This is a genomic window from Chitinophaga sp. 22308 (genome assembly GCF_052045305.1).
Lineage (GTDB): Bacteria > Bacteroidota > Bacteroidia > Chitinophagales > Chitinophagaceae > Chitinophaga > Chitinophaga varians_A.
The window spans coordinates 54,336-161,421 of the sequence record NZ_JBQEOP010000012.1 but is presented as its reverse complement, the minus strand read 5'-3'; the positions used below and the strand labels follow the sequence as shown (position 1 = coordinate 161,421).

Below are 107,086 nucleotides of genomic sequence, written 5' to 3'. Positions count from 1 at the left end.
TTACATTGATATCTTTTTTACTACTGGTCCTTAACAGCTCGTGTTTTGGCCAGCAGGATACTGTTGAGATAAACGTAACAGATTATGGCATCCATCCTGACAGCCGGGTCAATGTAGAACCGGAGATCAGGAAGCTGTTGAAAGAAAACAGGAACGCGCGCTACCTGAAACTGGTTTTTCCCCGTGGCAGGTACGACTTTTGTCCGAATAAAGATAGGGAGGATTTGTCCGACGCCCCCGTTGGGATTGAGATCCGCGACAGGTCGGGTGTATGCATCGACGGTCAGGGATCGGAGTTTGTATTTCATGAAAAGATGATGGCGTTCAACGTACAGAATGCGAAGGATATAACGCTCCGGAATTTCAGCATCGACTGGGACCGGCCTTTAATTTCGCAGGCGGAGATTGTGGGATACAGCGACACCTTTCTGGATCTGAAGATAGACAAAAACGAATATCCGTACGAGATAAAGAACGATACACTTTACTTTACAGGAGAGGAATGGAGAAGTAAGATTGGCACCAATTACAACAATATCTTCAATGCAGGTAATAAAGACCTCGTATACGAGACCACCGATAATCCTCTGGGGGAAATTTGGAACGCCACGGCTGAATTGCGTGAGAATGGGTTGGTACGGCTGCATTTCCCGCTTGAAAGGAAGCCGGAGCGCGGAACGCTGATTGCCCTTTACCACGACTATTACATCACCGATGGTATACAGCTGATGCAGAGCAGCCGGCTGTGGCTGGAGAAAATCAACATTTACCATGCCCTGAGTGCTGGGGTCAGCGCTTCCGAATGTGAAGACATCACCCTGAAGCAGGTGAATATCATAGCCAATGAAAAGAAAAATCGTGTATTCAGTACCGTAGCCGACGCCACGCATTTTAGTGGTTGTAAAGGCCGCATTGTGATCGACGGATGCACGGTAACCGGCGCGGGCGATGATTTTGTCAATATACATAGTATGTATGCCCCGGTAGTCGAAGTATTGAGCGATCATGAAGTGCTGCTGGCGCAGCATGATAGGTACATAGGCTTTGAGCAGGGCGAAAAAGCCTGGCGTGTGGATACAGCTACCATGCAGCGCAGGCAGATTTTATCCGTGGTAGGGCAGGAGGATGAATTGGAAAACGACGATGTTACAGGACACCGGATTAAGTTCAACGAGAATATCACCGGTATACTCAAAATTGGAGATCTGCTGGAAAATATAGACAAGAACCCGGATGTGGAGATCACCAATTGCCGCGTGATGAAGCGCCACCGCGCAAGGGGGATACTGGTAACCAGTCCAGGCAAAGTACGTATATCCAATAACTACTTCAATACTGCGGGCTCAGCCATCCTCATTGAAGGCGACCGGACCGTGTATTATGAATCAGGTGCAGTGAGGGATGTAGCTATTGAAAACAATGTCTTTGAGAACTGTTATACCTCCGAGTGGGGAGAAGGAGTTATTACCATTACACCATCTATCACTCCGAAAGATTCAGTCTCTCCGGCATATCATCACAACATCCGTATCACCGGTAATACCTTCAAGCATTACGATTATGCGTTGCTGTACGCCCGTTCCGTAGATACACTGGTGTTTTCATCTAACAAGATAATATATACGAATACGTATCCGCCATTTTCCCGTAAGGTGAATGTGTACCTCGATGGATGCCGGCATGTAACTATTGGCGATAATATTTGTGACGCAGCATTTCCGGGAAGGAATGTGTGGATTAAACGTATGAAGGAGACGGATTTGGGGCAGTTCGGAAGTAGCCCGTTGAAAGTATCTCCGGCGGAGGATTAGTCCGGCATACTAAACTTATCAGGATAAATTATTCTTCCTGCTAATTCCCCGGATAGTTTCGAACTTAATGAGGCTGTCTCAAAAGTAATTTTTACCCAATTTTATCCGGGTACCTGGTGGAGAGAGTTTTCGTTTACGATATTCTCAGTGCCTTCAGATTACTTTTGAGACAGCCTCTTTTATCTTGTGTGGAGAAATTCGTAGAACGTTTGTAGGGTGCGGATTTGGCGCGGATAAAATCATTAAATTTGAACAAAATAATTTGATAAATATGCGAACAACTTTCTATGTACTGATTGCATTGCTGCTGGTGTCTTGCGGGTCTAAAGAATTGACAAGAGAGAAAGCCGCTGAGATCATCACAAAGAAATATCCGAAAACAATAGATTGGGAGGTTTTCACCGCAGACCCTAGACATGCTGCCCGTGCCCTGGAGACGAAGCTGGTGGATGAAGGGTATATCAAAGTAGCAACGACGCAATCGCTTGCCGATGCGGGGCAGCCCCTTATCACGTTCACCGGTCAAGGGTCGCAGTATTTGCTACCTGTAACAGAAAAGGACAAGACGTACAGCATCCAGCGGGTAAAGGTGGGAGAACTGCATTTTAAAGAGATCGAGAGTATTCAGCCAGAGGGCGACGGGAAGGCCATCGTGGTATATACTGTGGAGCATCTACACAATACGCCGTTTGCGGCCCTCTCTCACTATAAGCTGGAAGGTGTTGAAAAGAAGAAGGCCCGATTTTCCCTGACTGACGATGGATGGAAAGCGGAGGAAAGAGAATAACGACATTAAAGGCTGCCATCTGGTAGCCTTTTTGCTGTAGGGCATACTCCCATAGCGGTTGTACCTTTCCGGTATAGTGAAAAGCGGGTTTCATTATGGAAAAAGAGTATATTTATAGAAATCGAAACAGAAAGATGAGTGACGAAATAAGAAAATCGATAGAACCCGCTGAATTGTTGAAAGGGGTTGCAGCATTAGAAAAGCATTTTGCTGGATTTGCAGAAATGGCAGAAATGCAGGAACGTATTTCCCATGCTGCAACTGAGTTTCAGAAAATGATGCAGAGTTCGTTCATGAAGGCAGCAGAAGCGCATGATGAAATGGTTCAGACGATCCGCCGGGCGCTGGATGTAGACTTTTCGTATATGGCACCGGTGCTGCAAGAGCTTTCCCAATATGGCTGGTATCTGAATTTGGGAATGAACGTGGCAGATGTTGCGGGGGCGAAGCGAGTTTTGGCATCTGGTGTTGAAAACCAACTGAACGTTTATATGGCTGAAGTGCTAAAACGGGAGTTGACTGGCGATATAGCGCGGGTATGTCATAGGCACCCAAATAGATCTGATGCCATTGACCAGGCATTTAAGGCACACAATGCGGGGCTTTACTACGCTTCTATGCCGGTGGTGTTCGCGCAGATTGACGGCCTCTCGTGCGAATTGACCGGGTATAAGTTCTTCGACAACGATAAGACAAGGAATTTCGAGCCACAGATTGCAAAATGGGTGAATGCACACGCAAGTGTCAATAGTTTAGAGGTAGCATACCTTTCGGTGCTACTCGATAAAGGTGCATTTCAAAAGCACCGGAGCAATCCTAACCTGATTTCATTTACCAGACACAGTATACTACATGGTGAAACGACTGATTACGGGACAGAAATAAATTCGTTAAAGGCGTTTTCCCTGTTGGTGTTTGTTAGTGATATGTGTACACGATAACATTTTAAAAATAGTATCTTAAAATGCAAGAAACAATTATTCCAGATGATGACGGAAAAGGATTCGTTTTAGGGTTTGAGGGTGGCGATGTAGAGTTTATTAACCCTGTGGATTATTATTCTGGTTGGCAAAAGAAGAAGACAATTGCCTTGTATAAAGCATTGCTGTTTCATAAGAATCCCTTGCTGGCTAAGGACATTTCGGAAGCCTTTTACGAGAAACATGCGGAAGAGAACTGGAAAGAGATTCATGAGAAGATTTTGAAAACGGATATACCTCCTACGTTGCTACAGGTTTTGGGATCAAAATCCAAGAAAGAGCAGGAGCAATTGATGAAGAAAACTGAATTTGACGCTTTCCAGCTTTGCGCGTTCCTCTTTGCGGCGCATGACCAGCATGGTTATACCTTCAGCAATTATGTCACAGAACAACTACCGAAAAATGTTGATCCAGATGAACTCCCCCTATTTATCCATGTTAAGGAAGATGGGACTGTTGAAAAAGCAGGCGAAACGACGATGAGTGAAGGACAATTAAGGGCGGTCGTGAATTTTAGGCGGGTGGTAGTAGCGAAGTTCCTGGACAAAGGGAATGAGTGGCATTGTTTTTTCGTAGTATATAGAAGTTTGAGGGGGGAAGAAAGCTGGCGAGGGGGCCAACCTCATTTCCACTATATATCCGATAAATGGGGGCAGTCCCGAGATGAGGTAGTGGCGATGTTCAAGGGTGACAGATACCCGACTACATCAGTCCATATCCCGTACAATGAAAAATAACAGTTGTAGAAATTTTTGTGTATGGATGGGATAAAATTCATTGATAGAAAAGGGCGCAATGTTGAGGTGTCAAAACCTTACGGCGCGGGTGGCACTTCCTACCATGTAAATGTAAATAGATTTCACTATGGACAGATCGTGAGGGTTAACGGAGGGCAGTGGATCGCATATCCGAACAGCAATGACCTGCCAAAAGCATATTGGGATGCACTGGTGAAGTGGGTTGAAGACAATGAACGTAAAGAAGAAAAAGAGGGCGGCCATTGAGCCGCCCTTGTTGTAGGTCTATGTCAGTTAAAGAATGTTCCCTGTTCTAACGGATTGTCTTACGGGTTCTGTGGTACATTGCTGCTCACAATATCTTTTGGCAGTGGCAATGCGAAATATTTGTCGTTGGGTTGGAGCTTATAGAGCTTACCTGCTACACTACGCTGTAGGGTGATATTGCGGCCCTCTTTATTCAGGCGCTTTATGTCCATCCACCGAAGTCCCCGCATGTAAAGCTCTTTACGACGTTCATCGAGAATCTGGTCTATGGCTTCTATGGCGCTGGCTGGTTCGACCACCGGAGGGGCGCAGGTTTTATCCCACCGGGAGATCAACAAGGCCCGTAGATCAGATTTTGCCTGTTCCAGCTTACCTGTTCTGGCGGCACCTTCGGCCCGAATCAGAAACAGTTCGTCGGTGGCGATGCCCGTAAAATACTGCCACTCGTTACCAGTATAACTACCTTTAAAGTGGTAGGCGTTGTCCACAGGAGTATACAACGCAATAAGCCGGAGATCCTGCGGGCTGTATTGCTTTATTATGTTTGAATCCACGGCAACGGTGGAAGGATTTATTATGTAATTGGTTGTTGCCATTTCTGTATAGAAAAGTATCTCCTTATTGAACATGCGGAACGGCACTTGTTCGGTAATGCTGCCGTTTATGTCTGCGTCACCGTTGAAATTCATAAGGTCATTTTTTATCCGTAACGCCGCATCTGCATATTGATACGCGCTATCATACATGCGCATGGAAAGAAAAGTCCGTGCGAGTAGGCCGTATGCTGCCGCTTTCGAGGGCCGCATGGGAAGGGCAGGTAAATCGGGCAGCAAGGCGGCTGCTTCCTTTGCGTCGTGTAACACCCGGTCATATGACTGCTGTACGGTGGCCCGCTGGCTTGGTTCGTTAAAATCCGAGGTATTACGCAACACGATACCCCAATCTTTCGCAGCCGTAGCGGGATCGTATGCAGGCGCATATGTCCATAGTAACTGTTGGTAATAGTAACTTCTAAAAAATAGCGATGCTCCTTTAATTTGATTCCATGTTGACAAGTTACTGGAGGCAGGAATTTCCTGTAGCTGCTCCAGACAAAGGTTCGCGATGAAAATAGGCTCGTAGGCTATTGACCAGTCATTTTGAAATAAATAGTCTTTGACCTGCCATGTGTAAATCCGCTGTAGTTCTACTTCGATGTTATCGAACTGGTTGCCCGGCAAAAAATAATCATCAGCCGATGCTTCTGAAAAATTCGGTGTCCGTTGCAGATTCATGCGGTTGGTGTTGTCCAGCAGCGCCTGAAGATCAGACAGGGTTTTGGGAACAACCAGCGTATCGTCAGGTTGCACCTCTAAGTATTTGTTGCAGCCTCCGAGAAGGCCGCCCAATAAGCCAATGAGTAGTATATATGCGGTGTTTTTCATAATTCGATTGTGTGTTTAAAGTGATGCGCGGATGCCCGCGGAAAAGGTTTTTGGTGTAGGTAGACCATTCGGAAAGTCCGGGTCAAGGCATCGGTCGTTGGCCCGCCACAGGATGCCCAGGTTAGCAACGTTGATGTATAGCTGTATATGCTTCAACGATTCGATACCGAACGGGCGCACCGGTGTATATGTCAGGTTGATATACTGTAACCTGACATGATCGCCTTTTAGGGCATTAATCGTACTGTAGGCGTAGAACATATCGCGGGTGCCGTCTGCGGGATATTTGAAGGCAGGAACAGTGGTGCGATTTTCATCACCGGGTTGCTGCCATCGATCTGCATACTCTAACTTGCCCATTGTTCCGGAGATGATGCCAGAGTACGAAATAACCGGTTTACGGAAATAATAACCAAGTTTGTATGCGATGTTCACCGTCAGTTCAAAATTTGCATAGGCAAACGTGTTTATCAGGCTGCCGGTAGACGTTGGGATGGACGAGCCAACATATATGATACTCGGTTGATGCTCTCCTTTTCCGGAAGTGGAAGCCAGCATCGCAGCGTAATCTGTGCTTTTGGCCCCGTTTAAATATCCCTGTGGGTTACCTTCTCCATCAAGGCCGGCCCACTGGAAGGCAGCAAGTGAATACAGGGGCTTTCCAATCACCGGAGTGATGCTCCGGCCCCCACTTAACAACGTGTTGATTGTTTGGGCAGATTCATCGAAGTACTTCGTAGTCTTATTGCTTACATAGTTGTAAATAGCGGTGGTAGTCCATTTCAGCTTTCCTGAAAGGTTTTTGCTGTTCAGCATTACATCGATCCCATTGCCACGCATGTCTGCGACGTTGGCGATGATAACGTTGGACGCTCCCCACGCCGTATAATCATAGGGCATCGGCCCGTATAGATCAGCGCCTTGTTTGCGGTAATAGTCGATACTGCCGGAAATGAAGCTATTCGAGAATTGCAGGCCGATATTCAGTTGCTTAACTGTTTCCCAACGCAGGCGCGGATTGTTGAGCGTGGCGATGGTCGCAATTGGCAGGTTTGTTACAGGATCTACAGAATACACCGCCACCGGCAGGGCCGTGCGAGAAAGGTCTACATTGCCCGAGGTTCCATATGTGGCCCGGAGCTTTACTTGCGGGAGCCACTGTATGTTATAAAAGCGTTCCTGCGAAATATCCCATCCGATACCAGCAGACCACAGCGGCTTCCACCTGTCATTTGTTCTAACGCCAAAAGCGTTACTGCCGTCGCGCCGCGCGCTGGCGGAAAGACTGTATTTCGCTTTGTAGATATAGTTCAGGTTGGTGAAAAGAGAAACAAAGCGGTTCGTGGTGCTACTCGGCAGCCCGGCATCCGCAATGATCTGGTTGCGGCCAGTAATAAAAGTAGGGTATGGATTGATGAAGTCCATCTTTGCGTAAGACAACGGCCGTGCATTATAACCATAGTAGATATTCTTGTAGCTATCTGCTTCAATTTCCTGTATCTCTGCACCGGCGAGTGCGACTATGCTGTGGTCTTGCCAGCTCCGGTTAAAATCAAGCTGACCGCGCAGGTTTTGGCTGCTCCTGTTTGTAAGCGTTGTATGGAGAATATCTCCCAATGGAACAATTCGGGTTACTTCACCGGTAGATCGGTTGACCTGGCTAAACAGGTTAATGGTATTACGGGTATCAAAACTATTCATTCCTGAAAGGCTTTGCAGGTCGGTGCGCTGCCGCTGGTATTGATACAGGATGCTGCCCTGCAGGAATGGTAGAATTTTGTAGGTGGCTGTTATGTTGGCGATGATCTCGTCGGTTTTGGTGGTGGCCCTCCGCTGCTGGTATTCGTCCAACGGGTAGTATTTCCAGTCTAATAAATGACCAGCTCCGGCGGTGTCTACATAACTATCCCGGTAATACTTAGGTACAGAAAGCGGGTTGCCCGCTGCGTCAGCAAACGCGAGGTTCGGAGCGTATCTGCCGTTAATACTGGCCACTGTGCTGAAACTTTCCTTTCCGGTCATAGCCTTGCTATTGGTGTAGTATGCGTTCACATCGAGCTGTAGTTTTTTGGAAAGTTTGAAGGAATTGGATAGGCGCAGGTTTATCTTGTCAAAGGTTGCGCTAAGGTTATCGATGCTGCGATCATAGGCTCCCGCCAGCAACCACGTCATATTACTGCTGCCACCTGACACGTTTACGGAGTATTGCTGCGTAACGGCTGGCCTATAAAAGTGTTTTTCAAACTGGGCTTTGCTATCGTTTGCCTGTAATGCTGTTACCTGTGCGGCGCTGTCGGCTGCGGAAATCAAACCATTCTTTCGCTTTTGCAGTACTTCGATCAACTGCGGAACAGGTACGTAGCGGCGGTTCAACGCACTGTTGAAGTAGTTTTTGCCATACAAAAAGGTTTCAAGGCCCATGTAGTCCGTTACACTCATGTCTTGAAGAGTGGACAGGTCAGGCTTTCCCTGCACGATCAAACCGGAAGAAATGGAAATGGTTGGTTTTTGATTATAACGGCCCTTCTTTGTAGTAATGACGATAACGCCGTTACCGGCGCGGGCACCCCATATGGAGGCTGCCGCCGCGTCTTTTAAAACAGTGATGCTCTCAATGTCGTTTGGGTTGATGTTTGAAATGTCACCCTGAAATACGAAGTTGTCGAGTACCACCAGCGGATCTAGCGAGCCGTTTATGGTGCTCAGTCCGCGGATGTTTATACCTGTTTTGTTGTTGGTGCTATTGGCATTGCCATAGCCGGGATTGAAGCTGAGGCCCGGCGTAACATTTTGCAGGCGGTGGAGGATGTTGGTGCCGGTCTGCTGGTTCAGCATCTTGTTGTCGATAACGGCAAATGCTCCGTTGACTTGGTTGGGCTTCACTAGCTGGTAACCAGTACTGATGGTGACCTGCGCAAGCTCTGTAGCGATAATGTTCATTGTAACCTCTACGGCTTCCCCCTGTCTTGTAATGGGCATCCGGAGTGGGCTGTAACCAATATGAGTAAAGAGCAGGGTATCGGGAAGTGACAAAGACAGGCTGAATGTGCCGTCGTTTCGTGTGATAGTTCGGGAGCCGCTTTTCTGTGCTGATACTGAGATGCCAGCCAGCGGCAATTGCTCATTAGAGTAAACACGCCCCTTGATCTCCACGCGGTCCGGGGATTGCGCCAACGCAGCGGCACTGAGGAAAAAGAAAAATACTGCTAAATTCAATTTCATTTAGAAAAGGTGTTTTGGTGAAAAATGGTATGGGTCAATTGTCCGTATCGTATCGGTCGCCTTTAATCGGCGCGGTTAAAATCCTTCCTTGTAGTGCTGTTCGTATGTTTGCTGCCGTTACTGCTTCTGAACCTGTGATGCCTAATACTCTTCGGTCACGCGAAATCCATACATAATGCGGCAGGAATATGTGGGGGAACAGTTGGAATGCCGTTGTGTCATAGGGTACAGTAGTAAGGGGGAATGGTTGGCCCCTTTGTTTTTGCCATCGGTGGAAAAAGCCGGTCAGGTGGCGGGCGCTGTCCTGGGTAGAGCGGATGCTATTTACTAACAGAAATTTTACCCGTCCGGCATACTGGGTTTCCAGTGAATCGTTTTTGGCGAACATTCGGACGCAGCTTCCGCACCATGTCGCCCAAAAATCGAGGATCACCACCTGCCCGGTAAAATCACTGAGCTTGATAATTTTGTTGTCATTCCAACGGGTAAATGAAATGTCCGGTACAGTATCGCCTACAGATAGCCGATGTGTCACTGTTGGGCGGAGATCCTGAGCAAAAGAATAACGTGCCGGCCAGACGGCGGCCAGCGCGATGAAGAAAATGTACTTCATGCGTGTGTCTATTGTATTATAAAGTGATTTAAAGTAACCGGGAGGCTATCAATCCACTTGGTATATTCCGGTATTCTATTATGTGTGTTAGATTTTGCCACTTTTCCTCCCGGAGTAAGGCAAATTATAGGAAGTAAACAGTATATTTCTTATTTTTAGGTTGACTTTTACTACAAAACTGTTGACTTTTACTACTTTTGGGTAAACCATTAATAATCAACGAAAAATAATTTATATCATGAATATAACAGAAGATACCCCGGCAATTCATCATGGCAGGAACATTCGGATGTTCCGAAAAACTATTGACATGAAACAGGATGTACTTGCAAAGAGGCTTTCGGACTTGGGAGCAAGGCAACAGGATGTTTCCAGGCTCGAACAAATGGAAGTCATCGAGGATGATATTTTGACATTAGTAGCGAAAGCTCTCAATATTGATGTCAGGTTAATAAAGGAGTTTGATGCTGATACTGCAATACGAAATATCTGTGTTGTAAAAGAGAACACATTTACCGATCAGTCCTATTCAATTGGGCAGCAGATAGTGAATGCTGGTGAAAGGATGGTTGATGTTTACGAGCGTCTTGTAGCAAGTGAAAAAGAAAAGTACACAATCCTGAATGATGGGAATACCGAGATGAAGAAGTTGCACGAAGAGTTGATGCGCAAGTATGATGAGCTTGCAAAGCACAATACACGTCTTGTAGAGAACAACCTTGAGCTTATGAATAAATTGCAAACGCTGTTAGAAAAAATTTCTACCAAATAGTATTTTAATAAATCGATATGGAAAAAGAACTTTTTGATACAACCAAGCCAATGACAGATGGTGTCCGCATACAAATGGCACGAGCCATGCGAAACAAAAACCAGACAGAATTAGGGAATTTGATAGGTGTGAGTAAACAGTTGATTTCAAGACTTGAAAAGAAGGAAAAAGTAGATGATAAGAAAATGGCTGAAATAGCAGAAGCTCTCGGTTTTACGCTGGAGGGGCTTAGGTCGTTATCAAGGGAGTCTATTATGCAGATCAGTTACAATTTCTATGACAATAGTGCGCAGAATGCGACATTTGGAAGTCATTGCACACAAACAGTGAATCACAACTACGGTTATGATCCAAAGCTGGCGGCGGAACATGCGTCTATCTATGAGAAGGTGCTGCAAAAGAATGCTGAGAAGGCTGGTAAAGCAAAAAATACCTCGAAGTAGCATTATTTTATTGATCGACGCATTTGCTAAAGTTTAATTTGACTAGTATAAAGTCGGTGATTTAGCTCATCAATCTTTCTATGAATTTGGGTTTCGTCGTTAAGTGTGTATGTATTCTGTTTCATCGGCTTTATTATTTTCTTTGTTCCTGAATCGACTTGCTTAGTGCCTGTATAGGCACTCCGATTACAGTTGAAAATTCCTTTATAATTTTCCCTCGAAATTTTCGCAGATTCTCTCAATAGGCCAGCCTTTGTTGGCACCATTTTCTATCGATTAATTCAAGTAATCTATTTCTGATTAAGTTTCCTAACTGATCTTAATAACCGAAAACGTTCTGCTCTCATCTAAGCCAGTATAATCCATTGTGCGTAAAAGTCAACTGTAAACCGGTAAAAAGCAAAGATGAAAATTCGGCTTTCAGTCTGAGAACTCCGTGATTTGTGATAAATCGAAATTATGGTTACAACAAAATCACTACCAAAAGCCAGGACGAAGGAGGTGGCAATACCTTTTACCCAAGAAAAGGCTATTTCTTTCAGGCAACTGATGAAGGACTGCGCAGATCCCAAACAGGCAAACGCACTGAAAGCTCCCGCACTAAAATTCGTTCAATACAAAAATCATCAGCTTCTGCTGAAGTGTACGTTGCCGCTAGGTCAGTATTATATAGGATTCCGGGCAGCAGGCGAGGAATTGCGTGCGACTTGTAGTTGCAAAGAGGCGCGACCAGGTGTTTGTGTTCATATCTGCAAAACAGTTGAGATAATCACCGGTTGGTATGGTGAAAAGTATTTTTCGCAACTGCTGCCGAATCGCCAATTTGATCTAGCTTTTAAGTACCAACAGGGATTTGATAAAATAGAGAGCGAGCGAGGTATTCAATTAGTGAAACGAAAAGAGCTTATGACACTCTTCCCTTTCGATAGTCCCGTTTTTCCTATGGCGCTGGATGATATACTGGCATTGAAAAGACCACCTGAACGAAGGAAGCCTGAACAAGTACAAAAGCGGGACGCAATCGCCTTTTTATTGATGTTGCCGCATTCAGGGAAACAACCTCCTTTTGTTTATTTGGCTTCCGGAAAACCAACAAAGGGGAACGATAAGATCATGTCGTGGACGAAGTTTCTGCCATCCCTCGATGAAAATACCGAGAAGTCAATCAGTGTGCTTCAACATGAATTGATAATTAGAAGCAGACTATTACATGAGAAGTCGGAAACGTTCGCAAAGGACAATAATTATCGTCATTGGGTCAAATGGAATGATAGTATGGAGGCAGCATTTAATGAATGGAAAGGCATATTTCCATTATTAAATAATGAAGTGTTCGTTTATGCATACAGGTACTATGGTTTCCGCGAGTTTAAAAGAAGACCATCAAAGAGCCACGCAAGAAAAATTGTTGTTTCTATGGATAAGCCCGAAGTGTATTTTAAAACCGCCAATACAAAAGAGACTTGTCAGGTATCTATGGAGATAAAAATAAAAGGAAAGGTGATAAAGAACTATGATGTGCAATGTCCATTTCTGTTGCTCCATCAAGGAACTGTGTATATGTTTGATAGTTGTCGGGATGCTGCGATTGTACAGTGGCTGGCATCGGCGGGTTGCATCACTGCTTATAAAGAACATTTTAAAGAGCTGCGAGAAACTATTTTGAAGCCGATAGCAGAAAAATATGCGATCGTTTAACGTGCTTTTCTAATGGGTCATACACCCCACAATTACCATTAAATTATAGTTACAGATGCGACCGTTTAATTTATACACTACTCATAATAGCTTGTTCCAAAATATACAACCCGAACTTGTAAGGATCATCACCGGGTCAGTTTCCGCAGAGTTAATTTACTTATTGGGTTCATCATTGTACCAGCGACGAACGGAAACAATATTCAACAGTAAATCGCCTGCATCACATTACACAGGGGATTATTTTTTGCTGGTAGTCATAAGGGATGCTGAAGGCCGGAGAATGGGCGAATGGGAGGATATTTTAGAACAGCGATGTGGTCATATCGCGAGAACTACCATTATCGTAACAGAGCTGTCTCCCTTTGTAGAAAAATATAGCGACGGTAACATATTTGCAACTTCGGTTCATAGCGCCGGTACTGTTTTCTATGATGCAGGAAATGTGGTGTTGCCAGAATTGAATGAGATAAACATGAAAGTGCCGCGGGATGGTCAAAAGGAATACAAGAAAACTGTTCACCGCGTTAAGGAATTTCTGGCAGGTGCAGACCTGTATATTGCCCGTGAAGAAAGTGAGATGGCTAGTTTCATGATACATCAAGCGTTTGAGCAATGTCTTAAAACGCTGGTGCTGATAGGAAGCGGTTTTGTCGTAGATACGCATAATATTGATCGTTTGCTTAGATATGCCGGGTTAGTGACATGCCGTATGCTCGACCTGTTCCCCGTTGACCAGGCGGACAACAGGAAGCTGCTCGAAACACTACAGAAGGCATATATCGGCGCAAGGTATGCCTATGACTTCACACCTCCATTCACCAGTGTAGTGAAGTTGAGGGAAAAAGCCCAATTGGCATTGAGTATACTAATCGATGCCGGTACATCGGGCCTGCTTGAAGCTCCTGAAATTCGATAAAATTGTAAATTCGGTTCCCACATGAACAAAGAAGATTATAATATCAAGGAATATTCATTGGTCTATGGTCTGTCAGGGTCACCGAAGAAAATCCTACAAACGGTTTTCGGGGACTATGACCTTGATGGCCTGAAACACCATTTTGAGTATTGGAAGTATGCTGCATTAGGAAATAATATTAGCCTGTATGATTGTGGCAAAGAGCGCCGAATGCTGATTGATTTTTGTGAGGATTTGGAGAAAGTACTAGAGGCATTTTACGTACTAAGTAAGCATAAGAAAAAACAATTAGAGCGCATACCTTCCGAACATAAAAAGATATGGAAGAAGTGCAATAAGTGTTCTGTTTTGTCTAAGGATGAAAAGAAAAATCCAGACGCAGTATTAAAACTGTTCTCGAAAAAGTATAAGAGACTCTATGCAAAGGCCGAACTGGTTGAGATGTTTGAATGTGTCATTACATTGGAAAAAGGTGATCGTGGTCATTTAAATGGAGCAGTTTCTTTCTTTATGTGTGTAGATGCCCTACTGAGCTTGCTTTATTTGTGAAATTTATCTAAGTACAGCCACAAGAAGGAGGCAATTTTTTCAGCGTTGCTCCATTTTACTACTTCTTCGGTAACGAACTCTGCTGATGGCATAACGCCTCTCTGTTCAAGTAGCTGTAAGAACTTTTCGTCTTCCTTCAACCGCTTCATGATGCGAATTATTCGTTTTGTGAAGCGGTTGTTTAGTTTGGTGTTTTCACGCATCGCCTTAAAGTTAGTATGAGGCGAAATGTCCACTTTGAAAAACTTCACCAGTATATCTCCCAACGCATCAGACAGTTCCAGGAATCGCATTCTGTTTAACCCACTTAGGTCGTCGTTGGCGCATATACTGTAGTCGGTCACTATAAGTACAAATTCTATAAATTCCTCTTTGCTCCCTCTCCACAAAATTGCTCCTTCAGGAAGATCATTATTGTTTGTATCCATATCGGGAAAATTTATGGTATACCTACCTGTATACAAAAACTATGCTTGTAGCCATCAATCAGATGGTTATTTATCCACCTCGGCCCCGATGGTGATTTATCTGAAGATTATATCCTGCCGAAATTTAATGAAACAGAGGTAAGGGTAAATAGCAGTAAAAAAAATTTCCGATTTGCTGTTACTAACTTCCTTTTTGCTGTAAGTCAAAAGTCCTTCTTGCACAGCATTTGCGGTGAATACTATTGTTACATAAAGTTAAAAAACTATTCCCTATGCAGAAACAGCGATATTCAATTTTTGTATCGCTCCATAGCGAAATGGTAAATGAGCTGGAACAGTTGGAGAAAGAAGGACTCAGCCCCATTGAATACGCACGCCGTGGAATTGATACAGCAAAAGCAGCTTTGGAGCGTTTAAGGCAACACGTTATTGACAACGGATTTACCGATGAAGAACACGAAATAGTTTTTTTCAAAGAGGTGAAGCCGCAGTTTATGAGTAAACTCATTTTCTTTCAGAAATTGTATGATCTGGAAGTAAACAGGCCATTGAAAATAGACAGGATAAATGCGGGTAAGTACTTCAGGCGTGAGATCCGCAAGGTGAAAAAGCACTATAAAAAATTCGGTGATCTGTATTCCTATTATAAGTCGGGCGAGACAATGTTGGACAAAGTGTATTTTACCAGAAAGCCAGGTGGCCTGTTGTACTCCGGCGATTCTTACTTGATAGTCGATAGTTCTTTTCAAACCTTATATGATAGTACTATAGCTGAATTTATTGCTGACGAATCATACTGTGAATACCTGTACAGACAGTTGGCTTTGGTTGATACCATCAAGCAAACAATTGGATTCATGGAAAAGCAGCCAAGTAAAGGGCTGCGCTGGACGGGTTCAAAAACGGCTCTTACGGAATTGATATACGCCCTGTATAGTGCGGGTGTTTTGAATGATGGGAACGCCGATGTGAAGGATATAGTGGCTGACCTGTCGCAAACCTTTAATATCGATTTAGGCAACTTCTACCGAACATTTCAAGAAATCCGCTTGCGCAAGAAGGATCGGGTGTCTTTTTTAAATCAGTTGATTGACCGACTGGAGGATCGGATGAACTATTGGGATGAAAATCCAAAACAATAATTGACCAGGTGTAGCCATTTCTACCTAACCCTACTAAAAACGAGTGCCGTATATAGTACGGCATTTTTTGTGTCACAAGCTCAAAATCCCACTTCGGCCCGAAGTGGGATTTATGTTTCCACCTTACCTGTGGATGTATGCGTGTACCATATGTATATATAAGAGGATGGATGCACGCATTCTTTAGTTTCCTAATTTCCGAATGATGGTGCACCACTTCAGTTAATAATGTATGTATGCGTGCATGTGGGCATATATATAAATATACGTATGCGCGCATCAATCGCCTTTTATACGTTGATTCGGCCGATGAACTTTCCTTTCCGAAAAATTATTTCAACCACTTCGGTGCATAGTGTGAAAAGCAGGATTTGAAGTGTGCCATTTTTGTACTGCAATAAAACGATGCACTATGATTACATGGACTACTTACCTGTTGTGGCTTGGCTTGCTGCTGGTAATCTACTATGGCGTTGTACATCTTTTCTTTCGCGTAAAAGGTGGTTCTATCCTGAAGAGGAAAAGAAGGGTTGAAGAAAAGAAGGCAGCAGATAGCGTTCTTTTCAAAGAGCCGGACGGAGATGGAGGGGATCAGAATGCCGCGACGATGGCACCAGTTCACTCCCTTGTTGATGAGCTACAAGCCTTCGTCGCTCAGGCGGGAAAAGAGGGTATGGAGAAAGCGGAGCTGCTTACGGGTATCAAGATGCTCCTAAAGAAGTACCCCCGAACAAAAGGGAGTATTTACCAAAACGGTATCACCAATCTGGTCGAAGTTATTGCAGAAAGTCAGTGTGGCATTCATTTGAGTGCGGGTGAATTGAGTGCTTTATGGGATGAATGAACGCCACATTAGAAACACTCGTCAGTACCGTGATGCAGGAAAACCAAGTGCGAGGGGTTGGTACGGAGTGTTTCTTTAAAAATGCGCAGTGAGTGGTCTGCGTTTCGGCCCTGCCGTTACCTGATAGTGTTGAATGGTTCTGTGAAATCGGGTCAGGTAGTGCGCAGGGCCTTTTTATGTCCTTACTTTTTTGATAACAATAAAAGCGAAGTGTGTATGGAAATGAAGTTGATTGATCGCTTTGGAAAGCGGCTGCTGGTTTGTACGGCGCTGACAGCAGTGTCATTAATGATGGCGGTTTGTGTGTATGCACAAGACGGTAAAGCTGGTATTCAGGAGGCTAACACAAAAGTGCGCGGGTATTTTGATGTTGGTTGTGATTTGATGTACGCGGTGGGGGCCATTCTTGGCTTGATCGGAGCTATTCGGGTATATCAAAAGTGGAGCAACGGGCATCCCGATACCGGGAGTACTGCTGCCGCCTGGTTCGGGAGCTGTGTATTTCTGGTTATCGTTGCGACCGTCTTGCGTTCGTTTTTCGGCATATAAACAATTACAGGTATGGCAAACAGTGTGTACAAAATCAACAAAGGCGTAAACAAGGCCATAGAGTTCAAAGGCTTGAAGGCTCAGTATATATGGTATCTCGGTGGTGGATTGGTTTTGGCCTTACTCCTGTTTGCCATACTGTATTTAGCCGGTGTTAATTCCTATATCTGCATTGTGTTGGTGGCAGGGCTTACGATTTTTCTGTTCATGCACGTCTATAAGCTCAGTAACAAATATGGTGAGCATGGCATGATGAAGAAGATCGCCAGCAGAGGAATCCCGAAGGTGGTGAAGAGCAGTGGCCGGAGTGTATTTAAGGGCCGACGAAGTTCCGGCAGGAATTAGTCGCGTTATTTCTGTTGTGGTGGTTAAAATTAATTGTGAAGATGGAAAAGAGGCTGAATGAAATTTTCCCCATAGCTGACATTGAGCATAATTGCATACTCAGCAAACAGGGTGATATAACAATCGCGTTTAGCGTTGACCTGCCGGAAATTTTTACCGGGCATTCGGAAGACTTTGAAACGTGGCATCAGGGCTTGATTAAAGCTATTAAGTTACTTCCGAAGAATACCGTATTTCACAAACAGGATTGGTTTGTAAAGAACCGGTACAAAGGTGAGGTTTCGGAGTCTGACAGTTTTCTAAAAAAACGTAGTCAGGAATACTTCAACAATCGTCCGTTTCTCGATCACCGGTGCTACATTATGATTACGAAACGCTCACCCGCTCGGAAGGGATCTACTTCTTTAATGTCGAACCTCATCAGGCCGAATATCGTCCCGCCTCAAACGCTCAGTGAGGTGGCTTTGCAGGAGTTTGAAGATGTGGCAGGCCAGTTCCAGAAGGTGTTGAGTGATGTAGGAATTGTTCTCAGTAGGTTGAAGGACGATGATTTAAAGAGCCATGACCGGCGCGCCGGACTTGCGGAAAAATACCTTTTTCTCCTGGACAAAGAGGATGAGTTGATGGTGCAGGATATTGAGCTACGGGATCATGTGAAGGTTGGCAATAAACGATGTCAGTTGTTCACTATATCCGGCACCGATAGCCTGCCTTCGTTCTGTGGCTCGCGGATTAACTATGATAAGTATAGCACCGACCGCACGAAGTTCTCTATTGGGTTCGCTTCACACCTCGGTTTGTTGTTACCCTGTAATCACATCTACAATCAGTACATCATCATTGATGATGCGCAGCAGACGTTGAAAAAATTTGAGGGTAAGCGATTGCGCCTGCAATCACTGGCCGCATACAGCCGGGAGAATGCCATCAGTCGCGATGCTGTTAATGACTTCCTGAACGAAGCAATCAGCCAGCAGCGGTTACCTGTAAAGGCGCATTTCAATGTGTTGGCGTGGTCTGAGAGTGCAGACGAGGAAAAGGATATTCGGAACCTTATCACATCCGCGTTAGCGCAAATGGATGCCATAGCGAAGCAGGAGACGATCGGTGCGCCACAGATTTTTTGGAGTGGTATTCCGGGGAACGCAGCCGACTTTCCCGCGAATGATACGTTCGATACGTTCGCCGAACAAGCGTGTTGTTTTTTGAATCTCGAAAGCAACTACCGGTCTGATGATCCAAGAGAGAGCATTCGTTTCTGTGATCGGTTGACTGGTAAGCCGGTGTTTGTCGATCCATACACAGCGCCGCGTATGAAGGGCATCAGCTCAAATATGGGTACGCTTGTGTGTGGTACATCTGGTGGCGGTAAGAGCATGACTGTAAACCACATGCTTAATTCGATGTATGAGCAAGGCGCGCACTGTGTAATTCTCGACATTGGAGGCAGTTACCGGGGGCTGTGCGATCTTGTTGGTGGCTACTATTTCACATATACTGAAACGAACCCCATTCGGTTCAATCCATTTTATATTCCAGATGGGCAGACACTCGATACAGAAAAGAAAGAGAGCTTGAAATCTCTACTGGTCGCCCTTTGGAAGCAAGAAAGTGAATCCTTTAATCGGTCGGAATACGTCGCCCTATCTAACGCACTCACTGGTTACTATAAACATCTAGCCGATGACAGTAACATATTCCCCTGCTTCAATACCTTCTATGAGTATCTGCAAAATTACTTCATCGATGAACTGAAAGTCCATCGCCTGAAGGATCGCGACTTTGATATTGACAACTTTTTGTATGTGTTGCGTCCCTTTTATAAGTCGGGCGAGTTTGACTATTTGCTGAATGCTGAAGGCAAACAAGACCTGCTGAATCAGCGGTTCACAGTTATAGAGATGGACAATATCAAGGAGCATCCCGTCCTCTTCAGTGTCGTGACCCTGATCTGTATGGAGCTGTTCATTTCCAAGGTTCGCAAGCTCGCAGGTATCCGGAAGGTCTTTGTCATCGATGAAGCATGGAAGGCCATCGCGAAGCCATCTATGGCTGAGTTTACGAAGTACGGATTCAAAACATTCAGAAAGTTTAACGGGGTTCCTATTGTGATTACGCAGGAATTGGATGACCTGATTTCCTCGCCGATCATTAAAGATGCCATTATCGCCAATGCGGACGTGAAGATTCTGATGGACATGCGAAAGTTCATGAACAAGTTCGATCAGTTGCAGGCTGCGCTAGGCCTGTCTGAGAAAGCAAAGTCGATTCTGCTGAGTGTCAATAAGGACAACCGCGAGATATTTATGGAGATCGGCGGCCAGGTTGCGAAGGTGTATAAAAATGATCTGTGCCCGCATGAGTATTTCGCATTTACAACGGAAGGAAAGGAACGGGTGAAAGTGTTGGAGTATGCTGAAAGGCTCGGAAGTATGGAGAAAGCAATTGAGCAGATGGTACTGGAGAGAAAATAAATTGTGTAACAGAAAATACCAGTGTGTATGAACAAGTTTTTTGTGGGGTTGGGTCTTTGTATTTGTCTGGTGCTTGCGCCAACGAAAAAGAGCCACGCGATAATATGGGAAGTTGCGCGGCAGGCTTTAATTGCCGCCATAAAGGCGGCTGACCTGGCTGTTCAACGGTTACAGAATAAAACCATTTGGCTACAAAATGCTCAAAAGGAGGTTGAGAACATTCTAACTAAGCTAAAGCTGGATGAAATATCCGACTGGACGAAGAAGCATAAGGAGCAGTACCAGCAATATTTCGATGAGCTGAACAAGGTGAAGCAGGCGATCAGTGGCTATAAGCGTGTGAAGGAGATTATTAATAAGCAGATAGCAATCGTTGATGAGTACAACAAAGCGTTTCAACTGTTCCGGCGAGATAAACACTTCACGCCGCAGGAGATCGATTACATGACGAAAGTGTATACCGGAATTATTGACGAAAGCGTGAAAAACATCGATAATCTATTTCTAGTCATTAACTCGTTCACAACGAAAATGACAGACGGGAAACGGATTGAAATCCTTAACAGTGTTGCTGAAAGTATTGATGTGAACCTGAACGACCTGCGGTCATTCAATAATGAGAATAAAAAACTGGTGTTGCAGCGGGCAAGAGATCAGAAAGATGTGGAGCAAATAAAGTTGATGTACGGAATAAAATAGTTGGTTATGAAAAAAATGCTGTTGTTGTGTTTCGCAATTGTTTCATTCTGTCTTCCGGCTCTTTCACAGAACAATCAGATAAAGCTGTACATACAGCAGATCGCAGCGAATAAGGTTTATTTAGAATACCTGCAAAAAGGCTATAAGATAGCGCGGAAGGGGCTAACGTTCATAGGTAACGTAAAGGATGGGCACTTCAAAATTGATAAGGATTTTTTTCTTTCGCTGGAATCTATCAACCCAAGAATCCGCAACTATTCAAGGATATCTGAGATTGTTAATTATGGGTTGGCGATTTCATCTGATTTCAAGAGTGTATTGAGGGCGATGCGGGAAAGTCAGGTGTTCGCTGGTTCAGAATTGGATTATGTAGGAGGAGTTCGGACAACTCTTCTGACAGGCTGCGAAAATATACTGATGGATCTTGTGCCGTTGATAACGCCAGGACAAATGGAGCTAAGCGACGATGAGAGAATTAAGCGGATTGATGCGTTACATGCTGACATGGAGGACTGTTATCTTTTTACAAAGAATTTCTGTACGTCCACCAAAGTACAGGTATTACAACGGCAGCGTGAGTTGAGAGATGTACAAGTCATGAAAAAGGTAACTGATAAAAAGTGATGTTATGAAAAGAGGTGTGTTGCGTTTTGTTGTTATGTGCTGCGTTATGTGCGTTGCGATTTCAATGTCCCCCATTAGAAGCAATGCTCAGGCTAAGGAGCTTGCTCAATTGGCACTGAATATCGAAAAGTTGGCTCAGTTCCGTCAAATATTGTCTGATTTGAAAAAGGGATATGAAATTCTATCTGGGGGGTATAACACAATCAAGAATATCAGTCAGGGAAACTTTCAGCTTCACAAGGTCTTTCTGGATGGGCTGATGGAGGTGAACCCGGCGATAAAGAAGTACAGTCGCGTCGCGGATATTGTAGAGTATCAGATTGCGCTGGTGAAGGAATACAAGAAAGCCTTTCAGTATGCAAAATCCTCGGGCAGCTTTACGATTGCGGAGATTGAATACATGGGCAGGGTTTACGGTCGCTTGTTTGATGCTTCGTTGCAAAATCTGGATGATCTGTTCACGGTGATTACGGCAAGTAATCTGCGCATGTCGGATGAAGAACGGTTGGATGCGATTGATAAAATCCATTCAGAGATGCTGGATAAATTAACCTTCTTGCGACATTTCAATAGCTCGAATACCGTCATGGCTGTGCAACGGATGAAAGAGCTGAAGGAGGTAGAACGGATGAAGGCTATGGAGGGAATGAAATAATATTTGAGGATTTCAGAAAACGTGGTGTATGAAAGTGTGGTTAAAATCCTTGTTGGTGGCCTTGGTGCTATTAGGAGTGCCATGTCTATTGCAGGCGGGATCAGGAGGTGTTGCAGATGATATTAAAAGCCTGCATTCTGTTCTTGATGAGTTATATAGTAAGTTAATGCCTCTGTGTAAGGAGTTAGTGAGTGTAGGCAGGGCTATTGCTGGATTTGCTGCATTATGGTATATAGCAGCGAGAGTGTGGGGGCATTTGTCCAGGGCAGAGCCAATTGATTTTTATCCTTTGTTTAGGCCGTTTATTCTCGGTTTTGCGATCCTCATTTTCCCGTCAGTTATTGCACTGATAAATGGGGTGATGCAGCCGACGGTGACTGGTACGGCGAGAATGGTGGATAAGGCGGACGAATCGGTGGCTGCACTGTTAAAGCAGAAGGAAGAGGCAATCAAGAAAACGGACGTTTGGCAAATGTATGTTGGGCCGACCGGTGAGGGAGATAGAGAACGATGGTATAAGTATACCCATGATGGTCAATCCAGCGACGACGAGGGGTTCTTTGCGAGTGTCGGTAATGATATTCGATTCGCGTTCGCGAAAGCATCCTACAATTTTAGAAATGCAATCAAGGAGGTGATCGCGGAAGTGTTACAATTATTGTTCGCAGCAGTGTCACTGTGTATCAATACCATGCGAACGTTTAACCTCATTATCCTTGCGATTTTAGGCCCACTTGTTTTCGGCCTCTCGGTGTTCGACGGATTTCAACATACTATAAAGCATTGGTTGGCCCGATATATAAATGTTTTCCTCTGGTTGCCAATAGCGCAGATTTTCGGTGCCGTGATTGCTACCATTCAGGCCGAAATGCTAAAAATTGATTTGACGCAAATTGGGCAGACTGGTGATACTTTTTTCAGCAGGACAGATTTGGGCTATATGGTATTTCTGATAATCGGCATATATGGTTATACGACTATTCCCAGTATTGCTAACCATATTATGTTCGTCGGCGGCGATGCACTTACCGGTAAGATGACTTCCGCAATGGGCGGGGTTGCAGGTGCTGCCGGCGGGGCTGCGATGGGTGTTGCTGGTATGGCCGGAAAAGCTGCTGGTGCTGCTGCGGATGGTTTCGGACACATGATGTTTGCCGATAATAATTCTGTGGAGGCGGGTTTGAAGAATTTATACAATGCCCCTGACAATATCAAAGAAGGCTACGATTCTGGTAGTACTGGAAAAGGTATTGCAGCCAGTGCGGGACGTGCATTTGGTCATATGGCGAATAAACTGAAAGGAGGCAACACTTCTTGATAGCGACGGTGGTTTGTTGAAGGTTTGAAACGATGTGTTGGACGAAAAAGTGAGTTTGTATGTTTCAAAAAATGAAGAGTATTCAAAGTGCGTTTGCGCATGTGCGGTTGTTCACGTTGGTTATTGTCGTATTAGCTTTTGGTTTGTGTGCATTTACCATTTATAAATCTATGTTACTTGCCTCAAAGACACAAGATAGGATTTACGTTCTTGCCAACGGAAAAGCCATTGAGGCATTTGCGAGCGAAAAGAAAGATAACGTCGCAGTGGAGATGCGGGATCATGTGAAGATGTTCCATTTCTATTTTTTTACGTTAGATCCGGACGAAACGGTGATAAAGAACAACATTGTGCGGGCCTTGTATTTGGCGGATATTTCCGCTAAAAGGCAGTACGAAAACCTAAAGGAAAGTGGATATTATAACAACGTTATTTCTGGCAATATTTCGCAGAAGATTGAAGTAGATAGTATTTCTGTAAATATCGACCAGTACCCATACTACTTCCGTTGTTACGCACGCCAAAGCATAATTCGAGCTACCAGCATTGTTACCCGTAGCCTTACAACGGAGGGGTATATCCGAAATGTGAGCAGGAGTGATAATAATTCACATGGCTTTTTGATTGAACGATGGGCTACGTTGGAGAATAGAGATTTGAATACAGTGATACGTTAAACTTTTTTTATGTGGAAATTTTTCAGACGTAAGGCAGGGCGCACATCATTGGTTCATGCTGTGTTTGATCGTTACTCAGGCAGAGTAGAAAGTATTCAGCGACGGATTGCGGATTCCTTGAATGCGAAGGTGTCGAGCTGGTCTGCTTTCAGAGTTAAGGTTGTGTTGATAGTATTTATTTTTTGCTACGTTATTGTAACAGCCTTCGTCCTACTATCTGCCGGGAGCAGTACTGACAGCCACTTACGGATTCAACCTATTTATCAGCCCCGAAACGTAATAATACCCGATCATAACGTAAGTAGTGAAAGCCCTGTTTATATGACAAATAGGCTCAGACAGTTCCGGTTATATCTCGACAGTTTAAAAAAGGATGAGGTGGGCCGACGGATTTATGATAGCATTTTGATGAAGAGGCCGGGGTTGATTGACAGTCTTACGCAATTAGAAACATTGGAAAACAGAAAATGATGTTGTATGAAAAATGAGGAAAGTGCAGTGAATGAAAAGCTGCGGAAACAGAAGCAGTTCCTGATGGTGGTTCCCGTTTTGGTGATTCCTTTTATTACTATCCTGCTGTCTTCGTTCGGTGTAGTTGGCGGAGACGGAACGAGGAAAATCGTAGAAATTAAGAAGCAGGGGATCAATACAGATTTACCAGGTGCTAAAGCCGCTGGTGATAGCAGTTGGAATAAGCTCATGTATTATGAAATGGCTGATAAGGATTCTGCTAAAATGCGCACGCTAAAGGAGAAAGACCCTTTTTATAGTTCTCCTGATATGTCCGCTCGCATTTTCAGTGTGGACACTTCTGGTTATACTGGCGATATGGGGATGAAGTACCGGGCGAATAGCTACGGTTACCCGTCCAGAGATGAGAACGAAGAAAAGGTATACCGTAAGATTGCAGCCATCAATGATGAACTAAATCGCAGCTCCGCTAAAGAGCAGCCAGTGCCATCCACTCTTGAAAGTGAGAAGGGCAAAGTGGATATGCAGGGTATAGATCGGTTGGAAGCGATGATGAAGGAAATGAGTGAGGACAAGCCAGATAAGCAGATGGAGCAAATTTCAGGAGTTTTAGAAAAGATACTCGATATACAGCATCCTGACAGGGTGAGGGATCGAGTGCAGGAAATGTCTGAGGCAAACAGGAATCAGGTATTTGCTGTGAAACCTTCGCGGGGTGATGATGTAGTTACCTTGATGGCAGCCGATACTGGAAGAAAGACTTCGTTCCTGGATTCATTGAGGACTGCGCGACAAGGTTTATCTAATCGGTTTTTCTCCCTCGAAGACGATCAGTCCGAGATGAAGCAGAACACTGTTCGGGCGGTGGTTGCAGAATCGAAGGAGGTAATGGATGGCTCTAAGGTTCAGATTCGCCTGTTGGAAGACATTTTTGTTGCAGGTGTTCGTGTACCTAAGAACGCATTTATCTGGGGAAAAGGGAAATTGGCCGATGGCCGGTTTATTATCAACGTTACCTCCATCCAGTATGGGAATAATATCTTGCCTGTGGATCTCAGTGTATACGATATGGATGGGATCATGGGCATAGATGTGAACGCAAACATGGCGACTGAAGTTACCAAGCATACCACCGATCAGGCAATCCAAAGTTTAAGTATAGCGAGCCTTGATCCGAGTATAGGGGCGCAAGCCGCAAGCGCAGGGATTCAGGCGGCGAAGTCTTTAGTAGGCCGCAAGCTGAAGGTGGTTAAGGTTAATATTCGTAGTGGTTACGATGTGTTGCTGGTAGATAACAATGTGAAGAATCGATAATTATAACATACTAAAATAAGAGAATATGAAAAGGTTATGTGTGACTTGGCTTGTGAGCTGTATTCTTTTTGTAACTGCCTTTGGACAAGGAGTTAGTGATCGTCCAGAAGTAAAGGCTGAGAATATTGAGCCATATTATTTAAAGGTGAGCCTCAACAAAACGAGCAACCTTGTATTTCCTTATGAAATAAAAAGTGTTGATCGTGGAAGCGGTGCTATACTCGCCCAAAAAGCGAAGGGAGCGGAAAATGTATTGCAAGTGAAGGCTGCCAGCGTTGATTTTCCAGAAACGAACCTTTCCGTAATTACGGCTGATGGTCGATTGTATTCTTTTCTGCTGAGGTATGCGGAAGAACCCAACATATTAAACCTCCGCTTTTACAGGATGGGTGATGAAGATAGGAATGTGCTGATAAAGGGGGCAGCACACGGTAAGGAGTTTTACGAGTTGTCGAGTTCGGAGGTTCGTGATAATCGTAGCTTTTTACGAAAGCGTGTAACTGAACAGATGATAACCTTATCGCTTGGAAGCATCTACATGCGCGAGAATACTATGTTCTTTAAACTTGCTGTCCGCAATAATTCCTCGATTAATTACACACCGGATTTTATAAAGTTTATCGTGAAAGATAGGAAAAAAGCAAAGAAGACAGCTATACAGGAGAAGGTGCTTACGCCTGTATACGTTACCGATCAAGAGAGTATTACTGGCGATAGTTCAGGTGTTATTGTGCTAGCCTTTCCTTCTTTTACCATTCCAAGAAATCAGGAGCTGCTTATTCAGATTGGTGAAATGAATGGAGGAAGAGAGCTGTTGCTAAAGATTAAGCACAAAGTTCTGCTGAAGGCTCGAAATCTGAATTTGTGAGAGTTGATTGAAGTAGCTTTTCTGATGGTTTAATTTGGTTTTATGGAAAAGAGAGATCTTGATTTAGAAAGACGGTTGGAATTTGTAAAGAATCAGCTAACCAATATTGGAGCAGAAGACGCACTCACAGATATTTTGGTAGATAAATTGAAAGCGCGGGAACCTTTAATCAAACATGAATACATTAAGGAGTATCCGGATGGTATAGCACATGCGATTTTTCATTTGAAGAAGTCTGCTTCTACGGATGACCACTTCGTGAGCAAAATGAAAATGTCCACGATAATGACGAACACAGATATTAAAAGGTCGGAGGTATTTTATTTTAATCATAGAAAGTATCCACCAAGTGAAAATGTCGGCCTTTGGAACTTTAAGGAGGCATATAACTTTCTTCAAGGTAGACCTATATACAAGCCAAATATTGAAACATGGTGGCGTTTAGTTCCCTATATGCGCGTTGAAGGTGTTTATGCCATGCAGAACATTCCCAAAGAATACGGATTCAATCTTGAAAGAGTCCTTGCCGAGTATGGCCTTGCTAATATTCACAATAAGCCATTTATAATGGATTCATTGCAAAAAGGAAATTTGGAAAAACAAACTTTCACAACTAAAGATGGTAGTCAGCGTGATTTCTATATTTCTCCTGCAATTACATCTCGTAGTCTTGATTTGTTTGATATGAACAGGAAACCAGTTCCAATAAAGGAGCAGGTTTACCTTGGGTTGATTAGCAAGAAGCAAGAAAAAAAAATTCAGAAGCAGGCAGCTCGATTTGAAGTTTATACGGAAAAAGTGAAGCAAAAAATGATACAAGATACGGTGCGAAATGAACTTTCTGAAAAACAGCAAATGCATGGAAAAGAAAGTGAACCGATCAAGCAAAAGATATTGGAAAAGATTAAACCGCTGAAAAAACTACTGGGAAAAAGATAATTAGTATAGGACGAATATGCGGTATGGAGGTTCCATCGGCAAAAAAATATTTTATGGAAGGAAATGATAACAATATAACGCAAAAGCATTTTATGCTGATAGGCATGAAGGAAGCCTACGATCCCAATCTCATCGCTAAGATGAAGGAAGGGCATTCGGTTATTGAACACCCCTTTAGGAAAGAGTATCCTGATGGGAAAAGTGATACTGTATTTCATTTGCGAAAATCAGCAACAACCGGTGATTATTTCCTTAATAAGTATACAATGTCAGCCCAGAGGGAAGGTAGTGGTGAAATTCGTACGCATACTTTTTATTTGGATCACAAAAAGAATGAAGATGATGGCCGGAAGATAAAAGACAATTTCACCTATAAGATGGCATATAATTTCTTGCAAGGGCGACCTGTTTATCATTCTAAAAGTGAATCCTGGGAGCGAATTAAACCGAAGGAGAAACTGGAAAATGGGAACTATGCGTCAGAACGCTTTGATAGAGCGTACGGCTACAATCTGAGTAAGGTTATTGATGAATATTCCGTGGTATATAAATCTTCGTTGAAAGAATCACTTGAACGTGGAAATCTGCAAAAAGAAAAGTTCCTTAATAAAGATGGGAAGCAGGATGAATTGTATGTTTCACCAGCGTTGAGATCAGGCAGCCTCATTCTTTATGATCTGGACAAGAAACCAATTCCACTTGAAAAACAGATACAGATGGGCTATATCAGTGAGGATTTGGGCGAAAAGCTGAAACAGAGGCAACAGGAGCAACAGCAAAAGACAAAAGTGGAAAATAAGGAAACACAGAACCAGTCCGAGAAGCAGGAGGTCGGAAAGAAACAATCTGCGAAGAAAAGCCAGCAGCAAGGCGATGGGGTAACAAAACCTAGAAGAAAAAGCCAAAAACAGGGAGCGGGATGATGGTCTTTGAGAATTATATCGCTGACTTTATGGATATGGTAGGGGAAGATCCGAAGATGGGGCCGACGCACGTTAGCCTAATGCTCGCTATCCTATATTTTTTCTACCGGCAAGGCTGTATTAATCCAGTAATGGTATTTTCCAGCCAACTGCGGGAGCAGGCAAAAATACGATCAGAGCGGGTTTACTACTATTGTATGAAGGATTTGAAAGAATGGGGCTATATAAAATTGAATCCGTCATATAAGCCAGGCGTTGGCAGTCTTGTTACTTTGAGGGAAATAGGCCGGAAGGGGTAGTGTGAAGGAGCAGGCACGTGCCTGCTCCTTTTGCAGTCGAACCACACATGAATAAATTGGAGGCTATGGTAGTTCGGCCCTAATCTTACAAGCCATGTATCCGACTTTCAGATAGCCACGTTTATTGCATTGTATAGGGTCAACAACTACTCCCGGTTGCCATGCTCTGATCGCCATCTTTTAATTGCATGACTAATGGCCCGGATCAATATTATTGATATTAATATTGCGAGTATGCAAAATGAGGCGATGTTGACTGTCCGATATGAACTAATGTTAATTATGCACATAAGTGCGAAAGTAAGTGCCATTAACTTACCGCTGCCCTCAAAATCATCCAAAATTAATAGCCGTAACCTTAGTTTTCTTGCCAAGGTTTCGAGCAGTTTACCTATAATGAGTATTAAGAGTAAGCACCCGGTAATTATAGCTAAGGCCTGCAATACATCTGAACTCATATAAAGAACGGATTAAAAAACATTATTCGCTTCCTTAAAAATCATGGAAAAGACAATTTCATTAAAATTCGGAAAAGCTCTATTAAAAGACTTCTTATTGGCTAATTGGAGGCCAACACCTGCTAGTTTTATAAGAGCTGCATCTGTGTTGAACGCGACTGCAATTTGCTCAATCGTCGCGTCCTTTGGAATGGTTTTCCCTGTTTCTAAAAGGCACAACGATGTTTGGCTAATACCAACTGTATATGAAAATGTTCGTTGATCCATTTTGTAATGCTCTCTAATAATACGTATTGCATGTCCTACTCCCATCCGAATCAATGTTGAGCTGCGTATTCTTTAGGCAGTGTGAGGGTAAAAGTGCTACCACAGTTGAGTTGGCTTTTAACAGTGAGCGTTCCCGTTAGTTGCTCAGCGAACGTTCTGGAAATATGCAAGCCAACGCCAAGGCCTGGTGCATCCTTGTCTAAGCGTACACCTGCCTCAAAAATTGTTTGTAGTTTATCTTCTGGTATTCCTATGCCTTCATCCTTTACAGAAAGTACGCAGTTACCATCGTTTTCAGTTGCAGAGAGTAAGACGGTTGTACCCCTATGGCTAAATTTGATGGCATTTGATGTAAGGTTGGTAACAATTCGGTTTAGTCGGGTAGGGTCACTGGTTATTTTGTCAGGGGTTTTATCTGATATTGAAAGTTTTAATACTATGTCACGAGCTAAAGCTGCTGGTTTTAAGAATAATATTACAGATTCCATTAATGTAATGGGATCTACTTCTTGAATTACCGGGCTATTGTCGCCGTTGTTTAAGAAGTGAAAGGTGTTTTCCCTTAAATCTTTTATTGCTATACAAACGAGCTGAAGCATTTGGTAGTACTCAACCCAATTTTCAGTAAATGCCGGAAGGGAGAAATTATCCAGTAGATATTCTATCCCATTTAAAGGCGCGCCGAGATCATGGTTGACGGCTTTCATAAAGTCTTTCATTTTACGCAGCTCGATCTGGAGATACTGATTGGTCTTGTTGAGGGATTCTATTTCCCGCTGGTGAGTTTCGTCATTCTGCATCCTATCTTTATGCTCAGCAGGTAGAAGAGGAAAGGTTTGATTCATTAGAATAGAGTTTTTTTAATGTCATTGATGAAATGAGAACGGCTGGGAGTTTGCGCGGGCTGATCTTAAATAAACGAATTTGCTGCACAAAAGGTTTTGACTGATAATCAATGAATAATGTAAAAAGTCTACTTTTTTTGATTTTTCGTTTATGGTAAATATACTAAATAAATACATGCCTATAGGCATGTATTTATTGTTCAGGGGTTTGTGATTTTCCGTGTCAAAAGAATGTATGGCAGAACTATCGGCTATTGATCGATATATAATAGATAAGGTAAGGGAGTTTAGAGAGGCAAAGAAGTATAGCCAAGAGCATCTTTCTTTATTAGTTGGTAAGGCAGAGGGGTATATTGGTAATGTCGAAAGCCCTAAGCGCGGGAAACATTATAATACAAAAATGCTTAATGAGCTTGCGAAAGCCCTGGAATGTTCACCCAAAGATTTCTGGCCGGATCAGCCGCTATAAAGTAAAGGTCACCAGTTAGAACTGGCGACCTTTACAATTGTAAATAAGAATTGTTGCGATTGTGCAGAATATTAGCGAAAGAATGGTGAGTGATGTTATTTTGACGTTTTTGGGCGTCTGTCAGGCAATTTCTGCTAATTTTCGTAAATCAAACACAAATAAGTTCGAGTTTTGTACCATAGGGTTCACAGACAACTTACAAACCTCGCGTTAGTCGCGGGGTTTTCTTTTTTAGTTGAGCGTTTAGTTGAGTTCCTTTTGCATAACCCCGATTTCTTTCCCGTACTTTATACAGGTTAATCAGATTTTACTAAGATAGAAAATAACTAATGAATTATCGTCCATGCAATATTGAATTTTTGGGCCTTGAAGTTAAAAGGGAGTAATACAAGTCTATTTGCATTTAACACGTTTTCTGTACTCTCTCCAAGATTAAACACTTATCTTTAGTCGTGGAATTCTGGTCGGAGATGCCCAATTTATTCTCGATGAAAATAATAATTTCTATCAGTATTTGATACCTTTTTTACTGCATACGAAATATCAATATTGAGATTTACGCATCTTATTTGCTGTTGTGGGAACATGTAAAGAAGAGTCAAAATAGATCAGCTTTTACTAAGATACAAAGTGTTGTCACCATTAATCAAAATATTATATGAGTGAATCCCGGATAGCAGTTGTAATAAAATTACCAGCATCTGGCCGTACGCTCCCGTAACATTCGGCGGTTAACAATTTAAAGTTGACGAATTCATTCGCCAATCCATATACGAACCGGAGAAAAAATGTTCCGCGGTTGGAGAATTATAGGAATGTGAAGATAGTACTGGCTTATAAGGTGGTAGATGCATCACTGAGCAAGAGATGGGTAAAGGATAGGTGAAGGATACTAAAAGGATGCCACAGGAATGCCGCTGCAAAAATTGTGAATCAATAGATAATAAGAATAAATTTGATAGCTGGTGGAATGGTATTGCTGATAGTATTTTACAGCAGAGTAGTTGATAGAATAATATACTTTTAAACTCATACAGGTTTGTTTTAACCAGAAAAAATGTTTTTCTTCGCATTGGTTGTTATTAACCCAACCTATATATCGGAAGCCATTTGGAATGTTTGAGATGCAGTAGTACTACACCTATCACCTGTTCCTATCCGATTTACTAACAGTGTAACAGTTACCGGAAACGGTAGCCCAGAATCTTATTGTTTAATGGTGCGTATGAGTGCCCTATACCAATTTATGCCGCTAATGAGAAAATTAGTTCAGATCTCGTTTTTTTTGCTGATAGTATTTCTGTCTTTTAGGCTGATGGCCCAGGATATCACAGCCGATGCGTCTGTAGATGCAGGAACTGTTGCTAAACAAAGAACAGCGGCAATCGATGTTAATCTGTTCACTGGTATACCACAGATAAGGGTGCCATTGTTTGCCTATAGCCGCGGAGAATTAAAACTAAGTGTTGATCTGAGTTATTTTGCCGGTGGCGTGCAGGTACGGGAGAAAGCACCTGAAGCGGGTATGAGCTGGAGCTTAAACGCCGGTGGTGCGATCATGAGATCTGTTAGAGGTGGGCCGGATGATTTTACGCAGATAGGGTTTCTGTATACTCCTGTATTGCCACAGAATGTGCCAGACAATGTGCGCGAGGATATTTTTTATAACAAACAGGATGCGCAGGCGGACATCTATATCTATTCGGTCAATGGCCTTTCGGGAAAATTCATGATAGGGAAAGATAAGAAGATTTATCTAAGTGAACAACGAAATATCAGTATTATTCCGGAGTTTTCTACAGTTCCCAATGCCAGCTACACGTTAACCGCTTTTACTATTATTACAGAAGATGGCGTGCGTTATGAGTTCAGGGACATAGAACTTGAAAAGCTGGATACTCAGGATGATCAGAGTCTCTTTATCAATAAGTACTATCCATCTGCCTGGCACCTAACCAGCATAAAAGATCCCTATAACAGCGATTCCATTAATTTTCAATACGAAGAAAGTGGTGCAGCGTACGACTACAGTGATATAGCGGAGAGCCTGACATTTATAGGATTCGATAAGTTTTATTCAATGGCGACTTCTTCTTTAAACCGGAACCTGCTAAAAATTAAACGGATAATTCTGCCCTCCAATCAGTCTGTTGAATTTGATCGCAGCGCAAGAATGGAAGGGGGAGCGGCCTTGAACACCATCAGGATACTTAATAATGGTAAGGAAGTGGAAAGATTCCGATTAGACTATATGTTGTATGATGCATATTACAAAAACTGGGAAGAACATCCTGAGCTGCAATTGAATGGGCATCAGTACGGACCTACTCTCCGGTCTTTTCTGAGGCGAATAGTGAGAGTGACGCCGGCAGGGCATCTTATACACTATGCCTTTACCTATAACAAGGAGTACTTGTTGCCTGATAACAAGTGGTCAGGGGGAATTGACCGATTCGAAAATCTGCCGGACCCTGCTTTGGGAATTCATTCCCGTGATCATTGGGGGTTCTATAACGGTAAAATGAATAATTCCAGTATTCCTGCATCTGTAGCAGGAATTCCGGCAGGAGACCGAGAGCCAAGTGCTACACATGTATTAGCAGGAAGCCTTAAATCAGTTACATATCCTGATGGAATGGTACGCGCGTTTGAATTTGAATCACATGAACGAGCCAATATAAACAATATTGCCATGGAGGTGTCAGCACGGGTGAATGCTTCCGGTTCCTATACACTGGAACTTGCTCAGCATTATACCAATCAGCATCAGCTGCAATTTCGTTTTGATCCCGGTACAGATATTCCCCTGCCCACCAATTGCACGTTTGTACTTACATTGAAGGATGCAGCAGGAAATGTGGTCCGCACTGGTTATCTGAGTATAAATGATCTGTTGACCGGGGATGTTATTTGGGCTTTGAATACGCCGTCAGCTAATTATACACTGTCGGTACAAACGCCGTCTAACTGTAGTTTCCCCGTTGAATCCGCTATCCGTGTTACCTGGACGAACACCAGGGCGTCCGGCCAGAATGTTATCGGAGGCGGGATAAGAATAGCCAAGGTAACCACCTATGCGGGGAACCAAAGTGTTGCTCCGCTTATTACCAGGTATAAATACACTCTGGCCGATGGTGTTACCTCTTCAGGTTACATGGCGCATTTTCCCCGTTATGATTATCGTCGTACTACCTACTACTCGAACAATGTCTCAAGAGAAACAAGAATTGTTGCTTCCGATCCCTATAATAACCTGAAGTATGTTTCAGGTAACGTTGTAGGGTACAGCAGAGTAGAGGTTTCCGAAGGGCCGTCAGGGGAATCAGGAAAGACAGTGTATGAATTTTCAGATTTCCGTGATGTCAACTTTAACCAACAACAGGTGGAGTATCCTTACGTTCCGGTTGAAAAAGCGGAATGGGGACTGGGATTGCCCAAAAAAATACTGCTTTACGATAAATCCGGAAGACTGGTAAAAAAGACAACCCATGAATATAATATCATTCAACAGGCATTAACAGATGAAAATGTAGCAAGCCTGCTGGTGTCGCATACAATAAGCTATGCCCATACCTCAGAAACAAAGGTATTAAAAGGCAATCGGTATTACCCGCTTTCCGGAAGAACAGAACTGTCTAAATCTATCAGTTATTCCTATTATGCCAATAATGATAGTCTTTTAAATATCACTTCTTATACGTACAGCCCGAAAAACTTTAACGTCAAAACGCTTCGTCAGGATTTTAACCGGGAGACCGGTTCTGTGATAGAGAAGCGCTACTATTACCCAGACGATTATACAGTTGCTGATGGTATACTGAAGGTGCTGAGAGACAAGGGGATTGTGAAGCTGGTGGCTACGGAAGAATGGTTGACGGGCGGTGGGCAGCCCGCCCGCATGACCGGGGGGGAAATTGTTGAATACAGCACATTTAATAATTTCATCCGGCCTTACCATCGTTATGCGTTTGCATCCAATGCTCCTGTTTTGCAGCAAGTGGTTGGTGACTTTAATCCGGCAGTATTGATACGTAAACCTGAATTGTTTAAAGCTTATTCTATATATACCCAATATGACGAAAAAGGCTTCCCGCGTACCTCACAGGTAAATGGCAAAACAATGTCGGTGATGATGAGCCCGGACAAACAATTTCCTGTTATGAGTGTGGCCAACGCTGCATACGATCAGGTGGCATATACCAGCTTTGAAAGCGATGATAAAGGAAATTTCCAATTTACAGGTGCTCCGCAAAAAGATGAGAATGCGCTAACAGGCGACTATGTGTATCCATTGTCTGCGGGTATCATCACCAAAAAGAACATTTCGCTGTCTACCCCCTATGTGCTGAGTTTATGGTATAAAGGCAATGCACCTGTGGTATCCGGCGCCACGCAGATAGCCACAGCTGTCAACACTAATACAGGGTGGATATTTAGCGAATACAGAGTAAACCTGCCGGCTATCAGTATCTCCGGGCAGTCCCTGATCGATGAAGTACGACTATTCCCACAGGGGGCGGTTATGACAACGACTACCTATGAACCATTTTTAGGGGTTACGTCTACCTGTGGCGCTGATAATATGCCTGTCTATTATTCATACGATGCGCTGAAAAGGCCGATACTGACAAGGAATCATAATAAACATATCATCGAAAAGAAAGAGTATGTCATGAATGCTCCTTTGAGTACAACGCCAGTATGGGACTATACGGAGAGATACCGTTGCCAGACCAATGCGAATGGTATGACAGGTATACAGGAGGTAGAGCAGACCGATATCAATAGCAACAGCAGTACTTGGGGAACGTTCAGATGGATTGTTAGCGGACAGTCTGATAGATGTACCCCTAAGCCGATCTGGGAGCTGACCGGAAGGAAGCGTTGCGTTACCACTTCTCAGGGAGTTAACACAGGAACAATAGAGGTGGAGAAAAAAGATGTCAACCCTAATTCAGCTTCTTATGGAACCTTTAAATGGGAAAGTGGAGGAACAGACGAGACTCTGTGCCCGGTGCCGGTTGTTTGTGAGGGTGAATCGAAGAAAATGATTAATGGTAAATGCGAAACAGGTGTGAAAGTGATCATCGAATCTGAACCGCAAAATACCGGCTGGATGTGTACTTACCAGTATCAGTTTTCTGATGGGTCCATAGCAGGCCCTTTTCAGCAGTATTCTCCTACTCGTTGTTTTTAACCTAAGCCGATTATTCTTGACATGAAGAAGTTATATATCCCTATAGTTGCACTGGCGTTTTTATGGACTTCATTACTCCAGGCACAGAATAAACCGAATAATATAAAAGTCCCCCCAGCAGTAACACCGGAGGGGCTTCCGCAAGTATTGGACGACAACACGCTGATAAACCTGGTCCGTACTTATGTTCCGGCAAAGGCTTTCTCCGACGCAGCTGCGCTGACCATGCAAACGCCAGCGGAGCAAGCAGCGGTGTTAACCAGTTATGCAGATGCAATGGGCCGGCCATTGCAAAGCATCGTCCGACAGGGTTCGCCTGATAAAAAGGACCTCGTTACCATGCATACATATGACCAGCTGGGGAGAGAAGAACGCCAGTTCCTTCCTTATGCTGCGACCACGGCTGATGGAATGTTGAAGAAAAATGCATTTCAGGAAGGGATAGATTATAACAAGGCACAATACCCCGGAGAGCAGGTTTTTTACGGCAAAACCTACTACGATGGTTCTCCACTTCAGAGAGTTACTAAAGTTTCAGCAACAGGTAACAGTTGGGCCGGCAGTTCACGTGGTGCGACGATAGACGAGCGAACGAATACCGTATCAGACTCGGTATTCAGGTGGGTTGTTAATGCGCCGGAGATCACAACCATCCCAATATCTCAAGGGATATATGGTGCCGGTCAATTACTGGTAACAGAGGAAAAGGACGAACAGGGCCGCAGTGTACTGAAATATACTGATCAGAAAGGCCGCCTGATACTGGTGCGAAAGAAAAAGGATACTGCGGCAGCCGGAGGACACATGGGATGGACCTCCATGTACATGATTTATGATGATCTTAATAATCTACGGTTTATTATCACTCCCAAAGCAGTAGAACGAATATTGGGCGACTGGAACCTGGATAATGCTACCATCCGTAAGGAGCTTTGCTTTCAATTTGAATATGATGCTAAGAGAAGGATCGTTGCGCGGATTGTTCCTGGCGGAGGATTGACAGAGATGGTCTATGATTCCAGGGACCGTCTTGTATATACGCGTGGTGCTAATCTCATTGGTAAAGGATGGATGGTTAATTTTTACGACGGTGCCAACAGACCCGAGAAAACAGGTATCTACAACGTAAATAAAAGCCGCGTGCAATTACAGCAGGAAATAGATAATATCGATGCTGTGCTGCAAAAGGATAATAAGGTATACTCAAAAGAGACCGATCTTGTGGTAAATAGCCGGGATATCACCATTCAACGTTATCAGGCTGGTAACTCCATTCGTTTTGAGCCAGATTTTGACTCGGGGAATGATGATATAGAGGCTGCTATAGTACCGGGAAGTAGCGACGGGACCTATACTGAAACAGTATTGGTTAATCCCCGACCTTCGGAGGTGGACATTGACTGGATTAGTTATAACTACTATGACGACTATGCCTGGGCTGGTGCACAGCCTTTTGAAAATGCCCAAACGGGGAAATTGGGAAATACTGGTGATCCTAATGCAGATATAGCGCTGACACCGCAGTTGGCTGTAAGGAACCGCATGACCGGTTCCCGCGTACGTATCTTGGGTACAGACCAGTGGCTGACAAGAACAGTTTATTATAATCAGAATGGGCGTACGTTTCAAACTATATCCGGCAACACTGTTGGAGGAAGGGATGTGTCAACGCTGCTGTTTGATTTTAACGGAAAAGTACTGAGCAGCTATTTCGACCATAGCAATCCATCCAGTGATCTTACCCGTCGTACTGCTGTACTGACAACTTACCAATATGATCATGCGGGTAGAATACTGGAAGTGAAGACAAAACTAAATGATGACCCGGACCTGGAGCGGGTGGTGGCAAAAAATGAATATACACCGACAGGGGAGTTAAAAAAGAAAACACTGGGCGTCCGTCCGGATGGCGGGTCGATGGATTTCCTGAGCTATGATTATAATGTCAGAGGGTGGTTGACCGGTATCAACAGAGAGTTTGTAGAAACGGACAACAGCACGCTTAACAAATTCGGGGAAGTTATTTATTATGATTATGGATTTGAGGTGCCTCAGTATAATCGTAATATCGCCGGAATCAAATGGAAAGGGGGCAGCGATAGAATAGCCCGTGCTTACGGATTTATTTATGATGAGCTTGATCAGCTAAAAAACGCTGATTTTAATCAGCAGAATACACCGGGGGCAGCCTGGACAAAGGATAAGGTAAACTATACCGTAGATAATCTGCAATATGATGCCAATGGTAATATACTTTCCATGTCGCAGCAAGGCCTGAAAGGTATAGCCAGTGCGCTGATAGATCAGTTGAGCTATGCCTATAAGCCTAATTCCAATAAGCTGGAAGGTGTAACGGATGCTGTAAATGACCCTTCTTCGTTGTTGGGAGATTTTAAAGATGCCAATGGTACTAATGCTATTGATTATGATTATGATGATGCCGGCAACCTGTTGAAAGATCTCAATAAAAAAATAACATCTATTAGCTATAACCTGTTGAACAAACCGGAGTTGATAACAGTAGAAGGTAAAGGCACCATACAGTATGTATATGACGCCACCGGCGTGAGGGTTAAGAAAATTGTAAAGGATATCACCAGTGGCACGCCTGTGGTCACCACAACAGACTATGTGGCGGGTATGACCTATAAAAATGATGTCCTGCAATTTATTCCACATGCTGAAGGAAGGATTCGTCCGGTTTATAAAGCCGGAAGCCCGATAGACTTCGTCTATGACTACTTTGAGCGCGATCATCAGGGTAACGTCAGGGTGGTGCTGACAGAGCAGACTACTCCTCAGGTGTATCTCGCTACCATGGAAAGTGCAGCCGCACCTGTCGAAACCGCGTTGTTCAGTAATGTGGATGTTACCCGCAGTGCTAAGCCAGTGGGCTATCCGGAAGACCGCCTTACCAATAAAAATGAAATGGTAGCGAAACTGAACGCAAAAGCAGGTTCTCAGAAAATAGGACCTTCTTTGGTGTTAAAAGTGACGGCCGGTGATACTGTTCAGATCAGTACAAGAGCTTTTTATAAATCAACCGGGCCTGCGTCCAGACAAGGTAATACACCGCCTGAAGAAATGGTGGCTGCATTGCTGAATAGCTTTGGCGGCAGTGCAACTGCTGCTGATGAACATTCGGCGGTAGCAGACAGAACATCGCCATTCGGCAATACCTTCACCGACAGGGATTACCGTAGTCTTACACAAAAAGATCCTGATCAGCCGACAACACAGCCAAGAGCCTACCTGAACTATGTGTTGTTCGATAACCAGTTTAAAATGGTGGATGCCAATAGTGGTGTGAAACAGGTGAAGTCAACACCGGATGAGTTGCAGACACTGGGTACTGATAAGATGGTCATCACACAAGGTGGTTTCCTGTATATCTATTCCAGCAATGAGACGCAGCAGGACGTTTATTTTGATAACATGGCGGTAGTGTTGTCACCCGGACCCATCCTGGAGGAAACACACTATTATCCCTTTGGTCTGGAGATGGCCGGTATTTCATATAACGCCAGCGGACCGCTGAGAAATAATTATCGATACAATGGTGGCAATGAATGGGAAAATGAACTGGAAATAAGTCAATACAATACTTTCTACCGGCAGTACGACCCGCAGATTGGACGGTTCCTCGGTGTGGACATCGCTGCTGAGGCAGCAAGCAATTTCAGTCCATACAGTTTTGCCTATAATAATCCTATCTTGTATAACGATCCAATGGGAGATGTATCTTCCATCTGGGAAATTATCCAAACGATTAATGCTGCAGATCAGGGTTATGGAGGTAACTGGAATGCCGCTAACGGCACTACCGCTTTCACCAATCCGCTGGATGCATTTATGACCGGTGCTGGCCAGATATCTGATATGGGTATATGGGGTAGCTACGGGGTGGCTGACAGTTACGCGAATGCAGCGGCTACTTATAACGGCCTGCTGGGTGGAGGCGGTGGCGGTGGCGGCCGAGGTGGAGGCGGCATCGACTGGTACGCTCCAATCACCACTATGTTGCCGGGAGTTAAAATACCTTATCAGCAGCGGTCTGCCTATCCGCGCGCTGGTCTGGAGATTTGGCAGCAGATGACTAATGGGTGGCCATCGCCAGTTGGAGGTGCTGCTACAGAGAATTCACCGGATTTCTTGAAATCAGTAGGAGACTATGTTTCAAACATATGGAATAGTCCGAGAGTAAGAGCAATAATTCCAGATGGTATCCAGATAGGTGCTGGTATATCGGCCTTTACTGGTTTAGGCTCATCTGTGAGTATTGAGGCAACTTGGCTTGTTCGTGGCCCGCAGGCCTCATTGAAGCCGGTTGTAACTATTACCCCAGGAGTTGGGGCTGGTTGGTCTGGCGGTATTGGGGCTAATCTGACTAATGTGTATTTTTTAGGCCCTGTGGAGTCAATAAAAAGAAGTGCGATGGAAACAAAAATAACTAACGGGGACAAAACATACTTTATAAATTTTCCGAAGGTTTCAGCAGGATATACACCTGGTGCGACACCTATTCTTACAATAACCTCTGCTGTAGACTTGCTGGGGTGGCAAAATGGAGCGGCAATTGGCACAAGTAATTCTGTTATTCTCTATAAATAAATCTTAAATGAAAAAGAAATATCCAATTATTATTGCTATTATCATATTCCTTATTATCGCATTTTTCGGAAATAAGATTTGGAATGAAAAGAACAAACGCAATTTTGATGCTTTCTATAGTGCTGATATTAATGGGAGAATTATAAATATTGGTTACAGCTCAGGAATTACATATTTTATGCTGGATAATAGTAATGCCAGGTATGGATTTGCACCAGAGGTATTTGACTATGACCATTATATGTCTTTCGAGGATAGTGCCAAGGTGGGAGATATTATTATAAAACCAGCAATGTCAGATACCGTAAGACTGATAAAAGGAACGCATACTTATCTGTTTACTTTCAGAAAATACTAAGAGAACTGTAAAGCCTGTCAATTTTCGCAGTTCAAGGATAAAAAAATCCGGGTGCTATACCCTATGAGTCACAGAAGGTAATCAAAAGAAATTAAAGTCGCTTGAATCATAGAATTTAAGCGACTTTTCTGCTTTTACCATAGCAAGGTAAATCATAGTAAATGAATCTGAAAGATTTGACGGAATTACGAAGTGGGCGGCAACTTTTCCTGACATTCCCAATTTGGTACACACTGTGCCCACAACAAGTATTGGTTTCGGAGTACCCGTTGTTCCTAAGCCACCTTTAATCAGTACAATAGGCAAGTACCACATAAATATTGTTTAAATAGAGATTATGAAAAGAACCTTAAACTGGCTAATTCCGTTAGCTATAATTTCCTGGATTTCAGCCATCACCATACATAGCAGATGACTGCACCGGAAAGAGAAGGCCGATTATTCTGTTTTTTACAATGCAAATATCAATGGCAAGATTGTAAGAGTTACAGCCAGTGTAGGATGTATGTATGTTAATCTGGATAATTCAAATGTTAGTTGCTGAGTACAATAAAAATAAAAAGGCTACACCAGGATGTATAACAAACACCTTCAAGATGTATAAAATCTAGTAGTTTCAATAACATAGTTTCACGTAAGTCTGAATACAGAATCTTGTTAGTATGCTTGAAAAATCGTTCATAGCTGACATCAAAATATATTCCAGAAGGCAAGGCGGAATGCTTATAATGCCGCTGGAAAGGATGGTATAGATTGCCATTCGATAATTAAGGTTAATGGAGAATGGATGATTATCGCTATGTTCTCCCAAAACATCTGAGCAATAGAAGAATTTTCCGCATATTCTAATTTCCCCACTTATTATATGAAGAAGTTATGATTTAATCTGACAGTTGGGTTAATGAATAAGTGTGGTTACTTAAAATTAACCCAACTGTCAGATTAAATCACAACTTCTTCAGTTTATGTGGTATTTTAAGTTTAGTTTATACAAAACTGTGCGAAGCAGTATTCTTATCCATTAAAGGTCCCAGTATTAAATGTGAGCCGCGCAGATGCAATAACCAGTCTGCCTCAATCCTCTTTTAACAGCCGGTTAGCCCTGCTATATTCCACCGCTTCCTCTATACTGTTTACCTGGAATTTACGCAGGATGTTCATCCGGTGTGCTTCGATGGTGCGGATACTGATGTTTAGCGATTCCGCGATGTCTTTGTTGTTGTGCCCCTGGCTGATCATGCGCATGATTTGTTCCTCTCGGCGCGAGAGGGAGATTTCTGGGGTGCCGCTGTTGCCGGTCGTTTGCCGGGCATCCAGGTATTTCTTTACGAGTACATCGCTTACTTCGCCGATGAAGTAATACCTGCCCTGGTGAATGGTGCGGATGGCGCTGAGGAATATTTTGTTGCTGGTATCTTTTAGAATATAACCGCTGGCGCCCATTTCAAGGGCGGCAGCTACGTAGTCGGGTTCGTCAAAGAGGCTGAAGAAGAGAATTCTTCCGCGGGGATTTTTCTCCAGCAGGCGGATGCTTGTTTCCAGGCCGTTCATGCCGGGCATGCGGATATCCATAATGATAACATCCGGTTGTATCTCTGACAGCTGTTGTATCGCATCTTCACCGCTGCTGGCTTCGCCGATTACTTCCATGTCAGCCTCACTGTTGATCAACTGTTTTAAGCCATTCCGGAATATTTCATGGTCGTCCACTAAGAAAACGGCTGTCTTTTTCATTGCTAAAATGTTAATGCTAACTGTATAATTGTTCCGGTGCCGGGCTGCGAATTAATCTGGAGTGTGCCTCCAAGCAGTTCCGCCCTTTCTTTCATATTACGGATACCGTTTACTTTCCTGGCCTGTTCGTTAGAGTAGAGCTGCTGACTGTCGAAATGAAAGCCTTTGCCGTTGTCTCTTACGGTTAGCTGCAGGAAGTTGGCGGCGCCGTCAATATCTATTTCAATGATATCTGCATTTGCATGTTTGATAGCATTGTTTAATGATTCCTGCAAGATACGATAAACGCCTGTTTTAACTTCTTTTGGCAATGTTGCGGCTGATAAGGTTTCTTCCAGCCGGAAGTCAATTCCTGGTGCGGTTTGCCGGCACAACCTGAGCAGCTCATCGATGGCGGCCCGCAGTCCGAAGTCTTCCAGCACGCTGGGGAGCAGGTCGGCGCAGATGCGTTTGGTTTCGTTGATAATGCTGTACATCATGGTATTGACCATGGCAATTTCGGGATCGTGCTGCATGCTGCGGTCTTCTATCTGTTCCAGTTTCATCCGGAGGCTGGTCAGCATTTGTCCGATGCCATCGTGTATTTCCGCGGCAATCCGTTTGCGTTCCTTTTCCTGTCCGTTGATAATAGAGTAGGACCGGATGCGCTGCTCCATTTCCTGGCGCAATAGATTTTCCTGGTTGGCCAGCTGTACTTCTTCGGTAAGCTTTCGGGCCTGCTCCTGTGCATCTACCAACCTCCGGATAATCTTGCGGATACGGGTGGATAACGGGTAAAAGATCAGGCCTGCTTCCAGCAGCAGGGTAAACAGCACCAGGCCCAGCACGATGTATTCAATTTCCTTCAGGTTGCGGATACGTTCCTTCGAAATACGGTCATAGTCGAATACAATCAGCTCCATGCCCAGCAGGTATGATTTCTCGTACGCCAGGATGGTTTGTACATAGGGGCGTATATGTGATGCGTTAAAGGTGGTATCCTGGCCCAGTACAGTTATCATTTTGCTGGCGGCGTTCCATATTTCCTGGTGCGGATTGCGGATGATTTCAAACATCTGCTTCAGTTCATCCTGGTCGTTTGCGGGCAGATTAAGGAAATTGCTGCCGGCCTGCAGGCCTTCGTGCGATTTCTGCCACTGCTTTAGTGTATTTACAAATTCTTTCCGGTTGTCCTCTATATCTCGGCCCGACTCCAGCAATAAAGCCAGCTTGCTGAGGGTTTGACTGTAGGTGCGCAGCCTGGCTGCAAAGTTGATCACATGCGCATCGTTCATCTGGTGGCTCAGCGCCTGCTGGATCTTGATCTGGCTGAATACTGACAACAAAGCAATCGTGGTGAGCGCCACCGCATAAAGGATGGTGAAGATCTTGAAAATACTTCTTTCTTCGGATACAGGATGCATAATGTTAAAGATAAACAAAGCTACGCTTGCCTTGATTATACGGCAATATGTTTTTCCAGTTCGGCATGTTTCAGCTCTTCAGCAGTACCATCCAGCACCATCCGGCCCCGGTCCATAAAATAGTAATGGTCGGTTACCTGGTTGGCAAAATCAATTTTCTGTTCTACCAGTAAAACTGACAGTCCTTTCTGCTGCACCAGTTGTTTCAGAATGCTGCCGATCTCCTGTGCAATGGAGGGTTGGATACCTTCTGTCGGTTCATCAAGCAGCAGGAGGGAGGGGGCGCTGACTAACGCACGCGCAATGGAAAGCTGCTGCTGTTGCCCCCCGCTGAGGTTTCCGCCGGCGCGTTTACGGAAGTCTTTCAGTATGGGAAACAGCTGGTAGATTTCTTCTTCGGGGACCTTCGCTTTGCGGTTGGGATGGGCTTCCAACCCCAATAGCAGGTTTTCATACACCGAAAGCTTCGGGATGATTTCCCGGCCCTGCGGTACGTAGGCAATGCCGGCTTTTGCTTTTTTATACGGTGGCAGGGAAGTGATGTTTTCATTATTGAAAATAATGCTGCCTTCCTGTGCCGGAAGCAGGCCCATGATGGTTTTTAGCAGGGTGGTTTTTCCTACGCCATTGCGCCCCATTACAGTGGTAATGGCGCCTTTTTTTACGGCCAGGCTGGTGCCACGTAAAATGACGCTCTGCCCGTAAGCGGCAGAGATATTGTTAACAGTTAATACCGGTGTGCTCATAATGTTTCAAGTTGTGGGTTAGTACGTCCCAAATAACAATCTATTACCCGTTGGTCGTTCTTCACTTCAGCAAAGGTGCCTTCCATTAGTCTTTTTCCGCGGACCAGTACGGTTACCAGTTCGTTGGCTATCTGTTCCACGAATTTCATATCGTGTTCTATCACAATAATGCTGTGGGATTTCGACAGTTCGAGGAGTAATGCCCCTGTTTTCTCTGTTTCTTCGTCGCTCATGCCTGCTGCGGGTTCATCTATGAGCATCAGTGTTGGGTCCTGCAGCACTACTATGGCTATTTCCAGCCACTGCTTTTGTCCGTGTGAGAGGTCGCCTGCTGATTTATACATGACGTTGGTGAGCGACAGTTTCACGGCCACGTGGTGTATCTTCTCTTCCATCGCGGGCATAGCTTTGAAGAACAGGGAGGTGAAGATATCTTTCTTCATTTTTGCGGCCAGCAACAGGTTGTCGTACACGGTGAGCCCGGGAAATACGGAGGGCTTCTGGAACTTCCGGCCAATACCGGCTTCCGCTATCTTCACTTCCGATTTGCCGAGAATGGATTTTCCGTTGAAGGTAATGTCTCCTTTGTCGGCCTTTGTTTTCCCGCAGATGATATCGAGAAAGGTGGACTTTCCGGCACCATTAGGGCCGATGATGACCCGCAGTTCCTTGTCGCGCAGGCTGAAATGATCGAGGTCCAGTGCATGTACACCGCCAAATGATACCGACAGATTATTTACGTTGAGCAGCATATCAGTTAGTTTGAGATGTTTTGAGCCGGGCAGTCGAAAATTTCTGCCGGATGGTATCTCCCAGTCCCATAAATCCTTTATCGAAATATAATACCGTAATGACAAACAGGAAGCCCAGGATGAACAGCCATGAATCCGGGAATAAACTGGTGCAGATGCTGTAGAGGAAATTTACCAGCAAAGCGCCTATCACTGCTCCTTTCAGGTTGCCCCTGCCGCCAAGTGCCACCCACATCACCATTTCGACCGATGCTTTTACATCCATACGGCCTGGCGTTATAATGCCTGTTTGGGGAAGGTACAGCATTCCGCCAACGGCAGCTAACAGTGCCGCCACTACGAAAACGGCCAGCTTGTAGTCCACCACTTTGTAGGCGGTGTAGCTGACCCTGGATTCACTGTCGCGGATAGCCTGTAGCACTTTCCCAAACTTGGAATGCGTTATCCGGTAGCAGCACCAGTAAGCGGTGCAGAGTACGGTGAGTGAAACCAGGTAGAGTGCGAGCTTTACAGAAGAAGAGGACAGGGGGTAACCCAGGATGCTGTTAAAGTCCGTGAGACCGTTGGTGCCGCCCAGGTTGGTTTCATTCCGGAGAAATATTAACCACATGGCCAGCGTCAGCGCCTGTGTGATGATGGCCATGTATACGCCTTTGATCCGGCTTTTGAACAATACCAGGCCAATGATGAAAGCAAATGCCGCGGGGACCAGCAGGCATAGTGCCACCGTCCATCCAAAGGAATGGAACGGCTGCCAGAAGAAGGGCAGTGTCTCTATTTTGTTCCAGGCCATGAAGTCTGGCAGGGTTGCGCCGGATGCCACCGTTTTCTTCAATAGCAGATGCATGGCAATACCGTAGCTGCCCAGGCAGAAGAAGAACGCCTGGCACATGGACAGGATACCGGTATATCCCCAGATAAGGTCTATGCCCAGGGCAGCTATCGCAAAGCAGAAATACCGCCCCCACACAGAAATAGTGTTTACGGAAAGGAGGCCTGTCAGGTAGCCTGCGGGTAGCAGCACCGCAAAGAAAGCGATGAATAGAATATATAGCAGTGTGTTGTTTTTCGTTTTCATGTTCCGTTTTTTTTAATCTTCAGCAATGCGGCCTTTGTCCGGAAACAGTCCTTTGGGTTTATACTGCATGAACAACATGATGAACACCAGGATAAATACTTTACCGTATACCGCCTGGAAGAAGGACTCGGATATTTTTGTAAAGAAGCCAATGCCAAGGCCGGAAACTATTGTTCCTGCCAGCTTGCCAACGCCTCCTGTAACTACCACGAGGAAAGAATCTACGATATAAGTCTGGCCCATATCAGGCACCACGTTTCCGATCAGTGTAATGGCGCAACCGGCCAGCCCGGCAAGGCCTGAGCCGATAAAGAATGTAATGGATGCCACGCGCCTGGTTTCTATACCAAGACAGGCGCTCATCTGCCGGTTCTGTGTCACTGACCTGATCTGTAGACCCAGCCTGGTACGGTACAGCATCAGGTAGGTAAACAGTACCATGAACAATGCCAGTACGATAATGAAGATGCGGTTGTAGGGTAAGGTGAGGTGCGGTGAAACCTGCCATCCGCCAGCCAGTAGCTGTGGTGTTTTAACAGCAGTAAGATCACCGAACAACAGGCGGGCGGTCTGTATCAGTATCAGGCTCACTCCCCAGGTGGCCAGGAGGCTCTCCAGCGGTTTGGCGTACAGATGGCGGATTACCAGGCGCTCAAGTACCCAGCCCAGTGCGCCCGCTACCAGGAAGGAAAATGGCAGTGCAAAAAAGAAGAACAGGTCTGTCTGCGGAATTCCCAGTGTTTTCGTGAATATGATCTGCATGCAATAAGTTGTGTAGGCTCCGATCATCATAAACTCACCATGTGCCATGTTGATGATGCCGGCCAGGCCGTATACAATGGAAAGCCCCAGTGCAATGAGCACCAGGATACTGCCCAGGCTCAGGCCACTGAAGAAGTTTTGAACACGTTGGAGATGATCATAGCGTTTTTCCAGGCCCACGGCTTTCGCCGCGGCATATTGGGCTGTTTCCTGGTTCAGGAAGCCTGATTTGGCATAGTCTCTCAATAATACCGGTGCGTTGTCGCTCCAGTTGTCGGCTATGCTGTCGATAAAGGCTTTAGCATTGGCAGTTGTAACGGCCTCGTATAGTTGTATCGAGTATAGTGCATCTTTCCCCGTACGGAGTGCGTCGGCGTTGTTCTCCTTTGCTATGGCCTCTTTCAGGATGCTGAGGGTAGCGCTGTCGCTCGTGTGTTTGAGCTGTGAGTAAGCGAGGGTACGTTTCTGCGCGTCGTTGCTGAACAGGTTGAGCAGCGGGGCGATTCCTGCCAGTTGAAGCCGGTCGGCCCGTGGTATGTCTACTGCTTTGAGGGCAGACAATGGCAACAGCAGCGGTTGCCCGCTGCTGTTGGTAAGGAGAGTGTTGTCTGGATAAAGCGAATAAATCCGGTAGGTTCCTTCAGCGGAAGGATTGCTGTCTGTCGTAACCGCCTTATTGTCCAGCAGGTACAGTTTTTTATCATTAATCGCCATCAGCAAAGGGTAGGTGGCCGGTATATGAAGGGCGGCCAGCCTGCCAATAGCCTGTGTGCGCACGGAGTCGGCTGGTGGCTGTAATAGCTGTGCGGTATAGATGGAGGCGCTGTCCTGGCCGGCCGAAAATAGCGGCAGCAGCAGTAGGCAGCACATCAGCATCCGTAGTAAGGAAGTATTCATCGCATCATTTTTTGATAAGTTGGAAATAGCCTGTCTTTATCGGATAAAGCCCGTTTATTTTTTGGCGTAGGTACCGTTGTGGTTGACCCAGTCGCAATCCTTATCAGGAGAGGTTAATGGCGACCATGGCTGCGGGTCCACCAGTCCTCCGGATTTCCAGATGATATCGAATTGTCCGTCGGGTTTGATTTCGCCGATCACTACGGGTTTTGCCAGGTGGTGATTGCGCGGGTCCATTTTCACGGGACCGTCAGGTGAATCGAAACCCAGGCTGTATAAAGCGTTGCGTACTTTCGAAACATCGAAGGAGCCGGCTTTTTCAGCAGCTTTAGCCCACAGGTACACGCCAGTGTAAGCCCAGCAGATAGGGTCGTCCGTTACTCTTTTGTCGCCGCCGGGTAAACCTTTCTTCGCGCAGAAGGCTTTGAAATCGGCCACAAATTTTTTATTCTCCGGCAGGTCGTTCGACTGGAAGTAGTTCCATGCGGCGAGATGACCTACCAGGAATTCGGTATCCATCGATCTGAGTTCATCTTCCGCTACGGAAAATGCCATGATCGGGCAGGTGGCGGAAGAGAGGCCCTGATTGGCAAACTCTTTATAAAAAGGCACGTTGGAATCGCCATTGATAGTAGAGAGGATGCAGGCTTTACCGTCAGCGGCAAAACGTTTTACTTTCGAAATGATGGTTTGGTAATCTTGGTGATGGAACGGCGTATATTCTTCAATGATGTTTTCTTTGGGAATGCCTTTAGAGAGAAGGTAAGCTTTGAGTATTTTATTGGCCGTGCGGGGAAATACATAATCGGTGCCCAGCAGGTAGAACTTTTTGTAGCCTCCTCCTTTTTCACTCATGAGATATTCGGCGGCAGGAATCAGTTGCTGATTGGGTGTTGCGCCGGTGTAGATAACGCTGTTGGAGCATTCTTCTCCTTCGTATTGCACCGGATAGAAGAGCAGGCCGTTGTTCTGCTCGAAAACCGGGAGTACTGATTTACGGGATACGGAAGTCCAGCAGCCGAATACGGCAGATACTTTTTTATCGATCAGCAGTTCCTTTGCCTTTTCGGCGAACAGGTCCCAGTCTGATGCCGGGTCTACGATGACCGGTTCTATTTGTTTACCGAGTACGCCACCTTTGGCATTGATTTCATCTACGGCCATCTGTACGGCATCTCTTAAGGAAACTTCAGATATGGCCATGGTGCCGCTGAGAGAGTGGAGTACGCCTATTTTTACAGTTTCCTTTTTGGCGGAGGAGTCGCTGCTGCCGGTTTTCCCGGCGCCGCTGTTGCAGGAAGAAAAAAGTGCGGTAGCGCCCAGCAGGAGGATGGATAGTTGGTTGAAAAAAGCGTTTCTCATGTTGACTTATATTTTATGGAGAAAATGATTGAATGTTTGATAATCAGAAAATGAAGAATTGAGCCTGGAGCCATACCTGTCCGAATGTTTTTTTCGTATAGTCGTCTGGTATAGCGGTGGCCACATTATAGGTGCGGGTGGTGTAGGAGAGGCGGAGATTAGTGCCGGTGCCGTTGAAAAAGTAATTGAGCCCGCCTCCCATTACTGTGCTGGAGTTGAGTTTGTCGAAGTTGGCAGGTTTAATGGTGCCGGTTTGGGCTGCGTCCGCATTAACGTCCTGGTTTTCGTAACGGACCCAGGGCTGCAGTTTCGTTTTTTTGAAATAGTAGCCGAGTTCCAGGAATTGGACTGTTTGTTTGGGGATGAGTGTGGCGAAGGAGTATTTCGAATCTGTTTGTGTGCCGCCGGTCATGTACTGGTAGGCGGCATTGAGCGTGAGGGAGCCTGCATTGCCGAGGGGGTGGTCAAAAAAGACATCGGTGCTGAGGTTGTAATAATTCGCCTGTGCGTCTACACCGGCTGCCCAGGCCAGCGTTTTGCCATTTCCCAGTTTGGTGCCGGCGTAGTAATAGTCTTTTTCAACGTCCAGGAAGTTATAGGCGACGCGGCCTACGGTACGAAGGGGGGCGCCGCCATCTACATTGCGGCCGGTGAATACCCCCAGCCGGTATTCCAGTTTGTCGTTTGCGAGAAAACCACGGGCATTGATACCAAGATCGCGTCCGAAGTTACCCTGCAGCGGACTATTGGCAAACAGGTTATATGGATACTGGAAAAAGGTAAAGTCGTTGGCCATTAGCCCGGCAGCACCTTGTAACCCGTTACGGTTGTTGGATACCAGTTGCATGCCAGCTATAAGCTGGAATGCCGGGTTAAAGGTGTATTCCAGCTGTGCATCGAGGATGATGGGAGAGACTTTTACATTCTTCTCTCCGCTGGACTGGATGCCAATAGGTGAGGGTATCTCTGTTTCCATGAAGAAGCTGGCTTTTTTGGTGAGCTGTCCGCCTACCAATACCCTGGCGCGATAAACAGAAAAGCCCTTGTTCCAGTCTTTCGCCGTTTTATCATTGCCGGGGGTGCCAAATCCTGTCTGTTCCGCAGAGGCAAACATATGTACAATGGCGCCTACCTGGATAGATGGTTTAAAAGGTATTTCTGACGACTGGAAAAGAGTAATGGTCCTGGCGCTGTCGCTGTTGGTATTTAAGGACGCTGGTAATTCAATCAGGTAACTGCCTCTCTTTTTCTTTCTGGGGGGATTGTTGTTGTCGGCTTTTACCATAAACGGAGCAGTGGCCAACAGGAAGATAAGTGTGACTGGAGATTTCATAAAGAAGTAATTAATAATTGAATAATGTACTTAAGTAGTTTTTTGGTTGATCGATCAGTCTACTTAAGTATAAAAATAGAATATTAATTTACTTAATTCATAAAATTTCCTGTTGTAAACTTAAAAATATGCCTAGTAGTTGATTTTGTTGATATATATTATTTAATATAATATTAAATGAGTGATATTAATTTTTGTTGTTAATATGTTGATATTTAATATTATATGTCATATTTGACATGATTTAGACTGTAGAAGGAAAAAAATATATTACTAAGAATTAATTATAATTATATAAAATTATAATATGTTTATTGTTTGAAATATTTGACATGTCTTTCCTGCGGCCCCCTTTGCCGAGAAGTCAGGTGGGCATTGCTAAAAAATTGTTGAATTCCATATTATCCTTTCGAAATCCGGAAGGGGAAATCCATCGTTGTCATCGATCTTACGATTTAGTATAACACTCCAATTATAAATTACCAGACGATCCCGGCATTTTAAAGCAGTTTACTATGGTTTTGGAATTACCATTTTATTATTAAGATGATTAAATTAGATCCGGCAAAGTCTTCTATACCAAAGAACCCGAATCGACAATTGCTGTAGCAAACCCCTCGAAGCCCGAGGTAAAAAAAATTGAGTAAAGCATGGCGGCGAAAGCTGAAAACTTTTCCCTGTTTAAACGAAAATTCCTTATGAAATGAGACGATTAACCTGTTTCTGTACAACTGGATTTTATCTGCCATTGATATTGCTGACTGCCATAGGCCTTGGACCGGGATGTCATAAATCAAAAAAAGATGCCCCCTGCGATGGTGTATTAAGTGAAGGAACGCCTACACAAGTAGGCCTGACGCTCATGGACGGGCAGACTGGAGAGAATATCCTGTTGGCGAAAAATATTGATGTAACTACTATTAAGATTACTACTGAACCGGCAGATCTTCCTTCTGAAAAAGGTATGATTGTGAAAGATGCCGCTTCACCGCTGAATGGAGCGCTGATGTTTCATATTGCCGACACAAAAAAGGGCGCGTTCAAATATAAAGTCAATGTTCCCAATGTAGGTACTGCTACCTTGTCTTATACCAACAAAGAAGAAAAAACAGGTAATCCATGTAATCCTTTTTACATCAATGTGGCAGATCCGGTGATCGAAGACCATCAGTTTACGCTTTCGCGAACTGGTTACCGGTTGGTGTTTAAAGTAACGATGTAGAGTTCCTTCGGTAAGATACGTCAGGGGCTGACTAAAGGAGTATCCTTTTTAGTCAGCCCCTGACTGTATATATCGTTATAACGGTTAATAAACGCTGACTACATCGAGAACCATGTTCTGTCACTCAATCGGGACGTGAACGTGGCAGCCGAAATAATCAGTGTCCTCCCGTATTTACCTGTTTCCCGCTCTTCGCAAATTTATGTTCCTGGTACTCTTTCAGCCGGCTGTCCAACAAGGCAGCAGCAATATCACGGTGTTCCTGGTCGAATGGTATCGCGTTTAGTACAGCCGTCGCTACTTCGTCCCGATAGTTATTCCGCTGTGCCGGTTCTTTCAGGAAAGCAAGTGACAGGTCCCGGTCGTAAAGCACATCATGTCCACTGAGGTTTTTAATATAGGCCTTGATAAACGCCTGTTCGGCAGCAAAATCTTCTACCGTAACATAGCCTCTGTAGAGGCTTTGCACCCAGTCCAATGCGGCGGTATGACCAGCGCCGGCAATAAGTCTCCTGTCCAGTGCCCATTGCAGGAACATCAGGACGGAGGTCTTGTAAAAGTTTTGCTCTTTCACAAATTGCTCTACGGTACCGTAATCCATTTCGTTGTACAGGTGGAATAATGGATTTCTGTAATCCAGTCCCAGCACAATGTCTTTAACTTTTTGTTCGTCGGTGAATTCCGGTCCCCAGCTTATGTGTCGCTGTTTGTCTGCCGGAATGCGCCAGCGATAGAAACTTTCGCTGCCATCGTCGTTTAGCCATATGGGTGCTATCTCGCTGCTTTTGAGCGTAGGGGCGCCAAGGGAGGTGTTCAGGTACTCAAAAGTGGCGTTGAAGTCTACCTGGTCCGGGAAAGTGGTCAATGATTTATTGTTATACCATCTTGCACTTACCAGGCGCGGAACAAATATGCCTTTTTTATTGCCATGCAGCAGCGGGTATGCTGCCAGATAAGGCTGCGCATTAAACAGCAGGTCAATTCCCAGTTTCTTGTTTTCAATCCAGTAGGATGTTTCTGTTGAACGGTTGGAGATATAGGGCTTCTTCGGATATTTAAATCCGTGCTGCTCCAGGAAAGTGATGATGTCTGCGGAATCAATAGCAGATCCTATGAGGCTTACCAGTGTATTGAACATTCGGTCGGCATTTTTCGGGTTAAGATGGTAAAGGCTGTAAAATAATGAATTTTGTCACAGGTCCGGAAATGCTGAAAGGCCTGCGCAAATAATTATTCGGCAGGATAATATTGTTTCAACCAGCTGATGACTTTCACAAAAACATCCATGGAAGCTGTCAATCCCATCCCATGTTTTTCTGTGGGATACAACTCAAATTGCGTTGGTATATTCAACGACGTTAGTTTTTCATGCAGCTTTTTTGCCTGGCTGACATCTACCAGCGGGTCTTGTCCGCCGTGAAACAGGATAGTAGGTACGCCGCTGGCTTTAGTGAGCTGATGATAGGGACTGGCATCAAAGGCGATTTTGGCGGCAGGATCAGGTTCGCCCAGCAGTCGGGCTACTTTTTCATCGGCGTCTTTATTTTCCTGCCTTGTTTTTTTATCGGTAAAATCTGTTGGTCCCCACAGGTCTACCACTGTTTTTATCTGGTGTGAACTGTCGCAGGCGTAGGCGTACTGCATGGCGAGATAAGCGCCGGCACTACCGCCTATCAGGGCAAACTGGCTGCCATCGAACGACAGTTTTCCGGATTTGGAGGAGATGAACGCCAGTGCTTTTTTTATATCGTCCAGTTGGGCGGGGTAGGCGTTTTGATGGTCCCGGACCAGGCGATAGTTCATGGACACAACGCCATAGTGCAGTTTGCCGGCCAGTTCGTCGATGAGTTGTTTGGGAAACTCTTTTTTATCGCCGCCGGTCCAACCGCCGCCATGCAGGTACACAATGATTTTAGTGCCGGCGTGATGGTTTTCAGGGAGATAAGCGTCCAGGGTGTTGTCTTCTCCGGCGTCGCCATAAGGCACATTGCGCAGGGTGATGTACGCGGAGCTGGTGGCTACTGCCGGTAAAGCGGCGCCGGTCTTGCCATCGCGGAGGTTGTTTTTTTTCAGATAGCCGACCAGTGCTTCCGGGTGATCGCTCTGCATGCCCTGTACGCCCTTGTTTAATACAGCGTTCCAGGTGGCAGGTCCTTCCGATGGTGTTTGTGCGTCCAGCCATACGGCTACGCCATGTTGCCGGGTGACAGCCAGCATGGCGCTGTCTGTTACGTTGTCCAATACCGCAATGGTGATGTTGTCCAGCAGATAATTCAGTTGCGCCGGAGTGGTTACTTCATCCGGTACGCTGGTCATCAGTGGCATTTGCGGCGCTGTTTTTCTCCACTGTTTATATTGTTCTTTACTGTTGAGATAAACTACGATCTGTTGCTCCATCCCGGCGGCCTGTACCTGTTTCCAGGTTTCGGCGACGTCGGCATCTTTGAAATCCAGGTAGATATTCACTTTCCCTTTAGCGGCGCGTAAGGCTTCCGCGAACGTGGGCACGCGGTAGTCTTTCCCGTCTTTACTATTGACCTTTAACTGTTTGATGTCCGCCCAGGTGAGGTCGGACACTTTTCCTTTGCCGTTGGTCATGCGGTCTACGGTGCCGTCATGCATGAGTACCAGTTGTCCGTCTTTGGTGGTGCGGAGGTCCAGCTCTGCGTAGTCGGCGCCGCATTGAATGGTGGCGTTAATGGCGGCAACGGTATTTTCCGGCATGTTTACGTGGTTGCCGCGGTGGGCCACTACCACAAATTTATTTTTGGTGGCAGGCAGCGGTGCTGCCTGTTGTGCAAAGGTGGTATGCATCAACAGGCAGGCGCCGGCAAAAATGAACAGGTATTTTATCATTACAGGATCTTTTTAGTATCGGTCACGAATACACGGGTACTTACTGAGTAAGTGCCACCAGTGGGATTAACGTATTGAAGGTCTACATAGAAGGCCCGGTAGCCGCTGTCGGGTAGTGGGGCGTTTACTTTTACGGTTGACTGATGTGCCAGTCCCAGGCTTTGTGACGACCATTTCTCATTGCGGAAATCCAGGTCGGCAGAGTTGGCGGTCCACAGGATGACGTCTACCAGTTGGTCGGCGGTAGCTTTGGCGGTGAGCTTTACCTTTCCGCGACGGGTGCTGGTGGTCCAGCTGCAGGCAGGATAAGCCTGCTGGCTGAGGGTGTGGCCGAAGAAAGCGTTGAGGCCTTCGAAGGCATGTTTTTTATCACCCAGGTTATGGCCGGCGTTGGGCGTATAGTTGAGCATATTTTTACCAGGGATGCTGTCGAGGTAGTTTTTAATGTTGTCTACTACCCAGTATTCATCGTTGGTGCCCATGAAAATCATTTTCGGCATGGTGAGCAGCTGACGATAGGAGTAAGGATCTATCATGGTGTTGATGGATTGTCCTCCTTCGGTGTGAGCGGCCTGCGGGATGCCCAGTTTTACGTAGTCTTCAATCTGAATACTGTATTCTTTCCACGTTTTGATCTGATAATCGAGGCTTACCGGCATGTTCAGTACGTCTATCACCATGGGCGCAATAGCGGCTACGCGGTTGTCGTTGGCGCCGGTGAGCCAGGTGGTCCAGCCGCGTTTGGAGGCGCCGGACACCACGAAGCGGTTGACGTTTTGCGACAGCTTTTCTTTGGAGAAAGACTGTACGGCGTCCATGGCACGTACGGCGCTTTTCACCATCGGGAAAAGCAGCGGCCAGGTGTAATCACCATCTTCTTTAAACTGGTGGAGGGTATAAGAGATCAGGGCATCTTCCGTCAGGTTTTTAAATAGCGGCTGATTGGGGGTCTGTCTGAGCACGGCGGTAATGGCTTTGTTGTTGGTGGCCATGGACGCTATTTGCTGGTACAGGTCATCCGTAGGGCCGTTCCAGTTAGGCTGCCCGTTTTTAACGGAGCCGCCGGTGATGAACAGCAGGGCGCCATCATAGCTGACGTTGGCAGGTACAAAGATGGCGAGTTGGTGTGTCCAGGTATATTCCCGCCATTTTTGAGAGGTGAGTAAAATACTATAGCATTTTACGTCTTTGATATCGAAAGAATCTTTCAGCTCATAACGGAAGGAGGTGTCTGCGTTGTTCAGGTAGCTTTTCAGCGCGGTGGCCGGAGTGACGGTTTGCTGCGCAAACGCTGCTGCCACGAAAAACAGGTGGACAAATAGCAGGGTGGTTGTTTTCAAAAATCGTTGTTTCATATCGGAGGAATGATTTTAAGTAAGATAAAAAATGTTTACCATGGTTTGCCGGTGCCCTGTATGATCCATGGTTTGGACCAGGGGCTGTTCTGTGGACCGTTGGCGCCGGAAGCGGACTGGGAGGTTACTTCCAGCCGTTTCATGGCCTCGGTCACATTGGTTTTATTCAGGTTTCTTTCTTCCAGCATGTAATACAGCCGTACCGGCAACACCGGTGCTTTTGCATAAGGTCCGGCATGCAGATTGGGATAGCCGGTACGTTTATAGTCGGCCCAGGCTTCTGTGGCGGCGGTCCAGCTGGCGATCCATTTCTGCGTAATGATCTGTTCCTGTGTGTTGTTGAATTTCACACCAGGTTGAGAGAGATAGGCAGAAAGGTTACCGCTTACGCCCCAGGTGCTGAAGGAAGCCTGTATACCGGCCTTGTAATGTGTTTCCGCATCACCGGCGGCCCAGCCTTTTACAGCAGTTGCTTCTGCGAGGATAAAATGTACTTCGGCGGCGGAGATCAGCCGGGCTTTCAGCAAAGGCCCTTTGGCTTGTTTGTAGATATCGTTGAGCCAGGACACGTGCGGGTTCCGGGATGCCTGTGCTGCGTCCGGGCTCAGGTTGTATACCGCAGGGCCGGGGATGGCCGGTGGCAATCCCACATAGTCCACGTCCTGGTTGATATCTTTCAGGGTCAGTCCTTTAGCGGCAAGTACATCGGGAGATACATATCTTACTTTCCTGTTTTCGCCGTTCACCACGGTGTCTACGGCTTTGTATACGTTGCCGGTGCCGGGCGGCAATTTATCGTTTACAACCAGGAAGCATTGTACTTTATTGGCCCATACGCCCAGCCGCGGATCATGCAGTGACTCCAGCGAGGCGACAAGTGTATGGCACATTTTCAGGCGGCGGTAGTTGCTGCTGTCACTGTCATACGCGGCGTTGGCTGGCCAGGAGTCGGCGTTGCTGTTGCCAGGGAAGGACATGGTGGCGTCATCGGCAGCGTCGGTGATGATGGGATATTGGATGGGATTGCCCGCTATTTTTTCAATACCTGCTTTGGCGACGGCCGGCAGTTTCTCCGACAGGCGCATGTAATAGCGCAAGGCGAGGGAATTAGCCATTTTACGCCACTTTGCAGGGTCGCCCTGATAGTACACGTCAACGGCGTCAATCGGGGAAGGATAAGCGCTCTTTGGTTTGGACAGCAGGGTATTGGCTTTTTCCAGGTCAGCGAGTATCCCGGCGTAGATATCCTGTTGCGGGTCGTAAACCGGCGTGGTGGCGGGAGGGCCATCTTCTCCCTTTAAAGCCTGTGAGTAGGGCGCATCTCCCCACAGATCAGTGATCAGCCCGAACATCATGGATTTCATCACGAGGGCCACACCTTGCTGTAGTTCGTTTTGTGCGGCCACGGCGCGGTTATATACCAGCTGGTTGTTGCGCAGGATGTCGTAGTAGGCGGTCCAGCTGTTGCTGCCGCCCCAGTCATATTCGTTGTGCGTGGTGGTCCATCCGTCCTTCTGGGTATGTTGCATCACGCCGGCCATGTCCTGGTAGCCGAGGGTTACGATTTCAATGCCGGCCTGCGTTAGTACGGTAGACATGACGAGGTTCGGATTAATCGTTGCCGGATTGGAGCCGTTCGGGTTCTCATTCAGTTTCATCAGGTCCTTTTTGCACGAGGTCATGGAAGTGCCTAATAACCCGAGGCAAAGTATTATTGATTTGGTAACTGTTTTCATGTTGCTGCGTTAAAGGTGCTCTTAAAAAGTAACGTTCAGTTTAGCGCCCATGGGAATAGACCAGGGAGTGACATTGTATCTTTCAATGCCCTGCATGAACTGCATGCCGGAGCCCTGTACAGTGGTAGAAGGCTGATAGGCGTTTTCGGGATCAATACCAATTTTGGCGGCCGTCCACAGGATGATGTTCCTGCTGTAGACGGAAACGCTTGCATTTTGCACTTTCACGCCGGACAGCAGGCGTTTGGGCAGTTCATAGGAGAGCGATACTTCCCGCAGTTTCAGATAAGATGCCGGAAACAGGAATGCCCTGGTGAAAGACCAGGCGGTACTGCCTGCGTAAGGAAGGGTAGTGGTGCCCGGGCCTCCCAGGTTTTCAATAAAGCCGGTAGGGTTACCATTGGCATCGTACCCTTTGGCTCTTACACCGGGAATGAACACGCCGCCATAAGGCAGCACATACGGGCCATAGGCAAATCCATAACCATTGTATTCCGGTGTGGGGCCGCCCACTAAAGGAAACTTGTTGCCACCGGGGATAATCAGTTCGTCCTGGTGGCTTACGAGATAGTCTCTGAGTTCCTGCCCTTTCATGTTCCCGGGGTTGGTGAGTTTGTCCAGGAAGAGCTGTGAGTTGCCTTTCTCTTCTCCGTAGCGGTAGGTCTGGGAAACGAAGTCGCCGCCGTTTCTCCAGTCGAAGGTCATGCTGAGGGTGAAGTTTTTATAGCTCAGCGTTGTTTGCAGGCCCATGATAAAGTTAGGGTTGAAGTTGCCTATTTTATTACGGGAGTTGGTAGCGTCTATACTTTGCCATTTGCCGGTATTGTCCAGCAGCGGATAGCCGTAATAGGGAGATGATTTATCGGTAACGGTCACCATTTGCGCATCATAAATGTCGCCGATGTCTTCTCCTACGTATGTCCATGCGCCGCCTTTTCCTTCTTCCCAGAGGGTGTAATAAGGCAGGTCGTCAGGAAGTGAAATGATTTTTGTCCTGTTGCGGGTGAAGTTCATGTTCACGTCCCATCTCCAGTTTTTTTGTTGTATAGGGGTGCCTCCAACGGTGAGTTCCACGCCGCGGCTTCTCAGCAGGCCGGCGTTGATGTTGCGGGAGGAAAAGCCGGATGATGGCGCTGTTTTGGGACTGAAGATCTGGTTTTTATTTTCCACCATATAATACGTGGCGGCAAAACGCAGGCGGTTTTTGAACAGGTTGATATCAACACCACCTTCGTAGGAGGTGGCGATTTCCGGTTTCAGGAATGGATTGAGCAGGTTGCCGGAAGTGGACAAGCGCGGAATATTACCCCAGGCGCCGGCATTATACAGGGTGGCCAGCAACTGATAGGGGGAGGCGTCGTTGCCTACCTGTGCTGCGCCGGCCCTTAGTTTAATCAGGTTAATATCATCGGAGGTGAGATGGGCCATTTCATTCACCAGCAGGCTCAATGAGGCCGCGGGATAGAAATAGGCCGCTGCATTCGGCAGGGTGCTGGACCAGTCGGTACGACCGGTTACATCCAGGTAGGCCATGCCTTTATAGCCTACGTTCAACATGCCATAGATGCTGTTCACTCCTTTCTCGAACATGGTGCTGTTATAGTTCAGGTTTTGCGGGGCAATGTTCTGAATAGTGTATACGCCTGGTGTATTTAAACCGGTGCCGTCCTTTGTGGAGGTAATAATGTTTTTGCCGGTCTGATAGCGTTTGTTGCCACCTGCGGAAACAGAGAAGTCGAAGTTGCCGACATCTCTCTTGTACGTCAGCAGCACATCTATATTACGTTCAAAGTTGCTGAGGTTGATGATACCATAAGCGCCGCCGGGATTGTTAATGTAGCTATTGGCGATTTTTGTTTCCCTTTTTTCATTGTAGGTGTCCAGTGAATACCGGGCCATGAAGCTAAGGGAGGGTAGTATTTTCCAGTCGGCCCGGATGTTGCCGAACACGCGGTCCCTTACAAATGCGTTCTTTACTTCATAAGCCAGGAAATACGGATTGTTGAATACGCCGTTGGCCTGTGTGCGTTGTTGCAGGCCTTCCTGACCGGGCATCCAGTAGTCTTTCAGGTCGCGTATGTCGATGTGCGGAGAGATGGTGTATGCCGCCTGCAGGGGATTGGCGCCTCTGTCGCCCGCGGGGCGGTTGTTGGAATTGGTGCGGCTGAAATCCACGTTGGTGCTGAAGCTCAGTTTGGAATTGGCCTGCAGGCTGGAGTTCAGGTTGAGCGCATTTTTAAACAGATCGGTATTGGGAATGATGCCTTTGCTGGTCATATTGGCGTAACCTACCCGGTAAGCGATCCTGTCGTTGTTGTTGGCCAGGGAGACAGCCGTGGTGGTAGTCATGCCGGTGTTTACGAAATTCTTTACGTTGTTTTTATGTGATACCAGCGGCATGGGGATGGCTTTGCCGTTCTGGTCTTTGGGGCTGTTCCATTGTACTTCTTCATAACCCATGTCCAGCTCGGCGCCGAAGGTGCCATCCACATTTTCCGTGATAATGGTGCCAAAAGGATTGGTGAGCATATTACCGCTGCGGGACACCGGGATGCCGGAGAACTGTCCGGAGCCAAATTTGGTTTGCCATTTCAGGAATTTGTAGGGTATGTCGAATACGGTATTTACGGACGCATTGACAGTGGCGCGGTTCACTTTTTTACCGGTTTTGGTGGTGATGAGCACTACGCCGTTGCCTGCACGGGAACCATACAATGCGGCAGCGCTGGGGCCTTTCAGGATGGTCACGCTTTCGATGTTGTCCGGATTGATGTCTGAAATAGCATTGCCATAATCCACCTTGTTGTCCTGGCCTATCTGGCTGATGTTATTGACGGTGTTGGCCAGCGGTACGCCGTCTACTACGAAGAGCGGCTGGTTGTCGCTGCTGAGGGAGGTGGCGCCGCGGATGATCATGCTGACAGAAGAGCCGGGGCCGCCGGTGGAGTTGATGGTAACACCGGCCACTTTACCGGACATGGAATTCAGCAGGTTTTCCTGGGTGACGCGGGTAAATTCTTTACCGCCGACTTCTTCTACAGAGAAACCCAATGCTTTCTTCTCTCTTTTAATGCCAAGGGCGGTGACGAGTACCTGCTCCAGCTCTTCTACTTTTTTTTTCATGACAACAGACAGCGACAGTTTGCTGGAGTCGTTAATCGTATAGCCTTTGAGGGTATCTGTCGTATAACCGGCACAGTTAAAGACAAAGCGGTAAGGGCCGCCGGCAGGCAGCTTCGGGAAAGTGAAAATACCTTTTTCATTGGTCAGGGTATTGGCGAGTACCTGGTTGTCTGCATTTTCCACTCTTACCATTACCCGTGCCAGCACTTCGCTGTTGGCGTTTTTGATAATGCCGATGGCAGCTGGGTGTGTATTTTGTGCCAACAGGCCGCCTGCACATAACTGCGACAACAGCAGCAGCCAAACTGTTTTGGTGGGACGATCTTTTCGGGATTGTCGGATGTTTACACGCATAAATATTTCATTTTTAGGCAAAAGGAGTCACAGGCAGCCTTTTCAGGATGCAGTTGGTTACAGTTAAAGATGATTGTACCCGGCTTAAGGGGTTATGTAAATGATATTGTTTGTTTGTTTCATCGTCAGGTTGTTTAACGTGGCGATGGTAGACAGAAAATCGGTCAGGGATTCTTTGCTGTTATCGAATGTTCCGGTGAAGCTCATGTCAGTGAGCGTACCTTCCTGGCATTGAATAGTGACGTGGTATTTTTCTGATATCAGCCTGAAAATATTCGCCAGCGGTTCATTGTTGAACGTGAATATTTCCTTCTCCGGTTTCGCGATCACCTGCTTTACGGGAGCGTGTAGGGTTTTACTGACTGCCACGGTCATTTTCACCGGGTCAAAAGAGAGGTCTTCGCCGGGCATCAGATAGGTGGGGTGCAGCGTTTTAATGCCCGCCAGGCTGTCTGGCTGCACCTTTACTTTGCCGCTGATCAGTTGCACGCGGACAGGCCCTTCTGCGGAGTTCCAGGCGGTGATTTTAAATACGGTCCCCAGCGCCGTGGTGACCAGGCTCCCCGCATGCACGGTAAAGGGTTTGTTTTTGTCGGGCGCGACTTTGAAGGTGGCTTCGCCTGTTAAAAATATTTCCCGGCCGGTGACCGCAAATGAAGACAGGTATTTTAACTGGCTGCCTGGCGCCAATGCTGCCATGCTGCCGTCTTTCAGACGGACAGACATTATTTTCCGCGTATGGTTGGCCTGTTGCACATAAGTGTCCGGCACCGTAACAGCATGCACAACCGGTGTTGCAGCCGCTATCGGAGCTGGCGGCTGATGATGGTATTGACGCCATGCAAAACCGGTAAGGGCCACACCCAGTACTGCCGCCGCAGCCCATTTGTAATAGATGACCTTCAACTTTTTCTTTTGCCAGGTACCACTTTCAATGACGGTCATCATTTTATCGGAAACCTCGGTTGGTAAAGTATGCTCCGGATGAAAAGAATGCCAGCTTTCATCAGTTAAACAGGGTTGTACCGCTTCCGGATGTTCCGCGAAATAAGCGGTGACAGCCTGCTTTTCTGCTTCATTACATTCTCCCCGTAAAAACTTTTCAATTAATGCTGCTGGGTGCTTCATATATAGTATTCGTTTGAAAACAGTAAATCCCTCACTGCTTAACAATAAGTAAATATTCAGGTGAAAAAAGGATCAGCAAAGCCAGGAGAGGATGGCCGGCAATAACAACAACAGGGAGTCTTTTAGTTGCCGTATGGCACGTACAATATGGTTTTCAACTGTTTTGGGAGAGATGGACAACTGCCTGGCTATTTCTTTATGTGGAAGGCCTTCAAAACGGCTTAGTTTAAAAACGTTCCTCCTGACGGGGGACAATTGTTCTATGCTGTTGTATACCCGCGCCAGTTCTTCTTTCACGGTGAGGTCTGTTTCCATATGCCAGTCGGATGTTTCCCGGACCATGGTCTCGGTATGCCGGTTTCTGACCTGTTGCTTGCGCAGGAGGTCGGCCATCACGCTTTTGGCTATACGGAAAAGCTGCGTGGAGATATCATAGTTTGCAGACAGTTTTTCCCTTTTCTCCCAAAGTAATATGAAAGACAGCTGTACTGTCTCTTCAGACAGGTAAGCGGAATGTGTACATTTCAATACGTAGAAATAGAGCTTTGCATGATATTGCTGATATATCATTTTGAAACACCCGATATTTCCATTCTTTATATCCTGTACGATACTTTCCATAATGACCGCAAATATCTAATGGCCCTAAACAAGATACAAGGAATTGCCGATTATATTATTGTTATTTTGGAGGCTCCTTACTTCTTCAGTTTCAATACTAACGGGGCGGTAGCCACGCCCGGGATGGTGACGGTGACAGACAGGTCCAGGGTAGAATCGCTCACATTTTCGATCCAGTGCGGATCATTATTGCCCTTTTCATTGGTGAGCAGAAATACTGCATCGTGTACGTCCAGTTTCCAGGTGCCTGCATTGCCGGCAACAGGCAGTATCAGCTCAGTGCATCCTTTGATATTGAACTTGCCATCGGCGCCGAACTGATAAGTGTTGGCAGTGGTACAGGTAAACAAGGCACCGGCCTGGCCCAGGAGAGGCGCCAGTTTAATGATGCTGGTGCCGGCCGGAATATTTTGCCCGCCGAGCTTTACCGGAACGGCAAAGACAATATCTTTTTGTTGCCAGTTGCCTGCTACCAGTCCGTATTTGACGGATTTGTCAGGAGCGGCGTCCCGGCTCTTCTTACACGACGCCATCAGCAGCTGTCCTGCTGCCAATAGCACCAGTACTTTTACAGGGATAGAATTACGCATAACTTTTTACATTAAATGAAAGGGATAGTGAATAAATTGTTACGAAAGCCTTTATAATATATTCGTTTGAAAAAGATAAATCCCTCACCTGGTAACAATTAGTTCATATAGGGTATCATGGATTACCTTGCTCATAAAGGCTCATGTGGGCAGGTTACATTGTTGTGTTGCAATAATTGTTAAAATGACAAATAATATTTAGTTTGTGCAGACTTTGCACCTTGCTTAAATCAGAAAGAATGCTGTATTATTTGAAATTCCACGTTACGAAAGCAAAAATTGCCGTTTTATTCCTCCTTGTTCTCGCCTTGCCGGAGGTATACGCCCGGCAGGTCACCATTCAATCGCCCAATAAAAAAATTACGGTATCACTGATCGGCGCCAACGGCGGAAAGACAGGCGAATGGTACCTGAAAGCCTCTTATAATGGTCCGCAGGGCTTAACAGATGTTTTACCCCAAATTGATCTGGGGCTGATCAGAAATGACCAGGACTTCTCCAGGGAGCTCAGGTTCATTAAAGCAGGCGTGCCCAGGATTGTCAATGAGCACTATACGGCGCTTCATGGAAAAAGATCTGACTGCAGTAACAGCGCATACGAAACGGTGGTGTTTTTGGAAAGCCGCACCGGTGCTAAAATAAATGTCATTATCAGGGCTTATAACGATGGTGTTGCTTTCCGCTATGAGTTCCCGGAAAACAAAGGGACATTCACCCTGCTGGATGAACTTACGGCCTATTCAATCCCGGCGTCCACCAAACGTTGGATGGAAAAATGGAATACAGCCAACGAGGGTTTTTATACGGAGGGTAAAGATGATAGTGTGCAGCAGGAATGGTGTTATCCGGCTTTATTTAATAACACCAACGGAGACTGTTGGTTTCTGTTGCATGAAGCAGATGTAAACCGCAATTATTGCGGATCGAAGCTGAGCAATAAGAAAGACAAGGCAAAGTATAAAACCACCTTTCCCGATGCACGCGACGGAAACGGTATTGGCGCATCACAGCCTGCTATCAGCCTCCCCTGGAAATCACCATGGAGAGTGGTTATAATCGGCAGCCTGGGAGATATCGTTCAGTCTACGCTGGTCGACGATGTCTCTCCTCCGTCTGTACTTACCAACACATCATGGATAAAACCGGGTGTGGTGTCCTGGAATTACTGGTCCAGTAATCATGGTACAAAGGACTACCGGACCGTTACAAAGTTTGCAGACCTGGCTGCTTTCATGAACTGGGATTATACCTTGCTGGACTGGGAATGGGATGCAATGGGCAATGGAGGAAACCTGGAAGACGCGGCCGCCTATATCAGATCGCTGGGTGTAAAGCCGCTCATCTGGTACAATTCTGGCGGGAAACATACCGGCGTTCAGGCAACTCCGAGAGACCGGCTGTTGACGCATGAAAACCGGATAGCGGAATTTACAAAGTTGAAGAAGCTGGGGTTTGCAGGTGTTAAGGTCGATTTTTTTGAAAGTGAAAAGCAGGACATGGTCCGTTATTACCTGGATATACTGGAAGACGCTGCCAGCTGTGAAATGATGGTATATTTTCATGGCTGCCTGGTGCCAAGAGGTTGGGCGAGGACCTATCCAAACCTGATGACCTATGAAGCTGTTCGTGGCGCTGAATGGTATAACAACGGCCCGGACTTTACCCCGGCAGCGCCGGTACACAACGCCATACTGCCATTTACAAGGAATGTGGTGGGCGCAATGGATTATACGCCGGTAACGTTTACCAACTCACAGTACCCGCATATCACATCGTACGGTCATGAACTGGCGTTAAGTGTACTGTTTGAATCCGGTTTCCAGCATATGGCGGACCGCCCGGAAGGATATATGGACTTGCCTGACAGGGCAAGGTCTTTCCTGAAGGAAGTGCCTGCGGCGTGGGATGATACCCGGTTGTTAAGCGGATATCCCGGGAAAAGCGCAATTATGGCGCGCCGCCATGGCGATCGCTGGTACATTGGTGGCATAAATGCGCTGTCAAATAACCTGAACACTAAAATTGACCTGGGATTTTTGCCTTCGGCCGGCAAATATAAACTGTTGCTGATTGAAGACGGCAGTCATGACAAAGTCTTCCTGGAAAAGCAGGTATTGGTGGACAGCAGCAGCACTATCGATGTGCATATGCTTCCAAGAGGAGGGTTTGTGGCCGTATTAAAGCCCCAATAACCGGCCTCCCTGCCACCTGCTAAAATCCACACATAAATCGCTTAAATACCACTATAATCTGGCTGATATTATCACTACCTTCCGCCTAAATTCAACAGTGAATGGCGCCTGAATTATCGCCCCTTTCCAACGATGATATCTACTTGTTAACAGGGCTGGCACAGGGTGACGCTATGGTGTTTCGGCTGATATATCAATCCTATGAACGGAAGATATACAACATAGCTTTTTACTATACCGGTTCTGAAGAAGATGCGGAAGACATTGTACAGGACGTGTTTACGTCCCTCTGGCTGCGGCGGGAGAAAATAGAACTAAAAGGGTCACTTGAAAACTATATCACCCGCTGCGCGAAATATACCGCCTTTTTTTATCTCAAAATGAGGCAAAAGAAAAAGCAGGCGACTGAAAACGCTGCTGTGCCCAGGCCACTGGATGGCCCGGAAGAGCATATCCGCTACAAAGACATGCAGGCATATCTTCATAGCCTGCTCGCCTCCCTGTCACATAAAACAAGAGAAATTTTTTACCTCAGCCGCTATAACGGTCTTACCTATCCGGAGATAGCCAACAGGATGGAGATATCTGTCAAAACCGTGGAATATCATGTATCGCTCGCGCTTAGAAAGATAGCTACAGGAAAATTTTAAATTTTTTTTAACCCGGTTTAGGGTATGACCGGTGTTTTATACACTTATATACCGACGGCCTTTTCAAGAATAATGCTATGGCGCCCATAGACAGAGCTCTGCTGGAAAAATATTTTAATGGTGAATGTACTCCTGAAGAGGAAAGCATGGTGTACCGGTGGCTGGATGAGAACGATCTGGACGAATACCCCGATGTGCATAGTGAAAGGAAGTACGACAGGAAACAGCGGAAAGGATGGGAACAGTTGTCCGGCCTTGATGAAGGGCTCCGTGCGTTGACTGCCCCGGGAAGTACCTATGCCTCCCGCGGAAGGTGGTGGGTGGCTGCTGCCATGTTGATTTTTTTAGCAGGAGGAGGCCTGCTGTATTTTAATTATTTCCGCGGTTATGAAAAAGAATATACCACTTCATTCGGCGAAATCAGAAGCTTTCGCCTGGCAGACGGCTCTACGGTAACGCTCAACGCATGTTCTGTATTAAAGGTCAGGCGTGGCTTCGGCCGCCAGCACCGCGACGTGCAGCTACAGGGTGAAGCCTGTTTCGATATTCACGGTCAACCGGGAAAAGCGTTTACCGTGCATACCGGCAAACTAGCTGTCACGGCGCTGGGAACGGCTTTTAACGTCACCGCTTTTACTGAAGATCCACAGACCATTGTATCGCTGGCCAATGGCAAAGTACTGGTAGCTAAAGGGGATGCGCCCGGCGTTATACTGGCACCCGGGGAAGAAGTGGTATACACCGCACAGGAAAACCAGCTCAAAAAAGAGAAATTCGACTTCAGGAAACGGTTCGCCTGGAAACAGATGGTTATTTATTTCGACAATGCCAATATCGACGAAGTCCTCACCAAACTGGAGCGGTTTTATGGAGTACAATTTGATATCAGCCAATTGAAGTCGCGCCAATGGCGGCTTACGGGAGAATACAGTAATCCTGCGTTACAGGAAGTACTGGAAAGCCTGTCTTTTAATTATGACTTTAAATACAGGATGGAAGCAGGAAAAATCATCCTGTCAGAATTTTAAACCCAAATAAACAGATGTAATCACCGCATTTTAAAAATGCCGGTAATCTGACAGGACTACCGGCCTGTTCATGTAAAAATGCGTCATCGTGCGGAAAGTGGAGCCTCCGCGCACAGGCGACGTTTGCTTAAACAAAAACACGTTAAAAGTATGAAAAAAAGATCAACCAGGGTATTACTGTGGTGGGTTAGATGCCTTATTATCTATTTCCTCGCAGAACTGTTAGCATTCAATATCTCGTCCGCGAGAAATGTAAATGCCCAAATGAACCACGTTATCACAGAAAAATTCCAAAACATCTCTGTAAGAAAATTATTCTCTGTTATCAACCAACAAACAGCGGTCACTTTTGTATTCGATGCCAACAGTATCAATCCTGATACGATGGTGCGCATCAACGCCCGCAGCCTGACGGCCAACAATATACTGGACAGCCTCGCAGAGAAGCTGAACTGGTCTTTCAAAAAGTCGGGCAATACCATCACAGTGAAAAGCAATCCACCCAAAGCCGGCGTGCAAAGCAGCGCTCAACGGGCGCCGGCAGACCCGGGCCAGCACAAAGGGGCACAGGCTGTTGCAGACACCTTTCACATCTCCGGTACGGTAAAAGACTCGCTCGGCACCCCGCTGGTAGGAGTAACCGTACAGGTGAAAGACATGCCCGGCGGAACAGTGACGGACAAAAACGGACATTATACCATCGCCGGCGCGCCTCATGCAATCCTGGTCTTTTCCTACATCGGATTCAATCGCCGCGAAACCACCGCAGGCGGCAGCAACCGCCTCGATGTTATGCTGAGCAGCGCCGCCAGTGGATTAAATGAAATCGTGGTGGTAGGATATGGAACAGAGAAAAGAGCCACGCTCGCAGGTTCTATTGCCACCGTCGCAGGAAAGGAAATAAAAGACCAGCCGGTAGCGAATCTCTCTAACGCCCTTGCGGGCAGATTGTCCGGCGTGCGTATCACACAATCCGGCGGTAAGCCGGGCATGGCCTCCGCCATCACCATACGCGCGGCTAGTACCTGGAACAATACTGATCCCCTGTACGTCATCGACGGCGTGGTACGCGATAAATTTGCCTTTGACGCGCTGGACCCCAGTGAAGTGGAGAACATCTCCATCTTAAAAGATGGTGCTTCTGCGGCGGTATACGGCTCCCGCGCGGCCAACGGCGTCATCCTCGTCACCACCCGGCAGGGCAGGGAAGGGAAAACAGCTATCTCGTACAGCGGTTCGGTAGGGGTGGAGAAGCCCATTCATATTCCGGACGTGCAGAATGCCTACCATCAGGCCATGACCATCAACGATGCGCTGCGTATCGACAACATCCCCACCAACGACGCCCGGTACTACTCTCCCGATGAACTGGAATACTTTAAAACACATAACTGGAACTGGATAGATGAGGCCTGGAAAAATCCTGTGACTACCCGGCATTCGCTGTCGGTCAGCGGCGGTTCTGCCAGGGTGCGGTATTTTATGAACGGTACCTACTTCTATGCCACCGGCTCTTTTAATAAACTCGACTTTCGCAAGAACACCCTGCGGGCCAATGTGGAAGCTGATATCACCAGCAACCTCACCGCTTCCCTGAACGTAAGCATGGATGTACGGAATGACCAAAAGCCTTACTGGCGCTACGACAACGATGGCGACAATATGGAAGACCTGTATAAAGCCTTCCTCTTCCGGACACAGACCGTGCCACCATATATCAACGGTAAACTGAACGGCACCTATGTGGAATGGTCGCCACTGGCGATCACAGAAGGCCAGACCGGCTACAACAAAAAGAAATTTACCAATTACAACACCATTGCCACGCTTCGCTATAAAATACCGGCGGTACCGGGCCTTGAACTGAAAGTGATGTTCAATAAATACTCCCGCACCAATTTCATCAAGCAGTTCAGTCTGCCTTATGAACTGTCCGTATTTAAACGCACAGGAGACCATAACCATATTGTCACCGATGAACCGGAGAGCGTGAAAGTGCGCAATGACGGTGAGTTCCTGTATGAATCATATGACAACCAGGAGGCTTATCAGCTGGATGGATATATTTCGTATAACCGTGCCTTCGGTGCTCATAAACTAAGCGCGTTGTTGGTGTACGAACAGGCAGAAAGCAATGGCAACAATTTCAACGGCCAGCGGAACAATTTTGTCTCGCCGTCTATCGATCAGCTGTTTGCCGGCAGCGCCGCCAGCCAGTTTGCCAATGGCAACGGATGGGAAGATGGCCGCGCTTCGTATATCGGCAGGCTCAATTACAACTACGCCGACAAATATATCCTGGAGGGAGCTTTCCGGTATGATGGCTCTGTGAAGTTCTCGCCTTCGAAACGTTGGGGCTTCTTCCCTTCTTTTTCCGCCGTATGGCGTATTTCAGAAGAGCCTTTCTTTAAAGACAATGTATCGTTTGTCAACGATCTTAAATTGAGGAGCACCATCGCGTTGATTGGGAATGATGCCGTTGGCGGCTGGCAGTGGATGCAACGGTACAATGTGGCCAACGGCGCTGTTTTCAGTGGTATTACCAGCGGTGTCACGCCCGGCTCTTTGTCGAACCCGGATATTACCTGGGAGAAGTCGGTATCGTGGAATGGCGGGCTGGACGCTTATCTGCTGCAAGGCAAACTGAATTTTTCCGCCGATGTGTTCCGTACCCATACCTATGACATCCTGGGCGCGCGGCAACAGAGCGTGCCCTCCACTTTTGGCGCCACGCTCCCTGCAGAAAACTATGGGGTGATCAATGCAAGGGGGTTTGAACTGTCAGCACGGTATAACGCCGCAGTGAATAATCATTTCAACTACTATGTGTCCGCCAATTTCGGATATGCCACCAACGAAGTGAAGGTGCAGGACGAACCGGCCAATCAACGTGCCTATAAGTCCGTTGTCGGTTACAACATGAACCGTATCTGGGGATATGAAGCCACCGGTATTATCCGTACGCAGGCAGACCTCGATGCATTGCCTGCCGGTTATACCATCTTCGGTCAGAAACCGGAGCTGGGCATGCTTAATTACCGGGACATCCGCGGCGCGGTAGATGGTAAGCCGGATGGAAAAATCGATGACAACGATGCGCAATACATCGCTAACTACAGCACCCCTCCCGTGAATTATGGCATAGCCCTGGGATGCACCTGGAAAGGGCTGGGGCTGGACCTGGTTTTCCAGGGACTGGCAGGCAGTAAAATAATGATCGACGCCCGCAATGCGCAGGCCAGAACCGAAGAAACAAATTTTGCTTACTGGAACGATCACTGGACACCTGAAAATCCCAATGCCGCACTGCCCCGGGTGGCCAGAAATGTAGCCGGTGAGGCTTCGTCCTTCTGGTTGCGGAACGGCTCCTTTTTACGGTTAAAAAATGTAAACCTGTCGTATGATCTGCCGCGGTCTTTAATGAAAAAATACGGCCTCGCCGGCGTACGCCTGTTCTTCTCCGGCACCAACCTGTTGCTGCTGGAAGACCATGTGAAGGTCAGAGACCCGGAAGCGGCCAGCATGCGCTCTTATCCGCTGATGAAGAACTACACCTTCGGCCTGAACATTACCTTATAACGTGAAAAGCAAAATAGTTATGAAATTCGGATATACTACGATATGCGCCTTGTTCTTGCTGGCTTGTTTCACCGGCTGCAGTAAGGTATTGGACAAAAAAGACCTGAGCGCTGTCAATGAGTCGGACATATGGAAAGACAACAAGTTGGCCACTGCTTATGTGAACCGCCTGTATGAAGATAACCTTCCCGGCTGGAACACCTCAGATGCCGGTACTTCAGATGAAGCGCCGGGAGGTGATGCCGTGATGTACGGTCAGCTGACCATCACTTCTTTCGACCTATGGCCCTTTGATAAGATCAGGAACATTAACATCCTCCTGAAAAATATTGATGGAGGCACCCTGCCTGCCGCAACGAGGGACCTGTTAAAGGGACAGGCGTTCTTTTTCAGGGCGTGGCGTTATTTCCAGATGGTGCGATTGTACGGAGGCGTACCGCTGATTCTCGAACCACAGCAGGTTACAGACAACCTGGCGGTGGCGAGGAATAAAACATCGGCCTGTATTGACCAGATGGTGGCAGACCTGGACAATGCCGCGAAGCTGTTGCCTCCGTCGTGGACAGGCAGCGACATCGGGAGGATCACCCAGGGGGCCGCGCTGGCCTTGAAAGGAAGGATATTGCTGTACTATGCAAGCCCGCAATTCAATCCGGCCAATGACCCGGCAAGATGGCAAAAAGCCTATGACGCGAACAAGTCGGCCAGAGAAGTGCTGGAAGCCGCAGGGGCGGGGCTGTACGATAAATTTGCCAACATATGGCTGGATGAAATGAACAAAGAGGTCGTTTTCGTAAACCGGTATTCCTACCCTGATAAGGTAAATGACTGGAATGCCGCTACCCGTCCGCTGAGTGAAGCGCAAAACAGTACCGGCGCCAATCATCCTACCCTTGAAATGGTCAATGCTTTCCCCATGAAGAATGGCCTGTCCGTCACAGATCCGGCTGCAGGCTATGATGCCGTACATTACTGGCGAAACAGGGACCCGCGCTTTGCGGCCACCATCGCCTACAATGGATGTCCCTGGGAGCTGAGCGGAAAAGCGGGGAGAAGGCAATGGAACTATGTAGGCGCGGAAACACAATACCTGTCGGAAACAGGGTTTTATTGCAAGAAAGCGGTAGACGTCAGTTATTCGAAGTTCTTTACCTACAACAGCAGTACCGACTGGGTGGAAATACGTTTCGCCGAAGTGCTGATGAACCTCGCGGAGTGTGCCAACGAAACAGGTAAAACCAGCGAGGCGTACGAGATACTGAAGCTCATCCGCAAACGGGCCGGCATAGAGGCCGGCGGGGACAACCTGTACGGCATGAAAGCCGGTATGACTGCGGAATCCATGAGAGACGCCATCCGGCTGGAAAGAAAAATAGAATTTGCCTATGAAGGGAAGCGCTACTGGGACCTGAGACGATGGAAACTGTTTGAACAGGAACTGAATGGAAAAGTAAGACATGGCCTCGTCATCACGTTATTGATACCACAGAATGAATTCAACAAAATACAGGACACCGTCAACCTTGATATCAGCTACGACAAGTACTTCAAAGATTCGCTGGTGGCGGTGGACAAGGTATTTAAAATAGACTTTAAACCTAACTACTATTTTTATCCCATCAACACCAAGCACCTGGAGTTGAATGGCAATCTTAAACAAACAAACGGATGGGATGGAGGTGCTTTTGATCCCCTGCAATAATTTTATGAAGATGAGATGGTTTTTTCTGATCTGTATGTTTTCCGGCCTTTTGGCGCAGGCACAGTCTGTGCCCTTACAATGGGAACCTGTAGCGCCGGGCGTCTGGAAGGCAACCGTAGGGCAGCCTGACAAGGTGGATTTACTGACGACGGCAGGTGGCAGTCCCCGGAAAGAGGCGCTGCAAAAGCTCGGAGAGGCGCCCTTTCCGCTGCCCCAGGCCGAGTGTAGCGCCGAAATAAAAGAAGGAAAGGTGTACCTGCGTTTTCCTTTGCAGGAGGAGGAACAATTGTTTGGACTGGGCCTGCAATTTAAAACGGTGAACCGCAGAGGGCAGATATTGAACCTGCATATGGACCACTACCAGGGGCGCGACGATGGCCGTTCACATGCGCCGGTGCCCTTTTATGTTTCCAGCAGTGGTTATGGCGTGCTGATAAACAGTGCCCGTTATATCACCGTATATGCCGGCACTGCCGTACGGGTCAACAGCCAGCATCCGCCGAGGGTATATGACCGGAACACGGAGCCTGACTGGAGCGCGCAGCCTTATTCCGATGCCGTGGAAATGTTGGTGCCGGCGGCTGGCACAGAGATATATGTTTTTGCCGGTAAAAATTCGATGGAAGCAGTACAACGGTATAACCTGTTCAATGGCGGCGGCGTGCTTCCTCCCAAGTGGGGCCTCGGCTTTACGCACCGTATGCCCACCCTCTCTACCGCAGCCCAGGTGAAAGCGGAAGCGACAGCGTTTAATGAACACGGTTTCCCGCTGGATTTCATCGGGCTGGAACCGGGTTGGCAAACAAAATCCTATCCTTGCACTTTCGAATGGGACAAGTCAAGGTTCCCCGATCCGGCTGCTTTTGTAAAAGAGATGCAGGCCAGAGGCATCCGGTTAAACTTATGGCTGAATCCTTATTTATCGCCGGCTTCCTCTTTGTATAGTGCCGCGAAGCCCTTGTCCGGTTCTCATACCGTATGGAACGGCCTCGTACCGGACCTTACTTTACCGGCTGCGCAACAGCTGTACAAAAATCTCTTCAAAACGCAGCACGTGGACATCGGTGTCTCCGGATACAAAATCGATGAAGTGGATGGCGTGGACAGCTGGTTGTGGCCGGACGTGGCCACATTCCCCTCCGGAACAACAGCCGAACAAATGCGGCAGGTATACGGAGTAATGATGCAGCGGCTTACCACCGGGTGGTTCAGAGAAAAAGGCGTACGGACATACGGACTGGTACGCGCCTCTAACGCCGGAGCATCCTCCTTTCCCTATGTGATCTACAACGACTATTACAACCATCGCGATTTTATCACCGCATTGTGTAACAGCAGTTTTATCGGAGTACTCTGGACGCCGGAGGTAAGAGCCTCCAAAACAGCAGAGGAGTGGTTGAGACGTATGCAGTCCGCCTGCTTTTCTCCCATGGCCATGCTTAATGCATGGGCTGATGGCACCAAGCCCTGGAGTTTCCCTGAAGTGGAGAAACAGGTAAAAGACGTGGCATTACTGAGAATGCAGTTGTTCCCCTACCTCTACACTGTTTTCTCCCAATACTACCTGGAAGGTAAACCTCCGGTGAGGGCGATGAACCTGGTGGAGGGCTTCTCTTTTCAGCACCAGTCTCAGAAAGCCGCACTCGACGGAACCGAGAACCCTTACCGGATGGCATTGCGGGAAGATGTAAAAGACCAGTTTATGCTGGGAGATGATCTGTTGGTAGCACCTATGTTCACAGGGCAGACCACCAGGAAGGTGATACTGCCACAGGGTAAATGGTACGACTTCTACACCGGTGAATACGTTGGGAACGGTAATATTATCGAAGCAACACCGGGGCTGGATAAAATACCGCTGTATGTAAGAGACGGTGGCATTATTCCGATGATACCGCCGGTAACGCACACGCCGGCGCCTGATGAGCAGCTGCCGCTGGAAATCCGCCATTACGGCGAGGCGGAAAGTACCGCTGTGCTGTATGACGACGACGGACAATCGTACGACTACCAGCAAGGTAAGTATATGCAATACCGGCTGTCCGCAAAAAAGGACAAACATGCCAAATGGCAGGGGCAGGTAGTGATAGAAAACAAGCAAGGACTAAAGGTGGCCTACAAAAATATCAAATGGCGGTTTATGCTGCCTGAAAGCTCCGGCAGATAAACCAGTTGCTAAAAAGAACACTAAAGGGAGAGCTGCATGTTGCAACATGCAGCTCTCCCTTTATCTTTGGAACTGGAGCTTTGTATGTATTTTGTAAATTTATTTATTATGTGAGGAATCCAAATAATTTTACTAAATTCGACCACTCAATATAACCATGTAACCCTTAACCATTTTTTTTCACCCTCAATTACCATTTACTATGGAATCCAAGACCTCCCAAACAACGGCCCAGTCTTATGGTGGCCAACAACCCGCAGATGCAAAAGTGGCAGTACAGCTGTGCTCATTGACACTCGATACGAATATTGTCAATGACATTGGTACGCTCATGCCTGGTTGGAAAATAGTCTGGAACGGTAAGCCGACTATTGACGACAACTACGCATTTGTTGCGTTTAACGCTTCCGAAAAAAAGTATGCGCTGGTCATCCGTGGCTCAGTTGTCGACAAGTTTAGTGACTGGAACACTTTCGCAAACTGGATACTGGAAGACCTGAATGCGATTGTCATGCTGCACTGGCCCTATGCGCCCACTACCCAAAAGCCCCTGATTGCCGCAGGAGCCTATATTGCCTTCACCAACCTGCTCCTCATGGAAGATGCGCTGGGATCTGGTAAAAACGTTGGCGAATATCTCCTTACCCATGCGACAGGCGCGGGTAATAGCCTTATTATTGCCGGGCATAGCCTCGGAGGGAATATAGCCAATGTATATGCCTCCTATTTTGTGCAGATGCTGATAAACAGAAATATTTCCACCTCCAATATTTCGCTTTTCACGTTTGCTGCCCCGGCTGCCGGCAATGCTGATTTTGCATTGGACCTGGACAACAAACTGACTACAGCATGGCATTACGAGAACCAAAATGATATGGTGCCGAAATTCCCTGTTGTTACCGGGCTTGTGTATACCAGCAATACATTCGCGCCTAAAACACCGGATGCAAATAAGATTACGGTTACCCTAAATGCTAAAACAATCACTCTTAACGGCCCGAATACAACACTGCATGACGTTTATATGGCGATTGCAGGCATATTCGCGAAGAATGGCTACGTACAGCCAATAAAGAATAACTATATCATCTTCCCGACGGACCTGAACCCTAAACTTACAGAGAACAGCATCAAAGACTGGCTTGGCCAAGTGGCTCCTCAGCATGGGCTGGATTACTATGCTGCCTTCCTGGGTGCCAAGCTTCCGGTAATACAAAGTAAGCGGGTAACAGCAGAAGCGGTTATCTAAACAGATTGTCCTAACATATCAAAATAAAAAAGAGGTTGTCTCAACAGTAATTATATTACTTTGGGCAGCCTCTTTATGTATTGTTAACATCCGTGAAAAACTGGTTAACTTCTAACTATACCGCCTATACGGGTTGTCGTAATATTGCCTCGCATTCGGAAACGGTTACAACTAAATGATGTTGTCCGGGCCATGCCAGCAATATATTTAAGACAATCATTCTCAAATAACCATGAACAACGGAAACAGCTCTTCGTAAAAGAGCACAGCCCCTTTCTCAGGAATATATAAGGTAGCATTCATCATATCAGGTCTAAGCCTGTATGGTCTTTCCCATGTCAAATAATTTCACATTGTCAGTAGATGTCATCGGGATGAAGGATTTGTTTTATTTATTATTTAAACATCAGAAGAATGAAAAAGCAAACATTCAAAAAGTTGAACCTGCGCAAAGTAGAGATTGCAAGCTTAAGTCCTGAAGGTCAGAGAAACCTGTGGGGTGGTACCGGCCCTGGTCCTGCCGGCGCTCCTACCGGCGGTGGGTATACAATTCCGGGTGCTCCGGTCCCTTTGCCCGGATCTCCCTGCGCGGCTACCAACGGTTATCCCTGTCAAATTACCAATGGCAATGTCGGTCCTTGTTGTCCTATTTGATCCACAACCGTGGAATTAACCCGCAAGCAAGTAACACTCCCCTGGAGTGTTGCTTGCTTCTTTGTTTTAATGATTAAACCGAAAATATATGAAACCCGGATTCCATACTATAGCACATCATTATGCCACTAATCTGGTGATTTACTTTCTGGGATTGCACGATATTCATATGGGACGTTTAGCAGTAAGGACTGCGTTGTATGAGAAAGAAACATTCCCGGAAATAGCTATACAGGACATCAGCAGCCAGTTACAGGAATGGGGCGTCCGCCATGAGCTGAAATCAGCTCCCTGTAATATCACAACGGCTGTTATTTTCCCAACCATGGCTGTTGTCCGGATACAGGAACAGGAGGTGTTGGCCATTATAGAAAGGGTTGACGGCCAACAGGTGTACCTGGAATATTTTTCGGCAGATGCCACCACTTATGCTATCAGTGAATTAACTGTACTACATTACCTGGACGTCCGGGAGATTATTGTAGACAAAACATTTTGTGAAGCACGTGCGCGGGAAGATGTATCTAAACAGGAAGCATACACGGACACCATTTTTGCGGTGGAAGATTTTTTGTCTGAAGAGGAATGTACTTATATGATTGATTATTGTGAGCAGCATAACCTGTTCAGCAGAAGTATGACCGGGACGGCGGACGGCACCAGCGAGGTAACAGGAAACAGGACCAGCTATTCGGCATTTATCACCACCTGCCGGCAGGATACCTTGTTTAAGGACATCATAGAACGGGCCGCCGATCTGATGGAAGTAGATACGACCCGCGTAGAAGATCTGCAGTGTGTGCGTTATGGAAAAGGGCAGTTGTACAAACCACATTTTGACTCTTTTGAAACGGGCCTGAAACGTAAGGCTACGCTATTGGTTTACCTGAACGATGATTACGAAGGAGGGGAAACGATATTCCCCGAAATAGGATTTAGTATAAGCCCTAAGAAAGGTATGGCTCTGGCCTTTGTCAACCTGGATGAACAAAACAACGATCTGATCTATTCGCTGCACGGAGGTGCACCAGTAACAGCCGGTGTCAAGTTTGCATGTAATATATGGATTCACTTGTGATAAAAGCTATCTAACAAAAAACCTTCAGAATCCTGAAGGTTTTTTTGTTAGATGTTAATGTACATAATAAAAGGCTTTGCCTGGTCATTACCATCCGTGCGGACATGCAACCGTGAAAGGTCCGGTAGCGCATGTAGGAGGGCCGGCAGGAACGGCGGTCCTGGAAGTAGGGCTGGTAATGGGGCCGGTTGGGCTGCCCGTCGGGCTGCCGGCGGGGCTGCCGGGAGCGGTAGGGGTAGCGTTACCTCCCAGCATTAATTGCGCTCGGTCGTCGCTTAGCTGAGCAATCTTGATCATTTTGAGGCTTAATTTTTTTACAGTCGTCTTTTTCATGGTAATGATGTTAAACTGTCGGGCGGATAAAGGGTTTACAAGAATTTTTGCATGGCTTGTATCTGGCGTCATGCGGATGCAAATATCCTGTGTTTAGGATGGATGCATTTGATAGAAATTAGCTGATGCTGTACAGATTTTAGCCGACATGTGTTGAGAAAAAACAGGTTGTTATTTTTGTTTATTGCAACTATTGTTCACGCGCGAGGTTCTTGGATTCCTGCCTGGAAAGGTCATTAGACGAATGGCATCGGCTTTGGGAGCATGAATGCAGCGTTGTTCCAAAAGATAGAGGAACTGACGTTATATATTGTCAGCTGAATAAAACGAATGAAGCACTGGAAAAACGGGTAGTGGAAATAGAGAAGGAGAAAAGGAGCGCGCTATAAAATCCATCCTGCTCTCTTCCTCCATGCATTCATCTCCGCTTTCCTTTTGTCAAAATCTTTGGGTGGGGTCTGGTTTTCAGCCTTCACCCGTTTTCTTATCAATGCTGTCTGCGCTTCCAGCGTGTTAAGGCCAATGGATGTACGCCGTTCATTTACTTTGGCCAGATCATCGAAAGGATTGGGAGATAATTTTCCTTGCTCGTCCCAGTCAAACTGGGTGCCGTAAAGTTGCGGCGATCCTTCCAGTACAGCGATCCGGTCTGCCAGGTATGCTAAATTGACCGGGTCTGCATTGCCGTCATGGACGGCCTGTTGCAACAGGTCCCGGCATTTTCTCATAAAGGCAGGTTGACCGATAGCATGCTGGATGACCAGCCAGGCGGCTTCACTGGCTTCCTTACCCACCTTGTCGATGGTCGGATAGCCGATGGCGTCGATGATATCGTTTAATATCGCTGCATTCGTATTATGCAATTCCTCCATGGCCCTGTCGTATCCCTGGGAGAGCCTGCCCTCTTTTATGAGCATATCTCTCAGTTGCAGGTCTTTTCTTTTCAGATCGATGATTTTATCGGCAATTGCGCTCATATTGATAGTAATAGGATAAATTTAAATATTAGCAGGCATAATCCTTACTTTTAAGCTGATAACTTCATTAGTCCATGAATGCAATGCTGTCTGGTGTCGATGTATTGTTGGCTGATGCTCCGCATTGGAAAACCAGCCGTATCGGCCTGGTGACTAACCATGCTGCCTGCACGGCGGATTTCCAGCCTGCGCGACAGGCCTTGCTGGCAGCGGGTTTTAATATTACCCGGTTGTTTTCTCCGGAACATGGTTTGGACACCATCGGGGTGGACGGTGCAGCAATGAAAGACGGGACCGATCCGTTGACAGGCCTGCCGGTGACAAGTCTGTACGGCGGCAAGTTAGCGCCTGATGAACAAGACCTGGCGGAGGTGGACCTGGTACTGTTTGATATCCCGGATATCGGCTGCCGTTTTTATACTTATCTGTGGACGATGACCCATGTCATGGAAGCCTGTGCGCTTCATGGGAAGCACCTGGTGATCGCCGACCGGCCCAATCCTTTGTCCGGCCGGCTGGACCTCGCTGAGGGACCATTGCTGGACGAACGCCACTGCAGCAGCTTCATCGGAAGGTGGAACATGCCGCTCAGGCACAGCTGTACGCTGGGCGAACTGGCGCTGTATTTCAAGGCAACAGCCGGCAGCAGTATATTACGGACAAATGCATTCCGAATGGAGGTGGTCCGTTGCGCCAACTGGCAACGGACAATGTTCTACCCCCAATGGCGGCATTCTTTTGTGCCTACATCCCCTGCCATACCCTGTTTTGAATCCGCATTGCTATACCCGGGCCTGGGCCTGCTGGAGGCGACCAACATCAGCGAAGGAAGAGGCACAGCGACCCCGTTTCGCATCGCGGGAGCGCCCTGGATGGATGGCGCCGGCGTTGCAGCGCGGATAAATATGGAGCATCCTGGCGGCGTTTATGCCCGGCCGGTAACATTTAAGCCCACAGAAGGAAAATATGCCGGGCAAAAGTGCGATGGGGTTATGCTTCATGTACAGGACCCGGCGGTTTTCAGGCCGGTCCGCTATGGATGGCTGCTGATCTGTATCATTAAAAAACTTCATCCCGGCTTTTTTGCGTGGGCTTCCTATCCCACCTATGTCAATCACACCGGCGCCCGGCATCTTGATCTGCTGACCGGGGTGCAGGAGGCAGAATCTTTAGTAGCGGTAACAGGTGATAACATCGATGACATCAGCCGCTATACCGGCGCCGGAGACTGGCCAGCATGGGTTGCCCCGTATTTATTGTATTAGCCTTTACCGCCACGGGAAATTTTATCTTGTTACAGTTAAAATGGTGTATTCTTCAAAGAAAGCGCTAAATTTAGATGCAGGACATGCATATGTCTGATTGATCTGTTTGCCCTCGGACCATCTTTAGCGAAAAACTACCTTTATGTTGCTTAGTAACAAGCACTTCACCCCGGTTATAGGCCTGGATATACACATTGTTATTCTCCTGGGCTTTCCCATTCCTTTACCGCATCCTTATATCGGACTGGTAGTGGACCCCATGGACTATGTGCCGTTTATTGGCGCCACCACTAAAGTGAACCATGTGCCGCGCGGTAAAAGCGACACTAGTGGTAAAATTATTATCCTCTTTCATATCCCCATGGGCGGGCCTTTCCTGCTGGCGCCCATGATAGGGCACGATTCCGTGAATTTTTTCGGCAGTAAAAAAGTGAAAGTGGAGGGAAACCTGATGAGCCCTTCGGGCCATATGCTGATGACCTGTAACGACATCGGTATCCCGCTTTCCCTACAGCCCGGAAAAAAATTCATCCCTATCCCCAGCCTCTACCTGCCTACTTCCTTTTCTATCCCGCTTTCCTTCGGGAAACCGGTGATGGTCGGCGGTCCTTACGTACCCGATTGGGCTGGCGTACTGCTGAACCTCATTATGTCGTATGGTTTTGGGGCGATGATGAAAGGACTGGGCAAAGCCGGTAAAAAGGCCATGACCCGGTTGAACAAGGCATTAAAGAAAAAGCTGGGCAGTAATAAACTGAGCAAGTTCCTCTGTAAGAAGGGATTTGAGCCGGTTGACCTGGTGCAGGGCATCGTCATATACGATGGAACAGACTTCGAACTGCCAGGCCCGGTCGCCCTTAAATGGGAACGCTCCTGGAACAGTGACAGTGACTTCGAAGGACTGCTGGGACATGGCACCCATATGAGCTATGATATGCGGGTAGTGGAGCTGGAGGAAGAGGCGGCCACGGTGGTAGTATTGGGAGATGGCCGCTGCGCGGTATTTGACCAGTTATCGTATAGCGGTGAAAGTGATTACAACCGGCATGAAAGAATGACCCTCACCCGCACCGCCACCGATGAATTTGAACTGTTCGACTACGCGCAGAGACTGACCTACACTTTCCGTAAACAGCCGGGAGAACAGCAGTTCCGCCTGATCACCATTACCAACGAAGCAGGTTTCTTTATCAGCCTGCATTATGCTAATAACTGCCTGCTGCGTATTATCGACAGCGCCGGCCGGCACCTGCATATTGACAGCGACAATGCCGGCAGGATCACCCGGGTGACAGTAAGGCATCGTGGCGAACAGAAAGTCCTGGTAAATTACGCTTACAATGATGCCGGCGACCTGGTGGAAATTACGGACGCCCTGTCACAGTCCGTTCGCATCCAATACCGTCAGCACCTGATGGTATCCAAAACAGACCGTAACGGACAAACTTTTTACTGGGAATACGACAAGGAAAACCGCTGCACCCACACCTGGGGAGACGGCGGCCTGCTGGAAGGACGGATCGCATATTATCCCCAGCACGGACATAACCTCGTGACCAATTCGCTGGGCCATACCACAACCTACTACTATACCCCGGATTTTGTAGTAGAGCAGATCAAAGATCCTGTTGGCAGTTCCACTTTCTTCTCTTACACAGAACATTTCGAAGTATACCGGATCACAGATCCGGAAGGTAACGTTACCGGCTACACTTACGATGAACATGGCAACCAGACCAGCATCATACAACCAGACGGTTCCGAATATACTTTTGTGTATGATCCTGAGCACAGGCTTATCCTGTCCGGCGATCCGGAAGGCGCTACCCGCACTTTTATCTACTATAGGGAGAGCGGGCTTTTACATACGCTGACGGAGGCGGATGGCCGCATACAGATTTTCAGGTATAATGACCGGCACCTGCTTTCCATGGTGGAAAATGAGCAGGAAGATAAAACCTGGCTCACCTATGATGCCGATTACAATCTGCATACGCTTACCCTGCCCGACGGCGGTAAAGCGGTATGGGAGTACGATGCCTGGGGACAATGTACCAATAGCGTTAATCCGTTGGGACAGGAGCAGCTTTTCCGTTATGATGTATTGGGACGCATCACAGATGTGAAGCTGCCGGACGGCAACCGCGTAGAACTGCAATACAACGCCTATGAGGACGTAGTAAGCGTCAAAGACAAACATCAGCAGGTACGGTTTGGATATACCGCCCTCGGCAGCCTGAAAACGAGAGAAGAGAATGGCACCAAAATACATTTCACCTACAATACGGAAGAGCAGTTAACACGGCTGGTAAACGAACATGGCGAAAGTTATTCCTTCCAGCGGAACAGGCGCGGGGATGTGGTCTCTGAAACAGGATTTGACGGCCTTACCCGCCATTATGAACGCGACAGTGCCGGTAAAGTCATAAAGATACAACGGCCGGGCCAGCGCTGGACGACCTATGAATACGACTATAACGGCCGCATCATCCGGTCGGCCTACAGCGACGGCACCTGGGAAACGTATAACTATAACCGTAACGGCCTGCTGACAGAAGCAGAGAATGAACATAGTACCATCAGGCTGGCGCGTGATGTGGCAGGCAGGATTACGCAGGAGTGGCAGAACGGACATGCCGTTACCCGCAGCTATGACAGGAACGGACAGTGTAAAACAATACAAAGCAGCATAGGCGCTGATATCAGGCTGCATCGTAATAACCTCGGAGAGGTAACAACGATGGAGGCCTCCGCAGCAAAGGGAGAAGACGCCTGGACCGCCCACATACAACGTAACGCATTCGGGCTCGAAATAGAACGTACGTTGCCCGGTGGCATAAAAAGCACATGGACGTACGACAGCGGCGCCATGCCGGCATCGCATATCGTGCAAAGCGGTTCCCGCACCACCCGCAACAGGCAATACCATTGGGATGCCAACCAACGCCTGAAACAAATTGTCAATGGCCTCAGCAAAGGAACAGCGAAATTTGGGTATGATGATCTTGGCAACCTGGCGTGGGGTCAATATGAAGATGGACAATACGATTACCGCCTGCCCGACAAAACAGGCAATCTGCATAAGACCCAGATACGGAAAGACCGTAAATATGGCGCGGGCGGCAGGTTGCAGGAATCTGAAAATACCAGGTTCATCTATGATGAAGAAGGTAATCTGTCGAAGAAAATCGTGAATACGGCCCCGGCAGGCACCGGAGTATGGGAATACGAATGGTATGGCAATGGGATGCTGAAACAGGTGACGCGCCCGGACCGTCAGACACTCACCTTTCAATACGATGCGTTAGGCAGAAGGAACAGCAAAAAGTACAAAGGAGAGATAACACGGTTCGTCTGGAACGGGAACACGCCATTGCATGAATGGAGTTATCCGGCAGCAGATATCCCCACGATGACGATCGACGAGGCGGGAAATATACAACAGAGCCACCCGGAGCCCATCCCATCTGAAACCCTTGTTACCTGGGTGTTTGAAGAAGGAAGGCAGGCGCCGGCCGCCAAAATCGTCCGGGGAAAACAGTATTCCATTATCGCTGATTACCTGGGCACGCCCACCGAGGCATATGATGAAACCGGCCAGCAGGTGTGGTCCTGTGAGTTGGATATTTATGGGAAGGTGCGTAAATTGAGCGGGGACAAGGCTTTTGTTCCCTTCCGGTACCAGGGGCAATATGAGGATGCAGAGACAGGCCTGTATTACAACCGCTTCAGGTACTACAGCCCGGAAGAAGGCTGTTATATCAGCCAGGACCCGATTGGGCTGGCCGGCGGTATCAGGCCTTATGGATACGTGGACGATCCCCTTAGCTGGGTAGACCCGGCAGGGTTGGCTGCCATACCCAGTCTGGCTGACCTCAAATATGCTGCACAGCATACGCTCGATTTCTCCACCGCCAAAGACGGCGCGGTGTTTTGGTCTGGTAATAACACCCACACCAATATGCTGGCCGCTCAGCAATGGGCCGCCGCCAATGGCAAAACAACGCTGGAACAGACGGTCGGCGGACAGTATCTGAACGACCTTGATCTGTTTGGGCCACACAGTACGTTAACAGGCCAGGAAGCCGCAGAAGTGTGGGACATCGCCTCTAAAAGATTTGCGGAAGATGCGTCCGGCGATGTACATGTATTTTCAACGAATGCCAAAAAGATAAATAAATGGGGAAACCTGAGAACATGGTGGCGCATCGAACTGCCGGCATTGTTGAAGAATACAAAAGTTAACAATATCTTCAGGATGAAAAAAGATGGCACCAAATCCAAGACAGGACATGTCAAGTGCCGGTAATAAGTATAAAAACATTCGTTATGAACAAGGACGCATTAGCGCAAATACAACAACTGAAATCGGATGTTAACGGTGTACACCGGTTTGTGGATGGTGAAAATAAATATGGCCTGTTGATTATCGCCAGGGGAGAGCTGTTGTTTTTTCAGGAGAATGACAAGGCGTTGATATGTGATGTGTCGGCAAGATATGCGCTGATAAACCCTGCTACCATCAAAAAGTGGGACAATGGCGATAAAATTTCCGACGCCGAACGCGAAGAGATCGTGCAGAAAATTATCCTCTATTATAAAAAAGCCTACCGGGACGATTTAAAGATTTTTAAGGAATGAGGCAGCACAGAATATGTTTATTTATCGGTCTTATCTTAATGGCGGCTTCAGGATATAAACTGAAGCAATCTGTTGATTTCATCCGAAGCAGCGAACAGGTGAGGGGTACGGTCACATCGCTGGTAAAAGATAATGACGATACCTATTCCCCGGTTTTTACAATAGACACTAAAACGGACGGACAGATCGTTTATCACCATCTGGCAGGGAGCAGTCCGTCTGCATGGGATGTGGGAGAAGAGGCGGATTTTCTGTACAAAGAGGGCAATCCGGATTCCATTACCATGATGAGCTATTTCTGGCTGTTCGGCTGGTCCATCGTTTTAATGGCCATTGCCCTTCCGTTGTTGATTCTCAGTGCCGGTTATTTTCTTCTCAGGCCGTTACTCACTATTTAATGCAAAGCAGATGGTCATATATCTCATTGTGGTAATCATTGGCGCTTTATTGTTCATGAGTGCTGTAGCGGGGCTGAAAAGTAAACTGGCTTTTGTGAAAAACGGAGAACGCGCTACGGGCACCATTGTACGGGTCGATGAAAAAACAGACGAAGACGGCACTTACTATTACCCTGTTTTTGACATCCCTTCCGCCAAACATGGCATAATGACGTACAGCCATTCCACAGGACGTTCCACTCCTGTCTGGCAGGTAGGGGATACGGCTGTATTCATTTTCATGCCGGGCAAACCGGACACCGTACGGTTTCTTAAATACACGGAGATTTTCTGGGGGCCGATGTTGCTGCTGGCGACTGCAGCCGATCTTTTATTGATTGGCGGAGGCTATTTCCTGATACGTGGCCTCTTTGGCTTTTAGTAGTATGCTACTGTGCTCCCTTTGTAAGCAGATTGTCCCCCCATTTTTCCATCATGTCCACCAGGGGGAGCAGTGACTCGCCCAGCTCGGTCAGAAAGTATTCCACTTTCGGCGGCAGTTCCGGATAGATTATTTTTCTGACAACACCATGTTGTTCCAGTTCTTTTAACTGCAGGCTTAACACACGCTTGCTGGCGGCAGGGTTTTGCCGGGCCAGCTCGCTGGGCCGGTGTATGCCCTTATGGATCGCATTAATTAAACAGGGTTTCCATTTCCCCCCGATAATCTCCAGTGTCATGCCAATACCACAACTCAGGTCTTTTGGATTTTTCTTTTCGTACATCTTTTTACCCTTATGACTGCAAATTTAGGGGATATGTCCCGAAACGGGCATAGGGGCAAAATTTTCACTATGACAATATTTTTGCCCTTATTTTTTGCGCTGTGACACGGCGATACCTTTGTTCTACTAAATATCAGACAGATGGAATTATTAACGTTGTCCAACAAGGACAAAGCAGAGGCGATCCAAAACAGTATCGAAACAGCTACACTGGAAGAAACCGGATTAATACACCCGGTGTCATACAAACAGCATAATCCCCACGTGGCGACCGGCCTCCGGGCCATCCTCGGACTGCATGAACAGATGCCGATGGAAAAAGTATATACCAATGTGGTGCGCAAGTTCCAGGATGGCGATATCGGGTTTGTACATGTGGATTATTACCTGTTCGGACCTACAGTGGCTTTCGATATTCACCGTTTTGAAGAAGGGGTAAGCGTAGAGCATTGGGACAATCTCCAGGCAAATCCCTTAAAACGCAATAAGAGCGGAAGGACCATGACAGACGGTAAAACCAAGGCGACAGACCACCACAAAACGGCATCCAACAAAGCGCTTGCCCGGAATTTTGTGCAGGAAGTGCTGATCGAAGGCAATGCCGAACGCCTGTCCGCCTACTTTAAGGGGGACGAGCTTATTCAACATAATCCGCATATGGGAGATGGCGTCAGTGAATTTTTTCGGGTGCTGGAGCAATGGAAAAGAGAAGAGCGGCCACAGGTATACCATACCATACACCGCGTACTGGGAGAAGGAAATTTTGTATTGGTACTGAGTGAAGGATACCTGCATGGCCTACATTCCGCTTTTTATGACTTGTACCGGATAGAGAACGACCGGATCGTTGAACACTGGGATGTTGTTGAGGAAATACCGCCAATGGATAAACGAAAAAACGACAATGGTAAATTCTAAAACTGCCTAAAGGATTGTCCGTCCGTTAGCCTGGTCTTCATCGATGTCGGATTTTTGCAGGTAACGCATCTTCCTGCTTTCGTTGCAGTACCTGACAGAGCCGGATTGAACATACTTGAAATAAAGCACGGCGCGCGGACAGGTTGCGGCTAAACGGTTACAGGCTTCTTCCATCCTGGCTTCATAGTCATAGAATAACCGGATGCTTTTGTTGATGGCTTCTTCTTCACTACAATGATCGGCCCTGCGGACCACATAGACCAGGTTGGTATAATCCGAGATTTCTGCTTTGTGGGCGTTTAAGTTATAGAGGTCCAGCAGAATGCCGATACACATGCTGGAGTACTCAAATATTTCCGCAAATTCCGGGCTATAAAACATGGACATCTCCAGGTCGTCCTGCGTGTCATACAACAGCGAAAATATTACCCACATGGCGACATTAAAATGCCGGTAGCTCAGGTACTCCTGTACGCCTATGACTTTCTTGTGTGCTTCTGTAATGCGCAGCTGTATAACAGCATTCAGGTACCTTTTTACTTCATTCCTGAATAGATTTTTCGCGTCCTCCTGCCAGTCGGTACGTGCACAAAATTCAGTCACCGGAGCAAACAGTTTATCTCCGTTGGGTATTCCTTGCAGCGCGGCGGTATATCTGTCGCTGATTTGTTGAATGTGGTCCAGATCTATGGAATTATCGAAATACAGGTCATCTATCAGGGCCCAGTAGGCAAAGTATCTGCTGATGGCCTTGAGCTTTTGGGTATCTCCCAACGGGTAGATATATATGCAATACAGTGCGCCGGCAGCCATATAGTCTCCGTATTGCGCCGTGTTCCGGTTTAAGATATGAAAAGCATCTGTTTGAAAGAAGTTTTTGATGTCAGTGGTTATCTCCTCCATTTGTGGATGCGTCATAACGGGAAAACGGGAAATTAGCAATGGGATTTTCATATGGGTCGAACATTTATGATGGTTAAAATGAGGAACATGTCACATTAGGATAGCGAATTTAATAGTTCGGGACTGTTATTGGATTGCAGTGGGCCGCGCGTTAAAGCAGGCTGTGCTGAGGACGATTTTCATAAAACACCAATGGCCGGTACACCCCGGCCGTTGGTGTTTTTATAGTTACCATTATCAGGCAAGTGGGGTGCTTTACCTGATTTCCCGCCTGATCCGGCTGAGCGATTGCGGCGTAATTTGTAAATACGAGGCAATGAATTGCTGTGGCACCTGCAGGGCAAGATCTGGATAACGTTTCAGGAACTCGAGGTACTTTGTTTTGGCATCGCCGAAGTTCAGGAAATCGTTGTCTTTTATTTTAGTCAGCAGCGCGGCTTCTGAAACTGTTTTGACGAAGATGTACAGGTTAGGTATTTCAAGGCTCAACTTCTCGATGGTGGATTTGCGGATGGCATAAACCATTGTGTCTACCACGGCCTGTATTGGATTGGGAGAGGGTTTTAAGGAATAATAACTTTCCAGGTCGGCGAGAAACTGTTTTTCCCTGGCGAAGTATTTCGTCACCTCGTCACCGTCGGGCGTCACCGTATACAGCCGCAGGATACCGCTTTCCACGAAGGCGATTTCATGGGCGATATCACCTTCCTTCTGAAAGTGTTCCCCCGATTTTAGCAGCTTCTTTCGGAACTGACGGGAAAAATATTCAATATCCTTTGGTGAGAGGATACCGCCAAATGCCAGAGATGAAGTGAGTTTGTCCATCTATTTTACGATTCCTGTTTCAAAGATACTTTTTGCGCATGACAATACTGCCTCCTGCGTGGATACCGGTTGCCATTGCAGTTCCCGTCTGGCTTTGGCGGCATCTACCTGCCTTTTGACACCAAGGTCCAAAAGGATAGGAGCCAGCGTGGCGTCGAATTTTGCCAACAGCCTGACCAGAAAATTGGGCATCTCCCTGGATGGGAGCTTCCTTCCCGGGTAGGATTTTTTCAATATCTGCGCGATGTCTTTCATCATCAGAAACCCGGCAGAGGCCAGGTAGCGGTTATGCGCCGCCTCCGGTATTTCCATGGCAAGGACAAGCGCATCGGCGGCGGAGCGCACGTCCACTATTTCAAATCCTATTTTGGGAAGGGCGGGCATGCTGCCGTCCAGCATCTTGATAACGATATTGGCGGAAGTGCCAAAATCCTTCTCTAGCACTGGTCCCAGGATGGCGCCGGGTAAAACGGTCACGAGTTCCAGGCCCGACTGGTCTTCCCGGATAAAGTCCCACGCTGCCTTTTCTGCTATCGCTTTACTTTTAAAGTAGGGGGTGAGATCTTTGGTATTGTTGACGTTGCTCCAGTCGGCTTCGGTATACACTTTCCCCAGCTGTTGCGGTGTTTTGCCATGTGTAACGGCTGCGCTGGACGAGGTCAGTACTACCCGTTTTACCTTGTTGATGGCTGCCGCTGTCAGAATGTTTAACACGCCTTCTCTGGCGGGGACAATGATGTCGTCCTCATGTCCGGGCAACTCCCGGGGAAAAGGGGAGGCCACATGCTGTACAAAATCGATACCTTTTGTCAGCTCAAACCATTGGAATTTATCCTGCAGGTCGGCCTGTGCAAACGTTAAACGGTGAATATGAGCGGTATGCCGGGCGATCACTTCCCTGATGGCCGCCGCGCGGTCCATATCCCGGAGGGTGCCTGTCACCTGGTATCCTTTTTCCAGCAGCCGGATAGCGGTATGAGAGCCCAGAAAGCCGGTCACGCCGGTTAGTAAAACACGTTGGCTGTTCATGATTTTAATTTTAAACAAAATTGATACGGCCACGTCAACCGGCAATTACCATTTGGTAAGAAATTTCATCGGATGCTTATATTTTCGCTGCGATGTTAATGCAATTAAATAGGATATACTTGCTATATTTATACCTATAAACCATGTCTTTTTACTCCCTGTTCCTGCCGAAAAACCTTTCATAACGAGAACGCATTAACCTATGTTGGTCAGTAATAAACACTTTACGCCTGTTTTAGGGTTGGATCTTCATATTGTGATCCTGTTTGGATTTCCTATTCCGCTGCCTCATCCGTTCATCGGACTGGTGGTAGACCCGATGGACTATGTCCCGTTCATTGGTGCCACCACAAAAATCAACCATGTGCCGAGAGGGAAAAGCGATACTTCCGGATTCCTGATTTTCCTGTTTCATATTCCCATGGGCGGCCCTTTTCTGCTGGCGCCTATGATAGGCCATGATTCCGTGAATTTCTTCGGCAGTAAAAAAGTGAAGGTGGAAGGTAATCTGATGAGCCCTTCGGGCCATATGCTGATGACCTGCAATGATATTGGCCTGCCACTGTCGCTGACGCCGGGAAAGAAATTCAAACCCATTCCCAGCCTATATCTGCCTACCTCTTTTTCTATCCCGCTCTCTTTCGGTAAACCGGTGATGGTGGGCGGTCCTTTCGTCCCCGACTGGGCAGGCGCTTTGCTGAACCTGGTCATGTCGTTCGGTTTCGGCGCCATGATGAAAGGACTGGGAAAAGGCATGAAGAAACTGGGCAAGGCCGCTAAAAAAGCGAAAAACAAAATCACCAAATTCAATCTGGCACACCAGAAAAAGATCGGTGGCAGCGATAAGCTCAGCCGCACACTGTGTAAACTGGGCTTTGAACCGGTAGACCTGGTACAGGGCATTGTTATCTACGACGGCGTCGATTTTGAACTGCCCGGCCCTGTTCCGTTGCGGTGGGCCCGTTCCTGGAACAGTGACAGCGCGCACCACGGACTGCTGGGTCATGGCAACCATCTGGCCTTCGATATGCGGATATTGGAGTTTACGGCGGAAGAAGCCACGGGGTTACTGCTGGGAGACGGCCGCAGCGTGGTATTTGACCTGCTGCCCTATACCGGCGACAACGAATATAACCGCCACGAAAAAATGACATTGACCCGCACCAGCCAGGATGAATACCAGCTGTTCGACCACCGGGAACGGCTATACTATCTTTTTAAACGCCTGCGCCCGCTGGACCCGGAATTCCGGCTGGCGGCCATCAGCGATGAAGCGGGTTTTCTCATCAGTTTCCATTTCAACAGCAAAGGGACATTACTGCGTGTCATCGACAGCGTTGGCCGGCACCTGCATATCGATAGTGATATGGAAGGCCGTATAACGGCGGTGATAGCCCATCATCGGGACCATGTACAGCGACTGGTCAGCTATGCCTACAACGAGGACGGCGATCTCACAGAGATCACAGATGCGCTCCGGCAAACTACCTATATACACTACCAACACCATCATATGGTGAAGAAAACGGACCGTAACGGTAACTCGTTTTTCTGGGAATACGATGGCAAAGGCCGCTGTATCCATACCCGCGGCGATAATGGCGTCATGGAAGGCCACATCACCTACCATCCGGAAGCAGGCTACAACCACGTTACTAACGCCGAAGGACAAACGACAACGTATTATTACACACCGGAATACCTGGTGACTCAGATAAAAGATCCGCTGGGCTACTCCCGCTATACGGAATACACCGAAGACGGGGAGATATACAGAGAGATCGATGAAGAAGCGGGGCTCACCGGTTATACTTATGATGACCGGGGAAACCGTACCGGCATTGTGCATCCCGACGGTACGGCGGATACTTTCAGTTATGATGATGAAGACCGGCTGATATTGGCCACAGAACCCGGCGGCGGAAGCCGCACCTTTATCTATTACAGTGAAGGGCCTGATAAAGGACTGTTGCATACCCTCACGGAACCTGACGGACGCATCACCATCTTCCGTTATAATAAACACCGGATGTTATACAAGGCGGAAGATGAACAGGAACGCATCACAAAACTGGAATATGATGAAGATTATAACCTTGCGTCCATCACCCTGCCGGATGGCGGTCATGCCACCTGGCAGTACGATGTATGGGGCAGGTGCGTGGCCAACCGCAACCCGGATGAACAACAACAGACTTTCCGCTATGATGCCCTCGGCAGGGTGACCGAAATTGAATTGCCTGACGACAACCGCATACTGTTTCACTACAACGCTTACGATGAAGTAGTGGAAGTACAGGATAAATACCAGCATGCCCGTTTCGCCTATACGGCGCTGGGCAGCCTCAAAATGAAGGAACAAAACGGTGCCAAAGTACACCTGGTATATAACAGGGACGAGCAGCTGACCAGCCTCGTCAACGAACACGGAGAGATGTATCGTTTCGGCCGTAACCGGCGGGGCGATATTATCCAGGAAACAGGCTTCGACGGACTGACACGCCATTACCAGCTGGACGCCACCGGTAATATCATTCGCATTCAACGGCCCGGCGGCCGCTGGACGGAATGTGAATATGACTACAACGGCCGGCTTACCAGGGCTGAACATAGCGACGGCACCAAAGAAATATTTGCCTATAACGGTAGCGGACAATTGATTTCCGCTGCCAATGAACACAGTACCGTACGGTTGCAACGCGACAGCGCCGGCCGTGTAACGATGGAATGGCAGAACGGTTATACCGTTGCAGCCACCTATGATGCCAGTGGCCGCCGCCAGGGCCTGGAAAGCAGCCTGGGCGCAAAGGTCCGGATGGCCCGCAATGCACTGGGCGACCTGACAGGGATAACGGCGGCGATGGAAGGAATACAAGGCCTCTGGAGCGCCACCATACAACGCAGTGCTACCGGCCAGGAGCTGGAACGCATATTGCCGGGCGGTATTAAAAGCAGCTGGAGCTACGGCCTGTCAGGAATGCCAACATCGCATATCGTGGCCGGCAATGGCAGGGAAAGCCGCAAACGTTATTACCGCTGGGATGCGGCACAGCAGCTTAGAAGCATCGTCAACGGCATGAACGGCGCCACTGTCAAGTTCGGGCATAATGATTTCGGTAATCTCGCCTGGGCGCAATATGAAGACGGGACCTATGACTACCGTACCGCCGATAAAGCGGGAAACCTGTTCCGCGAACAAACACGCAGCGGCCGTAAATATGCAGCCGGCGGGCAATTGACAGCATCAGAGCAGGCCCGGTATGTCTATGACGCGGAAGGTAACCTTACCCGGAAAATCATCTCTGCTACGGGCAACGTTTGGGAATACGACTGGTGTGGCAACGGCATGCTGAAGAAAGTCACCCGCCCCGATGGCAGGACCGTGGAATTTAAATATGATGCGCTGGGCCGCCGTATCGAAAAAGTATATAACGGCATTATCACCCGGTTTGTGTGGGACGGCAGACAGCTGTTGCACGAATGGCATTACCCTGCGAAAGAGCGCCCGGTACTGACTGTTGATGAATGGGGCGAGGTGAAACAAAGCCACCCGGAACCGGTGCCGGCCGAACAGCTGATCACCTGGGTATTTGAAGATGGTACCTTTTCGCCCGCCGCAAAAATAGCCGGCGGCAAACAGTATTCAATCATCAATGATTACCTGGGCACGCCTTGCGCGGCATACGATGAAACAGGAGAGAAGGTGTGGGAATGCGAGTTGGATATATATGGCAAAGTACGTAAGTTAGCAGGTGATAGCACGTTTATACCATTCCGTTACCCCGGACAATATGAAGACAGGGAAACCGGATTATACTATAACCGTTTCCGCTACTATAGCCCGGAGGATGGCGTCTATATCAGCCAGGACCCTATCAGAACGGCCGCAGGTATTAAGCTTTATGGTTATGTGGATGATGTGCTCACTGCTACTGACCCGTTGGGACTGCACCAGATCCTGGCGAGACTGGTGGATCCGCAAACAGGTAAAAGCACCAATTTCGGTCAGATCGGCAGCAAGGAAACAGAAAAAGTGTGGACAGAACATGGGGTGAAAGGGCACTCGGAATACTATCTCCTCAAAGACCATATATCTAAAATACCACCGGAGGAGCTTCAGGGAAAAACACTCGTGATCAAATCCCTCGGTGAACCGGAAGCCGGTTACTGGTTGTTACGATTCCCGTTGCCGCCTTGTAAAAAAGTAGATGGCGGCTGTGATAAGGCGTTAACGGAACTGGCGGAAAAACACAATATGCGCATCATCTATACATGGTCTGATAAAGGCAAATTTAAAATCAGGAAATATGGCAAATGTAAATAATGACACAGCACTGTTACAGTCACTGAAAGACTATGTGGCCTCGGTTGACTGGGCAGCGGAAGAAGATCATTTTGATACGTGTGAATACATAGGGGAAGCATTTGAGGCGCTGGCAGCCGGTGTTCCCGAGGAAGAAGAACAACAGCTGCTGGGCGAAATACTGGCAAAGACCTATCATCAGTTCCATGCACTGCCAGTCATATTGAAACTGGTGTACCCGTTGCTGGTATTAACGAAAACGCGTAAACTGCATTACCGCGCCGAGGTACTGGAGTTTTTCACCGACATAGCAGAAAAACATTTATATCTCCGCTATCGCCTGCTGGGACTGAAGCCTATAAAACTGGACTTTATCGGTGACGTATATACGACAAAGGAGCAGACGGATGCCAGCATGAACAAACGCCTCGAATACTACGATGAAATCAGGAAACATGCGGACCTCGTCCGGGATATTATTACGGATGAAAACCCTGCTGTGAGTGCGCTCGCTGTGAAACTCTACTTACTGGCCCTTTATGTGGAAACACCGGAAGCTGCCCTGGAAAAGATCGTTGCCATCAGGGAACTGATAGCCGCCAGAGGCGACGCGGCGCTGGAAAACCTGTTGATAGGGTCAGCGATTGTATTGCAACAACGTGTGGCACAGCTGCCGGAAAGCCTGGTGATTCCGGGGCATTATCTGAACATCGCCCGGTTGTTCGCTACCCCTACTACGGAAGACGTGGTGGAAGGAGAGCTCTTATTGCAATCGCAGGAACAACAATACGACGGTCATCCCTGGGCCGATGGATACCTCGCCGCAATGGCCTGTGCGGGCGTTCTCCTGCATGAACGGGAAAGTAAAGAAGAGATCGAAGTGGTCCTGCAGGCGATCAAATTTCAAAGAAACCATAGTAAAAAATATCCCACTGACGGGCCCCGATGGCTGCCACATCAGATCATGGCAGAGTACCTGGTGGCTCGTTTCTTCTCTGAACACTGGGCAAGCCTGACGAAAGTTGCGTGGGATTCGCTGAGTGAAAATCAGCAATACATCCTCCGTAAACTGTCCCGCGAAATGGGTATATACACCTACCTGCAAAGTTATATGGGACTGCCGGCAGAGAAAGAAGAAATGAAAGAATGGCTGCCTCAGTAAGGCGTCGCCTCTCAGCTTCCAGGCATAAAAATTTTTCCCGGTCGCAAAAAAGCGATATGTTCGTACATATATGACGAAGATACCTTTATTGGACCACGATAGCAAAATTCCCCTGCATCAGCAGGCGGAAGAGCTATTACGGAAGCTGATCCGTGAGGATTATTTCCGGGAAGGAGACATTTTTCCAAAGGAAACAGACCTCGCCAAACGATGGAGCATTTCCCGGAACACCTTACGCATGGCCATCGGCAACCTGGTTAAAGATGGGCTGCTGGAAAGAAAGAAGCGGTATGGCACCGTAGTGAAAAAGAAAAAGATCACGACGAACCTCGATAACTGGTACAGCTTCACGCATGAAATGGAAGACAAAGGCATTCCTTTCAAAACCCTGAAGAGCAAAGTGTCGGTACTGAAAGCGGGAGAGGAAGTGGCGAAGATGCTGCAAACGGAGCCGGTGCAGCCGGTAGTGTGCCTGGAACGTATCCGCAGTACGGAAAAAAGCCCCATGGTGTATTTTGAATCTTTCTTTCATCCCAGGATAGGCCTTACCGGCAAGGAGAATTTTGACCGCCCGCTGTATGAGATGCTGGACGCGGATTTTCATGTGGTGCCTGTATATTCACAGGAAGAAATCAGGGCGATAGGAGCGGATGAAAAAATCGCCGGGCTGCTGAAAATCAAAAAAGGCGCCCCGGTGCTGGAACGCCGCAGAGTAGTGCTGGACGCGGGCCGGCGACCGCTGGAGTTTAACATCTGCTGGTACCGGAGTGATTGTTTTACGTATAGTATCGAACTAAAAAGACCACAACTGTAAATAAAAAATGCCGGATGATTTTCATCCGGCATTTTCTTTTATACGATTTGAATTACGGAATAAGCAGATATTCTTCCACTCCCATCGCAGGCAGGCTAACAGTCGCCTTCGCGTCTTTCTCTTCACCATTCCTGACTATCTTCATTCGTGCAGGCTTCAGCGTGCCCCAGTCAAATCCGGTGCTTTGGGTGGTCTTTCCGGGGTTAAAGAGGCGTACCATATACTGACCGTTTTCCTGTGGTACAATGGCGGTGGCCACCACGGCGGTATTGGTCAGGCGGAACAGCCCTGCCTGGAGCGTAGCGCCTTTCTTCACCGGGAAACCAATGAGCGGCTGTGTGAAGTCCGCAGCGGCGGTTTCCAGCGCGGCGCCGTCAGCCTGGCCATGTGGCTGCAGCGCATAATGATAGCTGCTGCTACCCGACTGGTCGGCTTTATAGTTGGTATGCCAGTAGTTGTTCATGACATAGGAAAACCAGCGGCTGGTCGGTTGCCCTTTCGTCCGCCATTCTTTATGGCTTTGGACTACCTGTAAACGTTCATCGATCATGCTGTCTGGTTCTGCCATCGGCGTTTCCAGCAGCATCCACTGCAAGCCGTTGGACTGGTTGGAGATGTCCATCCATCTGCGGCCGAACAGGAAGTCCATATTGGAGCCGGGCAGCTGGTCCTGGAGGTAACGCATGGTGCCGTAACCTGCGTCCAGCGTCACTTGCCCGGAAGGCACTTCAAAAGGAAACCCGAAATGCAGCGCTTCTTTTTGTCTGACCGGTTTTTTGTCAATGATGTTTTCAATCAGTACCACGTTGCTGTTGGCATAGAGTGTCAGTTTTTTCTCCAACGCGTTGGCGCCTGGTGCCTGCGCACGCAGCACGACGGTCGTTACCACCGGACCGTTTTCAATGACCTGTGCCTGTACAGGCTGATTAGTCTCCGCATCGGCGGGGTTCTGTCCTGGTACGTACCAGTAACTGTTCAGCCCCTGCCCGCGGAAAGTGCCGGCGTAGTTGTGACCGTCTTTCGCGGCAAGCCGGGTGATGCTGCCGTTGTTGTCCCAGGTGACGGCAACGTTGCCGTTGGACAGGGTGTTGCCGGTCTGTTTAAGGGTGTTGGCGGTGTTTGCCGGCTCATCGCTCACCGTGTACACGGCTGTTCCGAAGGCGGGCACGTCACTGGCCAGGAATACGAAGGAACCATCGGAGAGGCGTTGCAGCGGGTATTTCCGGCCGCGTGCGTCTTTCACGGATTTTCCGCTGACTTTGATTTTCACTGGTCCGCTACGGGGCCAGGAGAGCGTATTCACTACTGCTATGCTGCGGGACTGTTCATCGGTAAAAGGTTGGAACAGCTGAGTGCTAAGGATGTTGATGATACTGTCGGCGTCCAGCATAAACTGCTTTTTGATGCGCCATTGTTCTGTTACAAACGGTACGTCCGGCTGGGAGATACTATTATGCGCTCCCCAGGTATGTTCATGGAACATCAGGACGTTGGTCCAGGCATGGTAGAACTGCTGCGCATTAAATTGTCCGGGGGCCAGCATGGCATAGGCGTTGGTGAGTTGAGACAAACGCAGGCTGTTGATACGGTTTTGTCCTTCCTCCCTGGCCGTAGAGCCGGCGCCATCTTCCCAGTAAGGGGTGATGTCCCCTTTTACCACGGGCAGGTCTTTACCATATTTCTGTTCAAAAGTTTCAAAGAGTTTATCGGTGGTGTTGAGTACAATTTTGGGAGATGAATATTTTTCATTCCACTGTTTAACGAAACGGGACACAGACGTGTCTATCGGCCCGTTATCGGCTACCACATTGTATCTCCACTGAACAATATCATAAGGGTAATGTTTCTCGTCGAGCTCATTGAGGTAGGCGGCTATCTTCTGCGGGCCTCTTTCGAAAACGGCGCCGGGAGCGGTGCCATGCCAGGAGGAGTAACCTTTGCCACCTGTCCAGAACAGTATTTTTTCCTGGCCGGAAGGTGATTCCCACCATACGGGCTTATCGCCCCAGCTGCGCACAAAGTGGCCTACACGGTCGCCCAGGTAAGGATGGTTTTCACCCAGATAATTAGGTCCGCTGGAGAAATATTTCACACCGCCTTGGGCCAGCGCCGTCACTGTGCTCCAGGTATAGCCCGGCACGTCGGAGATCATGGCACTGGGGATGTGGAGGCCATAGGCTTTGCGCAGCTGTGCGGCGAAGTCGGTGTAGTGGAAGGTTTCTTCAGGCAGGGTAAGGCCGGTAAGGATATTGGCGTACAAAGCTGACAGGCAGATGTCGCCGTCTTTCACGGCCTGGATGAACGCCGCTTTTTTCTCCGGTGTGGCCTGTTGCAGGAAATGGTCTACCGCCCACAGGGATTCTATGTTCCATTTGAACTTGGCTTCTTCCGGATAGCTGCGGGTGGCGACTATCATGTCCAATGCGTCGTTGATATTGCGGAGGTGTATTTTCAGCACTTCCGGTTGCAGGTGCGAGTAGCCGATGTCTGTATGGGAGTGGTGTATAAAATGCAGTTCCCGGTAGGTGACAGGTTTCAGGGTAACGAAGCGGTCTGCCAGCACTTTGCCGGCATCGGCAACGACTACACGAATACTGTCCGTCTTTTTCACGGCAGGAACGGGGATGTCGAAATTATTGACGCCGTCGGCTACCGGGAAGGAATATACTTTTTTGCCGTCCACGGTCACCCTGAAGGTACGTGGCGTGCCAAAGTGAAGCGCAGTAAGCGTTACCGGCTGTTGTCCGTTTTTAAGTATAAAAGGCTGCGGGTGGATGTCCACCTTTTCTTCAAAAGAAAATTTGAAGGTCATGAGCCAGTCATTGCTTTGCTGCGCCTGACCGATGATTTTCAGTTTGACCGGTTTGCCGGGTGTGATGCGGCTTACCGGCAGCCGGAGAAACATCAGGCCATGGGAGTCGTTGGCGCCGTCTTTACGGAGTTGCTGAAACACGATGCGGCTGCTGTCGGGCGCGCCGAATGTCCATGTGGGCGACTGGTTGCCGGGTTTGGTGGTGAAGGTCAGCAGTTTTTCCCCGTCCACGTACAGGTCGAAGTGGCGGTCACCACTACTGGTAGCGGACGAGTGCCCTGCCACCCAGCTGAAGTACACATAAGGGCCTTTGACGCGTGTTGGAACGGCGGCAGTTTCCCATGCCATCACCTTGTGGCCGTCGGTAGCGCGTGTGAGCAGCGCCGTAGTGGCATAGTCGGGGAAAGCAGAATAATAGCGCATGCTTTCGCCTTCCGTTTCATGGTCGTAGCCATTGATCCAGTCTACCTTGCCGAGATAGGGTACCGTTTTCTGGGCGGAGGCGCCCAGTACGCTGGCAAGTAAAACCGTGACACAACAGAATATTTTTCTCATAACAAATGATTAGTGGTGGATGATCGTTTTTTCTTTGATGGTGATGTTTTCGAGCGACTGGCCTTTGGTTTCAAACAGGTATTTTTTCGCGTAGAAAAAAGAGAAAAGGCAACAGCCGGCAAACAGGAAGAAAGTGGCGGCAATGCCCATGCCTTCCCGCATGAGGGGGAACAGCAGGTTGAGCAGCCAGTCAGAGATCCACATCACCAGGATACAGATGGAGAGGGCGAGGCCCCGCACCGGTGTTGGAAATATTTCAGTGGCAATCACAAATTTCAGTGGTCCAAGCGAAAAGGCGAAGAACAGCAGGAAAAATGTGATGGGTACCAGCAACGGCCATCCGTTGACCTTCAGCAAAAAGCATATGCCCGTTAACGTTAGGGCGGCGGCGGCGCAGATGGAGCCTGCCAGGTACAGCGGACGGCGTCCGAGGCTGTCTACTTTCCAGATGGCCACGAAAGTGAAAAGCATATTGGCGGCGCCCAGCATCACCTGGTACAGGAGCGTGTCATTTGCCACTACGCCGGAAGCGCGCAGGATAGTAGGACCGTAATATATCACCGCGTTGATGCCGCTGAACTGGGAGAAGGCGGTCAATACACAGGCCATTACCAACAAATGCCGCAGCGGTGGCTGCAACAGGGCACGCAGTCCGCCGTTGGCCTGATCGGCAGATACCGCCATGATGGCCTGCAGTTCATTGACCGCATCCGCCTGGCTGCTGTTGATTTTTTCCAGGATGTGCAGCGCTTCCGCCTGACGGCCAAAGCGGGCCAGCCATCGCGGGCTTTCCGGCACAATGGCCAGCAGCGCAAAGAACGCGGCGGCAGGCACTACGCCGACGAGGAACATGCCCCGCCAGTATTCGGTGACAAACAGCCGGTGCAGCCATCCGCCGGGCATATCACCTGCTGCAGCAGCGTGCCGTTGTATCGCCAGGTTGGAGCAATAAGCCACCAGTATGCCGATGGTGATGGCCAACTGGTAAAATGTGACCAGCCGGCCCCGGCGGGAAGCCGGCGCCAGCTCCGAGATGTAGAGCGGCGATATATTAGAGGCCACTCCTACGCCCATGCCTGCCAGCACCCTGAAAAATATCAGCAGGGGATAGGTGGCAGACACGGCAAAGCCGATGGCGCTGACCAAAAACAGGAATGCTGCCAAGGCCAGTACTTTCTTGCGGCCGATGCGGTCACTCAGCGCGCCGGAAAAAGCTACGCCTGCAATGCATCCCAGCAGGGCACAGGAAACGAACCAGCCCTCCTGTGAGGCGGTCAGCTGGTATTGTGTTTTTACGGGAAGAATAATGCCGCTGACAACAGCAATGTCGAAGCCGAAAAGAAGGCCTCCCAATGCAGCGATCAGGGTGACGGTAGTGATGAACAGGCGTGTGTTACTGTTTCCCATGACGTGAAATATTTGAATCAGCAATAGTTGTCTTTTACATAAGCTACTACCAGCATGGCTTTGCCTTCGCCTTCATAACGACAGGTATAGCTGTCCGCCCCTGCCGGAATGACAAAGGTCTCCGCATACTGAAAACGCTGCGTGCCGTCACCGGCGGTAACATCCAGCTGATGGCCTTCTACCAGCATACAGATATGACATTGCCCGTTGGTGGGTATGTGCATTTCACCGGAGAACTCATAACGGTCTACCGTATAGAAATGTTCCGGGTGGGTAGGCAGCTGCCATTTTTTGCCGGATGGCCATTCTTCCTGCAGCTGTGGTTGGGATATCAATGTATCTGGCACTGTTGCGCCTTTCCGGTCAAAGTACAGGTTGTCGAATGCGCGGTCCAGATGGATAGGGCGTGGACGGCCGTTCAGGTCTGTCCGCAGCCAGTCGTACATCTTAAAGGTGAAAATATACGGCGTGCTGCTGATCTCCAGTACCAGGTTGTTTTTGCCGGAGGCATGTACCGTACCGTTAGGGATCAGGAACAGATCGTGTTTATTGGCGGTGAACTGCTGTACGTATTTTTCAACGGGTAGTGGCGTACCCCCGTTGATGGCCGCTTCCAGTGCGCCTCTGAAGGCAGCGGGTTGTATGTCTTCCTGGAAACCAAGGTACACCTCGGCGTCAGGTCCACAATCGAGTATGTAATAGGTTTCGTCCTGTGTGAAATCTTCACCGAAATGTTGCAGCGTGTATTCCGGGCGAGGGTGGCACTGTATGGACAGGTTGCCGCCGTTGAACGTATCGAGGAAATCGAAGCGGATGGGGAAAGCGGTACCAAAGCGTGGTGCGGCTTTGCCGAGCAGCCGGTGGTTGTCGTGGAATGCCAGCATGTCGAAGGTGACTTCCAGCAGGTTACCGCTGCCTTCCAGTACCAGCCCGTTTTCCGGTGTGATAAGTTCAAAGGACCAGGCATAGTTTACTTCATCGGGGTTCAAGCCTGGCAGGTGTTTTTTCATCCAGTCGCCGCCCCATACGCCGGCTTCAAACCAGGGCCGGGCGCGGAAAGGCCGGGTGAGTATCACGTCGAGGGATGCACGTAGTTGCCCGCCCTGCATCCAGGTGATGGTGTCCGGCCGCTGACCGTCGATGATCATATCGATATGCGGTAACAAGGACTGTTTGTGTTTGTTCAATACCGGCCAATCGGCGAAGTAACAACGTTTATACGTATACGTTGGTGTGCCGATATTGGTAACGCTGCCGGCGCGCAGGCGGTATTGGACCTCATTTTTAGGCACGTCCACGTACAGTAATTTCCCTTTGATGCCGGTAAGGGCAGCGCCGGTACCGTAGATAATATGCAGGCCGCCTGTATTCTCCGGTTGTATTAAAGATAATTTTTCCGCATCAAAAAAGTCGGCCAGGCTGCCGTCAAATCGTTTGCCGAATACAGGATCTGGCGTGCCGGAATATCCTTCCAGCATGGAGTGTATGGCAGCAGGCGTTTGCAGGCATGCGCCGGCATGGTACCAGTAAACGGTCCGGTTATGGTCGAGCAGTGCCTGGTGGAGCGCTGTTCTGAACTGTTCCCACAGCACGCCTTCATAGCCGTCTATGATAAGGAGGTTATCTTCTTTGATAGCGGCTGCCAATGAGGCGTAGCCCGCCTGTACCGGATGATCTGTATGGAAAGAAGGGAAGACGGTATAAGTGTCTTCGCTGTTATTCGTTATTGAAACCGGTAGCAGTGGCTGGCTGGTGCGCCGTAGTTCCGCAGGTTCCGGCAGAGCGGGCGCCATGGCGGCTCCTGCCAGAATGCAGCGTTCAGTGTCCTGGCAGTAGGTAATTTTTACAGGGAGATCGCTGAGCTGTTCTTCCAGCGGACCGGAGAACAGCGTATAGGCGCGGGCGATATTACCGCCGATCACCAGCTCAGTGCAACCGTATTGAGAGAGCCAGGGCCGTAGGAAAGCGCCCAGGTTTCCGCCGAAGGCGTGAAATACCGGCCGGGCTATTGTTTCATATTGTTCCGCCATTGCTTTCACAGAGGGGGCCATCACGCCTGTCTGTTGCTGGAAAGTGTTCAGCAGCCAGCGGGTGGAGAAGTAGTCGTCTGCCAGCCCATCCTGAAAGGGACAATCATAGAAGGCGGCGGAAGCCAGTCCTGCAGGGCCTTGGGCCAGTTCCCCGTTTTCCAGGAACGCCGATCCGAAGCCCGTGCCCAGTGTCAGCAGTATGGCCTTTTCACCGCCGAGGCCCAGTATATGCCGGGCGCCGATCGCAAAACAGTGGGCGTCGTTGTTGAAATGGACAGGCTGGTCGCCGGTGCCGGCAGCGTCCTGCAATGCCTGTCGTACGTGCAGTCCAAAAAGGCGGCCGAATTTCCCGCCTACTTTGGTGATGGCGCTGATGCCCTGCTGATAGTCAAACGGCCCCGGCATCGCTATCCCGATGCCGTCAGTTGCGGTGTCTTTAAACGCCGTGATACAGCCAGCTATCGTGGAGATGATGTCCGCTGCGCTGCCGCCGGCCTGCAAACTTCTGGTGATGATCGTTTCCGGAGCCGCTCCGGGACAAGTGGTGTCTACTATACAGGCAGATACATGACTGCCGCCAATGTCGATCGCTATTTTTTTCCCCGTTCCCATTATTTTTTAATGTTCATATGTTCAAACATAATAAAAGTTTTTGGAGTGGCAAATTAATTTGGTCAACAGTCAGCGGAAAGAACGGCAGGGGTTGGCGGACACAACGTGAAAAGCCTTGCTGCGTCGGGAGATTGGCAGGATAGCGGGGCGGAGGAATGGGCAGAAAGGGAGGTGTTGAAACCGACGGCAGGTTGCCGATGGATCGGGAAAGTAAACCGGGTGGACAAGCCTGAAGAGTGGAGCGGGGTTGAGTGGATCAAACGAACGAATCAAACGAATAAATCCATAAAACCCAGGGCTGAAAGCCTTGGGCATCGGGCAAAAAGCCAATGCCTCAATGTTGATCAGCCTTTCCGGCGAAAGAAATAGAAATCTAATCGTAGCCGAGGGCTTCAGCCCTGGGACCGTTTTTTCAGATAATTTCTAACAGGTTCGTCGTATCCTGCCATCGCTGCCCAGCCTAATGTAATCAGGCCCACCACGCCAGCCGGTATTACTACCGCCAGGGTGGACATATCCGGTTTGTATGTCTCGAGATAATGCGCGAAGATCCACATAAAGCCGTAGTGGGTCATATATAGCGGGTAGGAGATTTTTCCGGAGAACGTGCAGGGTTTTTCCAGCCAGGGTACCAGCTTTGCGCCGGCGCCGAGGGCCACCAGTGCCGGGAAATAAAACAGCACAATGACCAGCTCCATCAGCCAGTTGTGCGGAAAATAAGGCATGAACAGCGCCAGCAGCAATAACAGTGTGACGCCGGGAAAACCGAGGCGGTTAGGGATGATCAGCCGGAAACGGTAGACCAGCATACCGGCGGTAAAGGAATAAAACAGTCGTGCGCCGCCCTGCCAGAAGGTGTCTTTGCTCCAGCCGCCCATCAGGTTACCGGCTTTCCAGGCTACTATGCCCAGTAGCATTGCGGCTATGAGGCCCAGTGCGAGCAGTGTGTTACGGCGAAGGCGCCATAATACCAGGGCGTAAAAGACATTGGCGATATATTCCCACCATAGAGACCAGGCGGGGGCGTTCATACAGAAGAGGTTAAAAAAACGCTCCGGCATTACCGGGTAGGGGATCAGCAGCAGGGTGGTGATAAACAACATGGTTATTTTACCTAAGCTGTAGCTGGCGGGAGGGGCCATCAGGGGATCAAACAGAAAGGTGAGCAGGCCCAGTACAGCGCCCAGCGCTACCAGCGGATGAAGGCGTATCAGCCGTGTCCGGAAGAAATCGCGGAGGCGCAGGTGCGGCATCCGGTCGTCATAGGCATAGGCAATCACAAAACCGGACAGGCAGAAGAAAAAGTCTACTGCCAGAAAACCGTGTCCCGCAAAGTTTTTGCTATAGTCGGTATATACTATTTCCATGAAGTGGAAGATCACCACCACGATGGCGGCTATGCCCCGCAGTCCGTCCAGTATCGCATAATGTTGTTTGCCGGTGGGTGTATGTGCCCGGGCTGCTGTCGTCATTGTTCCTGTTTCCATATTGAATCCGCACAAGATAACACCCACGTACGGGAACTACAAATAGGAATTATTTGTATCTTTTAGAAAAAAGATGACCACTGTACAGCAAATAGCCAAACATTTCCGTGATGTGCATTTCGGAGGGAACTGGACTGCCGTTAACCTGAAGGATACACTCGCTGATGTCGACTGGCAGGTGGCCACTACCCGGATAAATGGCCTGAATACTATAGCCGTACTGGTGTTTCATATCAACTATTATGTAGATGCGGTGCTGAAAGTCCTCCAGGGGGAACCGTTACAGGCCAGTGATAAATTGAGCTTCGATCTGCCACCTGTTACATCGGAAGAAGACTGGCAGCGGCTGGTGAACAAAACACTGGTGCAGGCAGAGTCCTTTGCCGGTTTAGTGGAAAGACTGGAGGAAAAGCAGCTGTCAGAAGATTTTACGGATGGGAAATATGGCACCTGGTATCGCAACCTGGCGGGCATCATCGAGCATACGCATTATCATCTCGGGCAAATCGTGGTCATAAAAAAAATAATAAAAGAGGCATGAGCCTTTCCTTTAGGGTAGTTGAACAGACAAATAAGCGCAATTCCTGTTTCCGGTGATATTAATCCCTGATCCGGCTACTTTACCGTTTTGCGGTTGACGGACTTTTGTGTCAAAGCAAGAAAAGATGGAATTGACACATTATCGTACGCTGGGGCGGTCGGGACTGAAAGTAAGCCCGCTGACGCTGGGCACCATGACATTCGGAACGGACTGGCACTACGGCGCTTCACCGGAAACATCCAAAGAAATACTGGCGGCCTACCTGGACCAGGGTGGCAACATGATAGACACAGCCAACATTTACACCAGGGGGCATTCTGAAAAAATTATCGGGGATTATCTGAAAGAAAGTAATGTCAACAGGGACCGGCTGGTGATCGCTACCAAGTTTTTTGGCAGCATGCGGCCCGGAGACCCCAACAGCGGCGGTACCGGCAGAAAAGCCATGGTACAGGCGCTCGAAGCATCGCTGCGCCGCCTGCAAACAGATTATATAGACCTCTACTGGATGCATGCCTTCGATCCCCATACACCAACAGAAGAAACGCTTTATACATTGGAAAGCCTGGTACAGTCGGGCAAAATCAGGTATATCGGTGTGTCGGACACGCCGGCATGGAAGATCGCAGAGGCGCAGACCATAGCGCATTTCAGGGGCTGGCCTGCATTTATCGGCCTGCAAATAGAATACTCGCTGCTGGAAAGGACGGTGGAAGCGGAACTGGTACCGATGGCCCGGGAAATGCAGCTGGGCGTTATGCCATGGTCTCCGCTGAAACAGGGCCTTCTCTCGGGGAAATATACCAGGGAGAACAAGGGGGAGGTCCTTAGTAAACGCACAGTTACAGGGCCCGTCAGTGAAAAGGCCTATGACGTGATTGACATGCTGAACACTGTTGCGGCAGACTATTGCGTACCGGCATCGGCCGTGGCGCTGGCCTGGGTGATGGCACGGGAAGGCGT

At 47.6% G+C, this 107,086-nt stretch carries 81 protein-coding genes (1 of these 81 running past the window's edge); 49 read left to right on the top strand and 32 right to left on the bottom strand.

From position 1 onward, the window contains the following. The 5 genes from ACTJJS_RS33250 to ACTJJS_RS33230 all read left to right on the top strand — a co-directional run. Positions 1–1,811 (top strand): hypothetical protein (locus tag ACTJJS_RS33250; protein WP_440668327.1); only part of this gene is annotated, 1,811 nt, incomplete at its 5' end. 271 nt (positions 1,812–2,082) lie between these two features. After that, complete coding sequence (locus ACTJJS_RS33245; protein ID WP_440668325.1) at positions 2,083–2,598, top strand: hypothetical protein; 516 nt, start codon at positions 2,083–2,085, stop codon at positions 2,596–2,598. A gap of 95 nt (positions 2,599–2,693) precedes the next feature. Then, positions 2,694–3,539: a hypothetical protein gene (locus tag ACTJJS_RS33240; RefSeq protein WP_440668323.1), complete on the top strand. Its 846-nt coding sequence runs from the start codon at positions 2,694–2,696 to the stop codon at positions 3,537–3,539. 23 nt (positions 3,540–3,562) lie between these two features. Further along, positions 3,563–4,315: a hypothetical protein gene (locus tag ACTJJS_RS33235; protein WP_440668321.1), complete on the top strand. Its 753-nt coding sequence runs from the start codon at positions 3,563–3,565 to the stop codon at positions 4,313–4,315. A gap of 21 nt (positions 4,316–4,336) precedes the next feature. Beyond that, positions 4,337–4,582: a hypothetical protein gene (locus ACTJJS_RS33230; RefSeq protein WP_168873181.1), complete on the top strand. Its 246-nt coding sequence runs from the start codon at positions 4,337–4,339 to the stop codon at positions 4,580–4,582. A gap of 59 nt (positions 4,583–4,641) precedes the next feature. On the opposite strand, the gene ACTJJS_RS33225 is transcribed toward ACTJJS_RS33230, so the two are convergent. The 3 genes from ACTJJS_RS33225 to ACTJJS_RS33215 are packed head-to-tail and all read right to left on the bottom strand — an operon-like array spanning position 4,642 to position 9,841. Next, positions 4,642–6,006, bottom strand: coding sequence for a RagB/SusD family nutrient uptake outer membrane protein (locus ACTJJS_RS33225; RefSeq protein WP_440668319.1), 1,365 nt, complete (start codon positions 6,004–6,006; stop codon positions 4,642–4,644). Between the two features lie 15 nt (positions 6,007–6,021). After that, a complete protein-coding gene (locus tag ACTJJS_RS33220; protein ID WP_440668318.1) occupies positions 6,022–9,228 on the bottom strand; it encodes a SusC/RagA family TonB-linked outer membrane protein in 3,207 nt (1,068 codons plus the stop codon). A 34-nt stretch (positions 9,229–9,262) separates the two neighbouring features. Continuing rightward, a complete protein-coding gene (locus ACTJJS_RS33215) occupies positions 9,263–9,841 on the bottom strand; it encodes a TlpA family protein disulfide reductase (protein WP_440668316.1) in 579 nt (192 codons plus the stop codon). A 238-nt stretch (positions 9,842–10,079) separates the two neighbouring features. On the opposite strand from ACTJJS_RS33215, the gene ACTJJS_RS33210 reads away from it, so the two are divergent. From ACTJJS_RS33210 to ACTJJS_RS33190, 5 genes are all read left to right on the top strand, one after another. Further along, positions 10,080–10,613, top strand: a complete 534-nt coding sequence (locus ACTJJS_RS33210) for a hypothetical protein (protein ID WP_440668314.1) — start codon at positions 10,080–10,082, stop codon at positions 10,611–10,613. 17 nt (positions 10,614–10,630) lie between these two features. Then, the gene (locus ACTJJS_RS33205) at positions 10,631–11,056 is read left to right on the top strand and encodes a helix-turn-helix domain-containing protein (protein ID WP_168873186.1); all 426 of its coding nucleotides are present in this window, start codon (positions 10,631–10,633) and stop codon (positions 11,054–11,056) included. 459 nt (positions 11,057–11,515) lie between these two features. Next, positions 11,516–12,754: a hypothetical protein gene (locus ACTJJS_RS33200; protein ID WP_440668313.1), complete on the top strand. Its 1,239-nt coding sequence runs from the start codon at positions 11,516–11,518 to the stop codon at positions 12,752–12,754. 55 nt (positions 12,755–12,809) lie between these two features. Next, on the top strand, positions 12,810–13,673 hold the full coding sequence (locus ACTJJS_RS33195; RefSeq protein WP_440668311.1) for a HEPN domain-containing protein: 864 nt from the start codon (positions 12,810–12,812) through the stop codon (positions 13,671–13,673). Between the two features lie 21 nt (positions 13,674–13,694). After that, complete coding sequence (locus ACTJJS_RS33190) at positions 13,695–14,222, top strand: hypothetical protein (RefSeq protein WP_440668309.1); 528 nt, start codon at positions 13,695–13,697, stop codon at positions 14,220–14,222. Here ACTJJS_RS33190 and ACTJJS_RS33185 read toward each other — a convergent pair. Continuing rightward, positions 14,213–14,650, bottom strand: coding sequence for a hypothetical protein (locus ACTJJS_RS33185; RefSeq protein ID WP_440668308.1), 438 nt, complete (start codon positions 14,648–14,650; stop codon positions 14,213–14,215). The two genes, ACTJJS_RS33190 and ACTJJS_RS33185, sit on opposite strands and share 10 nt — an antisense overlap. Positions 14,651–14,922: 272 nt before the next feature. On the opposite strand from ACTJJS_RS33185, the gene ACTJJS_RS33180 reads away from it, so the two are divergent. From ACTJJS_RS33180 to ACTJJS_RS33115, 14 genes are all read left to right on the top strand, one after another. Then, positions 14,923–15,792, top strand: a complete 870-nt coding sequence (locus tag ACTJJS_RS33180; RefSeq protein WP_440668306.1) for an RteC domain-containing protein — start codon at positions 14,923–14,925, stop codon at positions 15,790–15,792. 412 nt (positions 15,793–16,204) lie between these two features. After that, positions 16,205–16,636, top strand: coding sequence for a hypothetical protein (locus ACTJJS_RS33175; RefSeq protein WP_168873192.1), 432 nt, complete (start codon positions 16,205–16,207; stop codon positions 16,634–16,636). Between the two features lie 216 nt (positions 16,637–16,852). Continuing rightward, the gene (locus tag ACTJJS_RS33170) at positions 16,853–17,185 is read left to right on the top strand and encodes a DUF4134 domain-containing protein (RefSeq protein WP_440668304.1); all 333 of its coding nucleotides are present in this window, start codon (positions 16,853–16,855) and stop codon (positions 17,183–17,185) included. 12 nt (positions 17,186–17,197) lie between these two features. Next, positions 17,198–17,530, top strand: a complete 333-nt coding sequence (locus ACTJJS_RS33165; protein ID WP_168873194.1) for a DUF4133 domain-containing protein — start codon at positions 17,198–17,200, stop codon at positions 17,528–17,530. Between the two features lie 41 nt (positions 17,531–17,571). Further along, positions 17,572–20,004, top strand: coding sequence for a TraG family conjugative transposon ATPase (locus ACTJJS_RS33160; RefSeq protein ID WP_440668302.1), 2,433 nt, complete (start codon positions 17,572–17,574; stop codon positions 20,002–20,004). 27 nt (positions 20,005–20,031) lie between these two features. Continuing rightward, on the top strand, positions 20,032–20,703 hold the full coding sequence (locus tag ACTJJS_RS33155; protein WP_168873196.1) for a conjugal transfer protein TraI: 672 nt from the start codon (positions 20,032–20,034) through the stop codon (positions 20,701–20,703). A 6-nt stretch (positions 20,704–20,709) separates the two neighbouring features. Further along, positions 20,710–21,327 carry a hypothetical protein gene (locus ACTJJS_RS33150; RefSeq protein ID WP_440668300.1) on the top strand — a complete coding sequence of 206 codons (618 nt, stop codon included), beginning with the start codon at positions 20,710–20,712 and terminating at the stop codon, positions 21,325–21,327. Between the two features lie 4 nt (positions 21,328–21,331). Beyond that, entirely contained in the window at positions 21,332–21,982 is a 651-nt protein-coding gene (locus ACTJJS_RS33145) for a TerB family tellurite resistance protein (protein WP_247655003.1), read from the top strand. A 28-nt stretch (positions 21,983–22,010) separates the two neighbouring features. Continuing rightward, positions 22,011–23,300 (top strand): conjugative transposon protein TraJ, encoded by a 1,290-nt coding sequence (traJ, locus tag ACTJJS_RS33140; protein WP_440668299.1) that lies wholly within the window; start codon positions 22,011–22,013, stop codon positions 23,298–23,300. A gap of 59 nt (positions 23,301–23,359) precedes the next feature. Beyond that, positions 23,360–23,977, top strand: a complete 618-nt coding sequence (gene traK / locus ACTJJS_RS33135; protein WP_440668297.1) for a conjugative transposon protein TraK — start codon at positions 23,360–23,362, stop codon at positions 23,975–23,977. Positions 23,978–24,454: 477 nt separating this feature from the next. Beyond that, on the top strand, positions 24,455–25,762 hold the full coding sequence (gene traM / locus ACTJJS_RS33130) for a conjugative transposon protein TraM (protein WP_440668295.1): 1,308 nt from the start codon (positions 24,455–24,457) through the stop codon (positions 25,760–25,762). Positions 25,763–25,787: 25 nt separating this feature from the next. After that, on the top strand, positions 25,788–26,630 hold the full coding sequence (gene traN / locus ACTJJS_RS33125; protein WP_440668294.1) for a conjugative transposon protein TraN: 843 nt from the start codon (positions 25,788–25,790) through the stop codon (positions 26,628–26,630). Positions 26,631–26,672: 42 nt separating this feature from the next. Next, positions 26,673–27,569, top strand: coding sequence for a hypothetical protein (locus ACTJJS_RS33120; protein WP_440668292.1), 897 nt, complete (start codon positions 26,673–26,675; stop codon positions 27,567–27,569). 53 nt (positions 27,570–27,622) lie between these two features. Next, positions 27,623–28,492 carry a hypothetical protein gene (locus tag ACTJJS_RS33115; RefSeq protein ID WP_168873203.1) on the top strand — a complete coding sequence of 290 codons (870 nt, stop codon included), beginning with the start codon at positions 27,623–27,625 and terminating at the stop codon, positions 28,490–28,492. Between the two features lie 769 nt (positions 28,493–29,261). Here ACTJJS_RS33115 and ACTJJS_RS33110 read toward each other — a convergent pair. Further along, a complete protein-coding gene (locus ACTJJS_RS33110; protein WP_440668290.1) occupies positions 29,262–29,561 on the bottom strand; it encodes a helix-turn-helix domain-containing protein in 300 nt (99 codons plus the stop codon). A gap of 5 nt (positions 29,562–29,566) precedes the next feature. Further along, a complete protein-coding gene (locus ACTJJS_RS33105) occupies positions 29,567–30,361 on the bottom strand; it encodes a sensor histidine kinase (RefSeq protein WP_440668288.1) in 795 nt (264 codons plus the stop codon). A gap of 235 nt (positions 30,362–30,596) precedes the next feature. Between ACTJJS_RS33105 and ACTJJS_RS33100 the strand changes: the two genes are divergently transcribed. The 4 genes from ACTJJS_RS33100 to ACTJJS_RS33085 all read left to right on the top strand — a co-directional run bounded on the left by ACTJJS_RS33100 (position 30,597) and on the right by ACTJJS_RS33085 (position 40,996). Continuing rightward, positions 30,597–30,830 (top strand): helix-turn-helix domain-containing protein, encoded by a 234-nt coding sequence (locus ACTJJS_RS33100; protein ID WP_168873206.1) that lies wholly within the window; start codon positions 30,597–30,599, stop codon positions 30,828–30,830. A gap of 1,255 nt (positions 30,831–32,085) precedes the next feature. Beyond that, a complete protein-coding gene (locus tag ACTJJS_RS33095; RefSeq protein ID WP_440668286.1) occupies positions 32,086–36,027 on the top strand; it encodes a hypothetical protein in 3,942 nt (1,313 codons plus the stop codon). Positions 36,028–36,048: 21 nt separating this feature from the next. Then, a complete protein-coding gene (locus ACTJJS_RS33090; RefSeq protein ID WP_440668284.1) occupies positions 36,049–40,638 on the top strand; it encodes a DUF6443 domain-containing protein in 4,590 nt (1,529 codons plus the stop codon). Between the two features lie 7 nt (positions 40,639–40,645). Next, the gene (locus ACTJJS_RS33085; RefSeq protein ID WP_440668282.1) at positions 40,646–40,996 is read left to right on the top strand and encodes a hypothetical protein; all 351 of its coding nucleotides are present in this window, start codon (positions 40,646–40,648) and stop codon (positions 40,994–40,996) included. 1,074 nt (positions 40,997–42,070) lie between these two features. On the opposite strand, the gene ACTJJS_RS33080 is transcribed toward ACTJJS_RS33085, so the two are convergent. From ACTJJS_RS33080 to ACTJJS_RS33045, 8 genes are read right to left on the bottom strand one after another with little or no spacing between them, the layout of a single operon-like run. Next, positions 42,071–42,730 carry a response regulator transcription factor gene (locus ACTJJS_RS33080; protein WP_440668281.1) on the bottom strand — a complete coding sequence of 220 codons (660 nt, stop codon included), beginning with the start codon at positions 42,728–42,730 and terminating at the stop codon, positions 42,071–42,073. A 2-nt stretch (positions 42,731–42,732) separates the two neighbouring features. Next, positions 42,733–44,133 (bottom strand): ATP-binding protein, encoded by a 1,401-nt coding sequence (locus ACTJJS_RS33075; protein ID WP_440668280.1) that lies wholly within the window; start codon positions 44,131–44,133, stop codon positions 42,733–42,735. A 35-nt stretch (positions 44,134–44,168) separates the two neighbouring features. Beyond that, positions 44,169–44,879, bottom strand: coding sequence for an urea ABC transporter ATP-binding subunit UrtE (gene urtE / locus ACTJJS_RS33070; protein ID WP_440668278.1), 711 nt, complete (start codon positions 44,877–44,879; stop codon positions 44,169–44,171). Beyond that, positions 44,876–45,631, bottom strand: coding sequence for an urea ABC transporter ATP-binding protein UrtD (gene urtD / locus ACTJJS_RS33065; protein WP_440668276.1), 756 nt, complete (start codon positions 45,629–45,631; stop codon positions 44,876–44,878). Before urtD ends, urtE begins: the two co-directional genes overlap by 4 nt. 1 nt (position 45,632) lies before the next feature. After that, positions 45,633–46,709 carry an urea ABC transporter permease subunit UrtC gene (gene urtC / locus ACTJJS_RS33060; protein WP_440668274.1) on the bottom strand — a complete coding sequence of 359 codons (1,077 nt, stop codon included), beginning with the start codon at positions 46,707–46,709 and terminating at the stop codon, positions 45,633–45,635. Positions 46,710–46,721: 12 nt separating this feature from the next. Then, a complete protein-coding gene (urtB, locus tag ACTJJS_RS33055) occupies positions 46,722–48,368 on the bottom strand; it encodes an urea ABC transporter permease subunit UrtB (protein ID WP_440668272.1) in 1,647 nt (548 codons plus the stop codon). Between the two features lie 54 nt (positions 48,369–48,422). Continuing rightward, positions 48,423–49,730, bottom strand: a complete 1,308-nt coding sequence (gene urtA / locus ACTJJS_RS33050; protein WP_440668270.1) for an urea ABC transporter substrate-binding protein — start codon at positions 49,728–49,730, stop codon at positions 48,423–48,425. A gap of 43 nt (positions 49,731–49,773) precedes the next feature. After that, a complete protein-coding gene (locus tag ACTJJS_RS33045) occupies positions 49,774–51,063 on the bottom strand; it encodes a hypothetical protein (RefSeq protein ID WP_440668268.1) in 1,290 nt (429 codons plus the stop codon). Positions 51,064–51,766: 703 nt separating this feature from the next. Between ACTJJS_RS33045 and ACTJJS_RS33040 the strand changes: the two genes are divergently transcribed. Then, positions 51,767–52,285, top strand: coding sequence for a hypothetical protein (locus tag ACTJJS_RS33040; RefSeq protein WP_440668267.1), 519 nt, complete (start codon positions 51,767–51,769; stop codon positions 52,283–52,285). Between the two features lie 157 nt (positions 52,286–52,442). On the opposite strand, the gene ACTJJS_RS33035 is transcribed toward ACTJJS_RS33040, so the two are convergent. The 8 genes from ACTJJS_RS33035 to ACTJJS_RS33000 all read right to left on the bottom strand — a co-directional run bounded on the left by ACTJJS_RS33035 (position 52,443) and on the right by ACTJJS_RS33000 (position 64,048). Beyond that, a complete protein-coding gene (locus ACTJJS_RS33035) occupies positions 52,443–53,423 on the bottom strand; it encodes a hypothetical protein (RefSeq protein ID WP_440668265.1) in 981 nt (326 codons plus the stop codon). Positions 53,424–53,515: 92 nt separating this feature from the next. Beyond that, entirely contained in the window at positions 53,516–55,141 is a 1,626-nt protein-coding gene (locus ACTJJS_RS33030) for a glycerophosphodiester phosphodiesterase family protein (RefSeq protein ID WP_440668263.1), read from the bottom strand. Then, positions 55,141–56,496: a PhoPQ-activated pathogenicity-related family protein gene (locus ACTJJS_RS33025; RefSeq protein ID WP_440668261.1), complete on the bottom strand. Its 1,356-nt coding sequence runs from the start codon at positions 56,494–56,496 to the stop codon at positions 55,141–55,143. Before ACTJJS_RS33025 ends, ACTJJS_RS33030 begins: the two co-directional genes overlap by 1 nt. 35 nt (positions 56,497–56,531) lie before the next feature. Further along, a complete protein-coding gene (locus ACTJJS_RS33020) occupies positions 56,532–58,232 on the bottom strand; it encodes a SusD/RagB family nutrient-binding outer membrane lipoprotein (RefSeq protein ID WP_440668259.1) in 1,701 nt (566 codons plus the stop codon). 21 nt (positions 58,233–58,253) lie between these two features. Further along, positions 58,254–61,709 carry a SusC/RagA family TonB-linked outer membrane protein gene (locus ACTJJS_RS33015; protein ID WP_440668257.1) on the bottom strand — a complete coding sequence of 1,152 codons (3,456 nt, stop codon included), beginning with the start codon at positions 61,707–61,709 and terminating at the stop codon, positions 58,254–58,256. Between the two features lie 84 nt (positions 61,710–61,793). After that, positions 61,794–62,837, bottom strand: a complete 1,044-nt coding sequence (locus ACTJJS_RS33010) for a FecR family protein (protein WP_440668255.1) — start codon at positions 62,835–62,837, stop codon at positions 61,794–61,796. Positions 62,838–62,909: 72 nt separating this feature from the next. Next, a complete protein-coding gene (locus ACTJJS_RS33005; protein ID WP_440668254.1) occupies positions 62,910–63,458 on the bottom strand; it encodes an RNA polymerase sigma-70 factor in 549 nt (182 codons plus the stop codon). A 77-nt stretch (positions 63,459–63,535) separates the two neighbouring features. Next, the gene (locus tag ACTJJS_RS33000; RefSeq protein WP_440668253.1) at positions 63,536–64,048 is read right to left on the bottom strand and encodes a hypothetical protein; all 513 of its coding nucleotides are present in this window, start codon (positions 64,046–64,048) and stop codon (positions 63,536–63,538) included. Between the two features lie 239 nt (positions 64,049–64,287). Here ACTJJS_RS33000 and ACTJJS_RS32995 point away from each other — a divergent pair, with 239 nt between their 5' ends. From ACTJJS_RS32995 to ACTJJS_RS32955, 9 genes are all read left to right on the top strand, one after another. Continuing rightward, positions 64,288–66,240, top strand: a complete 1,953-nt coding sequence (locus ACTJJS_RS32995; RefSeq protein ID WP_440668252.1) for a glycoside hydrolase family 97 catalytic domain-containing protein — start codon at positions 64,288–64,290, stop codon at positions 66,238–66,240. A gap of 101 nt (positions 66,241–66,341) precedes the next feature. Continuing rightward, entirely contained in the window at positions 66,342–66,890 is a 549-nt protein-coding gene (locus ACTJJS_RS32990; protein WP_168873085.1) for an RNA polymerase sigma-70 factor, read from the top strand. 77 nt (positions 66,891–66,967) lie between these two features. Continuing rightward, positions 66,968–67,918: a FecR family protein gene (locus tag ACTJJS_RS32985; RefSeq protein WP_440668250.1), complete on the top strand. Its 951-nt coding sequence runs from the start codon at positions 66,968–66,970 to the stop codon at positions 67,916–67,918. 150 nt (positions 67,919–68,068) lie between these two features. Continuing rightward, on the top strand, positions 68,069–71,497 hold the full coding sequence (locus tag ACTJJS_RS32980) for a TonB-dependent receptor (protein WP_440668248.1): 3,429 nt from the start codon (positions 68,069–68,071) through the stop codon (positions 71,495–71,497). A gap of 19 nt (positions 71,498–71,516) precedes the next feature. Next, the gene (locus tag ACTJJS_RS32975; RefSeq protein WP_440668246.1) at positions 71,517–73,199 is read left to right on the top strand and encodes a RagB/SusD family nutrient uptake outer membrane protein; all 1,683 of its coding nucleotides are present in this window, start codon (positions 71,517–71,519) and stop codon (positions 73,197–73,199) included. Between the two features lie 10 nt (positions 73,200–73,209). Then, positions 73,210–75,366 carry a TIM-barrel domain-containing protein gene (locus tag ACTJJS_RS32970; RefSeq protein ID WP_440668244.1) on the top strand — a complete coding sequence of 719 codons (2,157 nt, stop codon included), beginning with the start codon at positions 73,210–73,212 and terminating at the stop codon, positions 75,364–75,366. A 202-nt stretch (positions 75,367–75,568) separates the two neighbouring features. Continuing rightward, positions 75,569–76,615, top strand: a complete 1,047-nt coding sequence (locus ACTJJS_RS32965; protein WP_440668243.1) for a lipase family protein — start codon at positions 75,569–75,571, stop codon at positions 76,613–76,615. Positions 76,616–77,029: 414 nt separating this feature from the next. Beyond that, the gene (locus tag ACTJJS_RS32960) at positions 77,030–77,269 is read left to right on the top strand and encodes a class I lanthipeptide (protein WP_168873091.1); all 240 of its coding nucleotides are present in this window, start codon (positions 77,030–77,032) and stop codon (positions 77,267–77,269) included. An 88-nt stretch (positions 77,270–77,357) separates the two neighbouring features. Further along, positions 77,358–78,347 carry a prolyl hydroxylase family protein gene (locus tag ACTJJS_RS32955; protein ID WP_440668241.1) on the top strand — a complete coding sequence of 330 codons (990 nt, stop codon included), beginning with the start codon at positions 77,358–77,360 and terminating at the stop codon, positions 78,345–78,347. Between the two features lie 87 nt (positions 78,348–78,434). Here ACTJJS_RS32955 and ACTJJS_RS32950 read toward each other — a convergent pair whose 3' ends face one another. Then, the gene (locus ACTJJS_RS32950; protein ID WP_168873093.1) at positions 78,435–78,680 is read right to left on the bottom strand and encodes a hypothetical protein; all 246 of its coding nucleotides are present in this window, start codon (positions 78,678–78,680) and stop codon (positions 78,435–78,437) included. Positions 78,681–79,063: 383 nt separating this feature from the next. Continuing rightward, positions 79,064–79,657: a DUF6624 domain-containing protein gene (locus ACTJJS_RS32945; RefSeq protein ID WP_440668240.1), complete on the bottom strand. Its 594-nt coding sequence runs from the start codon at positions 79,655–79,657 to the stop codon at positions 79,064–79,066. Positions 79,658–79,731: 74 nt separating this feature from the next. Here ACTJJS_RS32945 and ACTJJS_RS32940 point away from each other — a divergent pair, with 74 nt between their 5' ends. From ACTJJS_RS32940 to ACTJJS_RS32920, 5 genes are all read left to right on the top strand, one after another. After that, positions 79,732–80,922, top strand: a complete 1,191-nt coding sequence (locus ACTJJS_RS32940) for an exo-beta-N-acetylmuramidase NamZ family protein (protein WP_440668238.1) — start codon at positions 79,732–79,734, stop codon at positions 80,920–80,922. Between the two features lie 142 nt (positions 80,923–81,064). Next, positions 81,065–85,231, top strand: coding sequence for an RHS repeat-associated core domain-containing protein (locus tag ACTJJS_RS32935; protein WP_440668236.1), 4,167 nt, complete (start codon positions 81,065–81,067; stop codon positions 85,229–85,231). Positions 85,232–85,251: 20 nt separating this feature from the next. After that, entirely contained in the window at positions 85,252–85,563 is a 312-nt protein-coding gene (locus ACTJJS_RS32930) for a hypothetical protein (protein ID WP_168873099.1), read from the top strand. A 38-nt stretch (positions 85,564–85,601) separates the two neighbouring features. Beyond that, positions 85,602–85,961, top strand: coding sequence for a hypothetical protein (locus tag ACTJJS_RS32925; protein WP_440668234.1), 360 nt, complete (start codon positions 85,602–85,604; stop codon positions 85,959–85,961). Between the two features lie 10 nt (positions 85,962–85,971). Continuing rightward, positions 85,972–86,382 carry a DUF3592 domain-containing protein gene (locus tag ACTJJS_RS32920; protein WP_168873101.1) on the top strand — a complete coding sequence of 137 codons (411 nt, stop codon included), beginning with the start codon at positions 85,972–85,974 and terminating at the stop codon, positions 86,380–86,382. A gap of 7 nt (positions 86,383–86,389) precedes the next feature. Here ACTJJS_RS32920 and ACTJJS_RS32915 read toward each other — a convergent pair whose 3' ends face one another. Further along, complete coding sequence (locus ACTJJS_RS32915; RefSeq protein ID WP_440668232.1) at positions 86,390–86,725, bottom strand: winged helix-turn-helix transcriptional regulator; 336 nt, start codon at positions 86,723–86,725, stop codon at positions 86,390–86,392. 141 nt (positions 86,726–86,866) lie between these two features. On the opposite strand from ACTJJS_RS32915, the gene ACTJJS_RS32910 reads away from it, so the two are divergent. Continuing rightward, positions 86,867–87,643 carry a nuclear transport factor 2 family protein gene (locus ACTJJS_RS32910; RefSeq protein ID WP_440668230.1) on the top strand — a complete coding sequence of 259 codons (777 nt, stop codon included), beginning with the start codon at positions 86,867–86,869 and terminating at the stop codon, positions 87,641–87,643. Positions 87,644–87,649: 6 nt separating this feature from the next. Here the strand turns inward: ACTJJS_RS32910 and ACTJJS_RS32905 are convergent, their stop codons facing one another. The 3 genes from ACTJJS_RS32905 to ACTJJS_RS32895 all read right to left on the bottom strand — a co-directional run bounded on the left by ACTJJS_RS32905 (position 87,650) and on the right by ACTJJS_RS32895 (position 90,400). Continuing rightward, on the bottom strand, positions 87,650–88,561 hold the full coding sequence (locus ACTJJS_RS32905; RefSeq protein ID WP_440668229.1) for a terpene synthase family protein: 912 nt from the start codon (positions 88,559–88,561) through the stop codon (positions 87,650–87,652). A 240-nt stretch (positions 88,562–88,801) separates the two neighbouring features. Further along, positions 88,802–89,371: a Crp/Fnr family transcriptional regulator gene (locus tag ACTJJS_RS32900; protein ID WP_440668227.1), complete on the bottom strand. Its 570-nt coding sequence runs from the start codon at positions 89,369–89,371 to the stop codon at positions 88,802–88,804. Then, the gene (locus ACTJJS_RS32895; RefSeq protein ID WP_440668225.1) at positions 89,372–90,400 is read right to left on the bottom strand and encodes an SDR family oxidoreductase; all 1,029 of its coding nucleotides are present in this window, start codon (positions 90,398–90,400) and stop codon (positions 89,372–89,374) included. It abuts the gene before it with no gap. A 202-nt stretch (positions 90,401–90,602) separates the two neighbouring features. Here ACTJJS_RS32895 and ACTJJS_RS32890 point away from each other — a divergent pair, with 202 nt between their 5' ends. From ACTJJS_RS32890 to ACTJJS_RS32880, 3 genes are all read left to right on the top strand, one after another. Beyond that, positions 90,603–94,724, top strand: a complete 4,122-nt coding sequence (locus ACTJJS_RS32890) for an RHS repeat-associated core domain-containing protein (RefSeq protein ID WP_440668223.1) — start codon at positions 90,603–90,605, stop codon at positions 94,722–94,724. Beyond that, a complete protein-coding gene (locus ACTJJS_RS32885; protein ID WP_440668221.1) occupies positions 94,708–95,865 on the top strand; it encodes a hypothetical protein in 1,158 nt (385 codons plus the stop codon). Before ACTJJS_RS32890 ends, ACTJJS_RS32885 begins: the two co-directional genes overlap by 17 nt. 70 nt (positions 95,866–95,935) lie before the next feature. After that, positions 95,936–96,679, top strand: coding sequence for a GntR family transcriptional regulator (locus ACTJJS_RS32880; protein ID WP_168873107.1), 744 nt, complete (start codon positions 95,936–95,938; stop codon positions 96,677–96,679). Between the two features lie 52 nt (positions 96,680–96,731). Here the strand turns inward: ACTJJS_RS32880 and ACTJJS_RS32875 are convergent, their stop codons facing one another. From ACTJJS_RS32875 to ACTJJS_RS32860, 4 genes are all read right to left on the bottom strand, one after another. Then, on the bottom strand, positions 96,732–100,046 hold the full coding sequence (locus tag ACTJJS_RS32875) for a glycoside hydrolase family 38 C-terminal domain-containing protein (RefSeq protein WP_440668219.1): 3,315 nt from the start codon (positions 100,044–100,046) through the stop codon (positions 96,732–96,734). 9 nt (positions 100,047–100,055) lie between these two features. Next, positions 100,056–101,477 (bottom strand): sugar porter family MFS transporter, encoded by a 1,422-nt coding sequence (locus ACTJJS_RS32870; protein ID WP_440668218.1) that lies wholly within the window; start codon positions 101,475–101,477, stop codon positions 100,056–100,058. Continuing rightward, positions 101,471–104,095 (bottom strand): ROK family protein, encoded by a 2,625-nt coding sequence (locus ACTJJS_RS32865; RefSeq protein WP_440668216.1) that lies wholly within the window; start codon positions 104,093–104,095, stop codon positions 101,471–101,473. The genes ACTJJS_RS32870 and ACTJJS_RS32865 overlap by 7 nt, the downstream gene beginning before the upstream one ends. Before the next feature lie 392 nt (positions 104,096–104,487). Next, positions 104,488–105,582: an acyltransferase family protein gene (locus ACTJJS_RS32860; protein ID WP_440668215.1), complete on the bottom strand. Its 1,095-nt coding sequence runs from the start codon at positions 105,580–105,582 to the stop codon at positions 104,488–104,490. A 73-nt stretch (positions 105,583–105,655) separates the two neighbouring features. Here ACTJJS_RS32860 and ACTJJS_RS32855 point away from each other — a divergent pair, with 73 nt between their 5' ends. Both ACTJJS_RS32855 and ACTJJS_RS32850 read left to right on the top strand, forming a co-directional pair. After that, positions 105,656–106,123 carry a DinB family protein gene (locus ACTJJS_RS32855; RefSeq protein ID WP_440668213.1) on the top strand — a complete coding sequence of 156 codons (468 nt, stop codon included), beginning with the start codon at positions 105,656–105,658 and terminating at the stop codon, positions 106,121–106,123. Positions 106,124–106,247: 124 nt separating this feature from the next. Then, a protein-coding gene (locus tag ACTJJS_RS32850) for an aldo/keto reductase (RefSeq protein WP_440668211.1) crosses the window boundary here: on the top strand, positions 106,248–107,086 show its 5' portion. 241 nt of this gene lie beyond the right edge of the window; only the first 839 of its 1,080 coding nucleotides appear in the window; it begins with the start codon at positions 106,248–106,250; its stop codon lies off the right edge, out of view.

Bases quoted from the DNA above. Each gene is read 5' to 3' on its own strand.
- urtC (WP_440668274.1), bottom strand. From the start codon at position 46,709: ATGAAAACGAAAAACAACACACTGCTATATATTCTATTCATCGCTTTC.
- ACTJJS_RS33080 (WP_440668281.1), bottom strand. From the start codon at position 42,730: ATGAAAAAGACAGCCGTTTTCTTAGTGGACGACCATGAAATATTCCGG.
- urtB (WP_440668272.1), bottom strand. From the start codon at position 48,368: ATGAATACTTCCTTACTACGGATGCTGATGTGCTGCCTACTGCTGCTG.
- ACTJJS_RS32980 (WP_440668248.1), top strand. From the start codon at position 68,069: ATGAAAAAAAGATCAACCAGGGTATTACTGTGGTGGGTTAGATGCCTT.
- ACTJJS_RS32900 (WP_440668227.1), bottom strand. From the start codon at position 89,371: ATGGACAAACTCACTTCATCTCTGGCATTTGGCGGTATCCTCTCACCA.
- traJ (WP_440668299.1), top strand. From the start codon at position 22,011: ATGAAAGTGTGGTTAAAATCCTTGTTGGTGGCCTTGGTGCTATTAGGA.
- ACTJJS_RS32855 (WP_440668213.1), top strand. From the start codon at position 105,656: ATGACCACTGTACAGCAAATAGCCAAACATTTCCGTGATGTGCATTTC.
- traN (WP_440668294.1), top strand. From the start codon at position 25,788: ATGAAAAGGTTATGTGTGACTTGGCTTGTGAGCTGTATTCTTTTTGTA.
- ACTJJS_RS32990 (WP_168873085.1), top strand. From the start codon at position 66,342: ATGGCGCCTGAATTATCGCCCCTTTCCAACGATGATATCTACTTGTTA.
- ACTJJS_RS32920 (WP_168873101.1), top strand. From the start codon at position 85,972: ATGGTCATATATCTCATTGTGGTAATCATTGGCGCTTTATTGTTCATG.
- ACTJJS_RS33090 (WP_440668284.1), top strand. From the start codon at position 36,049: ATGAAGAAGTTATATATCCCTATAGTTGCACTGGCGTTTTTATGGACT.
- ACTJJS_RS33150 (WP_440668300.1), top strand. From the start codon at position 20,710: ATGAAAAAAATGCTGTTGTTGTGTTTCGCAATTGTTTCATTCTGTCTT.
- ACTJJS_RS32970 (WP_440668244.1), top strand. From the start codon at position 73,210: ATGAGATGGTTTTTTCTGATCTGTATGTTTTCCGGCCTTTTGGCGCAG.
- ACTJJS_RS32905 (WP_440668229.1), bottom strand. From the start codon at position 88,561: ATGACGCATCCACAAATGGAGGAGATAACCACTGACATCAAAAACTTC.
- ACTJJS_RS33040 (WP_440668267.1), top strand. From the start codon at position 51,767: ATGAGACGATTAACCTGTTTCTGTACAACTGGATTTTATCTGCCATTG.
- ACTJJS_RS33095 (WP_440668286.1), top strand. From the start codon at position 32,086: ATGAGAAAATTAGTTCAGATCTCGTTTTTTTTGCTGATAGTATTTCTG.
- ACTJJS_RS33170 (WP_440668304.1), top strand. From the start codon at position 16,853: ATGGAAATGAAGTTGATTGATCGCTTTGGAAAGCGGCTGCTGGTTTGT.
- traK (WP_440668297.1), top strand. From the start codon at position 23,360: ATGTTTCAAAAAATGAAGAGTATTCAAAGTGCGTTTGCGCATGTGCGG.
- ACTJJS_RS33200 (WP_440668313.1), top strand. From the start codon at position 11,516: ATGGTTACAACAAAATCACTACCAAAAGCCAGGACGAAGGAGGTGGCA.
- ACTJJS_RS32940 (WP_440668238.1), top strand. From the start codon at position 79,732: ATGAATGCAATGCTGTCTGGTGTCGATGTATTGTTGGCTGATGCTCCG.
- ACTJJS_RS33020 (WP_440668259.1), bottom strand. From the start codon at position 58,232: ATGAAAACAGTTACCAAATCAATAATACTTTGCCTCGGGTTATTAGGC.
- ACTJJS_RS32995 (WP_440668252.1), top strand. From the start codon at position 64,288: ATGCTGTATTATTTGAAATTCCACGTTACGAAAGCAAAAATTGCCGTT.
- ACTJJS_RS33155 (WP_168873196.1), top strand. From the start codon at position 20,032: ATGAACAAGTTTTTTGTGGGGTTGGGTCTTTGTATTTGTCTGGTGCTT.
- ACTJJS_RS33245 (WP_440668325.1), top strand. From the start codon at position 2,083: ATGCGAACAACTTTCTATGTACTGATTGCATTGCTGCTGGTGTCTTGC.
- ACTJJS_RS32950 (WP_168873093.1), bottom strand. From the start codon at position 78,680: ATGAAAAAGACGACTGTAAAAAAATTAAGCCTCAAAATGATCAAGATT.
- ACTJJS_RS33100 (WP_168873206.1), top strand. From the start codon at position 30,597: ATGGCAGAACTATCGGCTATTGATCGATATATAATAGATAAGGTAAGG.
- ACTJJS_RS32890 (WP_440668223.1), top strand. From the start codon at position 90,603: ATGTTGGTCAGTAATAAACACTTTACGCCTGTTTTAGGGTTGGATCTT.
- ACTJJS_RS33205 (WP_168873186.1), top strand. From the start codon at position 10,631: ATGGAAAAAGAACTTTTTGATACAACCAAGCCAATGACAGATGGTGTC.
- ACTJJS_RS33120 (WP_440668292.1), top strand. From the start codon at position 26,673: ATGGAAAAGAGAGATCTTGATTTAGAAAGACGGTTGGAATTTGTAAAG.
- ACTJJS_RS33145 (WP_247655003.1), top strand. From the start codon at position 21,332: ATGAAAAGAGGTGTGTTGCGTTTTGTTGTTATGTGCTGCGTTATGTGC.
- ACTJJS_RS33175 (WP_168873192.1), top strand. From the start codon at position 16,205: ATGATTACATGGACTACTTACCTGTTGTGGCTTGGCTTGCTGCTGGTA.
- ACTJJS_RS33025 (WP_440668261.1), bottom strand. From the start codon at position 56,496: ATGAAACAACGATTTTTGAAAACAACCACCCTGCTATTTGTCCACCTG.
- ACTJJS_RS33180 (WP_440668306.1), top strand. From the start codon at position 14,923: ATGCAGAAACAGCGATATTCAATTTTTGTATCGCTCCATAGCGAAATG.
- ACTJJS_RS32860 (WP_440668215.1), bottom strand. From the start codon at position 105,582: ATGGAAACAGGAACAATGACGACAGCAGCCCGGGCACATACACCCACC.
- ACTJJS_RS33220 (WP_440668318.1), bottom strand. From the start codon at position 9,228: ATGAAATTGAATTTAGCAGTATTTTTCTTTTTCCTCAGTGCCGCTGCG.
- ACTJJS_RS32985 (WP_440668250.1), top strand. From the start codon at position 66,968: ATGGCGCCCATAGACAGAGCTCTGCTGGAAAAATATTTTAATGGTGAA.
- ACTJJS_RS33195 (WP_440668311.1), top strand. From the start codon at position 12,810: ATGCGACCGTTTAATTTATACACTACTCATAATAGCTTGTTCCAAAAT.
- ACTJJS_RS32930 (WP_168873099.1), top strand. From the start codon at position 85,252: ATGAACAAGGACGCATTAGCGCAAATACAACAACTGAAATCGGATGTT.
- ACTJJS_RS32875 (WP_440668219.1), bottom strand. From the start codon at position 100,046: ATGAGAAAAATATTCTGTTGTGTCACGGTTTTACTTGCCAGCGTACTG.
- ACTJJS_RS32935 (WP_440668236.1), top strand. From the start codon at position 81,065: ATGTTGCTTAGTAACAAGCACTTCACCCCGGTTATAGGCCTGGATATA.
- ACTJJS_RS33115 (WP_168873203.1), top strand. From the start codon at position 27,623: ATGGAAGGAAATGATAACAATATAACGCAAAAGCATTTTATGCTGATA.
- ACTJJS_RS33110 (WP_440668290.1), bottom strand. From the start codon at position 29,561: ATGGGAGTAGGACATGCAATACGTATTATTAGAGAGCATTACAAAATG.
- ACTJJS_RS32865 (WP_440668216.1), bottom strand. From the start codon at position 104,095: ATGGGAACGGGGAAAAAAATAGCGATCGACATTGGCGGCAGTCATGTA.
- ACTJJS_RS33240 (WP_440668323.1), top strand. From the start codon at position 2,694: ATGGAAAAAGAGTATATTTATAGAAATCGAAACAGAAAGATGAGTGAC.
- ACTJJS_RS33160 (WP_440668302.1), top strand. From the start codon at position 17,572: ATGGAAAAGAGGCTGAATGAAATTTTCCCCATAGCTGACATTGAGCAT.
- traM (WP_440668295.1), top strand. From the start codon at position 24,455: ATGAAAAATGAGGAAAGTGCAGTGAATGAAAAGCTGCGGAAACAGAAG.
- ACTJJS_RS33005 (WP_440668254.1), bottom strand. From the start codon at position 63,458: ATGGAAAGTATCGTACAGGATATAAAGAATGGAAATATCGGGTGTTTC.
- urtD (WP_440668276.1), bottom strand. From the start codon at position 45,631: ATGCTGCTCAACGTAAATAATCTGTCGGTATCATTTGGCGGTGTACAT.
- ACTJJS_RS33085 (WP_440668282.1), top strand. From the start codon at position 40,646: ATGAAAAAGAAATATCCAATTATTATTGCTATTATCATATTCCTTATT.
- ACTJJS_RS32915 (WP_440668232.1), bottom strand. From the start codon at position 86,725: ATGTACGAAAAGAAAAATCCAAAAGACCTGAGTTGTGGTATTGGCATG.
- ACTJJS_RS33015 (WP_440668257.1), bottom strand. From the start codon at position 61,709: ATGCGTGTAAACATCCGACAATCCCGAAAAGATCGTCCCACCAAAACA.
- ACTJJS_RS33210 (WP_440668314.1), top strand. From the start codon at position 10,080: ATGAATATAACAGAAGATACCCCGGCAATTCATCATGGCAGGAACATT.
- ACTJJS_RS32910 (WP_440668230.1), top strand. From the start codon at position 86,867: ATGGAATTATTAACGTTGTCCAACAAGGACAAAGCAGAGGCGATCCAA.
- ACTJJS_RS33185 (WP_440668308.1), bottom strand. From the start codon at position 14,650: ATGGATACAAACAATAATGATCTTCCTGAAGGAGCAATTTTGTGGAGA.
- ACTJJS_RS33235 (WP_440668321.1), top strand. From the start codon at position 3,563: ATGCAAGAAACAATTATTCCAGATGATGACGGAAAAGGATTCGTTTTA.
- ACTJJS_RS33215 (WP_440668316.1), bottom strand. From the start codon at position 9,841: ATGAAGTACATTTTCTTCATCGCGCTGGCCGCCGTCTGGCCGGCACGT.
- ACTJJS_RS33190 (WP_440668309.1), top strand. From the start codon at position 13,695: ATGAACAAAGAAGATTATAATATCAAGGAATATTCATTGGTCTATGGT.
- ACTJJS_RS33010 (WP_440668255.1), bottom strand. From the start codon at position 62,837: ATGAAGCACCCAGCAGCATTAATTGAAAAGTTTTTACGGGGAGAATGT.
- ACTJJS_RS33075 (WP_440668280.1), bottom strand. From the start codon at position 44,133: ATGCATCCTGTATCCGAAGAAAGAAGTATTTTCAAGATCTTCACCATC.
- ACTJJS_RS33105 (WP_440668288.1), bottom strand. From the start codon at position 30,361: ATGAATCAAACCTTTCCTCTTCTACCTGCTGAGCATAAAGATAGGATG.
- ACTJJS_RS32880 (WP_168873107.1), top strand. From the start codon at position 95,936: ATGACGAAGATACCTTTATTGGACCACGATAGCAAAATTCCCCTGCAT.
- ACTJJS_RS33045 (WP_440668268.1), bottom strand. From the start codon at position 51,063: ATGAAATCTCCAGTCACACTTATCTTCCTGTTGGCCACTGCTCCGTTT.
- ACTJJS_RS33230 (WP_168873181.1), top strand. From the start codon at position 4,337: ATGGATGGGATAAAATTCATTGATAGAAAAGGGCGCAATGTTGAGGTG.
- ACTJJS_RS33030 (WP_440668263.1), bottom strand. From the start codon at position 55,141: ATGATAAAATACCTGTTCATTTTTGCCGGCGCCTGCCTGTTGATGCAT.
- urtA (WP_440668270.1), bottom strand. From the start codon at position 49,730: ATGAGAAACGCTTTTTTCAACCAACTATCCATCCTCCTGCTGGGCGCT.
- ACTJJS_RS33165 (WP_168873194.1), top strand. From the start codon at position 17,198: ATGGCAAACAGTGTGTACAAAATCAACAAAGGCGTAAACAAGGCCATA.
- ACTJJS_RS32955 (WP_440668241.1), top strand. From the start codon at position 77,358: ATGAAACCCGGATTCCATACTATAGCACATCATTATGCCACTAATCTG.
- ACTJJS_RS32895 (WP_440668225.1), bottom strand. From the start codon at position 90,400: ATGAACAGCCAACGTGTTTTACTAACCGGCGTGACCGGCTTTCTGGGC.
- ACTJJS_RS32945 (WP_440668240.1), bottom strand. From the start codon at position 79,657: ATGAGCGCAATTGCCGATAAAATCATCGATCTGAAAAGAAAAGACCTG.
- ACTJJS_RS33000 (WP_440668253.1), bottom strand. From the start codon at position 64,048: ATGCGTAATTCTATCCCTGTAAAAGTACTGGTGCTATTGGCAGCAGGA.
- ACTJJS_RS33035 (WP_440668265.1), bottom strand. From the start codon at position 53,423: ATGTTCAATACACTGGTAAGCCTCATAGGATCTGCTATTGATTCCGCA.
- ACTJJS_RS33225 (WP_440668319.1), bottom strand. From the start codon at position 6,006: ATGAAAAACACCGCATATATACTACTCATTGGCTTATTGGGCGGCCTT.
- ACTJJS_RS32965 (WP_440668243.1), top strand. From the start codon at position 75,569: ATGGAATCCAAGACCTCCCAAACAACGGCCCAGTCTTATGGTGGCCAA.
- ACTJJS_RS32960 (WP_168873091.1), top strand. From the start codon at position 77,030: ATGAAAAAGCAAACATTCAAAAAGTTGAACCTGCGCAAAGTAGAGATT.
- ACTJJS_RS32885 (WP_440668221.1), top strand. From the start codon at position 94,708: ATGGCAAATGTAAATAATGACACAGCACTGTTACAGTCACTGAAAGAC.
- urtE (WP_440668278.1), bottom strand. From the start codon at position 44,879: ATGAGCACACCGGTATTAACTGTTAACAATATCTCTGCCGCTTACGGG.
- ACTJJS_RS32975 (WP_440668246.1), top strand. From the start codon at position 71,517: ATGAAATTCGGATATACTACGATATGCGCCTTGTTCTTGCTGGCTTGT.
- ACTJJS_RS32925 (WP_440668234.1), top strand. From the start codon at position 85,602: ATGGCGGCTTCAGGATATAAACTGAAGCAATCTGTTGATTTCATCCGA.